We start from the raw sequence: 115343 nt of genomic DNA, 5'->3' as shown, positions 1-115343 counted from the left end.
ACAACCTGATCCGCCATATCTTCAGCCTGCTGCGTCAATGACTGTTGCAGCTGCTGTTGATTAAAATTTTCCAGTTTCAGCATGACCGCCAGGGTCAGCAACCCGCCAACCGTCAGCAACACAACCTCAAACACCAGATATCTGACTCGCAGGGGCATGCTCCGAAACATCTATTACCTCGTCATAGAGCCCGTGATGGAAATCGTCGAAACCGGACTCTGGGCATGCAGTAAGTCGCGAGTCATGTATTCACTATAGAAGTACATGACGTATTTGCCATTCCTTGCGAAAACGGCGTTCCCTGACTAGCCTTACTGTGATGTCAGGCGGTGATGACCCCTATCCATACAACGCACAGCCAGCCGCAAGCGACACGCTTTTTGACGCTATCCGGGCTGACTGGGCAGGAGTTTTGTTTCAGAATGAATGGCAAGAATTTTTATCTCTGGATCGGGGTCTCTGCGATCCTGTACGTTGGGTTGGCGTTTATTCAACTGTTTGTCGCGCACCAGTCAGCAAAAGAATCTCTCGCCAGTGATACCGAATCCGAGCTGAAAAGGCTGTCTACCCGCTTTGAAAACCAGCTGGCTACCGATCGCAATCACTCGGTCTTTCTCGGCAGTGTGCCGCCAATCAAAGGCATTCTGAGAGCATCGGACAATCTCGGCACCGACCCGCAGGACGGAACCTCACTGGCAGAGTGGAAGCAGCGACTGGAAACCATCTTTTTTGCCTATTTGCAGGTCAACGACCACATTCGCCAAATCCGCTACATCGGCCAACAGAACAATGGCCGTGAGCTGGTGCGAGTAGAACGCCGCAATGGCATCATTAATATCATTCCCGACAAGGACATGCAGGAGAAAGGCGATACCCGCTATTTCAAAGAGTCGATGGAGCTGACCCCTCATAACCTCTATGTCTCTTCCATTGAGTTGAACCGGGAGTTTGGCGAGCTGGATTTTCCGGTATGGCCAACCTATCGGATTGCTATGGCTGTCCACCGTGATGACAGTACGGTGTTTGGTATCGTGATTATCAATATCGATGCCGGCCCCTTGCTGGATATTATTCGCAACAATCATAAAAGCGCCGATGCCTACCTGCTGGATAACGACCTAAACTTCCTGATTCACCCCGACAAACGCCAGGTATTTGCCTTTGAGCTGGGAACGCCTTCCACCTGGCCTTCCTACTTTGGCTCGGCACCAGAGCTGAACGGCCGGAATTTGCACCAGCTGGATACCCGCTCAGGAGGGACTTTTTACTACAAGGCCCAGACCATACCCTACAACGGCGGCAAGAACCCCAGAGCCTTACACCTGCTGGAGGGCTTCAGCGATGCCGATATCCAGTCCAGCACTCTGCAACAGATATTCCAGTACCAGAGCGTATCGCTGCCGGTCTACCTGATTGCGATTATTATCGTATTTCTCTATCACCAGGCGCTTCAGGAAAGAAGCCGCAAGGCCGCCATCAATGGTCAATATCAGGCCATTTTTTCGTCATCATCAGAAGCGATCCTCAGTATTGACACACAGGGCCGAATTACCAGCTGTAACCCCGCTGCAGAACACATGTTTAGCCTGTATGCCGCCAATATTCAGGAACGCCCGGTGGCATCGCTGTTCCATGATTCGGCCAAAGAAATCACCGAGGCGATCCATGACACCATCACCAGTGGACAAAGCCAATCGCTGCTCGTTAATGAAACCCTCAAAGGCAACTCGGTGCAGCTGAGCATTAACTGCAACTGTATTCAGACGCCGGAACATATACGCGACCGGGTTTCCATCCTTATTACCGACGTCACGGAGGAGATCCGTTCCCGACAGCTGTTGGAATCAAGTAATCGGCGCCTCGAAGAGGAAGTCGCTGATCGGACACACCAGCTGGAATTTGCCTTGCAGCAAGCCCATGAAGCCAATCATTCCAAAAGTGATTTTCTGGCCAAGATGAGTCATGAGATTCGGACACCCATGAATGGCGTTTTTGGCATGCTCAGCCTGTTGCGCAAGGACACCCTGACAGAACGTCAGGAACGCCAGCTCGATATGGCCGAAAACAGCGTACGAGCACTGACCCAGCTGATTAACGATATTCTCGACTTCTCCAAAATTGAAGCGGGCAAGATGGACATTGAACATATCGAGTTCGACCTGCTGCAGCTGTTTCATTCCACCGTCTCGACCATGTACGTACAAACCATGGACAAGGATGTCGAGCTACTGGCTGACCTCTCCGATATCCAGGTCAATCTGGTCAAGGGGGATGCCAATCGTATCCGCCAGCTCCTGAATAACCTGATCGGCAATGCCATCAAATTCACCCCCCACGGCCATGTTCTGGTCAACGTCAAAACCGCTGCAGACGAGCACGGCCAATGCCAGCTTGAGTGCCAGGTCATGGATACCGGCATCGGTATTGCTCCGGAACGACAGCAACAGATATTTACCGAGTTTTCCCAGGAAAAAAACAGCACTGCCCGTCACTATGGTGGTACCGGTCTGGGGCTGTCCATTTCACGCCAGTTATGTGAATTGATGGGCGGCACACTGACGCTGGAAAGCAACCCGGGCCAGGGCAGTACGTTCGCCTTTTCCTTACCACTGGAACCTCTGCGGATGCAAGATCACTCACCCATGCCAAGCGGTCTGGAATCCCCTCAGCGAGTGCTTATTTCACTCCGGTCAGAGCAGGAAGCGCGAGTCATTAACAACATGCTCCGGCACTGGAATGTCCAGACCGACATCTGTCCTTCCAGCCAACTCAACGAGTCGACGCTGATCAATACCTCTGCCGACATTCTGGTGCTCGATTGTATCGATTTTGACAGGGTACAGGCGGTACTTGCTGCGCTTCCCGACCAGCCACACAGCCTGCTACTGGCGACTCCCAGTTCCTGTGTATTGCTGCCACAAGATATGCCCAATGGCGTCATTCTCGCTGATCGGCCTATTACCACTGTCACGCTGGAACGCTCTCTGACGTCCTTGCTCACGCGCCATTCAACGTCGCCAGCTCCCGGAACGCCACCGCTGTCAACCAAACCCGCAATTCCCCCAAACCCGACGCATACCGCCAACCTCTTTGACGGAAAATCCATCATCGTCGCGGACGATCACCGCATTAACCGAGAGGTCGTCAAGGGTTTGCTGGAGGATACCGGCGCGACCATACTGGAAGCCAAAGACGGCGTCGAAGTGCTATCGATACTGGATGGCAGCAGCGAAGACGCTGTTTCACTGATTCTGATGGACTGCCAGATGCCCAATCTGGATGGCTATCAGGCAACCCAGGCTATTCGTCAGGGACGTACCGGAAAACATTATGCCGGTGTGCCTGTTATTGCCCTGACGGCCGCCGCTGTCGCTGGCGAACGGGAAAAATGTCTGGCTGCCGGAATGAACGAATACCTGACCAAGCCACTGGAACCCGCCGCCCTGTTTCTTACCCTGAAACACTATTTGCCGTCCGCACATCCCGATCAGAATACAACCCAACACCGCGGATCAAGCAAGCAAATGCACTGGGATCATGGCGCCTTGATGGATAGGATCAATCACAATCGTCCGCTGCAAAAACGCTTGGTCGATATGTTCACCACTCGCGCTACCTACAGTCTGACCGGTATGCAACACGCAGTTGATCAGGGCGATATCGACACTCTGGTCAACACCGCCCGCGGCCTGAGAGCAGCAGCAGAAAATATCTGCGCCCTGCGTATTGCCTCCACCGCTGGCCTGATCGAAGAACGCTGCAGCAGAGCACCCTCGACGTTGCCCGGTGACGCACTACAGCAATCCGTTACCGAACTGCAGGATTTACTCAGTGCCTTTCAGCATGAGACACGCCAGCAACGGCAGTAACACAGCACCCCAGATTCTGCTGGCGTCACCTTCAAGCCCTGATCGCAGCCCGATAACACCAAAAAACCTGCGCTAATATTACCTGCACGCTGAACTCAGCCGTCCGGTTTGGTATCCTTGCGCCTTTCGATTTTTGGCAGCGACTTTCATCATGATCACCATGTACGGCATCAAAAACTGCGACACCATCAAAAAGGCCCGCAGCTGGCTGGATAACGCAGCCATTGACTTCACCTTTCACGATTATAAAAAAGACGGATTGAGTGCCACGCTGGTTGACCAATGGCTGGATGAGCTTGGCTGGGAGGCACTGATCAACAAACGCGGCACCACTTGGCGTGCCCTGCCAGAACCACTAAAAACGCAGATGGATCGCACCAGCGCCCGCCAGGTCATGCTCGACAACCCATCGATTATCAAACGCCCGCTGCTGGATACCGGCAACCAGAAAATACTTGGCTTCAAGCCGGGTGACTACGAATCCCTGTTTAACCAAACCCATTGACTAACTGACCGTCCGGGCCTGTCCGGACGCGCTCGAATCGAGGAATACGACATGAGTAATGCATTTGCACTGGCCATTGGCGTCGGCACCAAAAACAGCAAGGGAGAATGGCTGGAAGTCTTTTACTCACAACCCCTGCTGAATCCGGCCGACAGCCTGATTGAAGCCGCCAAAAGTGCATTCGGCTACGACGGCGGCAACCAGACTATTGAAGCCGATGGCGGCGACCTGAGCGCATTTGCTGATGCCCTGGCCGAACTGGATGCAACCCAGGCCGGTCTCGCCCGCGCCTGTATTGAAAGCGAACAGCCGGTTGTTATCACCGTACTGGAAACGGACACCCAGTCCACCAGCACGCCAGAGGTGTACCTCAAATTGCACCTGCTCTCGCATCGACTGGTCAAACCACATGGTATCAACCTGGCCGGCATGTTTGGCTTGCTGCCCAACGTCGCCTGGACCAACCAGGGGGCGATCGACCTTGCCGAACTGCCCGCCGCCCAGCTCGATGCCCGCTTGAACGGCACACTGCTGAGTGTGAACAGCGTGGATAAATTCCCGCGCATGACCGACTACGTGGTACCGGCGGGTGTGCGTATTGCCGACACCTCCCGTGTCCGGTTGGGTGCCTACATTGGCGAAGGCACCACCATCATGCACGAAGGTTTCGTCAACTTTAACGCTGGTACCGAAGGCGTTTCCATGGTGGAAGGCCGTATCTCTGCCGGGGTGGTGGTCGGTAACGGTTCCGACCTTGGCGGTGGCTGTTCTACTATGGGCACCCTGTCTGGTGGCGGCAATATCATTATCTCTGTCGGTGAAAGTTGCCTGATTGGTGCCAACGCCGGTATCGGTATCCCACTGGGAGATCGTTGTACGGTTGAAGCAGGTCTGTACATCACCTCTGGCACCAAGATTCTGGTACTGGACGACCAGAAAAACGTGGTCGAAACCGTCAAGGGCCGTGACCTGGCGGGCAAATCTGACCTGCTGTTCCGTCGTGACTCCATCAGTGGTGCGGTACAGTGCGTTACCAACAAGAGTGCCATTCAGCTGAACGAAGAGCTGCACGCGCACAACTGATCCTGCTGGCATCGTCTGCGTCATCAAAACCACAGCAGAGGCCAATAACGGCCTGCTGTGGTCTGCCTCCGGGAATGCGCTCTTGTCCGCTTAAACATTTCTACCTGGCCGCTCACTCCACTCCTCACTCCACTCCTCACTCCACTCCTCACTCCACTCCTCACTCCATTATCCCAGCCACTACCCGACCACAGTGCTGCTAACTCGCAATGTAGTATTGCCGACAACGGATTGCTGACAAATTCGCAAGATGCCCCACCGGCGGTTGGAAAACGTTTTTGTAGCCGTGGGCGTTATTTCAACTGTCGGTTTACAGACAAGGCAACAATGACTGAAAAGCAACTTTTAGAGGTAATAAATGCGCATTTACGGTCATTTTTAACGCAGCCATCGCGATGCAGGTCGATTTTCAACAGCCAGCCAAAGGTCATACATACTGGCTAGATACTTGCATCAGGCAATGGTAAAGCAACACCTTGATGCTCAGGAATAGCAGTGTATCGACCTGCTAACGCGGTGGAGTCACCCATCCGGTCACGATGGGTGTTTGCTCAGCCGCAACGAGAAGAATCAGCTTAGACCAAGAATACTGAAATTAATGACGCGAAAGCTATTGCAAACTCTTATCATTTAGATAAACTCTCTTTCATTGATAGTCATTCTCGATTATGGGGATCCGGATATGTATGTTTGTCTGTGTAAGGCCGTAACCAATCAGCAAGTCAAAGACGCTGTTGAGCAAGGACAAAGTTATGGCGAAATGCGTCGGTCACTTGGCCTGGCAACAGACTGCGGTTGTTGCGGACGAGTCGCAAAGCAGTTGATTCAGGAACATGTCCGTACCTTGCCCGAATGTGAGTTTGCCAACGTCGGTTGAGCATCATCTTACCGTTGTCATGGCAACTTGCCGTGACAACACCCGCCCCTTGGTTCGTCACCCCTGCATTGCCGTCCGTTATCCCGGCTCAATATCCTAATCCTATTAGCCGGGTCGACTGACAACAAACAACAAAGCCGCACCAGCACGACGGGCTATTGCTATCCGAGACGTAACCGTCAGAACGCATCCCACAACAGCTTGATACCGATTAACCCCAGTGCCAGATAGATAACCCGGTAGAAAGTTTTGTCATCAATCACCGCCTGCAACTTCACCCCATAGCGCACACCAACCCAGGCGATGGGCATCAGCATAACGGCCGTCAGCAGATTACCCGTGCTGAGTTGTCCCAGCAGACCGTAGGGAATCAGTTTGATTACATTCACACAGGCGATAGTCACCACGACCGTTGCCAGGTATTCCTGCCGGGGCAGACGTAACGGCAACAAATATAAATTCAGCGGTGGCCCACCGGCATGGGCGACAAAACTGGTAAAACCGGTCGTTAAACCGCAGAGACGGGCAACCAGTAATCGTCCTTGTTGCTGCTCACCCAGCTGCAAGTTGTTGCTCAATCCCCACACGGCAAACGCCAACGACAAGATACCCAGCATCATTTTAATGATTTCGGCATTGAGCCAGCCAAACAGCGCATAACCTATTGCGATACCGATCGCCGCTGGCCCGATCAGTCGCCAAAATTCCTGCAGGTTTTGTTTGCCCCACCAGACGCGCACGCTGAAAAAGTCCATCAGCAATAACAGCGGCAACATAATGGCCGCCGCCTGACGAGGATCGATATACAGCGACATCAAAGGCACTGCTACGACACCAACGCCTCCAGCAAAGCCGGATTTGGAAATACCCGTGATCAATACAGCGATTGCTGCCAATAACCAGAACCCTGGTTCAAACCCCATCCACATGTCGTTTTCCTTAAAATGGTCGCCTCGTGGCAAAGCCTACGGTCGCACAACGAACAAGCAATACCATGCACAACAATTAATTGAATCGCTTTATACAACTTTGAATTGTCAGCGCAATAGCCAGACGTGATAGCGTCCAGCCCTGTAACGCAGGTAACCTGTTGATCACTCCAACAATAATCATTTGCCAGGATTCGCCCCAGATGCTGCCCATTCTTTCTATTATCATTCCTATTTTTGCCGTGATTGGCTTGGGTTTTTACCTGGTACACAGCCGCTTCATGCCCAAGGATACGCTGCCGGTATTATCCAAACTGGTGCTGTTCTGCCTGATTCCGGCATTAACCTTCGCCACCGTAGCACGGCTGGATTTTTCCAAGGTACTGGCCTGGGATTTTCTTGGTGTTTACGCCGTTGGGGCCTTGCTGGCCCAGATCGTCGCCCTGTTGCTGTTTCGCGGCATCTTCCGTAATGGCTTATCTGAAAGTGCGATAAAAACGTTGGGATGTTCGATGCCAAACAGCATTTTTATTGGCTATCCGGTGGTAGTACAAGCATTTGGCGAAGAATGGGGGCATACCTTTGCCTTTGCGGTGATGGTCGAGAATATCGTGATTCTGCCTGCCATGCTGGTGCTGGCAGAGCTCGGCAGCAGCAAGGAGCGCCACCAGGAAACCGTGGCCATTACGGTGATTCTGGCTGGCATCGCCCAACGTCTGGCCAAAAACCCAGTACTGATCGCCATCTTTTTTGGCCTGTTGGTGTCGGTATCCGGACTGGAACTGCCACAGGCCGCAGCGCGAACTCTGACGCTGCTGGGTAACGCAGCAGCGGCCATCGCCTTGCTGGTCATTGGTGGCTCCCTCGTCGGCAACCCGATACGGGGTAGCTGGCGCGACATCAGCCTGGTCAGTACCATCAAACTGGTTATCCACCCGCTCGCGGTAGTGCTGGTATTGATGGCTTGGCCAGACTTTGATCCGACGTTGCAAACCCTGACCATCGTTTACGCTGCCTTACCTATGGCTGCCATATTCCCGATTATCGGCAGTAATTACGGCATGCGTAACTTCTGTGCCAGCAGCTTGCTGATTACCACAGTCGCGTCGTTTTTTACCCTCACCGCCGTGCTGCTACTGCTGTTATAACCCGGCCGGGAGAAAGCCCATTATGCTGGCAGTTTTGTCAGTCACTACGCCGATATTTATTCTGATTGCTATCGGCTTTCTGATCGTCCGCCGTGGTGTAATCAAAGCACATGAAATACCAACGCTGGGACGACTGATTACCTCGGTAGCTTTGCCAGCGTTGATTTTTTCACTCGTTATCGCAGTGTAACTTCAGTGAAGTGATCAACCTGACCCGGGTTCCAGCAGCATACGACAGCCGTTTTGTTTACCTGCAGCAGACCGGTATCCGGTAAACTGGCATCCTTAACCGAGCATTGATCCTGCCAAGACATTTACGGATACAACCATGAGCAAACTGATTTACGTTCTGAATGGCCCGAACCTGAACCTGCTGGGCAAGCGTCAACCGGAGATCTACGGCGACGAAACCCTGCAGGATGTTGAAGACAAGATGCGTCAGCGCGGCACCGAACTGGATCTGACGATCGAATTTTTTCAGAGTAACCATGAAGGCGAGATTATCGACCAGATTCATGCCGCCCGCGACCACGCCCAGGGCATTATTATCAACCCGGCAGCTTATACCCATACCTCGGTCGCCATACTGGATGCCCTGAATGCGTTTGAGTCAGCCGTGGTCGAAGTGCATATTTCCAACGTCCACAAACGCGAGTCCTTCCGTCACCACTCCTATGTATCCTTGCGTGCTGAAGCCGTCATTGCCGGAATGGGGACATTGGGTTACCGGGTAGCGCTGGAGTATTTCGCCCAGTAAAAATCGTTGTCGTTTGAGCAAGCCCCACCAGTGTTATCTTGCCCGCAGTCGACGGTTAATCGCCAGTTCAATCCAGTTAAGTCCAATGCCGGTTAACCGGAAACCGGATTAAAAAGTAGCAAGATACAGCGCTTCGACCTTGTTGCGTGCCCATTCGGTTTTGCGTAAAAACTTCAGCGACGATTTGATCGACGGATCGCTCTTGAAACAATTCAGGTTGATTTCCTGAGCTAATCCCGGCCAGCCATAATGTTCAACCAGACGCTTCAGTATGCTTTCCAGAGTCAAGCCATGCAGTGGGTTATTCGGTTGTTCATGTGCCATCAGTGTGTACCTCGCGCGGGATAGCCAAACAATGAACGCAGAAGCATGCCTGCGAATTCAACAAGAGCGAAGTGTTAGGCCAAAGAGGTAACAGAGTAAAGCTGAATCCGATCCGGGAACCGGCCAGTCGAGTCGACCCCGGATCAGAAGTCTGGCATTCAGGCGGCTGCCAGCTGCCGTTGCAGATGGGCGATGTCGATCATCAGGTTGATGTGACGCACCTTGCCACGTTGCAGTGTCCAGGTGATGGCGCAGGTAATGCCGACCAGTTTTTGATTAGGCTGAAATCCAAACACCGGCTTGATAAAGCTGCCGCACAAGGTCATCACGCTGATAGCGCGGTCACCATCGGTCATAATGTCTTCTATCGCGAGATCAAAATCAGTAATCGCACTGTGAAGGCCATCGACCTCTTTGATAAAACCATCGATGTCGTTGGTTTCAAGGGACTGGGACGCATGGTAGAGAAAATCCCTGCTCACCATTTGCTTCACCAGATTGAATCGACCCTTTCCCCAGGCATTATGTATAAACTGCTCAACGAGCATTTTATTGTCGTTTGTCATTGCCATTTCCGTGGGTGGTTGCTTTTTTGTTACAGCGCGGATTGTAGTTTTTGTGTCAGAGCGGAACCACTCCATTGCCGATAAAGCGTGACATGGTTCCGCTACACCAGCCCAACGGTACTGTTTTTCTTCTGAATGTCATCTTCCGCTATATATTCTACTTGCTGTTGGCATTGTTCAGCGCGTCAAACTGCTGCTGAATGTAGTCGAGCGTGGTGTTAAGGGTCTGAATAATCGAGTCATTATATAAAAACTGGGATTTTAATCGCGCTTCCTGAGCGGCAATCCGGGCATCCAGTTTTTCCCGCTGCAGGTCGATGGCTTCCTGATCACCATCCAGCGATGCCAGCTTGTTTTTGATGACGCTGTTGCTGCCGGTCAAAACGGAGTCGAGCAGGTCAGACAACTGGTCGGCAAAGCCGGACACATAAGTCACTGTGCCGCGAGCGCCGATCTCACCGCCAGTGATTTTTAACCGCAGGCCGGATGCATCATCCACATTCCCCTGGGCGTCGGTACCTGCCTCGCCGTCACCCTTGCCTTTAACAAAACCGAAGACCGCCGTTGCGGCGCTGCTGACACTGGTCATGGTGACCTGGGAATCCTTGCCGCTGCTGCTGGACACAATGCCCAACTTGCCGTAGGCAAATGAAGTGGCATCGCCGGTGTATTCAACATTGACGCTGATATCGGCACTCTTGAAGGCATCGGTGCCATTGATCGCCGTTTGCACCGCGCTGGCCAGCGCCGAACCGCTGATGTAAGTCGCTGGTTGAGCCAGGGCCACTTCGGCTTCCACACCATCAACATTGATGCTGAAGCGGTTATTACTGTCATCGAGTGTCACCGGCGAGGAAAAATCGGCCGCCTGGCTGCCAATGTAGTAACCCGGTTTGGCCGGGGTATTGCCATCCACCGCCTTGAGAAATTGCCCGGAGCCTGTTGCTTCTACGCCATTAATCGTGCCAGCAATGTCTTTACCGACCGGAATCGCTTCGGCATACAGGCTGACGTCCTGCAAGCCGAGGAACGAAATCGCAGTGCTGTCCAGATCAGTAAAGCCAATCGCTGTGCCCTGCCCGCCAATGGTAATGTGTAATGATCCCAGCTCGTTGTCAGCGTCGTAGCGATACTCGACCGAGGTATCCAGATCAAACCCGAAACGGCGCTCACCTGCCGTCAGGCCCATACCGTCGTAGCCGGTATTCGAGGTTTCATCGCTCATACCCAGAGTGGTTGCCGCACTACCACTGAGGTTAGAAACCTGAATACTGGCACTGGCCCCAAAAGTCGCCGCTGTTTTGATGCCATTTTTACTGGCGGTCTCAAAGTAAAGCTGGCCACTGTCATTCACCTTTGCCTGTACATCCCCTGCTGCCAAAGTGCCTGAATCCACCAGCGCTTCGTCTACCGCCTGTTGAATGACGGCCAGATTGGAAGCGGAGTCGTTACTGCCGCCAGTGCCGTCTTCCGTCACATTAACCTGGAGCTCGGTACCATCGACGGTAAGGGTAAAACTGGCGTTACTGGCACTGAAATCAATGCCGCTGCTGATATCGGCAAAGGCAGAGGTCTGTGCTCCCCGGCCATCGGTCATGACTTCCAGATACTGCTCATGACCAGCAACAACGGTAACCAGCTTCAGCCCGCTGCCATCGAGGCTGGCGCTGACCACACCGCTACCATAGGCGGTATCCAGCGCCATCTGGATATCCGCCAGATTATCGCCACTGCTGCTGTTAACGATAATCTCCTGCTCATTACCCGCCACATTAAGACGAAAACCAGACGCCGCAGCGGCAAAATCAATCACGCTGCTGATATCCCGGCTACCGGTGCTGGTGTCGGCTCCGCTGACCAGAGCCGACAGATTGGTGTCGGCACTCACACTGCTGTTGATGCTGGCCTGTACTTGCGCGGCCAGATCCTCGCCGTTCAGGTAAGTGCCTGCCGGTACACTGACCAATGTATCGCCAAGGGTATCGTTCACCTTGACCCGGAAGTCCACCGGCTCGGCAAACGTCACACCCGGATTTTTGCCGTTGCTTTGCACACCATCGGCGGCACTCAAGCCCAATACCGTATCCGAGCTGTTACTGCCCACCGCCGTAATTTCGATCGAATGGCTGCTGCCGGTAGCACTGGTGGTAAAAGCCAGATAACCACTGTCGTCAAATGCGGCGGTCACCTGGCCACTCAGGGCAGAACTGTCGATAGCACTCTGAATCGCCTGCAAGGTGTCCTGACGGTCACCATAGACGCCGTCGCTGTTCAGATCTTTGCCGGACGCCGACTGGCTAACAGTAATCGCTACCGCTGCGGCACCCTCCAGCGCCAACGAAAAAGTCGCATTGCTGCTGGCGAAATCAATACCATTGTTGTCTGCCACCGGACGATTGCCCGCCAATGTCGAAGCACCGCGACCATTAAAGGCCGAGGCATTCAGGGTCGTCAGCTCAACGCCTTTGTAAGTACCGGCATTCAGGGTATTAAAGCCGAGTGTATTGGCAGTGTTGTTATCCACACTGGTGAAATACACCTGGGACGACGCGCCATATTTGTTGGAGGTAATACTGAACGACGGATCGCTGGCATTGTGATCCACAGAGACAGAAAAGCCGCTGTTGGCGATGTTTTCTGCGCTGTTAATTTGTAATGCCAGCTCTTTTGCCAGGGCGTCGCCACTGTCGTAGCTGCCATGGGTCAGTTGCACCTGGGCCATGGTGCCGTTCACCCGAATGGTGAAGTTGTCGTTGCTGTCATCAATCGACACCGCAGCACTGAAATCCAGACCCGCGACACGGCCGCCCTGATACATTGCCTGGGTGGCCAGCTGGGTGACATGGACATCGTAGCTGCCTGGTTGAGTATTGATCGAGTCGTTGACGTAAGTTACCTGACTGTCGGTGGTCAGACCCGACTTGGCCAGAATACTGGCAACGGCACTGCGGTCGGACGTGATCGCCTCGTTAAACGCAGTCTGATCAAAATAGAGCAAATAATCGTTGTTCTGATCGGTATTCACCCCGAGTTCCGTCAACGAGCGGAAAGCAGAGCCCGACAACCCGGCAATCGGCTGGCTGATCAGTGACCGTACCTGATACTGGATCGAGCGTATGGTGGAGTCTCCCAGCAACAACCCGGCCTGTTCGTTGGCCGAATCGTAGGTGCTGAGCTCGTCGCTGAACTGCTTGAAGGTATTATAGGCATCGACAAATGCCTGAAGGTTTTCTGATAGCTGCTCCACATCTGCGGCCACCGTCACCGTCACCGTATTGCCGACATCGGCATTTTGCAGATTCAGCGTAACGCCCTTCACCACTTCATCCACGGCGTTGCTGCTGCGGGTAATATTCAGGCCATTGACCCGTAGCTGGGCGTCTTGTCCGGTGCTGGTTTCTTCCAGGGACGAATAGGCGCTCTGGGAAGCATTAAACGCCAACGCCGACAAGCCTGTGGTTAACTCGGCCCCGGAGCTGTCCAGCGCTTGAATCCGCATGGCTTGCTCTTTACCGGTGTCGGCCGAGGTCATCAGCAGGCGGTAACCACTGCCGTCGTTGATAATAGATGCCGTCACACCCATATCGGCGCTGTTAATGGCATCACGAATGCCACTCAGGGTGCGATTGGAATTGTCGATCGAAATGGTAGTACCGGGTTTGTCCGGGTTCACATCCTGTCCGGTCAGGTTGCCATCGGTGTCGTAGTTGTTTTCACCAAAGGTGAAGACCAGTTTGCCAGTGCCAACGATTTCATCAAAACTGGTATAACGGTCACTGGCCAGAGAATGAGCTCTGGCGGTATTGAGTACCTCAATGGTATAGCTACCAGGTTCGGCCACGCTGGAAGTGGTCGCGGTAAGAATCTCCTCGTTGGAAGACGTCGCCACAGTGGCATTCGCCAACGACGGACTGGCCAGCTTGCTCACAGCGGAATCGAGCGTTGAAAGCTGCGACTGTATTTCGCCATAAGCGGTAATTTTAGCTTCTACCAACTGCTGTTTTGAATCCAGCCTCAGATCCGAGGCCTCGCGCTCGGCATTGATAATGTTTTCCACCAGCTCGGTGGTCAACACGCCAGATCCCAGGCCCAGCGACTCAATAGATGCCATCAGTAACTCCCGCTGGCCATATTCGACCACTCATAAAAAAACCCACACTGACGTTATCGGTCAGTACGGGTTTTTCTTGAGCCGGGAAATCCCGGATCCTGTTTGTCGCCTAGACCTGGGCACTGAACAATAACGATGGTTCCTCATCATTCAATTTTTGCGCCAGTTCAAGGGCCAGTTCACTGGGAATCTGGCGAATCAGTTCTTCGGACTGCTTGTCGTAGACCCGAATAATAGTCTCGCCGCTGCTTTCATCCAGTTGAAAGTCCAGTGTCCGTTCCGATTGCTGCACGTATTCGTTAATACGAGAGATGGCTTCCTGCACCTGCTGCTGGTCAGGAACGGCGCTTGACTGCCCCTGGTTGCCAGCGGCTGGCAAGTCTTTGCCGGTTCCGGTTGTACCCAGTGGACTCTGGCCGTTGTTGTCACGATACATGGTGGCAACGTTGGCAGGGATTCTGGTGGTTGAATTCACGTTAATGTCGCTCATGTGGTTCACCTCACGGTCTTGAAACGATCAGTGGTGGCCGTCAGGCCACCACGTCTGTGGGTTAACCCAGCAGAGACAGAACTTGCTGACCTGCAGCGTTTGCCTGAGCCAGAACGGAAATACCTGCCTGCTGCAACACCTGGGTACGAGACATCTCGGCTGTTTCTGCTGCAAAGTCTGCATCCTGAATCCGAGAGTTGGCCGCATTCAGGTTTTCCGAGGTCACTTGCAAGTTACTCACGGTGGATTCCAGACGGTTCTGGATCGCACCGAGATCGGCACGCTGGGAAGCCACCTGTTCGATCGCATTGTCGACTGACTTGATCGCCGACTGAGCGCCTTCGAAGGTCGAGATGTCGATATCTTTCAGATACTGGCCATCTTCACCACCGCCGTACGTGCCCGCTTGCAAGCCCAGAGCCGACAGCTCATCAGCACCGTTCTCACCATTACTGACTTCAATCGCACTGGCCGAAGTCAGCGTTACGGTTGAATAGGTCGTGCCGGCGGTATTCGCGTAGGTCGAGGAGGTACCCGACAGATCCGCTTCACCCACTCCGGCTTCATCGGCGCTTAAACCAATGGCGTTACCAAAGTTGCTGGAATCAAAACCCGCCGCCGCATTGGTTGATGCCTTGTTGTCGATGGCCACCGAAATGTTACGGCCATCGGCAGCGGTCAGGGTGATCGACTCACCGTTATCTTCCGCCATCACACCGGTCTGACCGGATACCGAGTTGATTGCATCGATTGCGGTTTGACGGTCACGTCCTTCATCACCGGTCAGATTGATCGCCGTGGTTTCGACGTTATTGATCATCACCGTACCGGTCGATCCGGCAGCCGCTTTGTCCAGCAGACTGGTATCACCACCACCATTCATCGTGGTGGCATTCACTTCAGCGGTCACCCCGGTTTCTGCGCTCGACTTGTTGATCGCAGCGGCTACGGCGATACCACCGGCAGCGGCATCACTGGTCAAGGCGACAGTATCGGAGGCAGTATCATCCCTGGCATTGGCACCCTGAATAGACGTACCGTTAATCACCAGATCGCCGTTTTCCATAGCGTTTGGCGTCACCGCCTGGGTGACTTCACTACCAGAGACAAAACCACCTTCGATAGCAAACGTGCCGTTAGTGACATCCACTTCGGAACTGGTACCAGTACTACCAGAGGTGAACACCAGGCTGCTATTGTCTGCCGATACACCCACTGTCATCGCCGGTACTGTAGTACCCGAAGCCGTTGTGGTAATCGCACCAGCGTCACCCACCCCGGTGTCGGCAATGGTCAGAGCAACACTACCGGCATCCTGGCCACCCACACGACTGATTTCCAACTTGTCGTTGTTGATTTCTGCCAGCACCTTGCCAGTACCAAACGCGGTATCCAGCTGGCTTTGCAGATCGGTCAGCAAGTTGGCCTGGGATTCTGCAACATCAGCGCCTTCATGATCGCTATTGATCGTAATGGTCTGGGCAGCACCGCCATCCAGGCTGATAGCAATCGCCAGGTCATCGGTTGCACCACCGGTCGCAAAGTCATAATCACTGGCAACCGTACCGCTCAGATCTGCCACTTCAATCGTGCTGGCCGCATCGGCATAGCCGGAGTCAATGGCCGTCGCCAGCTCACTCAAACTGTTATAGCTGCCCGCTGCAATGGTGACGTCCTGCGCCGCAGCGCCATCAATCGCCACCGAGAACGTGTCATTTTCACCGGCGGAGACCACCAACGGAGCAGCCGACGCGTCATAATCGGTGCCAGCACCATCCGGGTCACCCGAGAGGAAATTACCGTCAGCATCGACATTAAAGCTACCGGTTGTTGCTGTACCGGCTTCTGCCGTGACCACAACATCCGCCTGAGTGGTATCGGAAATAGCCGCCGCAGCGCCACCCACGGTTTCAGCCGGTGTCGCGGCAGCGCCGATTTCCACACTGCCACCACTGTTGGAAGAAATCACCACCTGACCACCGGTCACGGTAGCGGTAATACCCGCGCCTGACAGGGAGTTGGCTGCGACTTCATTAATCGCTGCTGCCAAGGTATCGGCATCAGTGATAGCCGCGATACCGCCCGTCGCAGTAGACAGGTCGAGGTCTTGCAAGCCAGCGCCATCAACGTTAACGCCGATCGTATCGGCCGCACCCGCAGTCGCGGTATTAAAGGCCGCAACGTCGGTAATCACCGCATCGCCGTTGGCCAGATGCTCAACGTTTTCATTCACCAGCGTGGTCACGGTTGTGGATGCTGCATCCACATCGATAGCGGTAATGGAGTTGGTGCCGGTATCTGCCAGTACCGAGTTCAGCAGTACGGATTTGCCATCCTCAGAAACAGCGGCTTCAACCTTGCCCGCCAGTGATGCGTTACCCGCAATCTGGTTGTTCAATTCGTCAGCAAACGATTGGGCGGTTGTATAAGTGCCTGCCGAAAGCGTCAGATCAGTACCCGCAGCCGCCGCAACCGAACCGGTACCGGAACCAGTCAGGCCCAGACGTACGGTATTACCGCCAGCAATAGAGTTCACGCCGTCAAAAATAAAATCCATCTTGCTTTGGGCATAATTGCCGCCATCGGTACCAGACGTTTCCGATGTCGCAGTGGCAATATCCATATTGGCGCTGCCAGAGCGAGCAACGACATTGGCATCCGCCCCTACTTCGGTCGTGGTGAACGTCAGGCTGCCATCATCATTAGCAGACGCGGCGACCAGGGCATTACCATCGGCATCCTGGAAGTTGGCGTCGTTGGCAATGGCATTATTGATGTGCAAAGCCAGGTCTTCGGCATTGTCATACGTGCCGACACTGCCCGTGCCACCATTGGCAGAAGGATCGTAGGTAGAATCCAGCGTCAGGGTCTGGAACCCAGAGTTATTGACGTTGAGTTCAAACGTATTGTTGGTTGCATTAACAGCCGTACCAGCGGCAATTGACATATCCGCCGTCGTAAAGGTAGCGGCTGACTCAGCAGACGAGATAGACGACGTAGTCACCGTACTGGTAATCGCAGCCGCACGGCCGGAGTAAGTGCCCGCCGTCAGACCCGAGTTACGAATATCGCCGGTGCCAGTGCCCTGACCACCTTCAACTTCGATATCAGACCCATCCTGAGAAATCAGCGTGAAACCACCGTAGCTGGTGCCACTGGAGAGACCAGTCGCTGCTTCGGTCAGGTTACCGGAAGTGCCCAGATCCACCGTGATATTACGGCCATCTTTCGCCTCCAGCGTCACACCGCCGCCATCACCACCGTCCGTAGCCACCACACCGGTCTGGTCAGACTTGGCGTTAATGGAAGAAATCACTGAATCACGGTCGGCAGAGGTGTCCAGCCCACCCGTTGCCAAACTGATATCCACGCCATTCAGCGTCATGGTACCGGAGGTCTGACCCGCCACCATCTCACTGCCAGACGCCACGTTAGTGTTCACTTCAGCCGTGACACCGGTTTCATCCGACTTGGCATTGATGGCGGCCACTTTGGCAATCGCCGACGCTTCACGACCCGACACAGACGAAGTGTCATCACCGCTGCGGGAAGGATCAATCGCAGTACCATTAATAATCAGATCGCCGCTGCGCAAGCCGTTTTCATTACCCAGAGCGCTAACGCCATTAGCCTGACCCACACCGAGCTTGTCGGCGGTCAGTTCAGCAATCGAAACATCCACCGTTTGACCGGCATTGGCACCAATCTGGAAGGTCGCAGAAAAAGAACCATCCAGCAGTTTACGACCGTTAAAATCGGTTTCTTCCGAAGTACGGGTAATTTCCGCCACCAGCTGATCCACTTCTGCCTGCAACGCCTCACGATCGACATCGGAGTTGGTCGAGTTGGCCGACTGAACCGCCAATTCACGAATACGCTGCAGGTTTTCGTTCACCGAACCCAACGCACCTTCTGCGGTCTGGGCCAGGGCGATACCATCACCGGCGTTACGAACCGCCACTCCCAGACCCTTGATCTGGGAAGTAAAACGGGTAGAAATGGCCAAACCGGCCGCATCATCTTTCGCACTGTTAATGCGAAGACCCGAAGACAGACGCTCCAGAGCCTGCTGATTCGCGGACTGTGACTTGTCCAGGTTGCGCTGGGCATTCAAGGACGCGATGTTGGTATTAATAATTTGGGGCATGGTCTATCTCCTATGAGAATCTGGAGCCACCACCATCGCTGATGGGTGTTTGGCAGTGCTCCGCCTAACAGTTTCATAGTCGTTAACGGCCCACCTTCAGAGTTCTTTAGAAGTTTTTTGATTGCCCCGCAGCCGGGGATTCTCCGTAGGGGGCGTAATCTGCTGGGCTGTGCTGGCCGGTCATGGCACAGTACCCACCCCTGACCTGTGATTGATTCTGAATTGCTCCATGAATAAAGCAAAACGTACCGAGATTTTCAGCCGCCTGAGAGCAGCCAACCCCGAACCAAAAACCGAGCTGGAATACAGCACCCCTTTTGAGCTGCTGATTGCGGTATTGCTGTCGGCCCAAGCGACGGATGTGTCGGTCAATAAGGCCACTCGCAAGCTCTATCCGGTGGCCAATACTCCAGAAACGTTGCGGGCATTGGGTGAAGAGGGTCTGAAGCAATACATCAAAACCATTGGTCTGTTTAACAGCAAGGCCAAAAACGTCATCAATCTCTGCGATATCCTGATCCATCAGCACCAGAGTCAAGTGCCTCAAACCCGTGAAGCGCTCGAAGCATTACCCGGCGTTGGCAGAAAAACCGCCAATGTGGTGCTGAACACAGCGTTCGGCCAGCCAACTATTGCAGTCGACACCCATATTTTCAGAGTATCTAACCGTACCCGTATCGCATCGGGCAAAGACGTGGTTGAAGTGGAGCAACGGCTATTACGGCTGATACCGAAAGAATTCCAGCTCGATGCCCACCACTGGCTTATTTTGCACGGTCGTTATACCTGCATTGCCCGCAAGCCGCGCTGTGGTTCATGCTTGATAGAAGACCTGTGCGAATACAAACAGAAAACGTCGGACTGAACGGCTGCCTGGCAACGGGTTCAGAACACCCAACCCAACCGGATAAACAAGAGAGGTTCACCATGAGAATGCTGCACACCATGTTGCGAGTAGGCGACCTGCAACGCTCCATCGACTTTTATACCCAGGTGATGGGTATGGAACTGTTGCGTCAGCACGACAATAAAGATTACCAGTACACACTCGCCTTCGTTGGTTATCAGCCAGAAAGTGAAGGCGCTGTGCTGGAGCTGACCTATAACTGGGGCCAGAGCGAATATGACCTCGGCAATGCCTACGGCCATATTGCACTGGAAGTAGACGACGCTGCCGCAGCTTGCGATAAAATTCGCGCCAGCGGAGGCAAGGTAACTCGCGAAGCGGGCCCGGTGGCCGGTGGTAAAACAGTGATTGCTTTTGTCGAAGACCCGGACGGCTACAAAATAGAACTGATCGAAAAGACTCCGAGTTTTCCGATCGAACTTTGAGCCAACCGGCTTGCAGATACATCTGAAGTAAACATTCCGACACTTCAAACAGGGCACCGTGTGACAGCGGATTTATGCCCTGGCTGGCTGGGCAGCTGCACTGCTCTCTGCCGCACTGCCCTGCGTGGCGTTTGCCGATTGATGCTGAATATTGCAGCTGAGCTGATCTTCTTCACATACCCGGCGCGTCAACGCCAGGAATACCCCCAGTGATGCCAGTAACAAAGCACACGCGACCAAAATCGCCACTGGGTAGTAGAGGTTGCCCGCCAGCTCCAGCTGACTGTATTTAATAATCATAATCAGCGCTTCCAGCACCAGAGCGATACAGACGGTGCCGACAAAACGGGAAATGGTACGGCGCACGCTGACAAAAATACTCTCCCCAGCCACATCGGAGGTGTATTCCTTACCCACCCCGACACCGAGTTCATACATCGCCAGCGCGATGATCAGATTGTTGATCGATTTGATCACGTGGGTGACCATTTCGACCTCCGGGTTCCACAAGCCCGAGAAAAAATCGCTGAATGCCAGAAATACCAGTAACAACGCAATCAAATGGAAAATGCCTGAAAATAACAGGGCTACCGCAGTTTTATATTCAAAAGGACAGGTACCAGAAAACATGAGAAAAATACCTCGTAAACACACAGAATAAAAATGGCAGGACTCACGCGGGTTCAACCCCGGTATTCCCGAATACACAAAGTGCGATACTGCAACCTGCCAGAGGTTCCGGTCGATTGCCTCAAGCCTGTATTCAGGGCGACAGAGTTCACACAACAGTTATGGCGCTGATTCAGGGAAGTGTTGGCAGGCTGGTGTTGGGAAGAAAGCTGGGAAGAAAGCTGGGAAGAAAGCTGGGAAGAAAGCTGGGAAGGGAAAGATTGGGAGTACGGGCTGCAAAGCTGCAAAGGCATAGTCTATAAGAACCGTGTATTTGCGAGCCTGGCAGGTCAGTATTCCCACTCGGAGCGTGGGAATACCCTCCGTGTCACATTACAACGTCTTCAGATAAGCAATCAGATAATCCTGCTCCGCCTTGTCGGTAATCGACACGTGACGCATCCGGGTGCCAGGCACCAGCTTCTCATTGTCTTGCACCCACAAGCGCAGCTTGTCTTCATTCCAGGTAATGCCGGATGCCCGCAGCGCATCCGAATAGGCAAACCGTGGCAGCGAACCAGCCTTGCGACCCACGACACCGGTCAGACTTGGGCCAAAGGTATTCTTGCTGGAATCTTCTGAGTGGCAAGCATGGCAATTCTGGGCAAAAACGACGCTACCCTGAACGGCCTGCATGTCGTCACTGGCCGATGCAACAACAGGCAACAGCAACGCCGATGCACAGATCACGGTAGCAAGCATGGATGTTTTCATAACAACACTCCTGATATGGACTGGAAAATATTCGATAAATCCAGTGTATTCAGTCGTGCGTGGTTGCCATCCTGTACTTCGGTACTGTTCCCGCTGTTGTCGTGAGGCAGGTCAAGAAAATCCGGTTTTCAGCGCCGCAGGTGTCAGGCTGAAAACAAAAATGCCGGTCAGCAAACACTGACCGGCATTTTGAGCCAGCAGACTGTCAACAGAAATTACAGGCTGTCAGCAGACTCAGACAGGTACTTGGCAACACCTTCAGGAGACGCCGTCATGCCCTTGTCACCCTTGCTCCAACCCGCTGGGCACACTTCACCGTGCTCTGCGTGGAACTGCAGGGCTTCAACCAGACGTACCAGCTCATCAATGTTACGACCCAGTGGCAGGTCATTGATATTGGCCGCACGTACCAGGCCTTCCTTGTCGATCAGGAATGCGCCACGCAGGGCAACGCCACCAGCCGTTTCAACGTCATACGCTTTACAGATAGCGTGGCTAACGTCAGCCGCCATGGTGTACTTGACCGCGCCAATACCACCGTTGTCGATGGCAGTGTTACGCCAGGCGTTATGAGTGAAGTGAGAATCAATGGATACAGAAATCACTTCAACACCCAGCTCACTGAAGGTTGCCATACGCTTGTCCAGCGCAATCAACTCAGACGGGCATACAAATGTGAAATCCAGCGGGTAAAAGAACACCAGAGCGTATTTGCCCTTGGTAGCTTCTGAAAAGTTGTATTCATCAACGATGGTACCGTCGCCCAATACCGCAGGAACAGTAAAATCAGGGGCTTGCTTGCCTACCAATACGCTCATATCAGTCACTCCATTTATATTGAAAATAGCGGCCATGATTTGACCGCTCCATCGAAACATGCTGGGATCATACGCCTCGTCCGAGCACGGTCAAACCACCGTCGTAATGAAAGTATCGCCTGATTACTTTTTCCCATACAGCTGATAGTAATCCGCTATTTACCTTGTCAAATGCCCTGATCGCACAATGTCGCTCAGGGAACGACGGAACCATCCTGACACAAAAAACCGTTATAAAATGCAGTCAAAACCGCGAGTAATGCATGAGTACCACTGCGCCCCCCGCCAGCCACTATCATCACGGCAACCTGCGTCAGGCCTTGCTGGATGCTGCGGTACATGAATTACGCCGCAAAGGCCCGGATCAACTGAGTCTGCGCGCCATTGCCCGTGCCATCGGAGTATCACAAACCGCGCCCTATCGACATTTTGTCGACAAAAACGATCTGCTGATGGAACTGGCCGCACAAGCCTTTGATGAACTGGCCGACGTCACCCGCACGGCGATGGTTAACGCAACCAGCAGCGGCGACCGTCTTTATCTCTCCGGGCATGCCTACATTGATTATGCGCTTGGCAACCCGGAAAAATACCGCCTGATGCTGGGCCAGTATTTGCCCGTTTCCGACAATTGTGACCGCCTGCGTTGTGCCGGTGACGAGTCATTCAACGTACTGCTGGAGGTCATCAGGGCCGGGGTCAACTCTGGCGAGCTGATTGACGAAGATCCGACGTTACTGGCCATACACTGCTGGACCAGCATTCACGGGCTGGCCTCGCTGCTGATTGATGAACGTGCACACTGCAGTGACATGCCGATCACCCAGGCGCAACTGATCGATGCCAACCTGAGGCTGCTGGGGCAACGTATTGGCAGGTGATCAAGGACAGCCATCGGACAACTAGCTGACACAGCGGGGACGCAAACGCCCTCTTCCAGTCCTCCTGCCAATCTTCACCGACCGATTCAGTGAATCGCATGGCCGTATTGATATTTTAAAAAACCCTCACGACCAGCAAGGAGTGGCGCTGGTCGTGAGGGAAAATCGCCGGTAGCAGTTTGGCAAGAAGGGGTCTCTTTACCGTTTGCTTCCCGGAGTGGGTTATCGTGACCGCAAAGTCGATATGCTCCGGGAGTGGTAGCCCGTCCGGCGCAACCGGGCTGCCTGTCACTTCCATGTGACATTCTATGAAACGGCTGCTATCCCGAAACGTCTTCCGGGTCGACAGCGCCGTCTTTGGCCCACTGGCGCAATTTGAACTTTTGCACCTTGCCAGTTGAAGTACGTGGCAAAGTGGCAAAGATCACCTGTTTAGGTGCCTTGAAGTGAGCCATATTCTGGCGGCAATAGGCGATGATTTCCTGCTCATCCACCTGCACACCCTCCACCAGCTTGATAAAGGCGCAGGGGATTTCGCCCCACTTGTCATCCGGTTTGGCGACGACCGCAGCGTCTTCGATATCCGGGTGGCGGAACAGCGTTTCTTCCACTTCAATGGAGGAGATGTTTTCGCCACCGGAGATAATGATGTCTTTGGAGCGATCCTTGATTTCGATGTAGCCATCTTTATGCCATACCGCCAGGTCACCGGTATGAAACCAGCCACCCGCAAATGAAGCATCGGTAGTACTCGGGTTTTTCAGGTAGCCCTTCATCACGATATTGCCGCGCAAGAAGATCTCGCCAATGGTTTCGCCATCCTGTTCAACCGGCTGCAAGGATTCCGGATCAGCCACCATCATGCCTTCTTGCATCGGCACCTGAACGCCCTGACGAGCTTTCAGACGGGCACGCTCACCGACACTCAGATCTTGCCATTCGTCTTTCCAGCAGCACACCACACAGGGGCCGTAGGTTTCGGTGAGGCCATACACGTGCGTCACGTCGAAGTTGATGGCTTCCATTTTTTCCAGCACCGACGGTGGAGGTGGTGCACCGGCAGTCATGACCTTGACGCTGTGATCCAGTCCGGCCCGCAGGGATTCATCAACGCCCGCAATCAGACTCAGGACAATAGGAGCACCACACAGGTGATCGACCTTCTCGGCCACAATCAGCTGCACAATGTCTTCCCCGCGCACATGGCGCAGGCACACGCTGGCACCGCCGATGGCAGCCATGGTCCAGGGGAAACACCAGCCATTGCAATGGAACATCGGCAGTGTCCAGAGATAAGTTGCGTCGGCGGTCATACCCCAGGACAGGGCGTTGGAAGCGGCGTTCAGGTAAGCACCCCGGTGGTGATACACCACCCCTTTGGGGTCACCCGTGGTGCCGGAGGTGTAGTTGAGGGTAATGGCGTCCCATTCATTGGCAGGGCCGCTCCAGGCATCGTCTTCGTCGCCTTCAGCCAGCAGTTGCTCGTAGTTGAGTGCACCAAGCAGTTCACCGCCGTCAAACGCCGGATCGTCGATATCGACCACCACAGGCGGTTTGGCCAGCATGTGCAGGGCTTTTTTCACCACTGCCGACATTTCACGATCAACAATCAGCAGTTTGGTCTCAGCGTGTTGCAGAATAAACGCCACGACCGGGGCATCCAGGCGGGTATTGATGGAATTCAGCACCGCGCCACACATCGGCACACCAAAATGAGCTTCGAAGTGCTCTGGCAGGTTAGGTGCCATCAAGGAAACAGTATCACCCTTGCCAATCCCCCGCTTGCGGAGGGCGCTGGCCAACTGCTTGCAACGGCGATAGGTTTCAGCCCAGTTGCGGCGTACGTCACCATGGATCACAGCGGCTCTGTGTGGATATACAAACGCCGCCCGTTGCAGATACGACAGCGGGCTGAGTGCCTGGTAGTTGGCCTCTGCCGCGTCGAGATGTTGATCGTAGATATTGTCGTTCATCGTATTTGCCTGCTGCTTTTATGTTGGTTCCCGTTCTGGTGCACCGGATCGTTTCCTGTCCGACCGGATGCACCACCCGTAAGAGGCTTTATTTACCAAGCCGACTGGCGCTGAAGTTTCTGGCCATCATGCGTTGGAATTCCCCAACCACGCCACGGCGAAACGACAGCACGCACATCACAAAGATGGCTCCCATGATGATATGGATATAATTGCCCAGTTCCCCGCCGGAAAATACGGTACTAATGGCGATGACAATCGCCGCACCCACCACCGGGCCAAACAGGGTTCCCATACCGCCCAGCAAGGTCATCAGTACCACTTCGCCAGACATGTGCCAGTGTGCATCGGTCAGGCTTTCCAGTTCGAACACCAGCGCCTTGGTGGCACCGGCCATACCTGCCAGGGCAGCAGAAATCACAAAGGCCAGCAACTTGTAGCTACCGACGTTATAGCCCAGCGATACCGCCCGTTGTTCGTTTTCACGAATGGCTTTCAATACCTGACCAAAGGGTGAATGTACGGTGCGGAACACCACAAAAAAGCCGATCAGGAAGACCGCCAGCACAAAGTAATACATGTTGAGATTGTCGTTGAGGTCGATCAGACCAAACAACTTGCCACGCGGAATACCCTGCATACCGTTTTCACCACCGGTAAAGTCGGCTTGCAAATAGAAGAAAAATACCAGCTGCGCCAGTGCCAGCGTCACCATGGCAAAATAGATACCTTCACGCTTCACCGACAGCTTGCCAAAAACAAAGCCCAGGGCCGCCGAGGCCAATGTGCCAAACAGCACACCCAGCTCTGGCGTCAGGCCGAAATGGGTCATGGCATAACCAGTGACGTAACCGCCAGTCGCCAGAAAAGCGGCATGGCCGAACGACAACATACCAACAAACCCCAGCATCAGGTTGAAGGCACAAGCAAACAGTGCGAAGCAGAGAAATTTCATCAAAAAGACCGGGTACACAACCATCGGAGCCGCCAGGCCGACGATGATCAGTGCCACTGTCAGAATCAGGGTCAAGCCCGCAGTACGCGGTTGAGTCAGAGCAACAATTCGGGTTTGCGTCGTCATATCAGGCCTCTTTTCCGAACAGGCCGGAAGGTTTCACCAGCAGTACCAGCACCATGACCATAAAGATCACCGTGGTAGACGCCTCGGGGTAAAAGTATTTGGTCAGTCCTTCGATAATGCCCATCATCAGCCCGGTCAGAATGGCACCACCAATCGACCCCATGCCACCGATCACCACAATGGCGAACACCACAATCAGAATATTCGCGCCCATATCCGGGCTGACGGAATACACCGGAGCGGCCAGTACGCCTGCAAGACCGGCAAGACCGACGCCAAAACCGAAGGTCAGGGTAATCATCATCGGAACGTTAACGCCGAATGCCTGCAACAGTGCCGGGTTTTCAGTACCCGCACGCAGATAGGCCCCCAGACGGGTTTTTTCAATTACCCACCAGCTGGCGGCACACACCAGCAAAGACACCAGAATAATCCAGGCGCGATACACCGGCAGGTACATAAAGCCCAGGTTATAGCCGCCCTTGAGTGCTTCCGGCACCGGGTAAGACTGCCCGGATGAGCCAAACAGATGACTGAAGACCCCCTGCAGGATCAGTGCAATACCAAAAGTCAGCAGCAGGCTGTAGAGATGATCTTGCCCGGCAATAGGACGCACCAGAAACCGCTCCATAAGCATGCCGATAACACCGACGGTCAGCGGTACCAGTATCAGTGCCAGCCAGTAATTGACGCCCAGGTGCTGCAGTGCCAGCCAGGCCAGAAATGCCCCCAGCATGTACAAGGCACCTTGAGCAAAATTGATAATACGCAGCAGGCCAAAAATAATCGCCAGCCCGAGCGCCAGCAACGCGTAAAACGAGCCATTGATCAGGCCAACCAGCAGCTGCCCCAGCAGGGCAAACAAATTGATTCCCATAAAGGTAACCATAAGGTCTTCCTCTAATGCGGCGGCCCCTGGGCCGCCGCGTTCTTGTTCTTGTATCGGGTGTTAGTCAGCCTGGATACCCGACCTATACCGCCGGGTATCCAGCAACACTCGCGCAGAGCTGTGCAGGATTAAATAGTTGATCCCTTGAAATTACATTCCGCTTTCATCGCGCCAAACGCCTCGTCACCGGGAATCACTTTCTCGATTTCATACAGATCATTGGGGTTTTTACGCTCGTTGCCCTTTTTTACCCGCACCTGATACATGTCGTGCACCATGCGGCCATCGGCACGTAATACCGCGTTACGGGCAAAAATATCATCGGGATGCACCGCTTTCATTTGTGCCATCACTGCCTTGCCCTCATCGGTACCAGTGGCTTTAACGGCGTTGAGATAATGCAGTGTCGAGGAATAAGCGCCGGCATGTGCCATGGTTGGAATGGCACCGGTACGATCCATAAAACGCTTGGCCCAGGCACGGCTTTCGTCATCGCGATCCCAGTAGAAACCGGTGGTCAGACGCATATCACCAATGATGCTGGCATCAATCGATTTGGTATCCGAAGAGAACACCAGCAAGCCCACCATGGTGGCCTGTTGGCTGAGACCAAATTCAGCCGCGCCTTTCAGCGAGTTGACAAAGTCCTTACCGGCATTGGCTAACGCCACCACGTCCGCACCGGAAGACATTGCCTGCAAAACAAACGAGGAATAATCAGTGGTGCCCAGTGGCGCACTGGCAGAACCAACCACAGTGCCGCCATTAGTCTCAATAATGCCGGTAGCGACTTTTTCTAACGCATGTCCAAAGGCATAATCAGCGGTAATAAAAAACCACTTTTTCTTGCCACTATCCATCAGCGGTTTCACCGTACCCCTGGCCAATGCCACAACGTCGTAAGTCCAATGGGCGTTAAACGGTGAGCAGGTTTTGGTGGTAAAGGTATTGGAACCGGCACCGGAAATCAGAATCGGCTTTTCGTTAACGTTGGCAACCTGGGCCACAGCGCCCACTACCGACGAGGCCACCAGACCATTAATGGCGTCTACACCTTCGCTTTCGATCCATTCCCGTGCCTTGGCAGAACCCAGATCCGGCTTGTTCTGGTCGTCAGCCGAGACCACCTCAATCGGCTTGCCCAACATGCTGCCGCCAAAGTCCTCTACCGCCATATTGACCGCATCGACACAGTGCTTGCCGCACACGTCACCGTATGGACCGCTCATATCCGCCAGTACGCCCAGTTTGACCTTGTTATCAGACAAGCCACCGGCCTGGACAGAGAAAGCGGCAACAGACATCAGCGCAGCCACAGAGCAGCTTAATGCCGTTTTGAGGCCAGCTTTCGGGATGTTGGTGTTAAATTTCATTCGAACCTCTTTTATTGTTATTGATGGTTGTACGCGTTAAACGCCCAGCAGGGCATTAAGTTGGTCTTGCTTCTGGTGCAATTCGTGCTGATGGATTTCTTCGACAATGTGGCCGTGCTCCATCACGTAATGACGGTCGGCAATCGGAGCGGCAAAGTGGAAGTTCTGCTCAACCAGCAGAATGGTCAGGCCGCGCTGTTTCAGCTGGTTCAAGACCTCGGCCAGACGTTGCACAATGACCGGAGCCAGACCTTCGGTGATTTCATCCAGCAGCAGGATATTGGCACCGCTGCGCATGATTCTGGCCAGCGCCAGCATTTGTTGTTCGCCGCCCGAGAGCCGGGTTCCCTGGCTGTAGCGGCGCTCCGCCAGGTTAGGAAACATGGAATAGATTTCTTCCAGAGACACGCCATCCGAACGCACGTCCGGTGGCAACATCAAATTTTCTTCTACGTTCAGGCTGGAAAAAATACCGCGTTCTTCCGGGCAAAAACCCAGCCCCAGCCAAGCGATCTGGTGAGCAGGCATCTTGATGGTTTCCTGGCCATTGATCACCACACTGCCGGTACGGCGACCAACCATATTCATGATCGATCTCAGGGTCGTAGAACGACCGGCACCGTTACGGCCCAGCAACGTGACCAGTTCGCCCTGGTTTACGTACAAGTCGACGCCATGCAGAATGTGCGATTCGCCGTAAAAAGCATGCAGGTCACTGACACGAATTTTTTCGTCGCCCACTCGATGAGTCTGGGTCTGGCTGTTCAGGAGGTGGGGAGTCGCCGAATTCATGCAACAGCCTCCTTGTCGGCTGCGACACCAAGATAAGCCTCACGCACGCGCGGGTCGGCAGACACCGTGGCATAGTCGCCTTCCGTCAGTACCGCACCACGCTGCAAGACGGTAATACGATCCGCCAGCTGCGAGACCACTTTCAGGTTATGTTCCACCATCAGAATGGTGCGATTAACCGCCACAGTACGAATCAGATCCGCCGTGCGTTCGACGTCTTCCTGGCCCATACCCTGAGTCGGCTCGTCCAGCAGCAACATTTCCGGATCAAGTGCCAGCGTTGTCGCGATCTCCAGTGCGCGCTTGCGGCCATAGGACAAATCCACCGTGACCACACGGGCAAAATCCTGCAAGCCAACGGCTTCCAGCAGTTGTTCGGCGCGTTCATTCAAACGATCCAGCACCGACTCCGGTTTCCAGAAATGAAAGCTGTTGCCCTCACGTTGCTGCAAGGCAACCCGGACATTTTCCAGCACCGTCAGATTGGGAAAGACGGCCGAAATCTGGAACGACCGCACCAGTCCCTGACGAGCAATAGCAGACGACTCAACGGCGGTAATATCGCGGCCGTTAAACAGAATTTTCCCGGAGGTCGGAATGAGGTACTTGGTGAGCAGGTTAAACACCGTGGTTTTACCTGCGCCGTTCGGTCCAATCAGCGCATGTATATGGCCACGGCGGATATTCAGGCTCACGTCATCAACCGCCGTGAAACCCTTGAATTCTTTGGTCAGGTGGTGTGTTTCGAGAATATAGTTATTGTTCATTTCTCGTATCCGATGAGGTTGAAATATCGTTATCGGTCGGGTTATGGCATCCGCTTTTAACGCATATTCAACGAAGGTCTAATTGGCAAATATTATTTTTATAACACCAGAATAAGTTGCTACAGAATGTCTCTAAATATGCAGCACGCGATTCTTAACGCAGTCATTTCGAGCGCCGTCGTTTATAGATTTGCCCTATAGCCGGTGTTCAGGTGCCAAGGTATCCCTACATCGTGTCGCGAGTTTTGCGCAAATGTATCCAAATGTTTCATCACCACCGTGCGACAACTGTCGGGATGGCTGTCGGGATGGCTGTCGGGATGGCTGTCGGGATGGCTTCAGGATGGATGGCATGCTTGCCTGCAGTAACCGATAAGCCCGGATTGGTGATTGACGAGTCGGCCCTGTATCTGGATCAATAGGGGCCGTTTATTTCGGTATTACCCCATGCGCCCGCTCTCTTCTGCTACCTCATCGTCCGCTCTACTCAATGCGCATAAATCGCGTTTGTCGCGCCAGCTATCGCTGATTATTCGCGGCATTCTGGTGGTGGTCTTTGTCTTTGTGTATTTTTATACCGTGCCGATGATCAAACAGAAGGTATTTGAAATAGAGCGTAATTCCTCACGCCTGGCACTGAATAACGTATTTGAAATTGCCAACCGTATGTACGCCGGGGTTGAGGAATACCGGCAACAGGCATTGGATAACCACAAGGGTCAATTAAAACTGGTGGTGAATTTGGCCGAAACTTTTTTACGTTCACACTTTCAGGAAGCCGCAAAAAACGGCATTCCACTACAACAGGCACGGCAAACGGCATTTGCCTATCTGCGTAATTTCACCTTTGGTAACCAGGACTACATCTGGGTGGTGGATCACAACATCCAGGTACTGTCGCACCCGGATCCGCGCTTTCACCAGGATGCCCGGATAAAACCGGGTGACGATACCCAGCCGATTTTGGAATCCGTGGTGAGACAAGCCATGCACGACGGCGAAGGCTACTACCACTACAAATGGTCGCGCATTGCCGGGGCCGAAAGCCTCGACAAAGTATCGTTTGTACGAGATTACCCCGAATGGGGTTTTGTAATTGGTTCCGGGGTATACCTCGACGACCTCGAGGCCGAAGTACGCCTGCGCCGTGAACAAGCGCTGACCGACCTGAGACACGCCTTGCAAGAAATCAAGGTCGCCAAAACCGGCTACATGTACGTGTTCGACTCCAACGGCCATATGCTGATTCACCCCAACGACAACCTTGATGGCGTCACCTTTACCACCCTCAAGAACCCGATCACGCAACAACCGATCAATCAGGAACTGATGAAAGTCGCTGATACCGGCAAGGAGCTGAACTACCGCTGGGACAAACCCGACGATCCTGGCAACTACGCCTACGACAAGCTCTCGCTGGTACGCTACATCAAAGGTTTCGACTGGTATATTTGCTCGTCGGTTTACCTCGACGAGCTGCAAAGCAGCTCCGAACTGCTCAGTTCCCGCATCATGGTACTGGCCGGACTGACCATGCTGGCGACCTTGCTGATTTCCAGCTTTCTGGTCAACCGCATTACCCGGCCACTGGAACAGCTCGCCAGCACCGCACTCAAGGTGCAAGGAGGTGACCTGTCCGCCCGTACCGGCATTCAGCGCGATGATGAAATCGGCATCCTGGCCTCCAGCATCGACGCCATGGTGCAACGCCTGCGCAACAATATCGAAACCCTGGACGCCCAGGTCAAGCAGCGCACCGAAGAACTGCTCGCCACCAATGCCCGCGCCCAGCGCATGAGTGCCGTCGGACAACTGGCGGGCGGCCTCGCCCACGACTTCAACAACCTGCTGTCGATTATTGTTGGCAACCTGATTGTCGCCCGCGAGCATTACAGCGCCAACGACCCGGAACTGGACAAACTGCTAAGCCCGGCTGAACGCGCAGCCCGGCGGGGAGCCGACATTACCCATAGGCTGCTCGCCTTTTCCCGCCGCCAGCCACTTCAACCGGAAATTGTCTCGGTCAATGCGGTAATGGCAGAAGTACTGGAACTGCTGCACAGTGCTTTCAGCGGCCCCTATCGGCTGCACTACCGGCCACAGCAGCATCCGGAACTGGCCTGGGCCAACGTCGATCCCGGCCATCTTGAAAACGCTCTGGTCAACCTCGGCCTCAATGCCCGCGATGCCATGCAAGACGGCGGAACATTGACCTACAGCTGGAAACTGTGCGATATCACCCGGCCAATCGAACAGCGCTTTGACGAAACCGTACCACCAGGGCGATATATTGAAATTGGTGTAGCTGATACCGGCAGCGGCTTTAGCCAGTCCGCACTCGAACAGGCGTTCGAACCCTTTTTCAGCACCAAACAGGGCAGCAACAATTCCGGACTGGGGTTATCGATGGTCTATGGTTTCGTCAAGCAGTCATTCGGGTATATTCAGCTTGGCAACCCGCCTCAGGGCGGTGCCATCATACGGCTGTTACTGCCCGCCAGCAGCGCCCCGGCCAATCCTGACCTGAGCGACGACGACAGTGGTCGCGGGCCAGAGCTGGCTCCTGGTGGACTGTATTTACTGGTAGAAGACAACCCCGACGTACGGGCCGTGATCCGCAAGCAGTTGACCGACCTCGGCCAGCATGTGGTTGAAGCCGCCGATGGCGACGAAGCCCAGACCTTGCTCGACGGCCTGCTGGAACACAATCCAACCGCACTCACCGGTATGGTCAGCGACATCATGATTCCCGGTAGCATGAACGGCCGCAAACTGGCAGCAACATTACGCCGCCGGGCACCCGCAGCGGTTATCTTGCTAGTGAGTGGTTACACCGATGATCCGACCGCCATACCGGGCAGTGGCAATGACCCTGCTGACCAGCAAGACCCGATGCTGGTGCTATTACGCAAACCGTTTGATCGCCAGCAACTGGAACAGGCGCTGGAGCGCGCCAGTGCCCGCGTCCGCCTGCACCATCAACACAGGAGTTTAACGTGAGCCAACAGGCGCTGATTTACCTCGTCGAGGATGACGCCGACATCACCGAACTGGTCAGCCGCGAGCTGAACCGCTACGGCCACAAGGTACGTTGTTTCCGCACCGGTGCCCAACTCACCAGCGCACTGCGTCAGCAACAACCGCAGGTCTGTATTGTTGACCTCGGCTTGCCAGATATCGACGGCCTCGAACTGGTGCGCCAACTCACCACCCGCGAAGAAGTCGGCGTGATGATTCTCTCTGGCCGAGACAGCCTGCCCGACCGGGTGCTGGGCCTGGAGCTGGGTGCCGACGATTACATCAGCAAACCCTTCGACCCCCGCGAACTGGTCGCCCGTACCAACAGCATTGTGCGCCGACTGGAAAAAAATGCCCGCCTGCAAACCACCACCTTCGGCCCCGACAAAGACGTTCCCTCAGTGGCCTGTTTTGCCGACTGGCAGCTAGAGTGCGCCACCCTGACACTGCGCAAGGACAGCGGTGAAGAATTTGTCCTCAGCGCCGGAGAAATGGATCTGCTGATTCGCCTGCTGAAATACCCGCGCCAGATCCTCAGCCGCGACCAGCTACTCAAACACCACGACGAAGCCTTCGACCGCAGCATCGATGTACGCATGTCACGTATTCGTAAAAAAATTGAAGACGACCCCAAATCCCCGCGCCTGATCAAAACCATCTACGGAATGGGCTATATGCTCACCAGTGATGTGCAATGGAAATAAAACAGCCTGTGTGTTCTACCCCCAATTGGCCGAGTCATCACAGATTGACGGTTATGTTGAAAAATACCGGGTCGCACAACAGCAACTCCAGCCCCAACTGCTCCGTATCATCCGACAAATCCGGTGGTTTTCTGAACACCGCCAGCAGCGGCATGCGCTGCATAAGTACCGATCTCAGCCGGAGTGACACCTCCCCTAAACGCCTTTCAGGGGCCGCGCCTTGCTGGATCAGACGCAACAACACATAGCTGATCATCGCCACTAAAACCTGCAATTTGACGGCGTTTTCAGACGTACCATAGAACGGTTTGATCTTCAGATTCTGCTTGATCCACTTGAAAAACAACTCAATCTGCCAGCGCTGCTTGTACAAATCCGCAATCGCCAGAGCACTGCGCTCCAGGTCATTGGTGAGGAAGACCAGCCACAGCCAGTGAATCGAAGCCTGCGGAAACTGAATTGGAAGAGCAGAAACGGCTTCGTCGGGAAGTCAAAACCCTGCGCATGGAGAAAGTGTTCTGGTCAACAAAACCGGTCTGTATGCTTCCGCCCCGGCCGTTAGCGATAGGAGAGCGAGCCTGTTCTGCGTATATTCACCTCGGATTAACAGCACAGCGTCGAGTGCCAGAATCGGGTCGCTGCCACCTGGGTAGCCGGGTATGCTTTGGGTTGATTCCCCTACCCGACTTATTTGCCATGAGCGACCTGCATACGTTTTCTGTATTACCGCAGAGTTCTATCCCGTGTTGTGAGCCATACACTGGCGAGCAGCAGTGCCGTGATTTTCTGCGTATTGCCGCCGCTATCGATTATCTGCAACATCATCTGACCGAACAGCCGGAGCTGGAGCCGTTGGCGGCGTATTTACAGCTCAGCCCGAGCTATTGTCTGAAGCTGTTCCAGCGCTGGGCGGGGGTGTCGCCAAAACGTTTTTTACAAACACTCACCACCGCACAGGCTAAACCGCTGCTGCTCGACAATCACAGTCTGCTGGATACCAGCCTGGCGCTGGGGTTGAGCAGCCCGTCCCGTCTTTACGATCACTTTGTCGCTATCGAGGCTGTTACGCCGGGTGATTTCAAGCGTATGGGAGCAGACTTGCTTATCCGTTATGGCCAGGGCTTTACTCTGTTTGGTGAGGCTTTTGTCGCCTGGACCGACCGGGGCATTTGCCAGCTGACGTTTCTCGAGCAGACGCAGGCAGCACCCAAAGCCTCCGCTAACGGCAGCGATAAAGATAACGACACTTTTGATCGTTTGCAGGGCAACTGGCCAAACGCGCAATTAGTGGCAGACAATACCGCTGCCAGCCGTCTTCTCGATCGCTTGTTTCAGCCACTGCAGAAGCGGGATTCATCGCTACAGATGCAACGCATCCCGCTGTTGCTGCGTGGTACCAATTTTCAGGTCAGTGTCTGGCGGGCGTTACTGGAGATTGGCAGTGGATCGCACACAACGTATGGGGCCCTGGCTGCCGCTTTGGGCAGCCCTAACGCCAGCCGTGCGGTCGGGGGAGCCGTCGGTGCCAATCCGGTGGCCTGGCTGATCCCCTGTCATCGGGTGATTCAGGCCAGTGGTGCCATCGGTGGTTATCGCTGGGGAGTCAATCGTAAGGCCGCCATGCTGGCCCGAGAGTCTTGCCACAATCCAGTCCAGGCAGGCGATGCCCCCTTTTGCGGAAGAAGGTGACAAACCCAGAATACAAAGAGAACAAAGAGTGCAACAAATGCGGTTCAGGATGTGATCGATCAACGTCGTCGCCTTGGTTAACGATCATTATAACGGGGCCAAACACCATCAAGGATAGCGAATGAAACAGCCCATTCTGGTCATCAACTGTGGCAGCTCATCCATCAAGTTTGCCCTGTTTCCCGAAGATCACTGTCCCAAAACCACGTTCACGGGCGTCGCCGAACGCCTGGGAGAAGATGAACCTCATCTGATCCTGCACGGCGACCCCGAAATACGCATCGATCTGGCACCAGGATCAGGCCACAAGGAAGGCATGCGGGCCTTTATCCATGCCACTCAGGACAAACTCCACGACCTTGCCGGTGTCGGTCATCGGGTGGTGCATGGTGGCGAACGCTTCCATGACAGTATTTTGCTGGATGCCGACAATATTGCCGAGCTGGAAACCTTGTCACCCCTGGCACCGCTGCACAATCCGATGAATCTGACCGGTATTCATTTGTGCAAAGAACTGTTCCCTGCTGCGCCTCAGGTCGCGGTTTTTGATACGGCTTTTCACCAGAGTATTCCAGAGCAAACCTGGCTCTATGGCACACCGTATGATTGGTACGAAAAGGCCGGTGTGCGACGTTATGGTTTTCATGGCACCAGCTACCGTTACATTCTGGAGCAGGCCAGCCAGAGGCTGTCCAAACCGGCGGCCTCCCTCAATTTACTGATCAGTCATTTGGGCAATGGCTGTAGCGTTTGCGCTGTCAGAGCAGGGCAATCTGTCGATACCAGCATGGGTCTGACTCCGCTGGAAGGCGTGGTGATGGGCACCCGCTGCGGCAATATCGATCCAGGACTGGCCCAGCATATGTTGCATCATTCCGACCTCAGCATGGACGACATTATGACGGCGCTTAACAAACACAGCGGTCTGAAGGGGTTATCCGGTATCGGCAACGATATGCGGGTATTACTCGAGTCGGAAGCCGAAGGACATGCAGGTGCCAAACGCGCCATCAATGTCTTCACCTTTCGTATTGCGCGCGAGCTGGCAGCGCTGTCCTGCTCTTTGCCTCACCTTGACGCAGTGATCTTTACCGGCGGTATCGGCGAACATGCCAGTGATATTCGCCAGCGTATTCTGGCCCAATGGCAGAGCATGCCGTTCCTGCTGGACGATCAGCTCAACCAGCAGCACGGTGATCAACAGGGACGCATCAGTCAGCCAGATACTCCTCTGGTGATGGTCATCCCGACCTCCGAAGAAACCATGATTGCCAACGATACACGGACGCTGATCAGCCAATGATTCATCTGCTTATTGCTCCGACCGGAGTCGATGCCGGTCTCACCACCATCAGTCTGGGCCTGTTACATGCGCTGGATACTTTGGGTGTCAAAACCGCGTTTCTGAAACCGGTGGCGGCGTTAACCAATGAACCGGAGCGTTCCACCACTCTGGTACGCTCCGTCATGGGTATTCAGACACCGATACCCATGGCACTGGATGCGGTACAGCAGCGTATTAATACTGGCCAGCTGGATCGGGTGCTGGAAGATGTGGTCGCACTGCATGAAGAGACCAGCCGTCAACAACCGGATGTGGTCATTATTGAAGGCATCGTTCCCGACCGAACCGAGCCTTACACCGCGCGCCTTAATGTCGAAATGGCCAAGGCACTGGGAGCCGATGTACTGCTGGTACTCAGTGGTCACCACCACAGCGGCATCCAGGTAAAGCATGAACTGCAATTACAAGCCGGGCTGTTCCGCGCCGCCGATGTTAATGTGATCGGCCACATTATTAACAAGGCCGACGATAGCCACCAAACCGAGATGGCGGATGATTTACCACCGTGCATGGGGCGGATGCCCTGGAACCCGGAACTGACGCAGCCCCGTAGCAGCGATGTGTGCAAAACGATCGGTGCCAGCCTGCTCAATGAAGGGGAATTAACACAACGCCGGGTTGCCAACATTCTGATGGGCGCCCGCACTCTGCGCCACACCCTCGCCCAGTTAAAGCCAGGTACGCTCTTGGTCACACCCTCCGACCGGGAAGATCTGATACTGGCGGCTTCGATGGTCAGTCTGGGAGGAACACCATTGGCCGGACTGCTGCTGACCGATGGTGGTCAGCCCTGTGAACAGATACAGCAAGCCTGTCGCAGCGCCTGGGCCGGGGGATTGCCGGTGATGACCACAGCGGAAGACCTGACCAGCGTGGCCATCCGCCTGCAACAACTCAGCCATCAAGTACCTGTCGATGATGTTGAGCGGGTGTTGCGCATCATGGCCAGTGTCGCCAGCCAGATAGACACCCAGGCTCTGGTCGATGCGCTGGGAGCACCCCATGCTACCCGGCTCAGCCCTGCGGCCTTTCGATACTCACTGGTGCAAAAAGCCATCGCTGCCAATCAATGTATTGTGTTGCCAGAAGGTAATGAACCGCGCACGATCGAAGCCGCGATTGAATGTCAGAAACGCGGCATTGCCCGTTGTATTCTGCTGGGTGACCCGGATGAAATCCGCCTGTTAATAAAAGCCAGGGGTCTGGAACTGCCAGAGGGTTTGCAGATACTGCGGCCAGCAAGCCTGCGCTCTCAGTACGTCGATGCCATGGTCGAGTTACGCAAACACAAACAACTGACGCGGGACTGTGCCAGCGTGGAACTGGAAGATAACGTCGTGCTCGCCACCATGATGCTGCAATGCAGCGATGTCGATGGGCTGGTATCTGGTGCGGTTCACACGACTGCCAATACCATTCGTCCGGCGTTGCAGCTGATTCGCACCGCACCGGGGGCCAAACTGGTGTCATCGGTATTTTTTATGGGCTTACCCGACCAGGTGCTGGTGTATGGCGATTGTGCCGTCAACCCGGATCCCAGTGCCGAAGAGCTGGCAGATATTGCTATCCAGAGTGCCGACTCTGCTGCGGCCATGGGCATCGAGCCCAGAGTCGCCATGATCAGCTACAGTACAGGTGCCTCGGGCACGGGTAACGATGTCGAAAAAGTGCGTCAGGCAACGGCTCTGGTTAAACAGCAGCGCAGCGATATTCTGATCGATGGCCCATTACAATACGATGCCGCCACCACACCAGCGGTCGCCCACAGCAAGGCACCCAACAGCCCGGTCGCTGGCAAGGCCACGGTGCTGATTTTCCCGGATCTGAATACCGGCAACACCACCTACAAAGCGGTTCAGCGCAGTGCCCGAGTCATCAGTATTGGCCCCATGCTGCAAGGCTTGGCCAAACCCGTGAATGATCTGTCACGAGGTGCCAGCGTCGAGGATATTATCTATACCATTGCCCTGACCGCCATTCAGGCAACCCGTATAACCCCGATATAAAGGCAGCTTTCAGGGGCTACGGGTCAAGGGCTACGGGTCAGAAAAACGGCCGCCGCAGTCACTCAGAAGGCCGAACCCGGCTGCTGCAAAAAAGCGAGTTCGGCAACGGTCGATTCACGCCCCAGGATGGCATTACGGTGCGGATAACGACCAAACTGCTCAATAATATCCCGGTGGCGATGCTCAAAGGTCAGGGTATTTTCGATGCCATTTTGCTCGAACAATCGCACCGCTTCGGTATGTACCAAGCGGGATTCACTGTGCATAAACGGCATATAGAGGAAATTTCGCTGCATGCTGTTCAGTTCCTGATCGGCATGCTGCCGAACGGCTTCCTGAGCCAGTACCAGCGCCATGCCATCCTGGGCAAATGCTCGCGGGTGATCGCGAAACAGGTTGCGGGAAAACTGATCCAGTACAATCACTTCCGCCAGGCATCCATGGGGTTCATTACGCCATTGCCATAACTCTCCGGCACAGGCGCGTCGATGCAGGTCACCAAATTGCTGCCGGATCTGCTCATCAAATGCAGTATCTTTAGCAAACCATTGCCTGGGTTCAATATCTTCAAACCAGAAATCAATGACTTCCCAAAACATTTAGCGTTACCTCCTGGCGGGTTGATTCTCGGCGGCAATTATCCGCAGAAACAAGGTCAGATTTGAGTCACCGTCGCAATCGGCGTCGTTTGCCGCCACTGCCATAACAGTTGATGAATAAATGTCAGTTTGGCCACGACGGCATCCGTCAGTACAAATGGGTACAAATCCGGCTGCCCCATACTGCGATTAAGGCTGTTGACGGCATAGGTGACGGGCAAACAGACGTCGAGAATAACGCTAAAGTCTTGCTGTTGATAAGGATCAAATACCGCCTGAGTGCATAACTGAGAACCGCCAGAAAGTGGCGCTAGCGATAAACCAAAGGCGAAGGCGGTTTCCAGCATGTCAATCAGATGCAGGTAGTGAGCCCAGGTTTCTGCCCAATCTTCCCAAGGGTGTGACGTAGCATAGGCGCTGACAAATTGCTGACGCCATGAGGAGGGAGCACCTTGCTGGTAATAACGCGCCATCGTTTCGCCATAGTCGGCGCGTTCATCACCAAAACACTCCCGAAAGCGGCACAGTACCGAGTCATCCGGCTGCACCAGCAATTCCCAGTAATAATGTCCGATCTCATGGCGAAAATGACCGATCAGGGTTCGATAGGACTCGTCCATATCTTCCCGTATCTGCTCTCGTTCCACATTATCCGCTTCGTTGAGATTGATCGTGACCAGGCCATCAGCATGCCCTGTGGTTGCAGCCACGCCTTCTGGCAGTGCTCCATCTTCATCAATAAAGTCAAACGCTAGGCCGCTGTCTGGTTGATCCTGCTTGCTTGCCAGCGGCAAACGAAAGCGAAATAAACTGTACACCAGCCGATGTTTGGCAATTTCCAGCATTCGCCAGGCATGCTGATGGCCACTCCGGGCAAGATTGGGAATATGACGATTCAGACGACAGGCTGAACATAAGGTATCGGTGCTGTCTGCGGCTACCAGCCAGTTACAGACATTTTGTTGATGGTTATCACAGTAACGCCAACGCGCACTTGGTATCACCGAGGCTTCCCAGCTGGATTCCTGGTCAGCACGTATCAGCGGCACCAGTTGCTCCAATTCGGGGAGGTATCCCAACGGACTCTGACAGCGCTCACACAGCGTGTTTTCAAAATACAGAACGTGCTGACACTTAGAACACTGGAACAGTTTCATGAGCAATTCCTGGCAGCCAACAATCAAAGACCAGTTTGCCCACTGATTGTTGCAAAGGTGTCGCCGATATTGCCCTGCCGATGGCTTGACAATACCCTGAATCATATCAAACAGGTTCTCTAACTCTTTGTTAAAAAAGCGATTTTTAATCAGTTAACCATTTATAAATTTTTTCACCCGAAACGGCAAAAAAGTCAAAATCACATTGATCTCGACCCAAACCAGAACGATATGCCGTGCTATAGTCGTGCCATTCTGACACTGCCAACTGCAGGAAAATCTATGCGACGCATAACTCGTGAGGATTGCCCTCCAGATACACTTCATCGTCTTCTGGCTGGCGTAACCTTCTACAAGGAGCTGATCCACACCGATCAGACCCAGTTCGAACTATTGATGTCCCTGACACAATTTGGTTTTGCCGAACAGGGCGAAACCATCTTGCACAAGGACGAACCCGCCAACATTCTCTATTTTCTCTTGCGAGGAGAACTGGAGGTGCTGGCAGACGATAACAGCACACCGATCAATATTATCAGCGCCGGGGAATTACTGGGCGTGATGGCGATGGTACTGGATGACCGCCGTTCTGCCTCGCTGCGAGTCAAGACCCGTAATGCCATCCTCGCCGGTGTCGATTACGAGCACTTCCGCGACATCAGTGATTTTTCGATGTTTACCCTAGCCACCAAACTCAGCTTTTTCCGTATGCTGACAGCCAATATCCGCTGGAACATCGAGAAAAACCGCTTCGCCAATCCATCCCATCCTTTGGTGTCCAGGCTGCGCACAATTCCTCTGTTTTCCGGCTCACGAGACACTCCCGAGGAACTGGAAGCCTTGCGCGTACAAGCCCATGTGCTGGCTGAATTGCTGTGTGACTGGAACGCATCACCGGCTGATGCAACCGCACTGACCAACGCAACAGTACAAGCTGCTGCAACAACGACGATAACAACCGTCGGCTGACCTGTCCGCTCAAGGGGACATCTATTTAATCCGGTGCTCACTCTGGGCCACCGGATGGTTTCGAATCACGAAGCCGACTTGCAGGCCTGACGGGTCAAGTCAAAAGTCGGCGACACCGAGTCGAGATCATCCGGCAGCCCCCGAAGGGCGCGGGTTGCCGCCGTCCAGTGCGGTGTTGACGAATTTGAAAAGGACTCGTCATTTCGCTGCATTCGTCGCCTTGCCCTGAACAACGGCAACACTCGCGCAGAGCCGTGCAGGATTAAATAGATGTCCCCTCAAGACTGGAGACGACCTGGACGTTGTCTCCGCGACTGCCCGAACAACAGCGCACCATCATATTGCCAACCAGACCCCATATGGAGCCAAGTCGCAACGGCTGTCTTTGTTACGATAAAAACAGGTTTTATTTCTGACTATTTCAAGGTTTTTCGTACCATTAACGACACCAAAGTATTGCTGAGTTCGTTAATTAACCACTTTTACACCAACAATTTCTGCTCTAGAATTGCCGCCCCTACTACTTACTGGTGATGAACACTTCTTCCCTCTCAATACGGCTACCCTGGGCTACCGTGATGTCTGGTGAATGAGTTTTTCATCAATTCCTGGAGCCTGCATGACAGACATACTGCATTACCTGCTAATAGGTCTGGCCGTTCTCGGCCTGCTATCCGTCGTTCTCGAAGAAATCATCCATGTTAACAAAGCACAATCGGTGCTGTTCCTTGGCGCCCTGTCCTGGGTATTACTGTTTATATTCAGCTCTGCCGACCCAGGTGAACACGACAGCGTGATTTATGGACTGGGGGAAAATATCGGTGAAATCGCCAGCCTCTGGCTATTCCTGCTCGCCGCCATGACGTTTGTGGTTTATCTGAACAAAAAAGGCTTGATTGAAAGCCTGATTTACAAGGTACTGCCCAACCAGATATCCGAACGCAAGCTGCTGTTTCTGACGGGTCTGTTCTCTTTTGTATTTTCTTCCCTGGCCGACAACATCACTGCGACACTGATTTCCATTGCCCTGATTCTGTCGCTGGATTTGCCAATACGTAAAACCCTGCGTTTTGCCACTCTGGTGGTCTTTGCCGTGAACTCAGGTGGTGTCGCCATGATCACTGGCGACGTCACCACTCTGATGATTTTCCTTGAGGGCAAGGTCACCATCACCAACCTGCTGTTACTGTCGCTTCCATCATTGATGGCAGTACTCTTGCTGGCAGCCATACTGTCGATTCCACTCAAAGAAACGGCCATCATTCGGCGTAAAACCCATGATCTGCAAGCGGTCGATTTTGCCATTGCCGCGATCTTTATCTGTACCATCATTGCCACTATTGCAGGTAATGTGCTGTTCGATATCCCACCGGTACTGAGCTTTCTGACCGGTCTGGCGGTGATGTTTCTGGTCGCCCGCGCCTACGGTGAAGACACCGAAAACGACCCGATCCTCAACTATGTTCGTCAGATCGAGTTCGATACCCTGTTGTTCTTCCTTGGTATTTTGTTACTGGTCGGCGCACTGAAAGAAATTCACGCGCTGGATTCATTCGTCAGTCTGTACGAACACCTGCCCGCCTGGTCGGCCAATTACCTGATGGGCTTGCTGTCATCGCTGATTGATAACGTGCCATTAACCGCAGCCTTGCTGAAAGCCGACGTCACCATGAGCCTGGCAGAATGGCTGTCGTTGACTTACGCCGTCGGCGTCGGTGGTTCATTGCTGATTATTGGTTCGGCAGCAGGGATTGTTGCCATGAGCAAAATTGAGGCATTAACCTTCGGCACCTATCTACGCTTTGTCGTGGCCTTGTTACTGGCCTATACCATTGGCTATATCGCGGTGCTGGGACTGGGGATGGTTATTTCCTGAGCCGGAACCGGCTCCGTTGGCAGAGTGGTGGGGAAGCTGACTTCCCCACCACTCTGCCCATGTAACACCGGACGCGTGCCCAGCTCAGGGTAATTTGAACCTCAGTTCAACCTCAGCACCGGTGATGGTATCTCGCAACGGCTTGGTCTCTGCCGCTTCAGACTCATCCCAGTGTAATTTGCCGGACAAATCCAGTGCCGACCCGGTTTGCGGCTGAGCATTAAAAACATTAGGTAACAGTGCCGAGGCTGTTCCGTACGTCAGTTGCTCTTGTCCGATGGTCTCGGGAAGGTGCAGGTTTAACGGCTGACGAGCCTGCTGTTGCATCTGTTGCTCCAGCGCTTGCTGTTGTTCCGTCGGTGGCTGCCATTCCTCAGTTTCGACCGTCAGTTCCGGCGACTGAAGATCGTCACCAGATGGCTTAACGTCCACTGCTGCTGCAATACCGGATCCTGCCTGTTCGTCAGCCAACGCTTCACCCTGATAAGTCGCCACGGGTATCAATTCAGGCTCCACCCTCTCAGGCGCAGCATCAGACGCAATACTTGGCAGAGCAAGCGGTGTACCGCGCCCTGATTCGTCCCCTGATGGATACTCGCCCTGCGCGTCACCCATAATCCGGGTGTCTTCGACAGATTGCAGCTGCGTAACCTGCCAATACCCTGCCACTGCGACCCCCGTGACCAGTACCACTAATCCTGCGATCAGACCTTGCTGCATGTACCCTCGTTTATTGATAATTTTTTACGGTGAAAAAGAAAATGCGGGTCATCAACCAGCGCTGAACAAGGCCAGAAAAGACGATTCTGACCAAGACACATGTCGTTTTGGAGTCTGCAAAGACCATCAGGTTCCGCTGATTACGGCACCGAAGGAGCAGGACACGACTGCCACACCAGTCGATACCCCGGTTGGCCCACCTTGGTAATAACAGACTGATCAGCCGCTATCCCTGCAACGGCAACCAACCGTTCATGCTGCAGTAACAGCGGCCAATGTGGCCGCAACCAGGGCGGAATTCCGGCTTCTTGCCACAGTTGCTTCAATGATTTGGACGGACGCCCTGGCGGCCGTAGCAGCAGCGCATGCGACAGTTCGAGGTGAGCCTGGCAAGTGAGCTGATAGTCACCAAACAGCAATACGATGGCAGAGTCAGTCCCCGCAGACTGGCAATGCTCGGCGACCAGTTCGCCCAGCGACCATCTTGTCAGCAAGCAGCACGTTGCGCCTGCCTGAGTGTCTGGCAAGGTCAGAGCAAGAGTCGCAGGTACGGTGACAGGCCAGTGTCGATCCGACAGCACCAGGTACAAGCGTCCCCGAAACCGACGTACCTGAACATCTCCCAACCCAACCACTATCTGTGCATCCGCCGCTGCATATAACGCCTGTTCTACCAGTTCGGCCAGCCGTGCCTCACTGGCAACCTCTACCGCGGCGTGCTGAAACCAGGCATACAGCAGCGGCTCATGCAACACTTTGGGCTGATCCTGCCAGCGTTTGATATTCAGACTGGAACCAGCGTTGCCGGGCCAGTTATCAGCGTCGGTGCATAACTCAAGCACCGGTGCTAACAGATGGTCAAACGCAGCCTTGTCTGCTGCCAGACGCCGGGCAGTACGCTTGAGTGAGTGTTCACGACCAGGAAAACGGCGGTACAACTCCGGCAACAGCACCTGCCGCCACCAGTTCCGCTCCAACCGGGTATCCTGATTGGAGGGGTCGTCTACCCAGCGTAGCAGGTGTGCCTGTGCATACTGCAGCAGCTGTTGTCGCGAACAGTCCAGCAAAGGCCGTAACAGCCGGGGCGATCCCTCCTCGCCTGGTCGGTTGTCTGAGCGCTCAACCAGTCGTCTTGCCGAGGATAGATAACGTTGTTGCGGCATACCCGCCAATCCACTCAGGCCGCTACCACGGGTCAGGCGATTGAACAGGGTCTCGACCTGATCATCAGCATGATGCCCCAGCAACAGCCAATCGTCAGGCTGGCAATAACGCTGAAACACCTCGTAACGGGCACGACGGGCGGCCTGTTCGATACCACCCTGGCAGCGACCAAGATGAACCCGTTCAACGGTCAGAGGTATTCCCAACGCCTGGCACTGCTGCGAACAAAACCCGGCCCAGTCGTCCGCTTCTGCCATCAAGCCATGATGCACATGAATAGCATGCAATCCGGCACATGACGATGCCCCTCCTTGCTGCCACCACTGCGCCAGCAAATGCAGCAAAACGCAGGAGTCCATGCCACCACTGAAGCCGACCCAGAGCTGGCTTGCCGGGCTGATCCGGGTTGCCAGCAACTCGTCCAGCCGTTGCAGAAGAGCGCCTTCTACGCCCTCAGCGCCAGTGACTGACGCGTCAGCAAGACTCATGGCAAATCTCAGCCGAACACCAGTTCGACGGCTTGCTCGCCAAATTCGTAACGCAATTGCAGTAGCTGGTCGTCGGTGGGGTTGACCCGCCACTCGTCGCCGAGCCGAATATCACAGCGGGCGGTATCATTATGGTAATCCAGCACAATCGGGCACCCTCCTTCCAGTGGCTGCAACAGCTGCCCCAGCAATTGGCAGGATTGATCATCCAGCCGCTCGCCATTCATCTGGATACGAATGGATTTGGCAAAGTTCAGCCGGGCCTGACTGATCTCCATCGCCGAGCGACCGATCGCCTTCAGCCCGCCCGAATAGGCGTCGTGGCTGATCTGGGCTTCGACCACCAGCACCTTGTCTTTTGCTACCACCTCACGCACTTGTTCGTAGACGTCGGAAAACAGCGCCACTTCCATGCGACCAGAGCGGTCGTCCAGGGTCACGAAACACATGTTTTCGCCGCGTTTGTTTTTCATCAGCCGCATATCAACCACCAGCCCTGCCAGCTTCTGCGGTTTTTTGTTGTCTTGCAGGTTAACCAGTTTGGTTGGTGCCAGCTGACGCACTTCAGCTTCGTATTCATCGAACGGGTGTCCGCTAACAAACAGGCCGAGGGTGTCCTTCTCACCTTGCAGGCGTTCTTTTAACGTCCAGTCACGCAGGCGACGGAAACGTTCGTAAGGGTCAGCCCCCACAGCAGCTTCAGCCTGCACCTCGCCAAACAGATCCACCATACCGGCGGCTTCGTTAGCAGCGGTTTGGCCTGCACTTTTCATGGCATCTTCAATACTGGCCATCAATACCGCACGGGGTGCGGTAACCGGCAAGTTGTCGAAGGCACCGCAGCGCACCAGCGCTTCGAGAACGCGTTTGTTGATTTTTTTACCGTCAACACGCTGGCAAAAATCAAACAGATGCTGGAATGGTTCACCGGCTTCACGTGCTTCGATAATGGCATCAATCGGGCCTTCTCCGACGCCTTTTACCGCACCGAGGCCGTAGACAATGGCTTCGTCGGCGTTAACGGTAAAACCAAAACGCGACTGATTAACATCCGGCAGTACCAGCTCAATACCCATCTCGCGGCATTCTTCAAAGAAGATCACCACCTTGTCGGTATTCTGCATGTCGGAGGTTAATACCGCCGCCATAAAGGGCGCCGGGTAGTGCGTTTTTAACCACAGCGTTTGGTACGACACCACGGCATAGGCGGCCGAGTGGGATTTGTTAAAACCGTAACCGGCGAATTTTTCCACCAGGTCGAAGATTTTCATCGCCAGATCCGGGTCAACCCCGGTATCAATAGCACCGGTGCGGAAAATATCCCGCTGTTTGGCCATTTCTTCCGGCTTTTTCTTCCCCATGGCACGCCGCAGCATATCCGCGCCACCCAGGGTGTAACCGGCCAGTACCTGGGCGATTTGCATCACCTGTTCCTGATAGACGATGACGCCATAGGTCGGTTCGAGGACTTCCTTCAGGCTTGGGTGTTCGAAGTCCGGGTGTGGATAGGCGACCTTGGCACGACCGTGTTTACGGTTGATAAAGTCGTCCACCATGCCGGACTCCAGCGGGCCGGGACGGAACAGTGCCACCAGGGCGATCATGTCTTCGATATTGTCGGGTTGCAGGCGGCGGATCAGGTCTTTCATGCCTCGGGATTCGAGCTGGAACACCGCCGTGGTCTGGGCTTTTTTAAGCAGGGTGTACGACGCTTCATCATCAAGCGGAATATGCTCAATCTCGACCGGGGGCAGATTTTCCTTGGCGCGCTTGCTGTTAATGGTTTTTAACGCCCAATCGATAATGGTCAGGGTACGCAAGCCCAAAAAGTCGAATTTCACCAGACCGGCTTCTTCAACGTCATTCTTGTCGAACTGGGTCACCAGACCACTGCCGTCCGGCTCACTGGCGGTGGCGGAAAAGTCGGTCAGTTTGGTCGGCGCAATCACCACACCACCAGCGTGCTTGCCGGTCTGGCGGGCGATACCTTCGAGTTTGAGAGCCATTTCCCAGATTTCCTGGGCTTCTTCGTCTTCGTCCAGAAATTCTTTCAGTGGTGCTTCCGCCGCCAGTGCCTTTTCCAGCGTCATGCCGGGGTCACCCGGGATCAGCTTGGAGAGTCGATCAGCCAGACCAAACGGCTTGCCCTGGGCACGGGCAACGTCACGGACGACCGCCCTGGCAGCCATGGTGCCGAAGGTAACGATCTGGGAGACCGCCTGACGGCCATAGGTATCGGCCACGTAGGCGATGACTTTCTCGCGGTCTTCCATACAGAAGTCGATGTCGAAGTCAGGCATCGATACTCGTTCCGGGTTGAGGAAGCGTTCGAATAGCAGGTCGTATTCGAGCGGATCAAGATCGGTAATTTTCTGCGCATAGGCCACCAGCGAGCCAGCACCGGAGCCTCGCCCCGGCCCCACGGGAATCTCGTGATTCTTGGCCCACTGGATAAAGTCCATCACGATCAGGAAGTAACCGGGAAAACCCATCTGAATAATAATATCCAGCTCGAACTTGAGGCGGTCTTCATACGGCTGGCGCTTTTCGCGGTACTCATCGGACTCTTTTGCAATACCGGCCAGAATCACTTCCAGCCGCTCTTCCAGGCCCACTTGGGAGATTTTGCGGAAAAAATCCGCTTCGCTCATGCCTTCTGGTATCGGGTAGTCGGGCAGGAAGTATTTGCCCAGTAATACTTCTACCGAGCAGCGTTTGGCAATTTCGATGGTGTTCTGAATCGCCGTTGGCGCGTCCGGGAACAGTTCGATCATTTCTTCGGCACTGCGGAAATACTGCTGTTCGCTGTACTCGCGTGGACGGCGCTTGTCATCCAGCGCATAGCCCTGACCAATCGAGACCCGGGTTTCGTGGGCTTCGTAGTCATCAGCGTAAATAAACCGCACGTCATTGGTGGCCACCACCGGGACACGCAACTTGCCCGCCAAAACCAGGCTGGCTTTCACCAGGGTTTCATCACCAGTACGACCGGTGCGCTGGATTTCGAGATAAAAGCGGTCACCAAAAATCCGCTGGTACTCAGCGACCAGAGCTTCGGCAGCATCCAGCTTGCCTTTTAAGACCCGCAGGCCGACATCCCCTTCGCGGGCACCGGAGAGCAAGATCAGGCCGTTGTTTTTTTCGATCAGCCATTCACGTTTGACCACCGGCTTGTCGTGGTGCTGGTTCAGATAAGCCTGGGAAACCAGTTCGCGCAAGCCGAGATAACCGTCCGGGTTCATACACAGTGCCGTTACCCGAAACGGGGCATAGCTGTCTTCCGGGTTTTCGAGCCACAAATCCGCTCCGAGAATCGGCTTGACGCCCTCCCCCAGGCAGCTTTTGTAAAACTTCACCAGCGCATACATATTGCTCTGGTCGGTCAGGGCGACGGCGGGCATGTTCGCTGCCACCGTAGCGCCAATCAGCTTTTTCACCCGCACGGTACTGTCGTAGAGGGAATATTCAGAGTGAACGCGCAGGTGAACAAAAGCAGCTGGAGACGACATGACAATGGCCCGTAGTAATACGTGGAGTAATACGTAGTGATGCGTGGTGACGAGGAATAACAAACCCGGAGTTTACAACAGTTGCTGCCCGCAATCAGGTGATGACTCGGATTGTGCGCGTGTGTCAGCTCTTTATTGCCAGCTGCCAACTCTGTCCCGGCCAACTGTCTGGCGGCAGTTGCCATTGACCGATACTGAGTCGATGCAACCCAAGTACCGGATTCCGAAAGCGGCCAAACATACGTTTGATCTGGTGGTAACGGCCTTCCATCAAGGTTACCAACACTTCCCGCTCGGCAATAATCTCCAGTAACGCCGGACGCGTGGTGATATTTTCGAAGGGAAAATACATACCGGCAGCAAACGCCGTGATGTAATCGGCGTTGACCGGATGCGCCAGCGTCACATGATACACCTTGGCAACTTTGTGCTCTGGTGCCATCAAGCGCTGTGACCAGAGACTGTCATTGGTGAGTAACAGCAGGCCACTGGACGCCCGATCCAGACGCCCGACGATGTGCAGCTGCTCCAGCTGCGCCGGTTCTAACGGACACTCAGTACTGTGTCGTAACTGGTCGATCACCGTCGTATGCTCGTTATCACGGGTCGCACTGACCACGCCAACCGGCTTGTTCATGGCCAGATACAACGGCTGTTGTTGTTGCAAGACCACGTGATCCAGCGTCACCAGACTGAAAGGACCAACCGGCTGGGTAATATCAACCGCTACCTCTCCATCAATGGTGATGCGCCGCTGCGCTAGCAGCAAACGCACATCGCGACGGGAAAACGCCGCGTGTTGGGCAATAAAACGGTCCAGACGATAGCGACAGCTTGCCATACGCAGTCGGAGCTCCGGTGGCGAAAAAGCCGGTCATGATAACAGTCGACCAGCGCAAATTGCAGCGACAATCACTCCTGCCAGCCTTTGATAGGGACTGGATTCGCAACACATTGACCAGTACGCTTTGCTGTCTCTGCTCTCGGTACGAGAAATACCATGCTTCGACACGGATGTTTTGCTCTGTCGCCCCGCCGCCGCTTGCTGCCGCCAGTCATCTTTGCCGGATTGCTGTCTTGCCCGCAGCTGCACGCGGGTGGTATCAACTGGCAAGCCGGGCTGACCTGGCAATACGCCCATCTCTCGCTGGAAGAGAGCCGCCGCCACTACCAACTCGACAATTATGGCCCCACCGTTTCGGCAACGGTAACCTGGGATGAACAATGGTTTATCTCTGGCAGCAGGGATCGCCAGCAGGCCACTGATGACGGACTGAGTTACCAGAACCAGGGCAAGTCAATCACCCTGGGTTATTTGTTACAGGACAGCTGGCTGCGGCTGGATGGCTCTCATTTCCATGAGGAGTACGACGTTCAGTTCGGCGTGCTGGAAGATCGCTATATTGTGCGCCAATCCCGTACCAATCGCTCCCTGACCGCCACCGCCGGACGGGATGTCTGGATCGCTGACCAGTGGCTGCTTAGCAGCCATGTACAACTGGGGCGCACCCTTGGTAACTCAGAACGCAGCGAGTCTGTCGCCGTCGTGGTACCCGGCTCAGGGGGATCTGGGCGTCATGTCACCAGCGTCCAGACATACGATACCCAAACGGGTCTCGACCTGGGTACGGGGTTGAGTCTGACCTGGTTATTGGCAGAGCAACAGAGCCAGCGATTATGGACGCCCGGCATAGCGCTGGATTACCAACGCACCTTGAGCGGTGAACTGTTGTCGACCTCAGCCAGCAACGGCCGCGCCTATCGCCAGCAGCAAACTGGCGCTCGAACAACGGCAGTCACGCAGCAGTGGGCCAGCGCCAGTGTGTTGGTTGCCTTGCTGAATACTCACTGGCAACTCACCAGCCAGCTGGTCATACCCTTGCAGACACCACACGATCAGCGTGTTTCGATCGGTTTCGACTGGTTTTGGTGACAGTTAATGACGTTTTGAGCGCAGTTGTTGCCGCATGGCATCACGCTGCTGTGGCGACAAACTCTGGAAGCGCTGACGCAGCTGCTGACGCTGCTCCGGCGTCGCCTGTTGATAGTCATGCCAGGCGTCGCGGGCTTGCTGGCGCTGCTCCGGGGTCATATCGCGCAAGGTTTGCAACCGATCCCGTAGTATCTGGCGCTGACTTTCCGGCAAACTCTGCCAGCGGCTGAAGCGCTCACTGGCGGCCTGTCGTTCACTGTCGGACATCGACTGCCAGCGCTCAACACCGCGCAAAAGTGCTTGCTGCCGCTCGTCATCCAGACTGTCCCAACGCTCGGATATGCCCTCCAGTAACTGCTGGGTGCTGGGGGGTAAACGCCGCCATTCCTGTGCCTGTACGGGTTTTGATAGCAGTACCCATCCGGTCAACAGTGCCATCAGCATGAGTAGCGTCAGACTGATGCGCCGCTGCCTCTGCAGCATTACCTGGGGATGCTCACGATTCATTGCCCACCTCCCGACCGCGTCTCGGTTGGCTCGTTTGTGTCTGGGAAATTCGCTGTTGCTTGTGGCACAGATGTGGAACTACTGACCTCAGTATCTTGCGGGATCAGAGGCGATGGCCCCAGCATCATCGGATCAATCCATTCATCATCAATCTCGATCTGATCGGCCAGATAGAGCAACAGTTCAATATCCGGCGCACGATCCGGCTCACGATTCGATGGCACCTCCGGTTCTGCCTGAACAGACACCTGCGGCAGCATCCAGCCAGCAGAAGATGACAGGGTTATTAGCGCTGCCATATTAACCAGCCTTATCCAGGATTGGGGGATTCGCATCCGGTAACTCGCTTAGCCAATAGGCAAATTCCAGTTGCTGCAGCATATCCCATTCGTCTTCACCAAGCTCCGCCAATGCCATCATGTCATCCAATCGTTGCTGTGCTTCGACCTGCTGTGCTTCGAATGCTGCCAGCGTGGTAATATTGGCATCGTAGCTCGACGGATAGGTACCTGCCGGCGCCCCCTCCTCGGCTTGTAGCAACCAGATCACACTGACCAGTATCAAGCAGGCTGTCCCCCCCCCCAGGGGTAATAGCGACCCTGTGAACCAGTACCAGATAGCGGACGTGGAAGTTCGACGCCTATCGATGTTAGCCATGGCTTGCCTGAAAGCGGCCGCCCGCCGTTGTGCCAGTTGATCGGTCAGGGGTTCTGGCAACGTCTCTGCCTGCTCATCCAGCAGTGCCAGAAGCTGTTGCTCTGTTACCGTCGCCTGTCCAACTCTCGAGGTTTTATCCGCAGATTTCGATATCATGATACTCGGCCACCTCATTCAATTTCTGCCGTGCTCTGGACAGATGGGTTTTGACACTGCCCTCGGAAATATTCAGCGCATCTGCCGTCTCGCGTACGCTTAGCCCTTCCCAGCAGCGTAATAAGAAACACTGCTGTTGCTGTAAAGGCAGGGTCGCAATGGCGCTGATCAGCGCTTGCTGTTGACGACTGCTGGCCAAGGCCTGATCCGGCTCGTCGCGGTAATCACCCACATAGTCATCCATTCCATCGGCGCTGCCAGTCTCTGGAACATCCGTCTGACTGCCCGACCAGAACATCCAGCGGCGCTGTTTCTGTTGCTGACGCAAACTGTCGGCGAGGCAGTGCTGCAAAATTCGGAAAAACAGCGGCCGCCATTCCGCTTCTTCCCGATCGCGGTAGTGGCTGATCAGTCGGGTCATCGCTTCCTGCACCACATCCAGGGCATCTTCATCATTGGCGGCAGCAAATCGCACCATCCGAAAGGCCCGACGCTCAATCGACATCAGGAAATCATTCAACCTGGCGGTCATACGATGTCTGTCTCCAAGCCAGTCACATCCGCTTCCTTTCTTTCAGCCTTGTTTTCCTGAGTGTAATCTGCAGTAGAGAAAACCAAGGCTCAACAGGCTACTGGCGGCTCGACTCGCCAAACCTCACCATAATGCTGCTGGCATCCAGAATCCCGGTGCTGTCATCAAACTGTCCCTGCACGCTTAAATGGCTGACCGCCTCAGTCCCTTCCAGGGCGTTGGCCAACGCCAGCAGAAAATCGCTGTAGCTCAGATAGATAGCGGTTGATGTAGCGCTGATTTGCACTGCAAAATGGCCCTTATCGACGGTAGCTGTTACACCAGCCACCTCCAGGCCGGCTACCAGCTCTCGCGGAATACCATGCAGACGCAAACGTTCACTGGCGTCGGTCACATCCAGTACCAGGGTATCGTTACTGATGCTCACTGGCATCGTGGTAGCGTCAGACCAGTGAGCAACATAGTCGGCACGGCTGGATGCAAAGCTGATTTCATTCACGGTGACTGCGTCAAAATCGCCAATAGCAGCGCCAAATGCCGTTGGATAACCCGCCACCGCAACCCAGTCCCCTGTCGCCAGATTGGTGACATCCAGCGTCGCCGTTTGCAGCTCATAGGTGGCGGGATCGGCGTCATTATCTCGGCTATCCGCCGTGCCACTGAAATCAAACAGCTCACTGTTGCGACTGTTGATACTTAACAAATCCAACGACAAGGGGGCAGTCGTCGTCACCGAGCCACTCAACCGATTCAGTTTCATACGTACATACCCGGTACTGGCATCCATTTTAGTGATGTCATCTGTACTGACACTACCACTGACCAGCACCGACTGGCCGACGGAAATATCTGCAATCGTGCTGTCGCCGTCGTAGCGACCGGTGACCCCTGTCTCTTCAGACAGTGTCACCTCCAGCATTGAGGCAAAGCTGGCGTCGTGACCACTGCGTTCGACCACCGCTCCGTTCAGGGTTAATACATTGCCGCTGCGGGCGGTAACAATGCCTTTCACCACATCGTCACCGCTCCAGTCGACGCTGGCACCGGTCAATATTTCTGTCGCAGTAAAAGTACCGGTGTTATCAAGACTGCCGTAGCTCACAATCGGTGTAGCGGCATCCAGTGCCGCAATCAAGGCCAGGCCGTCACTACCTGTGTATGGAATCCCATCAATGTCATAACGCGTTGTTTCGGTCACAGCCACCACCAGATCGCCAAATTCGCCGCTGCGGTGTCGCATAGGGCGAATAGCCAGAGTAATCTCTGCAGTATCGGTATCGGAACTGATCAACTGACCACGAACGCGATGCTCCCGATCCGTGTCTTGACTGGCAACAACCATCAGGAAAGGTTCGACTTCAACAACAGCCGGATCATAAGAAAGCACTTCGTTGGAAGCCGCCAGATCCAGATCCAGAGTCAGACCTGCCACGCTATTACGGCCAATATTCAGTGCTCCCTCGCCAAGATCAACGGACACTTCCAGGGTACCGATGGTTGTGCTATGGGAATCTACCACTGTCGCGCTATAAGACACACCAGCACTGTCCTGAACCACAATATCAGCGTCAGCGTAATCAAGGTTGACCAATACACTACGGTAATGGCCAGCCGGTATGGCCGCGACCATAAACAGTTCACTTAACTGCTGATACTGAACAAAATCCACTTCCGTGGTGGCAGGAAGAACATCCACCTCGGTGCCATCTTCACGAACCAGAGTGATACCCAGCACCTCAACCTGATAGGTCAGAAAATCTTCTTCTGCGTCGGTCAAGGCAATTTGAACGGTGCCGGTTTCATCGGTAGCCGTAGAGCTGGTACTACCGGAACCCGCACCACCGCAACCCACCATCAGGCTGGATGCAATTGCCAGCCACCATGCCGTTGTTTTCATGTGTCACTCCTGAGGTTTACACCTGCTTGCTGTTTGAATATCGATATGTTGTTACACGCATCCATACAACGGAGCTGGTTCGCTTCGGTTGACACAAAAAAACAAACAGAGAAAAAACAGGGCACCAGAACGACGGTTTCCAACGGCGAGTCACAAATAACCGGGAGCAGTGTCAGTGTATCTGATAGCAAAGCGGGCTTATGACCTCCATGTCAGCCAGACAGAAAAGTCAGCCCGGAAGATTAAAGAAACGGATGATGCACTTCGATTGTGATGTGTTGCAGCTGTTGGTAGAGATCCAGATGTTGACGAATCTGGCTGGAGATCTCGTTCTCACTGCTGGCCACCGACAACACCAAAGCATAATGATCAGCAGATACTTTCCAGATATGGATGTCACGGATTTCAGCTCCGGTGGTCTGTACTGCATCAATAATCTGCTGACGCACGGGTGCATCAATACTGGCATCCAGCAAAATCCGGCTGGTGTCTTTCAACAAACCAAGCGCCCAAACAGAAATAATGGCAGCACCAACAATCCCCATCAGTGCATCCAGCCATAACCAGCCCAGCATCATGGCAGCAATCAACGCCACAATGGCCAGTATCGATGTCAGGGCATCTGCCAGTACGTGCATATAGGCTGCACGCAAATTGTGATCGTGATGATCGTGATGGTCGTGATGGTCGTGATGGTCGTGATGGTCGTGATGGTCGTGATGGTCGTGATGGTCGTGATGGTCGTGATGGTCGTGATGATCGTGATCAACCGGCCCATGGGCATGGCCATGACTGTGTCCATGATGATCCTTGAGCAACCAGGCACTGGCCAAATTCACCAGCAAGCCGATCACCGCCACCACAATCGACTCCGTAAAGCCTATTTCATGGGGCATAAACAACCGCTGCACAGATTCCAGCACCATCATCAAGGCCACAACACCGAGTGCAACCGCACTGGCGAAGCCACCTAATACCGACACCTTGCCAGTACCAAAACTGAAATCAGGATCCATCGCGTGACGACGGGCATAACGATAGGCAAACAGCGTAATGGTAAATGCCGCAACGTGCGTCCCCATGTGCCAACCATCGGCCAGCAGGGCCATGGAGCCATAGGCACTGCCGACAACGATTTCGGCCACCATGGTCAAGAACGTCAACCAAAGTACCCAAAGGGTGCGGGTCTCCCCTTGTTGCCGATCCGCAATAATGGTCGGCTGATAACATGGGCAGGTATTCAATGAAGTCATAACAACAGGGCTACTGGAAAAATGAATGAAAATCGCACGGTGCACCAACCTGAACAAATCGACGCCACCGTTCAATGCAACAGATACAGGGCAACTGACCGCAGAATAACGGCCCAGGATACAAAAGTCTGCATTGATTTTCATTTACCAAACAGAGAAGCAGTGACAGATGACAACACTGTTGGCAGACTCCACGGATCTTCAACGGATACCCCATCATGAGCCGACGCACTCCAGTCCTACCCGCCCTGCACATTGCCGGAAATGCCATAGAACCAGGCAACACCTACCAGTTGAACCTGCCACTGGGCAGTCTTTATACCAGTACCAATGTGACCATGCCGGTATATGTTCGCCGCAGCAGCAAACCCGGCCCCACACTGTTTATCAGTGCCGCCATTCATGGCGATGAACTTAACGGTGTGGAAATCATCAACCGCCTGATTCACGGCTCCAGATTACGTAATCTGCGCGGCACCTTGATCGCTGTGCCCATTGTCAATGCCTTTGGTGTTATCAACCAGAGTCGCTATCTGCCCGATCGCCGCGATCTTAACCGCTCTTTCCCCGGTTCCAGCCGTGGCACTCTCGCAGGCCGAATGGCGTACATGTTCCTCAACGAAGTAGTGGCCAAATGCGACTACGGTATTGACCTGCATACCGGCGCGATTCATCGCTCCAACTTGCCCCAGATCCGCGCCAATCTCGACGACGAGATAACCCGTGACATGGCTTTGGCATTCGGCGTCCCAGTCTTGTTGAACGCCAATCTGCGCGACGGCTCCTTACGGGAATCTGCCGACGAGATGGGCGTCAAGATCCTGCTTTACGAAGCTGGAGAAGCCCTGCGCTACGACGAATTGTGTATTCGTGCTGGCGAACGTGGCATTTTACGCGTGATGCGTCACCTCGGTATGTTGCCCCCCAGCCGCCAGAAGAAATTTCCGATCGAACCACTGATCGCCCGTGACAGCGGCTGGATGCGCGCTACTGACAGTGGCTTTGTACGCAACCTGAAGCATCTTGGTGACAAGGTGGAAAAAGACGACGTCATGGCGATTATCTGTGATCCGTTTGGCACTCAGCTTGATAAGGTAGTCGCCCGCAAGGACGGCATTATCATTGGCTGCCAGAATATCCCTCTGGTTCACGAAGGTGATGCCATGTTCAACGTCGCCTACTTTTCCGAACCGGACGACGTAGTCGAAAGTATCGAAAACATGCACGACAGTCTGCTGCCGGACGATACTATCCTGCAAAACTGACGCGCTTCAATCTGTAAACCAACCCATATGCAGCAACGCTGTCAGACGACAATTCAGCCAGAGGCCCAGACCAGAATTACCATGTTTAAAATTATTCTCGTTATCCTTGCCGTCGTAGGCTACGCCTATCTCAATCACATACTGATGACCTTTATTGAAGTTCAGGGACAAAAAAGAAAAGTCAGCCTGAGCCGGGTATTCTATTTACAGAAAGCACTGCAAATCGCCCTGTTCAGCTGTTTGTTACTCCTGATCGGCCTGGTGGTCGGGTTTGGCTATAGCGAATTTACCTTTGTCCTGTCATCAGCTGCCGCCTTGCTCGGCGTTGCCCTGTTTGCCCAGTGGTCTGTGCTTAGCAACGTCACCGCCAGTGTGATTATTTTTTTCTTCTTTCCCTATCGACCAGGAGACCGTATACGCATTCTGGAAGCGGATTGCCCCGAAGCCGTGATAGAAGAAATCACCCTGTTTCATCTGCTTTTACGCACGGATGAGGGCTATGAATTAAGTATTCCCAATACTCTGGTGTTCCAAAAAGCCGTCGTCATGTCGCAGCGCGGAGATCTCTGGCTGTCGATTCATCCTGCAGAACCCAAACGACATAGCGCGGTACTCCGGGATGATGTTGCCGACGACGCGATCACTCTGAACCAGCATGCAAATACGGCAGGAGAGGCGACCCGCTGACCTGATCAAAAGGACAGCCGGTCGATAAACAGCGCAGCGGAAAGGATCTCCGCTGGCGTTTGTGCAAGACAGGAAAAGGGCAGGCTTGCCTGAATAACAGGCACAAAAAAACGGGCATCGGCCCGTTTTTTTATGTACTACCAAATCACCAGAGGCGAATTAGATAGCAACGATGTTTTCAGCTTGTGGGCCTTTCTGGCCAGGCTTAACAGTGAATTCAACACGCTGGCCTTCAGCCAGAGTCTTGAAGCCAGTGCTAGCAATAGCGCTGAAGTGAGCAAAAACGTCTGGGCCATTTTCTTGTTCAATAAAACCGAAACCTTTTGCTTCGTTGAACCACTTAACTACGCCAGTTGTCTTGGACATTTTGATATTCCTGAATAAATAGAAGATAAGGCGCTGTGATTAATTCACAGGCCAACGCTGGAACTCAATTGGTGCTTATCTACTACAAACGAGGGAATAAGAACTACTACTTCGAAGGGTACTAATAAATAAGGGCAATGCTTTCAAGCTGGAAACAAGTATACCTCAGGTGAGGCGCATGGCAACCTTTATTTAAGCTATTTCTGCACTGGCTACCCGTCGCTAAAGCAGACCAGAAAGCAGACCAGGAATTGTCCCAGCAAACAAGAGAAACCCGACGGGACAATCGCCAGGCTGCAGATCCTTCCGACAGTCTATATAAAGTAGTGATAAGTAGCGTTGGATCACGATGTCAGCTAACAGTCACCCTCACAATGACAAAATACTCAGAATATCCAAACCAACAAACAACAAAGCGGGCAAACCACTCCGATATCCATTGAAGCGCTGCAATTTTACCCTCTTTGTAACAATATTCGATCAACCTAGGGAACCAATGAATAACTTGATGCATACTGCGGTTTCAGTACAAGATCAGCTCCAAACCTCAGAATGAGGCTCTCTCTGGTCACAGCACAACGAGAGCCTTGATCTGGAGTAACACCAATGAGCTGACATAGTGAGCTGAAACTGACCGGAAGCCCCGCTGGGCGAAAGAGTTTATACCCAGAGGATCTATCGAGATTTTACCGAAGGTGCGGCTGAGCGCAGCTGGAACTGCACCAGGCAGGAGAACGTAGTTTGACACTTCCTTACGTCCGTCTGTCAACTCAAACATCTTACGCAATGGAGCACAACTAGATGAACAAAAAAAACTACCTTCTTTCCGCGCTGACACTGGCCGTCATGGCCGGTTGTGCCAGCCAGCCATCCAGCGACACGGCATCCACTGCTGCGCTGGAAGATTTTCCTGAGTACCAGCGTCTGAAAGACTCCCGCGACGAGCTGGAGCAGGAAAATGCGAAGCTCAAGGCCGAAGTAAAAGAAAGCAAAACGACTGTTTCTGGAAAGGTAGCAACAGCCCAATCGCTTGAATCAACATCTACCACTCCAACCGCTGATTCCGTTATGCCTCCGAATGCTACCCCGGGACACTGTTATGCCCGCCTGGTAATTCCGGAAGAATACGAAACCCAGATGAAGCAGGTAATGGTTTCTCCTGAGCTGTCCAAGCTGGAAGTAGAACCGGCCAAGTACGCGATGGCGGAAGAGCAGGTGCTGGTTAACGAAGAATGGGAAGAACTGGTTGTTGTCCCTGCTACCTATAAAACTGTCACCGAACAGGTCATGGTAAAAGAAGCGTCTACCAAGCTGGTTAAACTGCCAGCAGAATATAAAACCGTAGAAGAAAAGATCGTTATTCGTCCAGCCTATTCCACCTGGAAAAAAGGTAACGGACCGATTGAAAAAATTGACTCTGCCACTGGCGAAATCATGTGTCTGGTCGAAGTGCCAGAAGAATCCAAGATCATCACCAAGACCATCCTGGTGAAACCAGAACGTACAGAAGAAGTGGTTATTCCTGCGGAATACAAAGCTGTCTCCAAGCAGGTTGTTGACGTTGCCGCGCACACCACCACAATCGTACACCCGGCTATCTATGAAACAGTAGAAGTTGAAAAGCTGGTAGAAGAGCCGAAGGAAATCGCCGAAACAATTCCTGCGGTTTACGAAGATATTCCTCAAACCGTCAAGGTGACAGATGCCAAGATGGAATGGCGTGAGATTCTTTGTGAAACCAATACCACAAAAGATGTTGTCTCAGAACTGCAGCAAGCTCTGGAAGATAAAAGCTATAGCCCAGGTCCGATTGATGGCGTCTACGGCTGGCAGACCATGAATGCGGTTACCCGCTTCCAAAAAGACAACGATCTGCCTTCCGGCCAGCTCACTATCCAGACGCTGCGTCTGTTGGGCGTTGCCAGCTGGGAATAAGCTTTTTGTTAGTGTAAAAAAATAAAAGAGCTGGCCCGATGGCCAGCTCTTTGTTATCCGCATCCCTACCTTGCTACGCCCTGCTCCTACCCCATTACATGTTTGGGTAGTTCGGCCCGCCACTGCCTTCCGGTGTTACCCAATTGATGTTCTGCGCTGGATCCTTGATGTCGCACGTCTTGCAGTGCAAGCAATTTTGGCCATTGATCTGCAGCTTGTTAGCACCCTCACTCTCGATCACTTCATACACCCCTGCCGGGCAATAGCGTTGTGCCGGTTCAGCATACTTCGGCCAATTCGATGCCATAGGAACACTGGCGTCTTTCAAGGTCAGATGACAGGGCTGATCTTCCTCATGAAACGTATTCGACAGAAACACCGAGGTCAGTTTATCAAAGCTGAGCACGCCATCCGGTTTTGGGTATTCTATTTTGACGCACTCGGTCACCGGTTTCATCTGGGCGAAATCAAGATGATTGTCATGCAAGGTGAACGGCAATTTGCCATTAAAAATATTCTGGTCAACGAAGTTAAACGCCCCTCCGATCAGAGTACCGAACTTGTGTAATGCCGGGCCAAAGTTGCGGGTCGCGTACAATTCTTCGTATACCCAGGAGGCTTCAAAGCGCAGGGCATAACCACAGAGATCCTTGCCACCTTCGTCACCAGCGGCAATGGCTGCAAACACTTCTTCAGCCGCCAGCATGCCGGTTTTCATCGCCGTATGGGTGCCCTTGATTTTGGCAGCATTCAGAGTACCGGCGTTGCAACCACTCAGCAAACCGCCAGGAAAGTGCATTTTTGGCAAGGCATTCAAACCGCCTTTGGCAATGGCGCGGGCACCGTAAGACACCCGCTTGCCACCTTCAAGATACTGTGCCAGTACCGGATGGTGTTTGAGCGTCTGAAATTCATCATAAGGGTTCAACCAGGGGTTGCTGTAGTTGAGATCCACAATCAGACCAACCACCACTTGTTGGTTTTCAGCGTGATAGAGAAAAAAACCGCCCCCGGTAGCGTCTTTGCCAGCACCGGTTAATGGCCAGCCGGCACCGTGCAGCACCAGTCCGGGTTGATGCTTGTCGGCCGGAACATCCCACAATTCTTTCAGGCCGATACCGTAGTGCTGGGCATCGGCGTCCTTATCCAGTTCAAACCGCTGATACAGCTGTTTACCCAGACTGCCACGGCAGCCTTCGGCAAAAATAGTGTATTTGCCCAGCAGGTTCATACCCGGCGTGTACATTCCCTCTTTCGGCTGCCCATCTGCAGCGACACCCATATCACCGGTAGTCACACCGGCCACAGCGCCATCGTCGTTAAACACCACCTCGGCGGCAGCAAAGCCCGGATAAATCTCCACACCCAGGGCTTCGGCTTGCTGGCCGAGCCAGCGACACAGATTACCCAGACTGACCACGTAGTTGGTCTTGTCGCCCAGATGAGCGTTGTGCATGGTTTTTGGAATCAACAGCCCCGGTAACTGCACGGCCTTCTGTTGATCCTGCAGCAAGTACAATTCATCTTTGATCACCGGTGTCGTCAGCGGTGCTCCGAGTGCTTGCCAGTCGGGCAGCAACTCATCCAGCGCACGGGTCTCGATGACAGCTCCGGAAAGAATGTGAGCACCCACTTCGGAGCCTTTTTCTACCACACAAATGGTTAACTCCTGGCCCTGTTCCTGAGCCAGTTGCGCCAGTCGTATCGACGCACTGAGGCCAGAAGGACCAGCACCGACGATAACAACATCGTAGGCCATGGATTCACGTTGGGTCATAGATACCTCTCACTGTTCGCTGCAGCAGCGCTCGGATGTTTGTTGTTATCGTTATAAGACAAACACCGTATTACCAATAAAAAACCCCTGCCCAACCAGGGTTGACCAGGGGAAACAAGCCGGTAGCCGGAGTATTGCTACCAGCGGATTTTCAGGACAGGGTGAGCCTGAAAATCAATACTCGTCTGGCACCAGACGATCAATCAGTGGTTGAACAATACTTTCAAGGCCGACTAGAACTGCTCGTTAGTCAACCCCATGATGCTCTCGCTACCAGCCAACAAGGCCGTTGCATGGGCCTGATGACGAGGCATCATGTGCTCACAGAAGAAGCGTGCAGTTACCAATTTGGTCTGCAGAAACTCAGGATCGCCCTGACCAGCATCCAGCAAGGCTTTGGCTTTTTCGGCACTTTGAACCATCAGCCAGCCACCTGTGACATACCCCATTTGCATCATGAAGTTGACGGCAGCGCTACCCAGTAAATGAGCATCCGAACGGGCATTCGCCAGAATAAAATCGCGACTCTGCCTCGCCGTCACCAGCGCTGTATCAAACTGCGCCAGTGCCGCCTCAGGTAAAACCGTTGCGCTACGGGCAGAAGCTGCCGTGGCATCCATTTCTGCCAGCAAACCATCCAGTACTGCGCCACCATTCGACAAGGTTTTACGGCCGATCAGGTCAAGCGCCTGAATGGCGGTTGTGCCTTCGTAAATTGGCAGAATCCGGGCATCGCGGTAGTGCTGGGCGGCACCGGTTTCTTCGATAAACCCCATCCCGCCGTGGATCTGTACCGCCAATGACGTCAGCTCGACTGACAATTCAGTGCACCAGCCTTTAACGATCGGGGTATACAGTTCGGCACGGGCCATATGTGCAGCGGCATCGTCGCCACCGACCAGACGGGCACGATCCAGCTCGGCCGAAGCCATAAACGCCAGTGCACGCATCGCCTCGGTGGTGCTCTTGATGGTCATCAGCATGCGACGCACGTCCGGGTGTTCAATAATGGCGATACGGCTGCCATCACGCAGAGTGCCCTGAATACGATCTTTGGCATACTGACGCGCCAGTTGATAAGCGCGCTCGGATACCGACAAGCCCTGTACGCCGACACCCTGACGGGCATCGTTCATCATGGTGAACATATATTTCAGGCCCTGGTGCGGTTCACCAACCAGATAACCCAGAGAACTTTCAAATTCCATCACACAAGTCGGGCTGCCGTGGATACCCAGTTTGTGCTCCAGCGACAGCGCACTGGCGGTATTCCGTTCGGTGGTGGTTTCTCCGTTGTCGTCGAGCAGGAATTTGGGCACGATAAACAGCGAGATACCTTTGACACCGGCAGGCGCATCCGGCAAACGCGCCAGCACCAGGTGAATGATATTCTCGGTCATCTGGTGATCACCCCAGGTGATAAAGATCTTGGTGCCACTGATGCGATAGGCGTCGCCATCCGGTACGGCTTTGGATTTTACCGCCGCCAGATCTGAACCGGCGTCCGGTTCGGTCAGGTTCATGGTGCCGGTCCACTCACCAGAGATCAGTTTCGGCAAGTAGGTGTTTTTCAGCTCATCACTGCCATGGTGCGCCAGTGCTTCAATTGCACCCTGACTCAGCAATGGGCACAGTGCAAAGGCCATGTTGGCCGAATGCCAGATTTCATTCACCGCAGTACTCAGTACCTTGGGCAGTCCCTGACCACCAAACTCTTCCGGCGCATTCAGTGACAACCAGCCTCCTTCCGTCATTTGCTGGTAGGCTTCCTTGAAGCCCGGTGTTTGCTGCACACCCTGCGCGTTGATGGTGGCCCCTTTTTCATCACCGTCCTGGTTCAGAGGTGCTAACACGCCACTCCCCAGCTTGCCAGCCTCTTCGACAACGGTATTGGCCAACTCCATGTTAATGCCTTCCAGGCCAGCGGCTTCACACAGGGCATCAAACCCAACCAACTGCTCCAGTACAAATTCCGCGTCGCGATAAGGGTGCTGATAATCACTCATAAATCGATTTCCTTGTTAGCCCTGCCGCTCTCTGATTCAGCCGAGCGGCAGTGGTCTTGATAAATAAAGAGTAAAGTTGCTCAGTAAAAGGTCTTGCCGCTTTCAGCCATGGCTCTCATGTCATCGGTCAGACAATACAGTGGGCCACATTCCGCATGGGCATCGGCCTGGGCGGCAAACAGGTTAGCGCCCAGATTGTCGATATAACGCAACGCGCCGCCCCGGAAACGCGGGAAGCCCAGACCCAGAATCAGGCCCATATCGGCTTCAGTGGCAGAGGCCACGATGTGTTCTTCCAGGCAGCGTGCGGTTTCCAGACACATGGGAATCATCATCCGCTCAACGATCTCGGCGTCGGTGATTTCAGTATTGCGGCTCACCCGTTGTTCCAGAATGGCGGCCACTTTTTCAGAGCGACGTTTGTAGCGCTTGCCGTGTTCATCAGTGCCGTATTCGTAAAAGCCGACGCCGTTTTTCTGACCCAGAGCACCTTGTTCCAGCAGACTTTCGATGATTGGGCGATCGTCATGACCCATACGTTCAGGGAAGCCATCCTCCAGCACCTTGTCGGCGTGAACCATGGTATCGAGGCCAATCACATCGGCCAGATACGCCGGCCCCATGGGCCAGCCGAACTGTTCCATCACCTGGTCAATGCGCTCAAAATCCACCCCGTCCATCACCAGACGGTTAAAGCCGTTGAAGTACGGGAACAGCACACGGTTAACCAGAAAGCCCGGGCAGTCATTCACCACAATCGGGGTTTTACCCATCGCCGCCGCAAAGGCCACCGTGGTTGCCACAGTTTCGTCGCTGGTCTGGCTGCCACGAATAACCTCCACCAGCTGCATCGCATGTACCGGATTAAAGAAGTGCATGCCGCAGAATTTGTCCGGGCGCTGCAAATGCTCAGCCAGCAAATCGATAGAAATAGTCGAGGTGTTGGTTGCCACAATGGCACTGTCGGGCACCTTGTGTTCGACCTCGGCCAGCACTGAACGTTTGACATCAAACCGCTCAACCACCGCCTCGACCACGTAATCAACTTCGGTAAAGCCTTCATACGTCAAAGTCGGGTGAATACCGGAGAGGACTTTTTCTTTGCCGGCTTCGGTCATGCGTCCTTTGCTGATACTGCGATCCAGAATACTGCCAGCATGGCTCATGCCCAGATCCAGCGCTTCCTGGTTAATGTCTTTCATCAGCATCGGAGTGCCGTTCAGCGCCGCCTGATAACCGATACCGCCGCCCATGATACCGGCACCGAGAACAGCGGCCTTGGCAACCGGATGTGCCTGTTTGGCCCAGCGCTTGGTTTCGCGCTTGAGGTATTGGTCATTCAGGAACAGGCCAACGAGGTTTTTTGCTTCAACACCACTGGCCAGCTCACCAAAGGTTTTGGCTTCCATTGCCAGCGCCTTGTGAAAATCTTCGGTCATGGCGCTGGTGACGGTGGCCAGAATCGCCGGAGCCGCCGGATAACGGACGTCCAGGCCCTTGCCCAACGTTTGCTTCAGGCTTTCCATCGCCGCCGCAGTGGCCGCGTTATTGTCGAGTGCGGCCTGCTTGCGGAGACGGTTAGCAAGGTAGTCACGCTCACCTGCCATGGCTTCTTTTAATAACGTGCGTGCCGTGTCGAGCAGCTGATCGGCTTCAACCGCCGCATCCAGCGCCCCTTGCGTCAATGCCTGGGCGGCCTTCACCGGTTTGCCTGACAACATCCAGCCCAATGCCGCTTCGGCACCAACCAGGCGGCTCAAACGCACGGTGCCGCCCCAGCCAGGGCAAATACCTAATGTGACCTCTGGGAATCCGAGTTTGGCAGCCTTGTCGGCGACACGAAAATCGGCCGCCAGCGACAACTCCAGACCACCTCCCAGCGCCATACCATTCACAGCGGCAACGGTGGGGTAAGGCAATTTTTCAATGGTGTTGAACAAGCCATGCACCTTGCCAGCCCAACGGGAAATATCGGCGGCCTGCATTCCGAACAGTTCGGTAAACTCGGTAATATCCGCACCCAGCACAAAAGCTGGTTTGGCGCTGTAAATCAACAACCCACGCACATCAGCGCGAGTGCCCAGCGCCGCCAGAGCCTGTCCCAGCTCATCCTGCAGATGAGCATTCAATACATTAACGGAAGCCCCATTGGCATCCAGAATCAACTCGGCGATTCCCGAGTCGGCCATTTTCAGCGTAACCGATTGTCCAGCGTACATAGTGAGCTCCTTTACTGTGAAGGCTGCAGGGAAAAGATTAACAGCGACGTTAACCCCGAAAGCCGAATCGTTGTGAAGTGTGACGTCGATATTGTCAGAGAATATTGAGACAACACCGCTTTTGAACAAATTTCACCTGATCGTCATACATCAAGATGACATTCTTGCCCCTGCCCGACGGTGCAGCGACAAGATATCGCGTTCAAAGATAATCGCTTCGGTCAGTCGCGGGCAAACAATGCCGCAATCCCCTGACCGCCACCAATACACAAACTCACCATGGCATACTTGCCGCCGATACGTTCCAATTCGTACAGGGCTTTAACAGTAATAATGGCTCCCGTGGCACCAATCGGATGCCCCAGTGCGATACCACTGCCATTCGGGTTCAAACGCTCCTGTGGCAGCTTCAATTCACGTGCTACCGCCAGCGCTTGCGCCGCAAAGGCTTCGTTCACCTCATACACATCAATATCGTTGGCGTTCAGACCCTGACGTTCCAGAATCTGCCGGATGACAGGCACCGGGCCAATCCCCATAATCTTTGGATCCACACCATGGACGGCATAGTCCACCAAACGCCCCAGTACCGGCAGGCCACGTTTTTCGGCGGCTTCACGCTCCATCAATACCAGTGCGGCAGCGCCATCGTTCAGACCCGAGGCATTACCAGCGGTGACCGTGCCGTCTTTCTTGAACGCCGGGCGCAGCTTTTCCATATCCGCCACGCTGCAATCCATACGCACGTGTTCGTCCTGTTTAAACTCTACCGTGCCTTTACGCGACTTGAGCTCGATTGGCAGAATCTGGCTTTCGAAATAACCGTTTTCAATCGCATTCTGGGCACGCTGATGACCCTGGGCGGCATAAGCATCCTGATCAGCACGGGAAACCGAGTATTTTTCTGCGACGTTTTCTGCCGTTATACCCATATGAATATAATTAAATGGACACGTCAGTGCCGACACCATCGGATCAATCATGGCACCGTCACCCATACGTTGACCAAAGCGGGCCGTTGGCAAATGATAGGGAGCACGGCTCATCGATTCCGCACCACCGGCAATCACGGTTTCTGCCAGCCCCAATTGCACCTGCTGCGCTGCCGTAATCACCGCCTGCAAGCCGCTGCCACACAAGCGGTTCAGCGTCAGTGCCGGAGCGGATTCACGCACACCACCATTCACTGCGGCAACTCGCGCCACGTACATATCACGCGGTTCGGAATGAATCACGTTACCAAACACCACCTGATCAACCTCATCGCCACTGATACCGGCGCGCTTGATGGCTTCTGCCACCATCGCGGCCGCCATATCACAGACTGCGGTATCTTTAAGACTGCCACCATACGTACCGATTGCAGCGCGAACGCCACTGACAACTACGACTTCTTTCATTGTTATTCTCCCGAGTTTCACGATGAACGCGCCAACCGCATAACGGTGGCTGATGATGACGCTATTAACCCTCATATTGGCCAATGTCGCCCATTGCCGCGCCAGCCGAATTCTTAACATTATCGGACATCAGGGTTATGCTCTGTGCCGAATAACTACTATGGCCCTCTTTCTGTGACGCCACCATGACGTTTGAACGCAGCTCGATTTCCATGCACTACGCCCGCACCATTGCCGCCGCCGCGCGCCGCCATGGTCTGGACGACCAAAAGTTGTTGGCCGACGCTGGACTCGACCCGACTCTGGTGGTGGCAACACGAGGGCCCCGCATGACATCGGAACAATTCGCTGCCCTGTTGCTGGGTTATTGGCGTTGCGCCAATGATGAATTTCTCGGCCAGACACGCACTGCTGGAAAACACGGCACCTTTGCCTTGATGGCCAAACAGGCCGTCAATGCCCGTAACCTGCGCGGTGTCTACCGCCATATCAGCCGGTTTTACGACCTGTTTACCGAAGAATTCCAGCTCACACTAGGAGAAGAAGGCAACGAAGCCTGGTTTGAAATGACCCTGACACACCCGCAGCTGGATACCGACCACCTGTTTACCGAGTTTTTTCTGCTGTTGTGGCACCGCTTTCCGGGCTGGTTGATCGGCCGGTTTATTCCGTTAATCCGGGTGCAGGTCAGCTACCCACGACCAGCCCACGGCCGCGAATACCGGCTGATATTTCCAGCAGAGGTCACTTTCGACCAACCCCGCATTGCCCTGGTCTTCGACCGCCAATTACTCAACGAACCGCTGGTACAAACCGAAGATACCCTGCGTAACCACCTCGAAAACGCTCCACTGGTATGGGTAACACGCCCCAATTTCTTCCCCCATTACACCCGCAAGGTTACCAACTATCTGACCCATTGCCTGCACACACAACACACCCTGAGTCAGGCCAGCATGGAAACCGCTGCGACAGAATTACACGTCACCAGCCGCACACTGCGACGCAAGCTCACTCAGGAAAAAACGTCCTTCCAGGCCCTCAAGGACAAGGTCAGACAAGACCTCGCTATCCAGCTGCTGAACCAGCCAGAACTCACCATCAGCCAGATATCCCAGCGACTGGGATTCTCCGACCCGGCAGCCTTTACACGGGCGTTCAAAAGCTGGCTGGGCATACCACCGAAGGAATATAGAAAAAGCGGATAACACAGCAACGCGGTCGTTTTCAGATGCGTTCCCAGGGGGCGCTCTCAATGATTAAACCGAGCCTGCTGAGAGCCAGTTGGGTCAGGGTCAATATCCCCCATGCTGTGTTGTCGGACTTGAAAAGGACGCGTCATTCTCTGCGTTCAACGCCTTGCCTGATGGATTTTTCTCCATAACAGGACGCGTTAACTAATTGAGAACGCCCCCTAGCCTATCAGGAAGGGAATATTCATATAAATCTCACGGGTGTAATCAATCACCATACCCACCGCCCAGGGACCCAGGCCAATAATCGCCAACAGCGTCACCACCAGCCGTGGCAAAAAACTGAGCGTCTGTTCGTTAATCTGGGTAGCCGCCTGAAAGGTACTGACCATCAGGCCAATAATAAGACTGGGCACAATAATCGCGACGACGACAATCAGTACGATGTACATGGCGCTGGTAAAAATATCGCCGATATCATTGGGGGTCATGGTTGATCTCCGTGTTCTGGCGCATGGCCATATGTCTAAACCGTGCCAAACGAATTGGCCAGCGTCCCCATAATCAGCGCCCAGCCATCAATCAGCACAAACAACATGATTTTAAAAGGCAGCGAAATAATCACCGGCGACAGCATCATCATCCCCATTGCCATCAAAATACTGGCAACCACCAGATCAATAATCAAAAAGGGAATAAAAATCAGAAAACCGATCTGGAACGCAGTTTTCAACTCGCTGGTAATAAACGCCGGAATCAATATATGAATCGGGGTATCCGCCGGGCTGGCAATATCATCCCGGCCGCTGATACGTACAAACAGATCCAGATCATTTTCGCGGGTTTGCCCCAACATAAATTCATGGATCGGTATCACCGCCCGTTCAAGCGCCTGTACCGAGGTAATTTCTTCACTCAGGTAAGGCTGCAGCGCCTGCACGTTGATGACCTGCAAGACCGGCATCATCACAAACAGGGTCAGGAACAGCGATAGCCCTAACATGACCTGATTGGATGGCGTTTGCTGCAAGCCAATGGCCTGCCGCAAAATCGCCATGACGACCACAATACGGGTGAACGAGGTCATCATAATCAGCAGTGACGGCAGCACCGACAACAGCGTCATGATGGCCAGAATCTGAATCGTTACCGTGTACTCGCCGCCACTCTCGTTGGCCTGATACACCAGTGCCGGAATGCCCATACCACTCAGTGCCTGTAACCCGCCGCTCTCCCCGTCCGCTGCCAGTACCTGACTGGCGCCGAGTAACAATATCAATCCGGCGACCAGCGGCTTCAACGTCAGCCACCTGACATATCCGTTCGTCATACTCTGGCCGCCTTTTTTAATAACTCGGCAAATCCCATCGGGGCAGCGGCAGGCACGGCTGCCGGTGTCGGCTCCAACGGTGTATCCAGCTCGGTCAGCAGGCTTATTTGCCGCGCGGTAATACCCAGCACCAGTTGTTTGTCACCGACCTGAACCACCGCAATTTTTTCCTTGATACCCACCGACTGGGTCGCCAGTGTACGAATCATCGGCCCACGCCCTGCATGGGCTGGCCCACCCCAATTGCCCCGCAGTCTCACTTGCTGCGCCAGCCAGGCCAATAACACAATCAATCCCAACACCAGCACCAGAAACAAGGCCACCTTGCCTGCCGATGCCATGGGGCTGCTACCGGTGTCCAGTGTCTGGGGCCGAGTGATTTCTAACCGATTATCGGTGTTTGGATTCAACGCAATACTGGCGTTGCCGTCGCTGTTATTGACGCTGTTATTGACGCTGTTATTGACGCTGTTGTTAATACTGTTGTTAATACTGTTGTCGACGCTGTTACCAGTGCTACTGGCTGCATCCATGGCCAGCATGACTCCCGCTGCCAGCAACAGCGTCAATGCACACAAGTGCTTCAGTACACCACCGGAGTATTTTTTACCGTTGGCCCACATTGGCCGTCTAGCGCAAGCGTTGGATACGTTCACTCTGGCTCACCACATCCGTCAGGCGGATACCAAATTTATCGTTCACCATCACCACCTCGCCATGGGCGATCAGGGTGCCATTAACCAGCACGTCCAGCGGCTCACCGGCGAGACGATCAAGCTCCACCACCGAACCCTGATTCAGTTGCAGCAGGTTACGAATAGGAATCTGGGTACTGCCTACTTCCATGGAAATACGTACCGGAATATCCAGAATTACATCCAGCTCCGGGCCATCCGGGTTGGCGACTACCCGCTTGCTTTCGTCCTTCAGCTCTTCCAGCTCCACCGCCTGGACTTCGTCCTCCGGCACATCGCCAGATTCTTCCATCGCCGCCGCCCATTCATCGGCCAGCGCCTGATCATCCTGTCCGGCGGCATCGATTCCGGCAGCCACCTGATCAGCCAGTGCCTGGGGGTCGAGCTCTTCGTTGTCATCACTCATGTTGTACTTCCTGTCGGCTCACAATCACGACCATGGGTCGTTACCATCGATAGTTACCATGGAGCTACCATGGATCGTTCGGCTAGCGCCGTTTGGGTTTGATTTGTTCCGTTATCTTGACTGCCAGGTTCTCTCCGGAGATCCCCATACGACCGCGTAATACCGGTACGCCATTGGCTTGCAAGACAAACTGCTCGGGCATTTCGATCGGAATAATGTCGCCAGCCTTGAAGGCTGCCACTTCGCGCAAACTGATCCGCCGTTCTGCCAGAGTGCCGTGCAATGGCACGGTGGCTTCGAGAATGTCTTCACGTAACGACTGCATCCAGCGCTCATCCACATCGTCGATGTCACTCTGTACACCGGCGTCCAGAATTTCCCGAATGGGTTCAATCATTGAGTAGGGAATCGTCAGGTGTAAATCGCCGCCACCGCCATCCAGCTCGATATGGAAGGTGCTGACCACCACCACTTCGCTGGGGCTGACAATATTGGCCATAGCCGGATTCACCTCGGAGCCAACGTATTCGTAGTCGACTTTTAATACTGGCGACCAGGCTTCCATCATGTCGTTAAACACCTGGCTCAGAACCAGCTGTACAACCCGGATTTCTGTCGGGGTAAATTCGCGCCCTTCAATCTTGGCGTGGCGGCCGTCGCCGCCAAAAAAATTATCCACCAGCTTGAACACCAGTTTGGCATCCAGAATAAACAACGCCGTACCGCGCAGCGGGCGCATCTTCACCAGGTTGAGGCTGGTAGGCACATACAGGGTGTGTACGTACTCACCAAATTTCATGATCTGGACGCCGCCCGATGAGACATCCGCACTGCGCCGCAGAAAGTTGAACATACTGATACGGGTGTAACGGGCGAAACGTTCGTTGATCATCTCCAACGTCGGCATACGGCCACGCACAATGCGGTCGTTGCTGGTCAGATCGTAGTTGCGAACACCATTGCCATCACCGGGGTCGTCCGGCTCAACCGCGCCGTCATCCACGCCGTGAAGCAAGGCATCAATTTCGTCCTGGGACAATAAATCCTGCACGCTGAATACCTACTGCATAACAAAGTTGGTGAAGAGCACAGCCTCGATATCATCCGGCTCGATAAAAGCTTCACGTTTTAATAGCTGGGATACGCGCTCGTGAAGATTCGTTTGCAAGGTTTTACGGCCTTCATCCGTCCGGAGTTGAGCAAATTCCTGCTCACCCAGAACCCGCAATATTTCGTTACGAACCATAGGTTCGTTCAGGGTTAACGCATCAATCGCGGTTTGTTTACGGCTCATCACTTCGATACTGACCTGCAGAAAGCGCTGCCTCGGCCCCACCTGATAACTCACCACAAACTCGGGCTTGAGCATGATGTACTGCGCCGGAACTGGCGGTTCTTCCACCACTTCTTCCTCGACAACCGCTTCACCTTCAATCATGGCAGCATCCGTTCCGGCCAACAAAAACCAATACGCCGCTGCACCACCCCCACCAAGTAACAGCAAAGCCAGCACAATAAAAAGAATGAGCTTCAGTTTGCTTTTGGGCTTGGCCTCTGCACCTTCATCAATTTTCAGATCCTGCTCTGTTGCCATAACTGGCTCCGTTGGGTCGGTGGGTAACTGTGGACAGACACCATCGTTCGGGTCGCTCCGGCACAGCACCACAAGGTTGCTCTTTATAGGATTCAGCAATTGCTGTGCCAGCCATTTTCGTCAAAAAATCGGCACGTAATCACAGTCGAAGTCTTTCAGTTGCTGCGCGCAGCAAGCAAAACACTCATTACCAGTGTAGTTGCTATCAGGTCACCTGCTTGCCAGCGGCCAACAGCAGTCGCGCTGCCAGAACACACCAGAGACAGGGAGTACAGGCCAGAGAGCATCAACATTGGGAATGGCCAGTGAACACTGGCCGGAAGGAAAAGAGCAGCTGATCATGCCCCGTAACAGGAGCAAGCGATCAAGTCAGGCGTAGGTACTGAGCAAATGCAGTCCATCCGTTTCAAGATTGGCGTGAGGCTCGGCCATATCAGCCGTCAAGTTATCGTCATCATCCAAAAGATCTGACGCCAGCGTGTTTTCAGCCTCCGCATCATCCCGTCCGGAAAATCCCTGACCTGGGGACTGTTCCGACACGTCAAAGCCAGCCAGCGTCAGGCCCTGTTCGGCCAACGCCTCTCTTAACCGCTGTGCCTGGGATTCCAACACCTCTTTCACCTGAGAATTTTGCACCTGTACAGACACTCGGGCCTGATCATCGGCATCTACCGTCATCTTGATTTCCAGCGCCCCCAGCTCTGGCGGATCGAGGTGTATGCGGGCTTCCTGAATATCTGCCGCGATCATGGTTAACAAGCGTCCGCCCAACGCCCCACCCCAACGCTGGCGATCACTGCCAAACTCCAACGCCTCCGGACTGCTACGTTCACCCTCCAGCAACGTCTGATCGGCGGTCAGGCCAATATCCAATGCTTCTCCAGAGTCTGAATCCGCTGTGCCGCTCATGGCATCCGTCGCCCAGCCAGCCATCGCTCCGGCCAAGGAAGACGGTGCTTGCGAACTGCTCAGAGCAGCGGACAAGGTTGGCTTTTCTGCTGCGGCTGCCAGCGTATCATTGGCAACCTCTGCCCCCATGACATCAGCCAGGTCGATAGTATTGCTGGCATCGGCATCCACTGCGGCCATTACAGTGGTATTAACCAGGCCTGGATCAGCCATTCCCTGCGCTTTCCCTGAACTCGTCATGGCAGCGGGAGACAAAGCCAACGCGCTGGCAGAAGATTGACCAGACCAGAAACGAGCCGTTGGCTCCGAGAGCGGAATAGCCGGATTCACGGCTAACATGATCAGGTTCGTTGGGTTCTCCGGGGATACTTCCTGACCGGTTTGATCCTCATTAGCTGCATCCTCTCGCTCTAGGTCACTGGGATCGAATTCTCCTTCTCCAACCTCCGCCAATCCTGCAGCTGTCAATCCCGCAGCAGTCAGGGCGAATCCCGACAGCTCGCCTTCTGCACGAATTTGCCTCAATACCTCAGCGCTGTTTAATGCCTCAGACGGCAAAATCTCACCGGTTAACGGCAACGTCTGTAGGCTCGATTGTTCGCTCAAACCATGATCAGTGGTCGCTGACGATCGGTTGATTAATCCGGCAAACCGCCCACCATCAACCGTTGGCAGGCTGGAAGATAGGCCAACAGCCGTCTTGGCTGCAGGTTTTGGTAATAAAAATTCGGACCCAGTGGGTGTCAGGCTCATGCATCTCTCCGAAGATAGTTCACAACGGAACGTCTGCTATCGATTCAGCAATTAACACGCCAACTAAAAAATAGGGGGATTTTACCTCGGCGGACAACACCCTGATCCGACACCGGCACCCTGGCTATGACCGGCTAGCTATTATTGCACCACGAGACCAATATCAATATCGTCGTTGTGACAGCAACAGAGAGCATCACACCGCAGCCGGTGACAGAGCAGGAACCCTACGGGGTCATATTTCGGTGATAGATAAGAGAGGGGAATGCCCAGCAGAGGATCAATTTCCCTGCAGGGCAGAGGCAACAACGAGGCGCCTGCCGGATTAGGCTGTTAAGCCCGAGTTAGTGAAAATGACGCTGGATACACTCCTTGACAGCAGCAAATTCCTGATTGATGGCAGCCAGTAACTGACGCGCCTCTGTCCAGTCCACATCGTCCGCTTCCTTGTCTCGCAGGAAATCTTCCAGCTCCTTGTTGCAATGCGACAAGGCAGCGGCGCAGACATTGCCGCTGGCTCCCTTGAAGCTGTGGGATAAATTACCCAACCCGGCGACATCCTGCTGCACCCAGGCCGCATTCATTTTCGGTAGTCGACTTTCGGAGTCATTAACAAACAAGGTGATCAGATCGTCGAACTCGTCGTCCATCACGTCGCGCAGTATATCTAATGACTCGCTATCAAAATGGTCCTGCAATTTCATCGGTTATCCCTCACTCAGCTGGGGCCAGTGAATAACGGCCTCCACCTCATTTCCTTTACCAAAGTAGGTAACAGACTCGCATATCTGGTGAACCAGAGGAATACCCCGGCCAGAATACTGATGTTTTTCAACCACGTGGGCATTCGCCGCAGCGCGTTGCTGCAACGCCAGATAGTCAAAGCCATCACCACTATCAACAAATCGAACCCGTAGCTGCCCGCATGCGCCATTACCTTCGTGGTGCATCACGACTCGTATCGAACCCTCTTGCAAGTGTTCGATACGTTCCTGACGCTGCTGATAATACGTCATAAAACCCTCTGGAGAGCGCTTCAGGGCTGAATCCAGCCCTAACACCCCATGCTCCAGCGCATTACCAAACAGTTCTGCCATGACGGTGTATAACTGGCCGCTCATCATCCGCAGGCCCGGTACCTCCATCATAATATGCATCACCAGCGGCAGAGGATTAAAGTGACTCAGGCTGGACGGGCCCAGCTCATAGCTGAAGGACCAGTCCATCGGCCCTGCAGCCGACGCCAGCGCGAAGGATTTCGGATCATCTTCGAGTGTTTCCGGCAACGTCATCCGCACTTCCAGCAAGGTAATATCGTCATCACGCTCGCTGTTTTGCTGAAAACCTGCCAACGCTGACTTGATCGTCGGGAAAATCGTATCCGCATCGGCTGCGGATTCGATAGCCGCCTGCAGCCGGTGCTGACCAAACATATCACCTGCCGGATTCCGTGCTTCGAGAATACCGTCGGACCATAACAACAAGCGGTCGCCCAGCTCCAGCGTGAATTCTTGCAACGAATCGACAAAACGGGAATCACTCAACACCCCCAGCGGCAAGTGCTCGGAGCGCAAGGTTTGCAGCGAGGCATCAGCCATCCGGTACAAATAACAATCCGGAATTCCGCCCATCCAGACACTCGCCGACTTACGCTCGAAGTTCAGTTCGACCATCGCCGCGCAGCAGAAAAAACCAATGGGTAAAATCGAGTTCATCTTGCGGTTGATTTCGCGAATGATATCGCGCACTCCAAAGCCTTTGGCGGTCATGCCGTAGAAAATCTCGGCCAGTGGCAACGCACCAATGGCAGCGGGTAATCCATGACCGGTAAAGTCTCCCAACAACAGATTCATAGCCCCACTGGGTTGTCGTGCTGCCAGCAGTACATCACCGTTAAAGACAGCCAGTGGTGATATCAGATAACGAATATTATTGGCCGACAAACACCCCAGATGCGCGACGTTATCAAACACCGCTTTGGCAGCTTCTTGCTCATGCATCAGGTGTTCGTTATGGCTGACAATGGTATCGCGCTGTTGCTGCAGGGTCTGATGCATCTCCCGCATACGGTAAAACGATCGCACCTTGGCCTGCAATACAACCGGGTTATAGGGTTTATTAAGAAAATCGTCACCGCCGCTTTCCAGGCACTCCGCCAAGCCATAAGCGTCCGTCATGGAAGTCAGAAAAATGACCGGAACCAGATCTTCACCGGCATGATCCTTGATCAGTCGTGCTGCTTCCTTGCCGTCCATCACTGGCATGATGACATCCAGCAACACGATATCGGGAGACTCCGCTTTATAGAGAGCGACGGCCTCCTGGCCGTTTTCGGCGTCCAGAATTTCATGCCCCTGATTCTGGAGAATACGCATCAGAATCTTGCGATCGACCTGATTGTCGTCCGCAATCAATATCCGGATTGGCGGCATTTCGGTCGCCTCATTGGATACTGAACAATTGCTCAAAATTGGAAATGGTCAGGATTTTTTTCACATCCTGATTGCAATTCGTGATGCTGATATCGGCACCATCACCACCGGCGTGATCCCGTAACAGCAATAACATCCCTAAAGCAGAGCTATCGAGATAGGAGGTTTCTGCCAGATCAATCACGTAACGAAGCGCCGCTGGCTGCTGGGCTTCATAGGCATCCCGGAACGCTTGATGCGCACTGAAGTCAAAACGGCCAGATACCTTGATCGTCAGTTGCTTGGCATCATCAGACACTGCGGTTTCTACAGACATTTATCTATCACCTTATTCAATGATGAGAGCTGTCGCTCCCAAACGGTTTGTCTCACCCTGACCGTGATCGCACGGACTGCAGGGCGGGTATACATACTCAATATTTAGCATACGCTAACGGATTTGCACGGCTCGCCGCCACTTTATTTAGCCAGATCCAGCATACAAGTAGCAATTTTGTCCAGTGGCAAGACATGATCTGCTGCGCCAATGTCAACGACGGCTCCTGGCATCCCCCACACCACCGATGAGGTTTCATCCTGCACCACGGTGCGAGTACCGGACTGATGCAGCCGCTTTATCGCACTGGCCCCATCGCACCCCATGCCGGTCAACATCACTGCCACCAGCTCCTGCGCGGGTTTAACCGCCGTAATTGCATCAAACATCACGTCAACCGAAGGTCGGTGACGATTGACGGGGGCGCTGTCAGACAGTATGCAACGAATGGCGGTTCCATCGCGACGAAACGTCAAATGATGTGAACCATGGGCAATAATAACCCGACCAGCACAAACCTCCAGACCATTGCTGGCTTCCAGCACTTCAGGCTCCAGTATGGTATTCAGTCGCTGAGCAAATGAAGCACTGAACACTTCGGGAATATGTTGGGTGATCAGCATCGGCGGACATTGCGCCGACACCTGGCTGAGCAACGTCTTGATCGCCTCAGTACCGCCGGTGGAAGCACCCAGCACAATCCAGCGCCGATAAGCCGCTGCCGCTGCCGCTGCCGCTGCCGGTTTGACCTTCGGAGCAAAACGTAACGCATGAAACTTCTGCAGCGGCTGTACCCGTGCTGTCGCGGCCATGCGTACCTTTTCCACCAGCTGGCGGGCAAACAGCTGAAAATGCTGCTCGTTGCCGAGTTGCGGTTTGGCCAAGTAATCGAGCGCGCCAATCTCCAGTGCCTCCAGCGTGACTGGGGCACCGACCGCCGTTAATGTCGACACCATAATGACCGGCATGGGCCGTAATCGCATCAGATTACGGAGAAACTGCAGGCCGTTCATGCGTGGCATTTCCACATCCAGAGTCAGCACATCCGGGTTGAGTTGCTTGATCTTGTCACGGGCAATCAGCGGATCGTGTGCCGTCCCTACGACCTCTATGCCCTTTGCTTCCGACAGGATCTGGGTCAGCATTTTGCGTATCAGTGCTGAATCATCAACAACCAGCACACGAACATCAGCCATGCCTCAGCTCCAGAGAAAAGGTGAAAAACGCAACAGGGCACGTGAATCGTGCGCTCAGAACAGGTCAATCCCACCGCCGATTGGTGAGCTGGCCGTCTGCTCCACTTCCTTGCGGTATCGGGTTTCCCGATCCAGCAAGGTGTTGTTCTTCATATCGCGGATGCGGCGCACCTTGACCGCCCCCGTGTCCGGGAAATACAGCACCTTGCGGGCAAACACGTCGCCCACATCTGCTGCCGATACGGTAAGCCCTTCATTGGCAAGATAGTTATAGGCAAAAAGGATATTACGCTGGCCAATATCAGTCATTGACGCAATCATCTGGCCACCGCCAAACAACTTGATTTCCATATTTTCCTTGCGGCCGCCACGTTTGAGAATCTCGTTAATCAGAAACTCCATCGCCCAATTGCCATACCGCGATGCCGAGGTTCCCGGATTTCCACCCCAGACGTCCGAGGAATATTCCGTTTGTTCCGGCAACATAAAATGGTTCATGCCACCGATGCCTCTGACCTTGTCCCGCACACAGGCAGAGATACAGGAACCCAGTACAGTGACCACCATTTCACCCGTGGTCGATACATAAAATTCACCGGGCAGTATTTTTGCCGTCCAGACCTTGTGCACATCGTCCCAGTAACGGTTGACGTGTTCAAAACCCTGACTGACAGGAGGCTGGACTGGCTGTTCAGCAAAAACTCTCATCTGATTTTCCGGTAGACGGTTTGACCCAGTGGCTGAAAACGCTCGCTGACACCCGCCAGGTTTTCGGAATGGCCGATACATAAATGGCCGTCAGCGGCCAGGTAGTCCGCGAAATGGTCAAACAGCATCCGTTGTGAGTCCTTGTTAAAATAAATCACCACGTTGCGGCAAAAAATCAGATCAAACGGCCCATTCATCGGCCATGATTCCAGCAGGTTCAAACGCTTGAAGTGCACCATGTTGCGCAAGTCGGCATTGATCTGTACCGAGCGGCCATCCGGGGTCGGACGAAAATGGTTGCGCTTTACCTCCGCGTCGAGCGACTCGATATGATCAAGCGGATAGATTCCCTGCTCGCCGGTTGCCAGCACATTGGAATCCAGATCCGTCGCCAAAATGCGGATGTCCCAGTCTTTTGGAAACCCGGCGCGTAAAACACTGATCGCGATGGTGTAGGCTTCCTGGCCTATCGAGCAACCTGCTGACCAGATTCTCAGCCGCTTGCTGGCGCTGTTCTTTAGCTTCAGCCGAGGCAACAGCTGCTGATCGAGAAAATGAAAATGGTGTGGCTCACGAAAAAACGAGGTCAGATTGGTCGTGATTGCATTGATAAAATGGGACAGCTCCTGATCCGGGTGCTGCTCCAGATAAGCAAGGTAACGCTGAAAACTGACCAACCCCGTCGCCCGGATACGCCGGGCAATACGGCCATAGACCATGGTGCGTTTGTGCGGCCCCAGTACGATCCCGGTATGACGATCAGCTAATTCAGCAATGGTATTAAAATCCCTGTCTGTCATATCAAATTCGGGTTCGTTACCATCCGTCGAACGATCAACGCTCACTGTTGCCGCATTCGCCATGAGTCAGAACTCCGCCCAATCGTCGTCATCACTCACCGACAACGCGGATGCTGCTTTTGTTGAGGCCGCCGGTCTGACCCGTGCCGGTGTCACAGCGGGCGCCCGGAGTGCGGCATGGTTCATTGGTGTGGCGGTACTGAGGGTAAAAAACTCCATCATTTCCATCATCGAACGGGCCTGCTCTGCCATGGCTTCGCCAGCAGCGGAAGCTTCTTCCACCAGGGCGGCGTTTTGCTGGGTCATTTCGTCCATTTGGGACACTGCACTGTTGACCTGTTCGATACCGGATGACTGCTCCCGTGCCGCAGTGCTGATTTCGCGGATCATTTCTGACACCCGATCCACTGCTTCAATAATGTCATTCAGCGTGCGACCGGATTCGTTCACCAGAGACGTACCGGCATCCACCTTGTCGACACTGTCACGGATCAGATCCTTGATTTCTTTGGCGGCACCGGCCGAGCGCTGGGCCAGGTTACGAACCTCTCCCGCCACCACGGCAAAACCACGGCCTTGCTCGCCAGCCCGTGCAGCTTCAACAGCGGCATTCAAGGCCAACAGATTGGTCTGGAAAGCAATCTCGTCGATCACTCCGATGATGTCAGCAATCTTCTTGCTGGCGCTGTTAATCTCATCCATTGCAGTGACGGCCTTGCTGACCACCTGACCACCAGCCATGGCTTTTTGCTTGGCGGTCGAAGCCAGTTCGTTGGCGTGTACCGAGTTTTCACTGGTTTGTTTCACCGCACTGGTCATTTCTTCCATGCTGGAAGCAGTTTCCTCCAGGCTGGAAGCCTGGGATTCCGTGCGGCGACTGAGATCGGCGTTGCCCTGGGCAATTTCACTGGCACCGGTCGATACCGTCGACGCCGATTCACGAATGCCGGTAATAATGTCGGTCAGGCGTTCAACGGTGGCGTTGGCATCCTGCTTGAGCTTGTCAAACGAGCCGTGATAATCATCATCGATACGCCGGGTCAGATTGCCATGCGCCAGGGCATCGAACACCCGTATGGTATCGCTCACCACGCTGTCAGAGATGGTCAGCAAACGGTTCAGACCTTCTGCCAGTTTCAGCTGGAACCCCTGTTTGCCAGCGGTTTGAATTCGACGCGACAGGTCGCCATTGGAGGCGGCATCGACAATGGCATCGATTTCTTTTTCGGCTCGCACTTCTTCCGTACGGTCTTGCCATTCGACAATGGTACCCAGCCGCTGCCCGGAGGCATCAACCCACGGCGATGCAATCAAGGCCATGGTCAGCCCGTTTACCTCAAAACTGGTTCGCAGCGGTTCGTTCAGGTTACTCAGCATACCTCGCTGGCGAGCCGGATTTTTATGGAAAATATCCACATTACTGCCGAGCAAGGTATCAATGCTGAAGTTGGGCAAGCCCTTTTTCAGCGCTTCTTCCCGGTAACGCAGCATGGTAGTTACTTCGTCATTGAGATACACAATGTTGAGATCATTGTCCGCCAGCATCACCCCCGCCTGACACACTTTCAGCGCATTGGCGATGTTGGAGTTGTATTCGTTTTCTTTGGCTTGCAACTTCTGGGCAGTGATGTCCGTTGCGTACTTGACCACTTTATAGGGTTTACCCTCTTCATCCACGATCGGGTTATAGGACGCCTGAATCCAGACTTCCCTGCCGTTTTTACCAATCCGCAAATATTCGGCCTGCTGGAATTGGCCGCGATTCAGGGCATCCCAGAAGCGGCGGTACTCCGCACTTTCGGCAAACTCAGGGTCAACAAACAAACGATGATGATTGCCCTGGATTTCATCCAGCCGATAGCCCATGGCACCAAGGAAGTTATCGTTGGCGCTAATGATGGTGCCATCCATATTAAATTCGATCACCGCCTGACTCTTGTCGAGTGCCTCGACCTTGGCTTCCAGCTCGCGGATTTTTTCGAGTTGAGCCGTGTCGACTTCCGGTGCAAACATCTTCTTCAGAAAGCTCATAATTTCTGTCCTTCCAGCAGTACTTGAAACAGGTTGTGGTTAGAGGTGGGTGACCAATGATCCTGGCACACAAAGCAAGGACTCCACGTCCAGCAAAATCACCATTTTGTCATTCACATTGACCAGGCCTTGCAGAAAGACCGAGTTACCGTCTTCGCTCAACTCAGGGGCTTTGCGGGTATCGCATTGAGCAATGGTGTACACATCGGAGACGGCGTCGACCACAATGCCCATCACCCGCTCGCTCGGATTATCCACTTTCAGGATAATCACCACGGTCACCGGGCTGTACTCCACCGTTGGTAAACCAAAGCGCACACGCAAATCCATAATCGGCACAATGGTGCCGCGCAAATTGATCACGCCCTTGATGTAACGGGGCGAATTCGGAATGACGGTGGATTCTTCCCAGCCGCGAATTTCCTGTACGGCAAGAATATCTACGCCATATTCCTCTCCTGCCATAATGAACGTCAGGTACTGCTGTTCACCCTGCGAGGCGCTTTCCGTCACGACTGTTTCGGTTGCTGTCATCGTCTTTACCTACGCTGCTGCTTCTGCACCGGACGTACTTGTCCGGCCATCCATTTTTTTGCCGACACCGGATATATCGATAATCAGCGCCACTGTGCCATCACCCAGAATCGTGGCACCGGAGACGCCGCCGACTTTCTGATAGTTCTGTTCCAGACTCTTGATCACTACTTGCTGCTGGCCGAGCAAATCGTCAACGACAATGCCGATTTTCTCGTTGTCGCCTTCCACCACGACCAGCATGGCCTCGTCGGGGTACTCGCCCGGAGGGCGCAAGTTGAACACCTGATCGAGACGGATAATCGGTATGTATTCGTCACGCAGCTTCATGACAGGCTGGCTGCCGGTGATATTGTTGAGTGTCTGCTTTTGCAGCTGAATGGATTCCACAATCGACACCAGCGGGAAGATGTAAGTCTGTTTGCAGACGGCCACCAGCTGGCCGTCCAGAATCGCCAGTGTCAGCGGTAGCCGAATCACAAAAGTAGAGCCTTTACCTTGCTGCGACTTCACTTCGATGGTGCCGTTGAGCTCGTTGATATTGCGGCGCACCACGTCCATCCCCACACCACGACCGGAGATGTCGCTGACGATATCGGCGGTGGAAAAACCGGGCAGGAAAATAAGCTGGTGAATTTCTTCCGGGGTCAATTCCGCATTGGCGGCCACCAGACCCCGTTCTTTGGCTTTCTGCAGAATTCGGTCTTCATTGAGTCCAGCACCGTCATCACGTACTTCAATGACGATATTGCCACCCTGATGAAAGGCATTAAGGGTGATGGTGCCACCTTCGTTTTTACCCGCTTCGAGGCGCTTGGCCGTCACTTCGAGACCATGATCGAGGGAGTTGCGCACCAGATGTACCAGCGGATCGCCGATTTTTTCCATCACGGTTTTATCCAGCTCGGTGTTTTCTCCCAGCATCACCAGATTGACCTTTTTGCCTAACTGGTTACCCAGATCACGTACCAGTCGCGGAAAACGACTGAAGACAAAGCTGATCGGCATCATGCGGATTTTCATCACACTTTCTTGCAGCTCGCGGGTGTTTTGTTCCAGTTGCGATAATCCTTCCTGCAAACGGGCCAGTCGGCTCATATCAAAATCCTGCCCCAGCTGGCCCAGCATCGACTGGGTAATGACCAGCTCCCCAACCATATTGATCAGGCTGTCGACCTTGTCGATCGATACCCGGATGGATGACGGATCGGTGCTTTTGGCGGTTTTTGAGGTTTTGGTCGCTTTCACTGGAGCAGGCTTGTCTGCTGCCCCGGTCGGTAGCGTAACAGCTGCTGCAACAGCATTGCTAACCACCGTTAGATCGGCAATGGTCGCCATATCCGTTACGGTAACAGCCGTTGCCGTCCCTGTGGCTTCGTTATGACGAGTGTTGTGATGGGTGTCGGCCTGGATACCGTTCGGGGACAAATTCGGAGGAGAGTCCTGAACACCATCAGAATGCTCAACTTCAACAGTATCATCAGCCAAAGCGCATTCAGCCAGTGGCTGATAATCAATCTGACAGTCGTCCGCGATCCACTCAAAGACCGTTTCGATATCTTCCCTGGCCACGGCACCTGCCAGCGTCAGAGTCCAGCGGAGATAACACAGCTCTGGATTCATAGCGGTAAACTCAGGAATAGCGCGGGTATCAGCAAGGACGCTGAACTGGCCTTCAGGCACCAGAGCGGCGAGTTCGCGAAACATCCGAAACGGCTCATTGCCGGTTTGCAGCATATCTCTGGCAGGCACAAAATGAACACGCCAACCCAAGACCTCGGCAACGCCGTGTCCGTCTGGAGTTACGCCGTCATCATCCTGAACCTCAGTCTCAACGAGCTGGCCCGGCTGAGCAGCCAGAATCGCTTCAAATTCGGTTTTTAACTCTGCAGACCGACCTGGCTCAGGCTCCTCCTTGTCTTTCAGGCTGGTCAAGATTGCCCGCAAACAATCCACCGATTGTAAAAACAGATCGACATGAGTCTGTATCAACGCTCGCTTGCCAGAGCGAATTTCGTCCAGCAAGGTTTCCACCACGTGGGTAAATTCCGATACCGACATAAAGCCAAACGTACCGGCTCCTCCCTTGATACTGTGAGCCGCCCGAAAAATAGTGTTGACCGTTTCCGCATCGACGCTGTCGGGCGACAGATCCAGTAGTTCGCTCTCCATAATATCAAGACCTTCGAAACTCTCCTCGAAGAACACTTGATGAAACTGGGACAGATCGATGCTCATGTCTTTACCCCAATACGCGTTTGATGGTGCTTAACAGTTGCTCCGGATTAAACGGCTTGACGATCCAGCCGGTTGCCCCTGCTTGTTTACCCTGTATTTTGATGTCGCCAGCGGATTCCGTCGTCAACATCAGCACCGGTGTAAACCTGTAATCGGACAGTTGGCGTAATTCTTTAACCAACTCGATGCCATTCATGTTTGGCATATTGACGTCAGACAGGACAAGGTCGTATTTGCCACGCCGGGCTTCCGCCAACGCCTCCACCCCATCACAGGCTTCCTTGACCTGATACCCCGCGCCTTTCAATGTAAAAGACACCATTTGGCGCATCGATGCAGAATCGTCGACCGCTAAAATACTCGCCATAACTGGACTCCCATGTGCTTCTTGATTGACCGATTGCATAGATCAGTCGATTTACCCGAGCCGGGTAAAGGATTAAAAATTCTGTTCAGGCCCCGGACATCTCGTTTTCCAGCTGCAAGGCTTGGCTCAAGCCCAAAATTGCGCAGGTATCGATGATGACCGGGGAAACACTGGCCCAACAAACGTAATGGCCAGAGCCGGATACGACATCCAACAACGCCACCAGTAACTGCAGGCCAGCGCTGTCGCAATACTGCACATCAGCGGCATGAAGCTGGATATCGCAGGCATCTCGCACCGCAATTTCCATTTCCTGGTGCAACGCCTCGACTCGCTCAATGCTGAGTCTGGCACCACATTCAATGGTGACTGACTGGCTCATGCTGCATCCTTAAAGTAGATAACCTGATGCTAAGATTAGACGGCTCACAGCGAGCCGCTAGAAACTGGAGGTTTTTTTTTGATGATTCAGCATTGGCTGCTGTTTTGTCTGGGTCTGGGTCTGGGTCTGGGTCTGGGTCTGGGTCTGGGTCTGGGTCTGGAAGTGACAGATGACGATCAGTACTCCCGGCTATTGCAAGCAAGCCCTAACGGCGTACTGGCTGACATGCCTGGCGCGTACTCCATTCATCGGCTTGACGCTGTTCTGCCTGGACTGCCTGGTTGTGGAACTCCTGATCCAGCTTGTCCATCAACCGGGCCAAGCCATCTGACTTCGCTTTTAAGCCCAGATAAAAATCACGTGCGCGGCAGATTCTGACATCCAGCTGCGCCAGCTGTTCGGCCTGCCGATTGGCCGCTTGCTCCACCTGACTCAGGAAGCCAAGCAGATTCTGCACATTGGCACCGGAGAGTGCGGCTGAACCGGGAGCCGCAAGCTGCTGCCGGTAATCACCCGCGTAGCCTTCGAGCTGTTGCTGTTGCTGCAACTCCTGTAGCTGCTGTTGCTGCAACCGTCCCCAGGCTGCCAGCGCCTGCTGTTCTGCACGCTGAGCCTGTTGCCATATCGGTAGCAAACGGCGGGCGCGGGGATGAAAACGGCGAGCATCGGGCATGGTTACCTTCCTGTTTGGGGTGCCGTCATAGTTACGTCGGGGCTATACGGGGTGCTACCCGGCAGCTAACGCCGGAATCAGTGCCGTCAGTTGCGCTTCGCTGTCAGCCAGACTGGCACCTTCATCCAGTCGCTGACGCAACATATTTTTGATCGCGGGCAAGCGCTCTATCGCCAGATCCAGCATCGGGTCGCTGCCCTTCTGATAAGCACCCACACTGATAAGATCCTGATTCTGGCGGTAGTGAGACACCAGCTGCTTGACCAGCTGAGCGCGCTGTAGCCAGTGTGGTGGGACAATATGGGGCATCACCCGGCTGACCGACGCCTCAACATCGATAGCCGGGTAATGACCTTCTTCGGCCAAGCGCCGGGACAAGACGATATGGCCATCGAGAATGGCCCGGCTGGCATCCGCAATCGGATCCTGCATATCGTCGCCTTCACTCAAAACGGTATAAAACGCCGTAATCGAGCCACCACCAGCCACCCCATTACCCGTACGTTCCACCAGCTTCGGCAGCTTGTTAAACACCGAAGGCGGATAACCCTTGGTCGCTGGCGGCTCACCCACTGCCAGAGCAATTTCACGTTGGGCCTGAGCGTAACGGGTGAGCGAGTCCATCAGCAGTAACACCTGCTCACCCTGATCGCGGTAGAATTCCGCCACCGCCGTACAATATTGGGCTGCTCGCAGTCGCATCAGCGGAGAATCGTCAGCCGGGGAAGCAATCACCACCGCTCGCGCCATCCCTTCTTCGCCCAGAATATCGTCGATAAATTCCTTCACTTCGCGGCCGCGTTCGCCAATCAGGCCCACCACCACAATATCGGCGGTGGTAAAGCGGGTCATCATGCCCAATAGCATGCTTTTACCCACACCACTGCCAGCAAACAAACCGATACGTTGACCACGCCCTACTGTCAGCATGCTGTTAATGGCCCGGATACCCACATCGATGGGTGTCCGGATCGGATCACGCTGTAACGGGTTAATTGGCTGGCCCTGCAAATGCCCTTGCTGCGGTTGCAGCAACGGCCCTTTACCATCTAATGGTCGTCCGGTTCCATCCAGAACCCGACCCAGCAGGCCGTAGCCAACCGGTACATCCGCGCTGCCATTCAATGCCCAGACCCTGGCACCGGGCTTGAGCCCATCCACCTGTTCGATTGGCATCAGGAAGACGCGCTGATCGTCAAAACCGACCACTTCGGCTTCTATTTGATCCGTCCGATCCGCGTGACTGGTGCGTTCTACCGCGCAGCGATCACCGATACGTACATTCAGGCCCACGGCTTCCAGAGTTAGCCCGACCATGCGTACCAGTCTTCCGGTCACTCTGGGGTGATAGGTGGTTTTAACCGCCGGTAGTTGCGCCCAGGCGTCAGAGAGTTTCATCGGCGTCTTCCGCGGGTATTGCAGTGGTGGGCTCTGGCTCTGGCTCTGGCTCTGGCTCTGGCTCTGGCTCTGGCTCTGGCTCTGGCTCTGGCTCTGGCTCTGGCTCTGGCTCTGGCTCTGGCTCTGGCTCTGGCTCTGGCTCTGGCTCTGGCTCTGGCTCTGGCTCTGGCTCTGGCTCTGGCTCTGGCTCTGGCTCTGGCTCTGGCTCTGGCTCTGGCTCTGGCTCTGGCTCTGGCTCTGGCTCCACAGGATTTACCGCTGGCTGCCAGGTATCAAGCGTCTGCTCCAGATCAACCGCACGCTGTTCGTCATCCGGCATCTGCTGATAAAGCAACGGTGCCAGTTCTTCCAGTAACTGCTGCAGATGTTCGTACACCCGATAGTCTGCGCGACTATCGGTGGTTTTAATCACACATTCTCCGGCTGACAACTGACGATCGATACTGACATTTAGCTGCTCGCCAAACTCGGCCAATTCACCTTCCAGGTGCGCGGCATCTTCGGCGGCGATATAAATCCGCGCACTGGTCTCTTCGCCGTCGGGTAACTGCGCCAAGGCAGACTGGACATATTGGTAAATGGCACGGGCACCATGAGTCAGTTCGCAGCGCAATACCTGTTCGCAAGCCATCACCACCAGCCCGGTAATCACCTCTGGCAGTTCGCTATCCCGCTCCAGAATATGCGCACAGGCCAGCTCGTTCAGGGTCGTCAGGCGCTTGTTCAGATCGGTTATCTGCTGCTGCCCGGCCGCCAGCGCTTCGGCCTTGCCTTCGTTAAAGCCGATGGGTTTGCCCTCGGCTTGGCCTTGTTGCAGACCCTCTTGCTGACCACGTGCCAAACCGTCGTCGTAGCCTTTTTTTTCACCCTGCTGACGGCCTTCAACCAGACCTTGTTCGAGGCCCTCGTTGTAGGCCTGACGACGAATATTTTCGAGTTCTTCGGCAGTCGGAAAGCTCAATTCCGCTGCATCGATTGTGGTCTGAACCGCGTCGGTTGCGTGCGTTGACGTGGTGGTGTCTCTGGAGGGCTTCGCAGCAGGTGGCGGACTTTTTTTCGCCGCCAACGCCAACGCACCGGATTGAACAGAGGACTCCGGTTTCCTCACCTGAAAGTCGACGTCTTCCGTCCAGAAGGGCAGCTTCCACGGCTTTGCCTGCTTTCCCTGCTTATCTAACAGATGTTCTGCATCTTTGTTAGCCATGTTACATCATGGCCTCGCCGCCACCGCCCAGCACAATCTCGCCAGCATCCGCCAGACGACGGGCAATGGTCAGGATTTCCTTTTGCGCACCTTCCACTTCGCTGACCTTGACCGGCCCTTTGGCCTCAAGATCGTCACGCAGCAATTCAGCAGCGCGTTTGGACATGTTCTTGAAGATTTTTTCCTGCACCATGGGATCGGCACCTTTAAGGGAAACAACCAGCAGATCGGTGGAAACTTCGCGCAACAGCGCCTGAATCCCCCGATCGTCGACGTCGCCGAGGTTGTCGAACACAAACATCAAATCCTGGATCTGGGTACCCAGATCCTCGTCGACCTCGATAATCCGCTCCAACAGCTCGGCTGCCATGGTGCTGTCGACCATGTTGACGATATTGGCGGCCACCTTGACGCCGCCCATGGTGGTCGTTTGTGCACCGGCCTTGCCAGAGAATTGACGCTCAAGAATATCATTCAGCTCTTTTAACGCCGCCGGTTGCACCGCTTCCAGTGAGGCAACACGCATGATGATGTCGAGACGAACCTTTTCATCAAAGTTGGAAAGAATTTCTGCCGACTGGTCGGAATCCAGATACGACACCACAATCGCCTGGATCTGCGGATGCTCTTGACGGATCAGATCCGCGACCTGGCGGGGTTCCATCCATTTGAGTGAATCCAGACCCGAGGTATTACCCCCCAGCAGAATTCGGTCGATCAAGGCCCCAGCCTTGTCGGAGCCCAGCGCCTGCGTCAGCATATTGCGGATATAGTCATCCGAGCCGAGACCCATACCGGTCTGGCCAGACACAGCTTCGAGAAATTCAGCCACCACGTTTTCGACCTGGGTCTGATGAATATTGGTCAGTGTTGCCATGGCAGTACCCACTTTCTGTACTTCTTTTGGCCCCATTTGTTTGAGAATTTCTGCTGCGTCCTTTTCACCCAGACTCATCAGCAGGATAGCAGCTCGCTCAACACGACTGAGTTTGCTTGGATCATTTCCGGTATCAGGCATTTTCTTCATTCACCCATTTGATGACAGCTTGTGCTACCCGAGCCGGGTCTTCAGCAATCAATCCCTTGATTGCATCCAGCTGACGTTCATAACTTTCGGAAGCACCAGGCAACAGCAGTTGTTCCATTCCGGCGATGGAGACCTTGTCTTCATCCATACCGGAGTCGGCATCTTCGAGCTCATCCAGCAGGATGCCATCGTCATCTTCGCCCTTGTGGGAGAGGCTGCGGAATGTCGGCCGGATCACACCAAAGATCAGAATCAGAATAAACAGACCCGCTAACACTTGTTTGAGAATTTCCCAGAACCAGGGTTGGGTCCAGAATTCGGGTTCACCCAGCGCCAGATCCCGCTTGCCCATAAAGGGCGAGTTGATGACGTTAACGCTGTCCCCACGAGACGCGTTAAACCCAACGGTATCCCTGACCAGTATTTCCAGGCGCTGCAAATCGTTATCTGTCCATGGAATATAGACCACCTCACCTTCCGCGTTGGTCGTTTCGCGGTCATTCACCACCACGGCAACGGTCAATCGTTTCAGACGTCCCACTTGATGCTGTTTAAAGCTCAGTGTCCGGTCGATTTCGTAATTCCGGGTAGCTTCCGAGCGACGCTTGCCCGTTCCTGCGGCAGCACCAGTTCCGATGGCCTGCTCTGGCGCGGTAGCCGCCGCTGGCGGCTGGTTGGACAAGGCACCGGGAATACCGCCCGCCGCGTTGTCGCCGTTGGCTTCATCGACCAGCTGCTCACTGCGCAGGGCGATCAGGTCAGGGTTGTAGAGTTCCTCGGCCTGTTCCAGCCGGGTAAAGTCGACGTCGGCGGAGACTTCGGCCTTGTAGTTGTTCTCACCCAGTACCGGTTTCAGAATGTTGTTCACCGCCTGAATGATGTTGTCTTCCACTCTCTGGCTGTAGTCCAGCTGTTTGGCCGCCAGCATTTCTTCACTGGCTTCTTCCACCTTGGAAAGCAAATTACCGTGCTGGTCGACCACCGAGACGTCACTGCGATCCATCTCGCTGACACTGGACGCCACCAGATTGATAATGGCTTCGACCTGATCTTTGGACAGATCCCGCCCCGGAAACAGCTCCAGAAAGACCGAGGCTCTTGGCTTGCGCTGATCCCGCACAAACACCGATTGTTTGGGTAACGCCAAATGCACCCTGGCATTACGCACCGATTTGACACTGGCAATAGTACGTGCCAGCTCTCCCTCCAGGCCCCGGCGGTAGCGGGCATTTTCGATAAACTGACTGGTGCCCAGCGAGCTGTCTTTATCCAGCACTTCCAGGCCGACGGTCTTGTCATCGATCAGGCTGGCAGCGGCCAGCTTCATACGAGCTTCGTGCAGATCCGCCGCTTCGACCAACAGAATCTGGCTGCCAGGATCAATTTCAAAGGCAATGCCTTCGCGCTGCAGTACTTCAATAATATCTTGGGCGTTATGGTCTTGCAGACGATGAATCAACGGCTTCCAGCTTGGCTCCTGCGACCAGAGCAAAATCGCAATCGACAGCGCAATGACCAGAGCAATCCCACCAATCGTGGCAATCTGGCGAGCCATCGGCAGCTTGTTAAAACCCAACAGTACCGGATGGCCGGAACCGGATGCCAACTCATCTGCCTTGTGGGGATCAACTCCCGCAGCGGCGACATCTTCTGCTTTGGCAGGTAAATCAGCCATGACCGTACTTCCTGAATGATGGATTAGATAACGTCATCACGACGGCCACTTACAGCGGCATGTTCATGACGTCTTTATAGGCTTCGACCAGCTTGTTACGTACCTGGGTCATGGCCTGAAACGAGACAGAGGACTTCTGCATCGCGATCATTACCTCTGGCAGATCAATAGTCGGATCACCCTGCTCAAAACGGCTGGCCAGGCTGGCAGAATGTTGTTGGGTTGCGTTAACGCCATTAACGGCATTTCCCAACATGGTCTGGAAATCGGGGACGCTGTTATCGCCCCGTTGAGGCTGGCCCGACGCCGCCGTACCAATTGCTGTATCCAGCTGTTGGTTTAGCTGCGACTGAAACGAAGCAGGATTAATACCGCCAACCGAGCTGCCGGAGGTCACTTGCGTCGTGGTTCTGGCCGACAAGCTCGGATTGATTGGCTGTTGCAGCTGCGAAGCAGACATCTGTTCTTGCTGGCTACGAAGCTGGGTTTTGACCTGACGCATCTGCATCAAAACCGAATTCACATCAACACGATTAACCATAATCCTTCCCCATGACTGGTTTATCCGCTCGCCAGCGCATTGACACTGACGATTTACCGTCTGACGTCACAGTAAAAAAGTGACGTCTTTTTGGCGGAAATACACAAAATTGAGCACTACAGGGGATAGAGCAACTAGCTTGCCAAGTTGTGAAAAGAAAGAACGGGGAGAAAGGCGGAGAAAAAGCTGGAAAGAGAAAGCTGGGAGGGCGAGCTGCCATGCTCGCCAGCCATCGTGCGTATCAACATCAATACGATTAGCAGAGTTAGCAGGCACGGCGGCCTGCGCTCCCAGAAGATTCACAGCCGCTGGGAGGACGAGCTGCCATGCTCGCCAGCCATCGTGCGTATCAACATCAATACGATTAGCAGAGTTAGCAGGCACGGCGGCCTGCGCTCCCAGAAGATTCACAGCCGCTGGGAGGGCGAGCTGCCATGCTCGCCAGCCATCGTGCGTATCAACGCCAATGCTATCTGCGTTTGCTGTGGTCGATATCCATACCCCGAAAAACACTGCAGCGCTCGAACGCCTCCAGCGTTGGCTCCGTCGACTTGTACAGGCAATATTTGGACACCAGTCGTGACAACCCTTTAATGTCTCGCCCGGTCGCCGCCGGAAAGACATCGGTCAGGGTTTCCAGCAATTCGGTACCGATCTCCAATCCGAACTGGCGCGTCATCACATCCCAGATTTTTTGCCGATCGGCCCGTTCCGGTGGATGGTATTTGATCAGTGCGATACAACGGGAGACGATAGCCTCATCAATATCTTCCACCCGGTTAGTGGTCAGAAACAGCAGGCCATTAAAGTATTCCAGCACCCGCAGGAACACTCCGACCACGGCATTGGCGGCAATATTGTCATCCCGGCGCTTGATATACACATCCGCCTCATCAATCAACATCACCGCACCCCAGCGCTGCGCTCTGGTCAGGGTATCCTTCAGCGCCAACTCCATTTCCTTCACATTCAGACCCAACTGCCCGGAATGCACCCGATATAACGGCCGTTTGATAATTTCCGAGTACACCTCCGCCGTCAGGGTTTTGCCCACCCCTGGCGGCCCGGCACACAACACCGTCGTACCACCGGATTTGCCTTCGACAATATCGTCCATCAGCACGTCCATTTCTGCCGTCAGAATATCAATCAGATCGGTTTGCTCCGGCGGCAAAATCAGTTTGTCTTTCAGCTCTGGTTGATAAATATAAGGTTCCATATCATCAACATGCACCCAGACATGATGATGCAGTTCCAGATGGAACATCAGCATATAGCCGTGAACCGGCAACTGGGTAAACACACCCTCTGGAACATTCGCCATCAGGGCTTCAACCCGTCGCTCCACCTTCTCGTCAAAATTCATACTGCGCCCGGCCTTGCGCAGGTATTTACCCAGAATCTGACCCGGCGCATCCAACGTCAACTCACGCTCCTTGAGCACTTCCTCATCGTTCACCAACCGGGCCTTGCCACCACCCGACGACAAAACCACCAGATTCTTACGCGACCAGTCGGTTGTGCGATGACTGGAACCCGGATCTTCAGCAAAAATGCCCGTACCCGCGCCGGAAAACTGCATCCCGTAGTCGGAACGCCAGTCAAAAAAACGACTGGCTGATGCATCGTAAGCGGCTATTAACTCAGGAGTTTCTTTCAGAAATCCCTTGCTGGCGAAAATTTCCGCCAGTGTATGATCCTCGATATCACGCTCACGAATAATCAGATTTTCGGTCGAGATTTTAGCCATGGCATTGGCTTTTAACTCCAGCATGATCCGGCCCGTTTCTTCCTCACCGGGCGGCGTAAAATCGATGCGGGTAACCAGATAGGCAATAGGTTTGCCGGAAGTCACCACCCGAAATAACCAGCCATTAATCACATTCTGCAACAAATATTCTGTGATAGCCGCGACCAGCAGCTCCAGATTACCCGATTCAAACCGTTCCCCTTCCGTCGCCATCGCCTGCTTTAACGTCGCAAGCTGCGCCGCCTGGCCTGCCATTGCCGGGCCAGCCTCGGCATACAACTCACTCAAAAAGCCGAGCTGATCGACCGTGAGTTGGACAAACGGCACCTCCGCCCGATGACCAAAACGCAGCTGTTCGGCCAAAAACGACAGCGTCGGAAAACGCTCGACCAGCGCTTCTACATAAATACGATGAATGTTCAGTTTCATAATCAACACTTAAAAGAACGTCAGTTGACAGCGGCTGTTGCAAGCTCCAGACCACACACTAACGTTTTGATTTTATTGAAAAATAGAAAAAATTACCGCGCGATTGTCGGAATCAAGAAAAGCCGTCTGTCGTAAATCATACAGACCGTGGGCGCAGAGTCGTGCAGGATTAAATAGATATCCCATTTGCATCCTGAATAAAAACCCACACTCCAAGAAAACAACGCCATCACTAGGAGCCTGTCGGACTTAGGCGTTCGTCGCGAGGGAAAGACTGGTTTGAGCGATTTTTGCGCAAATTTGAGGCGAATAGTGGTTCTATTTAACTTAACCAGAATTTGCTCAAAAAAGAGCCAGATTCAGCTTTTCCGCAGTAGAGCAGCCCTCAGCCCGACAGACTCCTAGCAAAAGATGACTATCAGAAAGTTGAACTTTTGCTCCAGATTCAACACCGCAATGCTATTGCCGCACCGGCTGTAGCCAACAAAAAATATACATATTTCAATGTCACTTCAGAAGCTAACTTTTGATATTCAAATGCGTTCTTCACTGACAATACAGTTTCCTTAACCGTTTTATTTCTGCGCATGCGCGTTTTTCTGGCGACCCAGGCACACAAAACAGCAGTACGCCGCAGACACAACATTCCATAATTCGACCACTTACGCTATCTGCTGCCGGAAAAACGAGCAACCGGTTCAGGTAATACGAGCATAAATTGCATCTGATTCCTGATTTACTGTCTATCCGCACAGACTTCAGGTATTGACCAACGCCAGCAGTCTTCGTGCCTCTGTTTCCTGTACCACCTCGCCTACTTAGCCGTGAAACAGCCGTGAAATAGCCGTGAAATAGCCGCAAGCGTAAACCTCATTTATAGAATGCAGCCCAAATAAAAACCCGCGCTGATTACTCAGTGCGGGTGTTTATTTGGCTTGGTAGCCGGAGGATGATGGAGGTTATTTACCTCACATCATGCCGCCCATGCCACCCATTCCGCCCATGCCACCCATGTCTGGCATGGCTGATGCCTCTTTAGGAATCTCGGCAACCATGGCTTCAGTGGTGATCATCAGGCCAGCAATGGAGGCTGCGGCCTGCAGGGAAGAACGAGTCACTTTTGCTGGGTCGAGAATACCCAGTTCAATCATGTCGCCGTACTCGCCAGTGGCAGCGTTAAAGCCGAAGGCGCCTTCGCCTGCTTTAACTTTGTCGACAACCACGGAGCCTTCAGCACCGGCGTTGGCGGCGATCTGACGGATGGGCGCTTCCATCGCGCGCAGGGCCAGTGCAATACCGACGTTCTGGTCTTCGTTGTCGCCTTCAACCGCTACGCTACTCAGCGCACGGATCAGGGCAACACCACCACCAGCAACCACGCCTTCTTCTACCGCAGCACGGGTAGCGTTCAGGGCATCGTCTACGCGGTCTTTTTTCTCTTTCATTTCAACTTCAGAACCGGCACCTACTTTGATAACGGCGACGCCGCCAGCCAGTTTGGCTACACGTTCTTGCAGCTTTTCTTTGTCGTAGTCAGAGGTAGATGAAGCCATTTCTGCACGAATCTGTTCAACACGGGCAGAGACTTCAGCACCGGAGCCAGCACCATCAACAATCACGGTGTTTTCTTTGCTGATAACGACTTTTTTGGCCGTACCCAGCATTTCGAGGCCTGCGGTTTCCAGTGACATGCCGACTTCTTCGCTGATGACCTGACCACCGGTCAGTATCGCGATGTCTTGCAGCATGGCTTTACGACGATCGCCGAAGCCTGGTGCTTTGACAGCAGCCACTTTGAAGGTGCCACGCAGGTTGTTTACAACCAGTGTTGCCAGTGCTTGTCCTTCAACGTCTTCTGCCACAATCAGCAGTGGACGGCCGGATTTGGCGACGTTTTCCAGTACTGGAATCAGTTCTTGCAGGTTGTCGACTTTTTTGTCAACCAGCAGGATCAGTGGATTTTCCAGCTCGGCGGTCATTTTTTCTGAGTTGTTGACGAAGTAAGGTGACAGGTAGCCACGGTCAAACTGCATGCCTTCAACCACTTCCAGCTCGTCTTCGAAGCCTTTGCCTTCTTCAACGGTGATGACGCCTTCTTTGCCGACTTTTTCCATGGCTTCTGCAATCAGAGCGCCTACGGTTGCATCGGAGTTGGCAGAGATAGTACCCACCTGGGCAATGGCTTTGCTGTCGGCACATGGTTGGGACTGGGCTTTCAGCTGTTCAACAACGGCGGTGGTTGCCTTGTCGATGCCGCGCTTCAGATCCATTGGATTCATGCCAGCGGCAACGGCTTTCAGGCCTTCGTTGACGATGGCTTGTGCCAGTACGGTGGCTGTTGTGGTGCCGTCACCGGCTTTGTCGTTGGTCTGGGAAGCGACTTCCTTGACCATTTGTGCACCCATGTTTTCGAACTTGTCTTCCAGTTCGATTTCACGTGCAACAGAAACACCGTCTTTGGTGATGGTTGGGCCACCAAAAGACTTTTCCAGTACGACGTTGCGGCCTTTAGGGCCCAGTGTCACTTTAACGGCATTTGCCAGTACGTTGACACCGGCCAGCATTTTCTGACGAGCGTCATTGCCAAATTTAACTTCTTTAGCGGACATAATGTTCTTTCCTCAAAATTATTCGGTTACAAACGGGGATCAACAGGAAGCGTGAATCAGGCTTCCAATACGCCGTAGATGTCGCTTTCGTTCAGAATCAGCAATTCTTCACCATCGATGTTGATGGTGTTGGAACCGGAGTACTTGCCGAAGACCACGGTGTCGCCCACTGCAACAGCCAGAGCCTGTACATCACCATTGGTCAAAACGCGACCGGTACCGACAGCTACCACTTCGCCCTGGTTTGGTTTTTCAGCGACAGATCCTGGCAGCAAGATACCGCCAGCAGTGGTTTGCTCTTCTTCCTTGCGACGAACAACAACACGATCGTGTAAAGGACGGATTTTCATTTGAGGTTGTCTCCAATGTATAAAGCAATGTTTACGGTGTGCGGGGCCGATGGTGTCTTACACTCGCCCCAAATCTGTGTGTTTCGATAATTGGGACGCCGCGATGGTTTTCAACACCCCGACGTAAAAAAAATTGTATTTGGTGGTATCTGCAACAAACGACTGGCTCAGTCTTCGCGACGATATTCGCCTTCAATCACTTCCGGCCGATGGCTAGCTGGTTCAGGTCGGTCGACAAATGGCGCTGGCTGCTCTGGGTCGGATCGACTGGCAAAACCGCCTCCGGCGACCACAACTCGGGGTTTGATCAGTTTCAGTACATGGCCAACCAGCGCCAGCCGGACGACGGGAGCCAACAAGGCAAATCCGACCGCATCCGTCAGAAACCCGGGGGTCAGCAGCAAGGCGCCAGACAAGGCCAGCAAGAAGCCTTCTGCCAGCTCGCGTGCGGGCAGTGTCCCTTCCTGCATTTTCTGGCTGGCACGCATGAGTACGTCCATGCCCTGCTTTTTAAGAATATTGACACCAATAATGGCGGTCACAAAGATGATCACCAGCGTCCAGATCACGCCGATATAGCCGCCTACCTTGATCAAAACAGCCAGCTCTAACAGCGGCACAACAATAAACAAGACTAAAAATGGCACGATTACCTCCAGGTCTGTGCTTGAAATTCTGTAGGGTTGGATACTCCAACGCCCGAAAATTCCAATCGATGTGATGCGCTGGAAGCAACCAGAGCGCTTCATGTTGTACTTAATCGGGGCGCATTGGGCAAAAAGCAAGGGCAGAACAGCGGCAGATAACAATCCTTTGGGCCTTCGGCGCTGGTCTACACCAAAAGCAGGGTTGGGAGGAAACAACCATGGATTATACTGGGCCGATTTCTCAAGGCTGTCCGGTTGTGTTGAGCAGAACCGCCAGCTGCTATTGATGGCAGCGATGAACGTTTTTTATGCAGAGTAGATGGTTGTTGCCTGTCCCCTGTTTACAACGGAGTACGCTATGAATTTGCAAGACAAAGTGATCGCGATTACGGGTGCCGGCCAGGGCCTTGGCCGGGCAATGGCTGTTTATCTGGCCGCTCGCGGAGCACGTATTGCGGTGATTGATATCAATCAGGAGCATATGGCTGAGACGCTGGGTCTGATCGAGGCGGCGGGCAGCAGTGGCCGCAGTTATCGCTGTAATGTGGCGCAGGAAGATGAGGTAGAAGCCACCTTTGCGGCGCTTGCCAGTGACTTCAACGGCTTGCATGGTCTGGTGAATAACGCCGGGATTTTGCGTGATGGCCTGATGGTGAAAGTGAAAGAAGGTGATGTCAGCAAGCTGTCGTTGGCGCACTGGCAGGCGGTCATCGACGTTAACCTGACCGGGGTGTTTCTTTGTGGCCGTGAGGCGGCGGTGCAGATGATCCAGCACGATTGTCAGGGTTGTATCGTTAACATTTCCAGTATTTCCCGTGCCGGTAATATTGGCCAGAGTAATTATTCTGCCGCCAAGGCCGGTGTTGCCAGTCTGGCGACAGTCTGGGCAAAAGAACTGGCCCGCTACGGTATTCGTGCCAATGCCATTGCGCCGGGGTTTATTGCGACCGAAATGACCCAGAGTATGAAGCCGGAAGTGCTGGATAAAATGACCGCCGGAATTCCGGCGCGACGCATCGGACAAGCGGATGAAATCGCCCATACGGTGGCTTTTCTGATGGAGAATGATTATATGTCGGGCCGGGTCGTCGAAGTGGATGGCGGCTTGCGTATTTGAGTTGGCTGGCGTTCAGGCAACATTGATCCCAGTTGCGTGCCGGGGTGTCCAGCTCCCCGGCATTGTGGTTACACTGTCGGCCCAAATACTTCCAGAACAGGCCGCAACCATGGTTATTGCGCCCCGATCGGTGGCTCCGGTCACACCTAACGATATTCGTTTGTTTACCCTGCTCGCCAGCGTTCCACCTGGCCGGGTGGTTACCTATGGTCAGTTGGCCGATTTTATCGGTGCGCCGCGACGGGCGCGCTGGGTAGGCCAGCTACTCAGACAATTACCGAAAGACAGCAGTCTGCCCTGGCATCGTGTTATCAATGCCCAGGGCAAAATCAGTTTGCCGATTCTTGAAGGTGGCCGCGAACAGGCTGAGCGCCTGCGGGCAGAGGGCGTGCTGGTGTCGGTCGATGGTCGCGTCAGTCTGCGGCTCTATCGCTGGATGCCTTGATGTTCGGCTATTCTTTTATTGGTATTTCAAACAGATGTTCTCTGGCAGGTAATTCTCTGACAAATAGTTCTCTGACAGGTCAATTATTACCCACCCTGGCCCTGCCCTGTCGCCATCCGGTTTATGGAGCCGTACCATGCTGACGTCAATTCTGATCGGTTTTGTGTTGCTGCCTTTATTGGTCACAACGTCCATTATGGTGGTTGCCGAGCCTCCCGCCGGGGTGATCGCCTACACTTGCGTCGGCCCACAAGCTCAGGTGCTGCTGGCCTACGACAACGGCAAGAATCGTAATGGCTGGGCGGCCTTTGGCGGTCATGGCGAAGACGGCGAGCGCATTGTTGATACCGCAGCCCGTGAGTTCCGCGAAGAAACCGGTTGTATGTTTGCCACCCCCTTGCCAGCTGATCTTGAAGGTCGCAAGCGTTCAACGGTTGGCCCTTTCTATACTTATGTGGCGGAAGTGACCTACGTTGATCCGGCGTCGATTGCCGCCTCCCAATGCGGTACGCCACGCGAGCGTAAGGACTGGATCTGGGTCAATCTGGAAGATCTGGTGGTTGCCTTGCGCAGCGGCGATGATGTTGCCGACGCCAGTATTCCAGGCAAGCGCTATCCCTTGTGGTTTGCCGGTCGACTGTCGTTAAAACAGGCGCTGAACGATGGTTTGCTGCCAGACTCCAGCGCGGTGTGTCTGCAAAACTAGTTCTCGTCCGGTCACAGCCCTTGCCCACTTATCTTTTGCCGAGGTTATCCTGGTGCTGATTCTGGCCAAAATCCTGATTACGTTTTTGACCGTTGTTTTGCTGGCCCGTGTCGCTGAGCAAATGAGTCCTCGGCATGCGGGGTTATTGGCCGGATTCCCGCTGGGAACCGGTATTGCGCTGTATTTTTTTGGTTGGCAACAGGGTGCAGACTTTGCCGCGACCAGTGCGGTGTTTACGTTGTCGGGATTAACGTCAGCGGTTTGTCTGGCCTGGGGTTATTGGCAGGTGATTCGTCGGCATACCGGTTTGCACTGGGTGCCGGTCGCGGTGATTTTCGGTCTGCTGTGTTTTTTTTCCAGCAGTTGGCTATTACAGCAGTTACCGCCCCATCGCGGCTTGGGTTTGTTGGTGGTGGTCGTGGCTATTGTGTGCTTCCGCACGCTGTTTCGTGCCATTGACGAGACAGCCCCGCCGAGCAGCGATCCTTACATTGGCGCAGACTGGTTCCACAAACCGCTGGTGCGTCTGTTGTTTCGCGCTGCCATGGCAACGTTTACCATTTTGCTGATTACCGGGCTGGCGGATGTACTTGGCCCACAACGCGCCGGATTACTGGCTGCCTTCCCGGTGAGTTTTTTTCCACTGCTGCTGATTTTGCACCTGAGCCAAGGTGCCAGTGTGGTGGCCCGCACCATTCGCCATTACCCGGATGGCCTCGGGGCTTTGGTGGTGTATGCCCTGTGTGTCAGTTATACCTACCCCGTGCTGGGACTGCACTGGGGCACCGCCGTCTGCCTGCTGGCTTCCTCGCTGTATTTGTTTGTTTATGGTTATGTACGGCAGCGACTGCTGCGGTCTGCCGCTTGAGTCTGGCAATCGCGGCTAAATCATGGCTTCGACGTCGAAGCCCTCTTCCCGTAGCCGGGCCATTTTGTAACGCAGCGTACGCGGGCTGATGCCCAGTCGTTCGGCGGCGTCCTTGCGGCTTGGTTCTTCCTTGATGGCCTGCAAGATCAGCTCAACCTCACGATGTTTGAGATCCTGACCCAGACGACCCTCATCCTGAACGATATCGACTTGCACCGTTTCCAGCGGTTGCTCAAGCTGGGGGTGTTTATTGCCGGGCACTGGCGTTAACAGCAGGTCGTTGACAAACAGTTGCGGGCCGGTCTGTAAAATCAGTGCCCGTTGCATGGTGTTGTCCAGCTCGCGGACGTTGCCTGGCCAGCTATGCTGCAGCAGTTTGTGCTCGGCTTCTTTCATCAACTGTGGTACCCGGCGTTTCATTTTATGGGCGTGGTGCGCCAGCAGGCGTTGAGCCAGCGGCAAGATGTCGTCAACCCGTTGGCGTAATGGCAACCACTGCAACGGGAACACACTGAGCCGGTAATACAGGTCTTCGCGGAATTTGCCTTCAGCCACATGATCGGCCAGGTCGCGGTTGGTGGTGGCGATAATCCGTACATCCAGGTTAATGACTTTTTTGCCGCCCAAGCGCTCAACCTGCCGCTCTTGCAGAACTCGCAGTAACTTGGCTTGCAGTCCAGCGTCCATTTCAGAAACTTCGTCCAGTAACAGCGTGCCACCCTGGGCCTGTTCAAATTTACCTGCCGAGGATTGATAAGCGCCGGTATAGGCACCTTTTTCGTAACCAAACAGGATGGCTTCCAGCATATTTTCCGGTATCGCTGCACAGTTAATGGCAACAAACGGCTGTTTATGGCGCTGGGAATGCTGATGGACATAGCGCGCCAGGACTTCTTTACCAGTCCCGCTTTCACCGCTGATCAATACCGTTGAGTCGGTCTGTGCGACACGTTCTGCCATCTGGAACAGTTGCCGGGTGGCAGTGGCAATGCACACTGGCGCCTCTTCTTGTCGGGATTTGGTTGTTCCCTGTGGGCGCACATCAAAGGGCTGCAGTAACGCATCCAGTTCACTTGGCTCAAAGGGTTTCATCAAGTAGTCGCTTGCACCCCGTTGCATCGCCAGCACCGCCTGATTGACATCGCCATAGGCGGTCATCAGTACCATCGGTAGCCAGGGGTGTTCCTCGCGTACATGACTCAGCAAAGCAAGTCCGTCCATTTCCGGCATATTGATATCGGACAGAATCAGATCCGGCTGCTGCTGCAGTGCCAGTATGGCTTGCTTGCCATCGGCAGTGGCAATCACCTGATGCCCTTTCAGTTCGAGACTGTCGACCACGGCTTCACGCAGTTGCGGATCATCTTCCACGACCAGAATAATCATAAGGTTTCCTCAAGGAGTGTCAGAGTCAGTTAACTGGCCAGCGTGGTTATCGACGGCAGACGAACCGCAGCGGCCAGACCGCCCAGATCGGAATCTTCCAGTGTCAGGATGCCACCATGGGCACGGGCAACGGCTTGTACCACTGCCAGACCCAGCCCGGTGCCATTGGCTTTGGTGCTGTTAAAGGGTTGCAGTACCCGTTGCTTTTGCTCGCAAGTCAGGCCAGGGCCGTTATCGGCAATCACCACCGAGATGCCGGGCGCTTGCTGATCGCCGGTCTGACGGGCAGACAGGATCAGCTGAACTTTGGGTATACCGCCATCACGACCGACTTCCAGTGCATTGTTCACCAGGTTCATCAGGCAGCTGACCAGCGCATCGCGGTTACAGCGAATACGGCTGGCCGGGCAGTTGTTATGGATTTCACAATGCCCCTGGTGTTGTGCCAGTGGCACTTCCATAGCGGCCTGAAGATCCTCGATCAGCTCCGCAATGGATATTTCGTCGTGCAAGGGCAATTCGCCGCGAGCAAAAATTAGCATGTCGCGCACCTGATGTTCGAGATGGCGTAACCGCTCCATCAGCTTGCCAGCAAAACGTTCACGGGAAGCATCGTTCAGTTCGACATCAGCCAGATGTCCGGCATAGAGTGTCGCGGCGGCAAGCGGAGTGCGTACTTGGTGCGCCAGTGACGCCACCATGCGCCCCATCGACGACAGTCGCTGATGCTGGGCCAGCTTGCCTTGCAAGGCGCGGGTTTCAGTCATATCAGTGAGCAACACCAGCTGACCGGGTTGCTGGGTCATGGGGGTGGTACGAATCAGTACCCTGCGGCCATTCACCAGCGAGACTTCGTGGCCATCATCATGACGCGGTGCAAAGCAGCGCTGGATAACCCGACGCCAGCGTTGACCAACCAGACTGTCGACGTCGGCCAGCCGTGCCAGCAGTTGTTCAGCGACTGGATTGGCCTTGGCAACGCAACCGTTCTGATCCAGCAGCAGTACACCGGCAGGTAGCAGAGTCAGCAGCTGTTCCAGTTGATTGGCCAGACGCTCTTTTTCTGCCAGTTCTCGCATTCGCTCGGCAGATACCTGAGCCAGTTCGCCGCTCAGTTGTTCAACCTGGCTTTCAAGTTGCTCGCAGGAGTCCGTCAGCTGCTGTGACATGCGACTGAACATTTGTAACGTGTGCTGCAGCCCTTGGCGTTCCTGATTGCGACCGCCAGCCGTCATCGCCATAACTGCGGCGGTGTCTTCGACGGTTGGGGCGACATGGGTTTGAACCGAATCGATACGGGCTGTGGACATCGTCATAAACACCTCACCATTCTGCATTTCTATCGCCAATAAATCAGCGTTCAGGCAGATAAAGCAAAGGCTGTGCCCACTTCTAAAATAAATTTAACTTATTGATATTTATTGACTTTTTATATGGTGATTTTTTATCCGCCAAGATACAGGCATAAAAAAACCGGCTCTACGCCGGTTTTCTATCACTGCAATACCAACTCACCGAAGGGTCAGGCAAAGTCTTTTTCCTTACGTTGCAAGTTGTACTTGCGCATTTTTTCGACCAGGGTAGTACGGCGAATATTGAGTTTTTCAGCAGCACGAGCAACGACACCATTGGCATCATCCAGCGCCTGCTGTATCAATGATGATTCCAGGTCGGACAAATATTCACGCAGATCCAGTCCGTTCACGGGTAATAACGCGGCGCTCTCCAGATTGGCTGGCGGCATCATTTCCTGAGCGAGGTCATCACCAGGCTCACTCGCTGCGGCCAACGCTTCTTCTTCATCGTCTTCAAAGTGGCGGAATTTTTTCGGCAATTCGTTGACCCCCACCACACCGTACGGGAAAAGGATCGCCAGTCGTTCGACCAGGTTAGCCAGCTCACGAACGTTGCCGTGCCATTCGTGACGACACAACGACATGATCGCCGCAGAGTTGAAGCGAATTGAGCCTCGTTTTTCGTTCTCCAGACGAGCGATCAGTTCATTCAACAACAGCGGCAAGTCTTCAACCCGCTCCCGTAATGACGGCATTTCGATAGGGAAGACATTCAGACGGTAATAAAGGTCTTCACGGAAGCCGCCGTCTTCAATCATGTTTTCGAGATTTTTGTGGGTCGCGGCAATAATGCGCACATTGGCTTGCAGTGTCTTATTGCTGCCAACCCGCTCGTAGGTATGTTCCTGCAACACTCGCAAAATCTTGACCTGCATACTCAATGGCATATCGCCAATTTCATCCAGGAACAAGGTGCCGCCTTCGGCCAGCTCAAAGCGTCCGGGACGGCTGGCAATCGCACCGGTAAAGGCACCTTTTTCATGCCCGAACAACTCACTTTCCAGCAACTCTGCCGGAATGGCGCCACAATTAACTGGTACAAACGGTTTGTTACGCCGACTGGAATGATAATGGAGGTTACGGGCGACCACTTCCTTGCCGGTGCCTGATTCTCCCAGAATCAATACACTGACGTCTTTATCTGCCACCTGCATGATCAGCTCACGTACCTGCTGAATATGGCGACTGGTGCCGACCAGGCTGCGGAACAGCTGGATGTCACGTCGCTCACTGCGGCCTTCACTATGGGAATATTGTTCGCGATAAAGCTGGCAGCGGTGCAGGCTGTCTAGCAATTTGTTGTAACTGGGAGGAGATTCTACGGTGGCGATCACCGAGCGACGTACGGAGTCCGGGAGACGATCCAGTCCGTGATCACGGCCAAGACAGATAATCGGTGCTGACTTGTCCCACTGGTAAACGGCTGTCATAACACCATGGAACAGGCCTCGACTGTCATCACCGACCAGCACAGCCGAAATATCCTGGCTGTTTTTGGCACGGCGACTGACTTCTTCCTGCCAGTGCTGACTGTCACTGACGATGACTTCTTCCCCGAGAAAATCAAGGATCACCTGCATATCGTGACGACGCTGGTGATCGTCATCGATCAGCAGAATTTTAATTTCTCTCCACATACGCAATCTTCCTTTATTTCAGGCAGTGCCTTATTCCACTTCCACTAAAAAACAGCGAATTCTCGTTGTCTGTTGATGGCTTGACCGGGAGTTGACTGGATAACCAGGGATACTGTCCGTCTGTTCACAAGAGCACTGAACTGTTATTTTTTATTTTTGGTGTCATCCAATTGACTCATGTTGCTCAGTTAAGTGCGTATTTTTGACGAAGTCAAATAATCGACGCAGCAATTCGCCACAAACGTATCTGACGTAACATTAGCACGACGGCAGACTACCCTAACGCCCTATTGTCTTACAATACCTGAAATAAGTATTAGTAATATCAATGACTAACAGACGCCTGGAAGATGACACCCACCATCACCCAAATGTTCGTGGTTGCCCGTCAGGTCGCACTGGTCAGGCCGAGATGTGCGTATTTTCACCCTGATAGCCTGAGAGCGGCTCGCGATTCCCCGAATGAGTCAAATAATCGTCGCGAATACCATCCCAGCCACGTTTGACTTCCAGCATCAAGCTCATGACTTCTTCAATCATGTCGGTATCGTTTGCTCTGGTTGCCTGTAACAGGCGGCGATTCATGTAGTCGTACAGTCGCTCAAGATTAGCGGAAATCTCTCCGCCAGAGCTGTGATCCAGACTGCTTTGCAAGGTGCTGATAATTTCCATAACCCGACCCAACAGGTTGGCTTTGGTAGCCATATCACCCCGTTTAATGGCCCCCTTGCTTTGGGCCATACGGGTTAATGCGGCTTCCATCAGCAGTTGGATCAGGCGATGAGGATCGGCATCCAGTACTTCTGAGGTCGTGTTCACTCGCTGGTATTGCTTGGCGCCCGATGGGTACATAGGGTCTGCTCCTTCCATTGTTGTTCAGCTTCTGTTGGCTGTAGCGGCCAAACCGGCGTTTTCTTTAACAAGAAGGTTGCCGAATTAAGCGATCAAGCACATGCGCCGGGCATCCGCTGGCGGCAAACTACTTCCGCCAGCCCGGTAAAAAGTGACCTTCCCTGCCACCAAAAAACAAAAAACTCTTTACAAATCATAATGATAAAAGATGGCACAAGCTCTGCTTAGGCTATCAGCAGATGGTTGCTGTCAATCGCCTGATAACCTGGGGAGCCTGCTAATGATCGGCTTGCCGTTACATCGGATCTGAATCACCAGCCACGGAATCCACATCGCCGGGGTATTTACGAGGGCATTTTCATGGCAAACCTGTTGCCACAATTAACCTTCCAGGGATCAACATCCCATGCTTCCGCTTCGATACGGGCGCGATCGTTGTATATGGCCGCCAGCTTCGCTTACGCCCAGGCTGTTGAAGATCAGGATACCTTGACACTGCAACGGGCTTTGATACAGGCAGAACAGGCTTATCAGCTGCAGCCGGAAGATCTTCAGATTATTAATCTGTTAGGCCGTATTTGTATGCGTCAGGGCCAGTTGATACATGCCAGGGATTGGATAGAAGTTGGCCTTGCCATCAAACACACTAGCCCGAGTCTGCTGTACAGCGCCGGGCTGATCGAACTGGAAGACCGACGACCAGCTGTGGCTGAAGACTACTTTTTGCGTTCCTCACAGCTGTCCAGAGTGGCCACCCGAGCGCCTTTTTACCTCGCCCATGTGCGTCTGCAACAAGGAAAATACGCAGCGGCTTTTGAGGATTATCGTCAATTGGTGCGTATCCACCGCGATGATATATTGCTGCAGAGTCGCTTGCTTGAAGCCGCAGCCGGTGCCAGCGTTGATGGCTATTGCCCGGAACTGGCAGCCGAGGTGGTCGATTATCTGCAATTGCCAGGTGATGTTTCCTCTCTGGCCAGGCTGGCGACACAGCTGTTGCAATGCCGCTTTCAGGATCTTCAACAACACGCCCTGTTAGGCATTAACCAACTGACACAAGAACCGCTGCTGCTCGCCAGCTTGCACCACATAGCCCTCAGTCATCCACTGTTGGAGCGCCATCTGACCCAAATGCGATTCAGCCTCCTGCAGGGCTGCATTCATACTCTGGAGCTGGACACTCAATACCTGCCGCTGGTGCTGGCACTGATTAGCCAAACCGGGATAAACGGAGGTTGTTGGGCCGAAACTGATGATGAAGCCAGGCAACTCCAACAGCTGACCCGATTATTGGAGTATTGGTTGGAGCAGGCAGCAGACCAGCAGGATTCAATACTGCCAGCGCTGCTCATGCTGCTGATGTACCGACCGCTGACAGCAACCGGCTTGCTCGACAAACTGTTTGCCATCCCAGATGACTGGCCCGAGCCACTACGGCATTACCTCATCACCCAGATCGATAACGAACAGCGTCAACGTTTGCATCGCCCAGTCATTCCGACCTTTGGTACGCCAGATCAGGCGCTGATTTCCCCGCCGACCTCCAGCCAAAGCGCCACTCGGAACCAGACCCTGCAGGCTGATAACTGCCTGTTTTATCCTCGCTGGCGTCCATTGCAACAGCATCCGCAAGGGAATTATTTTAGTCACCTAAAGTGCCTGTTCCCAATGGCTCTGGCTGCTCTCTCGATCCCCACAGAGCACACAGAGGAACTCTTGGTAGCGGGATGCGGAACCGGTCGGGAGGCCCTCAAACTGGCCCAAAAATTCACTCCCTTGAACATCACCGCCATAGACCTCAGTCGTGAGGCATTAAGTTATGGCCGTGCACACCAGACCGATAGAGAGGTGTCGATTGACTGGATGCAGGGAGATTTACGCCAGATCAGCTGGCTGGGAAAGCAGTTCGATGCCATTGAATGTGGTGGCGTACTCCAGCAGTTGCCCAACCCTCTGAGCGGGTTGCTGGCACTGGCCGAAGTACTGAAACCAGGAGGGGTGATCAAAATCACCTTGCACAGCCGGATAGCAAGGCAAGGAATCACTCGCCTGCGCCAGCAACTGGACACAACAGCCATTACATCTGTCACCGGATTGCAGCAGCTACGCTACGCCTTGATGGAAACCGCTCTGGCAACCACTGCAGGCCTCTCGGAACAACAGTGCCAGCAGTTGCTGCAACGACCGGATTTTTACAGCCTCAGCGGTTGCTACGAGCTGCTGTGCCACAACCAAGAGCAGTTATTTGATATCGGCGATGCCATCAGCTGGCTGGCTAACGCCGGACTGCGCTGGGTAGGCATGCAGGCTCAGCCAGAAGCCGAGCAGCTGGCCCGACAGACTTACGGCTGTCCGGCCAGTGAACTGACACCGGAACAGTGGCAGCTTCTGGAAAATCAGTCACCTGCGTTGTTTATCGGCAGGTACCAGTTTTATGCCATCAAACCTGCCCATGACCTGTGACGGCCGATGACAGATCAACGGATGGTATTGATCCAGTCCGGCAAATCAGCTGTCAGTACTGAACGCCTTGGATCCAGCGTCAAACGTACCGCTAACATAAATCCGAATTCATTAAACTCGGGCGACAAGCCATAGAAGACTCCCCCGCCCAGCTGGGCATGAGGGTCGGTTTGTACCATGCCCAGCAATTCTAAACCGAGATACATACCGCCAACCTTATTGTTGGTATAAAACTCCGAACACAGGTTACTTTCCAGTGGCAATAAAGGTGCGCAGTCTTCCTGATGCTGCTGGTAACCAAAGTTAACCTTACCCTGAACCACAAAATCGCGCTGTTCTCGCGTCAGTGCTGTCAGTTCACCACCGTATTTAAACAGCTGCTGCGGACTGAAATAGCCCCCATGCCCCAGAGTAAATTTGCTCAGATTACGGTCAAAACGCTGAAATTTGAAGGTTGGCCCGAGCGTGATACGTTCCCAATCGTCGTTGCTCCATTGCTTTTGCGCCGCCAGATTGAATTCCATTTCGTCATTGGACGCCACTCGCGTACCCGATAACGAGGCACTTTTCAAACCCGCCGATGCGCCAAAATCCTTACCCAGTCCCAAGAAAACCCGCGCTGAAAATCCCTGGCTGTCGACGGCTCCCCAGGAAATGCCTTCGTAAGGGTCATACAAGCCGACGTACGACAGAATCGACTCCTTTATAGGATGGGAAAACAGCTCAAGATTGATATTGCCGCGCTGCATCTGGTAATCCAGCCCCAGATATCCCTGGGTACGTGGCGAGATCGGGGCATTGCTGGGGGTCAGACCAATGGCAAAGTAAGGTGATATACGCCCTTCGTAGCGATAATTCAGCAGCAGGTCGACAGCATTATTAATCTCGGTTGTTGGCGAGTATTGATACGTTTCTTCCTGACCTGGATAGCTACCGACCAGGGCAAAATCCTGCAATGTGCCGCTATTCAAAGTCACACCAGAGAGCTGCAAGTCAAAAATATGACGACGATAACTGAATTCACCATTGAGTAACGGTAAACGCTGGGTATCCAGCTGACTGGTGCCACTGTCGCCCGACCGGAAATAGAACAGCATCCCTCCCAGCAAAGCGGGAGACCCCACACCTTGCAGTTCCGGATACTGCTCCGGAGCCTCGTCGTAAGCGGTTCGATAATGCCCGGTATTAAAAGCTTCCTCACTGTTTTTGGCGCTCAGCAGCTGCTGTAACGGCCCAGGTTGTGCTTCGGCGGCTTTTTCCAATTGCCCTCGATCGGTGTCGTACAGGCTGTAATACAACCCCTGGGCCATGTCTTCGGTAGGATCTTCGCGGTAAGCCCTTTCAAAGGATGTCGCGGCACGTTGCTTGTCGCCGGTGTGGTAGGCCGCCCAGCCATACATGGCTTCATCATCGAGACTGCGCGGGGTGTATTCCGCTGCTTCGTCCAGATACGCCATCGTCCCGAGGTAGTTTTCTTCGTCAAAAGCAGCACTGGCCCGCTGCGACAGAATGCCCCCCAACATATCACGCATCAGCGGATCGCTGAGGTTGCTGCGAGCCAGCGCTTCGGCTTCATCCAGACGCCCAAGACGTCCCTGAATCGTTGCCATTGCCTGTATTGTTTGTTCGGATGGTTCCCACTCATGTGCGCGCTTGAACCATTCATCGGCCTGGATCAATTGCTCATCCCGATAGAGCGCCCAGCCAAAAATCAATGCAAAGCCGCTGTCTCGTTGCTTGATCACTTCCTTCTCAAAATCAGGAATGGCATCAATAACAACACCATCATCCCCATCTTTGGCGGCAACCAATACGCGACTGCGTAACAATGCCCGTTGCATCAGTGACAGACTGGTTTTACTCATGCGATTGCTCTTGCGCGCCGCTTCCGTCTGATAGATGGCATCCATATCTGCCAGCGTCAATTGCTGCTGCGCCCGACGAAAGGTATTCAGCCGGGTGTCATCCGCCTTGCAGTCTTTCATCATCGACAGATAGATCTGGCGCGTGCTTTCCAGATCGTTCGATTCATAGTAGGCGTCTGCCAGCGTCCAGAGGTTGTAGTATTGTCCACAGGTAAATAATCCGGGATCACGCTGCGACAAATAGATAATGCTGCGCCAGTTTTCGGTCGCTACCGCCTGATCCAGTTCCTTTTTGTTTTTCCCTGCTTCCAGCAGTTCCAGCATCTTGCGCGGCGGATTCCACTCCGGGTAATTCTGCTTCAGTTCGGTAATTTTGCTGTCCATACGCTGGTACTGTTCCATTTGCAGCCACTGCCACAAACGTAACTCTTCGCGTCCTAACGCCTCAGCCGCCGGATTAGGGGCTGCCTGTGTCTGAGGTACCCGGATTTTGGTGGTTTCTGCCGTTGGCAGATCATCCTCCAGAACATTGGTTTGACCTGAGGTGCTGACTGCCAGTAAAAAAGTATCACCACGAACAGCAGTAAAGGGATCAGCCACATCCTTCGCTGCGCCAAACGCCACATGAGTCGACGAAATCATCAGGCCACCTAGCAGCCAGGGACGAAGTGTGGACAATGTCATTGCAGAAATCGCTCCTTGTAAGCCACCCGGCTGAGTAACAGCAGGCTGGCTGAATAATAATCCTGACCTTTGAGGTCTTTGGTGAGTGCCGTATCAGGGGCGGCAACCGAACCGGTGCTCTTGGCGTTATCGATTGCCCGATCGGTCAGCTGCCAGATGGCCCGAAAACCGTCAGGTGCCGGATACTCGGCTTCCTGGCCGGAGACCACATCAACCCAGGCTGGCATATAACTACGCTTGCTGGTTTGTTGCCAGAACGATTGGCTGTTGTGCAGCAAATCAGACGTGTATTCACCCGACCACACCAGATACAGAGGCAACCGTACTGCCTCGTAACCAAAACGTGACGGGTGGTCAGGGGCCGGAATCGGTGCTGTGGTGGCGGTTATTTCAACCCAGTCTGGCGGCAGCTTCCAGTCGCCCTGAGACATAATACGGGTGAGCTGTTTGCCACTGTCCACCAGTGCCTGCCAGCGGCTGTCCGGCACCAGACGATCAAGCGCCTGCAATGCCGGGTAAACCCAGTACGACAGGTTAATCTGCCACCGGTCTTCGTGGTGAAAGCCATATTCACCCGGTAACAACACGGTGTTGTCTCCGACCTTGAAGACCAGTTTTTCGAGAATATCCTGCGCAATCAGACGGGCGGCTTCACGATAATCCGGGTTATCCCAACGCTCTGAGGCGCGGAGTAATGCCCAGGCAATCAGCAAGTCGCCATCGGTCGCATTGTTTTTATCCTTGACCCCGTCTGCGGGTGACCAGCTCCAGGCAAACAGCCGATCATCCCGTATCTGCAAATGGGTACGGGTCCAGCTCCAAAGCTTTCTGAAACCTTTGCGATCACCGTAGGCCGATGCCAGCAACATCGCATAACCTTGGCCTTCCGAATGACTGATGCCCTTGTTACCGCTATCCACCACAGCTCCATCAGCTTGTACAAACGCCTGTTTATACTGCTTCCAGCCACTGTCCATCATGGCCGCCGGCTTACCGGCACCACAGGAAGCGGTGACTACAACGCAGAGATAGCAAAACGCTTGTACCAGAGGATGCATTAGTGATGAGTTTCCCTGAAACGTTTTAATAACCAGCGAATAAACAGGGCAAGTAGCAGCAAGAACACCAGCAACACGCCGATAAACACCCAAGGGTCGGAAGAGAAGTGGTAAATCAGCCAGTTGGAGAAGCGTGGCTTGCCTATATGGTAGCGCTCACCCAGGGTACGGGCGTAGACATCTTCTTCACCAGCCTTCCAGGCGGTCACATCACCCTGAACGTTACTCCAGATTTCCGGTGTAATCAGTTCCCGTGACGTCTCCAGCAAGTTTTTACCCGATCCGGCAGTAAACAAGGTCACGGTATTGCCATAGTCTCCTCCCTGGAACTGCATCAGCAAGCCAAAGTCACCCAGACCATTGCCTTTCAGGGTCGGGTTAACGTAATTGAATTCATGGGTGCCATATTCATCGGCATTGATCCACAAGCGCGAGCCTTCATAGCGAGGTTGCTGGCCAACCCCGGTGGCACGGGCGTATTGCAACAAGCTTTCTTCTCCTAACTTGATCGGCGCCAGTTTTAACAGATCGGCATCCAGGGTTTGTACCGTACCCACGACAATCAGATTGCCACCATCAACACCACGAAAATCGCCAATCCGATATTGCAGATCCATCGAAACATGGCGCATCACCTCTGCCAGCTTGCCCATCAAGGTCCAGGAGGCAGCCAGCACATCAGAGTCATTACTGCCCAGACCCACGACTGTCGTTTCACCATCATCATTGAAGCTGTAGGGGAAGCCGGTCGTTGCCATCAAACGCATGTTCGGCATCTGCACATAGTTGTCCAGGCCGTTAAACTCGATGGTGGTGTCGTCGTACAGGGTAAACAGCAAATTATTATCGTTTCGTATCTGGCACTCTGCAGAGTTGTCCGTAATCATGCTCGCGGCAAAGGTAATCGTATTCATACCGGGCTTGAGTGACCGGGTAGGGATGCTGATGGTATGACGGCGCACGGCCTCACCCTCGACCTCACTAAGACGCACCACGTTTTCAAAACGACCGTTAATAAAAATATTAAAAACAGAATCACCGCGCATGCCAGCACCGTAGGCAAAGTGCAGATTCAGTTCAACATGGCTGGTTTCAGAAACATAGACGTCTGGCGGTAACATAATCTCGACATCGACACTGCCCCCTCCGGCACCGCGCATGGTGGTTGTCTCATAGCCGAAATCATATAGCCGATAGATCGAGTTCTGGGACACCATGTCCGCAGCTGCAAATCGTGGCAGATGATCCATCCTCAAACCGGAGAAATTGGCGGTCGCCTGGTCTGGCAACGGGAAATTCAGGTAACCCAGAATACGCGCCGCCGTAGCGACGTCTTCAGGCTTGATGCCGGAAACGACCAGAATAAAGTGCCTTGGATCCTCATCCATGGGGAACACACCGAGATAAGGGCCAGAGACGGTATTAGCCCAGCTGCTGCCCAACATTTGCTGTAAATCAGCCTGGGTTCCTACAATGATGGCATCGCGCCCACGCAACGGTTTCTGGTCGAGATAAGGAAAGCGGTAATTCTTCAGTCTCTTGTTATCTGTGGTGTTCTGATACTGCAGTACTTCATGAAAAATTTGCGGCGTTTTGTATTCCAGGTGAACAGCAGCGGCCTGAGAAACCATAGCGCCCCAGGTTGCATATTCTGACGTTGGGAAAACCGGTGTTGCCACCGTCAACTGATAATCGCCCAGCCAGCGCTGGTCGAACAGCGAATCAATGCCGGACAGCTTCGGATTGACTTGCGTCAGCTCACCTTCAAATTTCACATAGGAATTCTGCGTATCAATCTGGGACCAGAGTTCCGGGGCGTCAGGATCCTCGCAATCATAAGTGTAGTGTTGGGCAATGTTGAAAGAAATGCGGTTATAGCCCGGTTTGAAACGACTACTGGGCAAACGAATATCCGCAACCCCTTCCGGACGGGCCGGATTGAGAGGTATCTGGGCAACGACATTTTCATTCAGTTTGACGACCAATTGAGATCGTGCACCTACCAGAGCAATGGAATTGACGTACTCAAGGTGCAAGACCACCTGGTCAGGCACCATCCGCTGAGACAAGGGTATATACACTGGATAAATGGTCTGGGTGCCACGGAGGTCAATAGGGTTTGTCTGGCCAACCAGCTTGGCTAATGTCATGGTATTCGGAGGTAACGCCGCATTGCTGGCACCCAGAGCCAGAGTTGCCCAGCTCAGCAGACCAGCGCCAAAAAGCGTCATGAACCAAGCGCGAAATAAAGACTGCATCATTTTGTCATTTTTCCGTTACTTAAATGGTACGAAACACAGCATTGCCAACCGTTTCGCGCGATAAATCGGTACGTTCGTTTACCTACGTTCGTTTACCTACTTTTTTGCCTACTGACTTTCAGCGCCCCGGAGCTTGCGCCTCATGGCCGCCACAAAATCAATCCATAGTTGCCTGAAATGCGCTGCCGAACTGATGGCACCAGAACTGAACAAAAACCAGAGCGTTTCTCTTACCGAGAGGGTCGGCATGCGCGATGCCCGTTCCTTCACCCAGAGCTCGCTATCACCATACACAAGCGCCACCAACTGACGTTTTTGATCCAGGTCGTGGAGTTCCATCTTGAGCCCGAGCACCACACTGCCATCCGGTTTGTCCACGGTGGATGTTACCAGCCCAGGCAGATTAACATCTGCTTTCATTGCCACACTGTAGGCACGTACCACAATGTCCACCCCACGCAGGTCAACATCCAGCTTTTGGTACACACTGCCCTTGATACGAACCCCCACACCGCCGGATGACATATCCA

General features: G+C 54.0%; 98 protein-coding genes and 1 pseudogene (2 of these 99 cut by a window edge). 27 read left to right on the top strand and 72 right to left on the bottom strand.

Annotated elements, in window-relative coordinates; all coding sequences use genetic code 11:
• Nucleotides 1-170, bottom strand: the 5' portion of a protein-coding gene (locus tag SOJ49_RS06185; RefSeq protein ID WP_369857361.1) for a PAS domain S-box protein. The gene continues 4780 nt to the left of window position 1, outside the view; the window shows 170 of its 4950 coding nt (coding positions 1-170); its start codon is at nucleotides 168-170; its stop codon lies beyond the left edge, outside the window.
• A gap of 252 nt (nucleotides 171-422) precedes the next feature.
• Here SOJ49_RS06185 and SOJ49_RS06180 point away from each other — a divergent pair, with 252 nt between their 5' ends.
• From SOJ49_RS06180 to SOJ49_RS06165, 4 genes are all read left to right on the top strand, one after another.
• A complete protein-coding gene (locus SOJ49_RS06180) occupies nucleotides 423-3869 on the top strand; it encodes an ATP-binding protein (protein ID WP_369857360.1) in 3447 nt (1148 codons plus the stop codon).
• Nucleotides 3870-4020: 151 nt separating this feature from the next.
• Nucleotides 4021-4374: an ArsC family reductase gene (locus tag SOJ49_RS06175; RefSeq protein ID WP_369857359.1), complete on the top strand. Its 354-nt coding sequence runs from the start codon at nucleotides 4021-4023 to the stop codon at nucleotides 4372-4374.
• A gap of 51 nt (nucleotides 4375-4425) precedes the next feature.
• On the top strand, nucleotides 4426-5457 hold the full coding sequence (dapD, locus tag SOJ49_RS06170) for a 2,3,4,5-tetrahydropyridine-2,6-dicarboxylate N-succinyltransferase (protein ID WP_369857358.1): 1032 nt from the start codon (nucleotides 4426-4428) through the stop codon (nucleotides 5455-5457).
• A 682-nt stretch (nucleotides 5458-6139) separates the two neighbouring features.
• The gene (locus tag SOJ49_RS06165; protein WP_369857357.1) at nucleotides 6140-6334 is read left to right on the top strand and encodes a (2Fe-2S)-binding protein; all 195 of its coding nucleotides are present in this window, start codon (nucleotides 6140-6142) and stop codon (nucleotides 6332-6334) included.
• Nucleotides 6335-6513: 179 nt separating this feature from the next.
• Here SOJ49_RS06165 and SOJ49_RS06160 read toward each other — a convergent pair whose 3' ends face one another.
• A complete protein-coding gene (locus tag SOJ49_RS06160; protein WP_369857356.1) occupies nucleotides 6514-7263 on the bottom strand; it encodes a sulfite exporter TauE/SafE family protein in 750 nt (249 codons plus the stop codon).
• A gap of 203 nt (nucleotides 7264-7466) precedes the next feature.
• On the opposite strand from SOJ49_RS06160, the gene SOJ49_RS06155 reads away from it, so the two are divergent.
• The 3 genes from SOJ49_RS06155 to aroQ all read left to right on the top strand — a co-directional run bounded on the left by SOJ49_RS06155 (nucleotide 7467) and on the right by aroQ (nucleotide 9168).
• Nucleotides 7467-8411 carry an AEC family transporter gene (locus SOJ49_RS06155; RefSeq protein ID WP_369857355.1) on the top strand — a complete coding sequence of 315 codons (945 nt, stop codon included), beginning with the start codon at nucleotides 7467-7469 and terminating at the stop codon, nucleotides 8409-8411.
• Nucleotides 8412-8433: 22 nt separating this feature from the next.
• Nucleotides 8434-8601: a hypothetical protein gene (locus tag SOJ49_RS06150; RefSeq protein WP_369857354.1), complete on the top strand. Its 168-nt coding sequence runs from the start codon at nucleotides 8434-8436 to the stop codon at nucleotides 8599-8601.
• Between the two features lie 138 nt (nucleotides 8602-8739).
• Entirely contained in the window at nucleotides 8740-9168 is a 429-nt protein-coding gene (gene aroQ, locus SOJ49_RS06145; RefSeq protein ID WP_369857353.1) for a type II 3-dehydroquinate dehydratase, read from the top strand.
• A gap of 108 nt (nucleotides 9169-9276) precedes the next feature.
• On the opposite strand, the gene SOJ49_RS06140 is transcribed toward aroQ, so the two are convergent.
• The 5 genes from SOJ49_RS06140 to SOJ49_RS06120 form a co-directional block, all read right to left on the bottom strand.
• Nucleotides 9277-9492, bottom strand: coding sequence for a VF530 family DNA-binding protein (locus SOJ49_RS06140; RefSeq protein WP_369857352.1), 216 nt, complete (start codon nucleotides 9490-9492; stop codon nucleotides 9277-9279).
• A gap of 158 nt (nucleotides 9493-9650) precedes the next feature.
• A complete protein-coding gene (locus tag SOJ49_RS06135) occupies nucleotides 9651-10058 on the bottom strand; it encodes an ester cyclase (protein WP_369857351.1) in 408 nt (135 codons plus the stop codon).
• Between the two features lie 157 nt (nucleotides 10059-10215).
• Nucleotides 10216-14169, bottom strand: a complete 3954-nt coding sequence (gene fliD, locus SOJ49_RS06130) for a flagellar filament capping protein FliD (RefSeq protein ID WP_369857350.1) — start codon at nucleotides 14167-14169, stop codon at nucleotides 10216-10218.
• Between the two features lie 109 nt (nucleotides 14170-14278).
• A complete protein-coding gene (locus SOJ49_RS06125) occupies nucleotides 14279-14659 on the bottom strand; it encodes a flagellar protein FlaG (RefSeq protein WP_369857349.1) in 381 nt (126 codons plus the stop codon).
• Between the two features lie 61 nt (nucleotides 14660-14720).
• The gene (locus SOJ49_RS06120) at nucleotides 14721-18806 is read right to left on the bottom strand and encodes a flagellin (RefSeq protein ID WP_369857348.1); all 4086 of its coding nucleotides are present in this window, start codon (nucleotides 18804-18806) and stop codon (nucleotides 14721-14723) included.
• 229 nt (nucleotides 18807-19035) lie between these two features.
• Here SOJ49_RS06120 and nth point away from each other — a divergent pair, with 229 nt between their 5' ends.
• Together nth and gloA are read left to right on the top strand one after the other, a co-directional pair.
• Complete coding sequence (nth, locus tag SOJ49_RS06115; RefSeq protein ID WP_369857347.1) at nucleotides 19036-19671, top strand: endonuclease III; 636 nt, start codon at nucleotides 19036-19038, stop codon at nucleotides 19669-19671.
• A 62-nt stretch (nucleotides 19672-19733) separates the two neighbouring features.
• Nucleotides 19734-20138, top strand: a complete 405-nt coding sequence (gloA, locus tag SOJ49_RS06110; RefSeq protein WP_369857346.1) for a lactoylglutathione lyase — start codon at nucleotides 19734-19736, stop codon at nucleotides 20136-20138.
• A 72-nt stretch (nucleotides 20139-20210) separates the two neighbouring features.
• On the opposite strand, the gene SOJ49_RS06105 is transcribed toward gloA, so the two are convergent.
• The 3 genes from SOJ49_RS06105 to SOJ49_RS06095 form a co-directional block, all read right to left on the bottom strand.
• Nucleotides 20211-20768 (bottom strand): hypothetical protein, encoded by a 558-nt coding sequence (locus SOJ49_RS06105; protein ID WP_369857345.1) that lies wholly within the window; start codon nucleotides 20766-20768, stop codon nucleotides 20211-20213.
• Nucleotides 20769-21140: 372 nt separating this feature from the next.
• Nucleotides 21141-21521 (bottom strand): cytochrome c family protein, encoded by a 381-nt coding sequence (locus tag SOJ49_RS06100; RefSeq protein WP_369857344.1) that lies wholly within the window; start codon nucleotides 21519-21521, stop codon nucleotides 21141-21143.
• Nucleotides 21522-21736: 215 nt separating this feature from the next.
• A complete protein-coding gene (locus tag SOJ49_RS06095; protein ID WP_369857343.1) occupies nucleotides 21737-22339 on the bottom strand; it encodes a peroxiredoxin in 603 nt (200 codons plus the stop codon).
• Between the two features lie 263 nt (nucleotides 22340-22602).
• Here SOJ49_RS06095 and SOJ49_RS06090 point away from each other — a divergent pair, with 263 nt between their 5' ends.
• A complete protein-coding gene (locus tag SOJ49_RS06090) occupies nucleotides 22603-23220 on the top strand; it encodes a TetR/AcrR family transcriptional regulator (RefSeq protein ID WP_369857342.1) in 618 nt (205 codons plus the stop codon).
• A 320-nt stretch (nucleotides 23221-23540) separates the two neighbouring features.
• On the opposite strand, the gene SOJ49_RS06085 is transcribed toward SOJ49_RS06090, so the two are convergent.
• The 6 genes from SOJ49_RS06085 to SOJ49_RS06060 form a co-directional block, all read right to left on the bottom strand.
• Complete coding sequence (locus SOJ49_RS06085) at nucleotides 23541-25193, bottom strand: acyl-CoA synthetase (protein ID WP_369857341.1); 1653 nt, start codon at nucleotides 25191-25193, stop codon at nucleotides 23541-23543.
• Nucleotides 25194-25281: 88 nt separating this feature from the next.
• Entirely contained in the window at nucleotides 25282-26172 is an 891-nt protein-coding gene (locus SOJ49_RS06080) for a branched-chain amino acid ABC transporter permease (protein WP_369858040.1), read from the bottom strand.
• 103 nt (nucleotides 26173-26275) lie between these two features.
• Nucleotides 26276-27163, bottom strand: coding sequence for a branched-chain amino acid ABC transporter permease (locus SOJ49_RS06075; protein WP_369857340.1), 888 nt, complete (start codon nucleotides 27161-27163; stop codon nucleotides 26276-26278).
• A 128-nt stretch (nucleotides 27164-27291) separates the two neighbouring features.
• The gene (locus SOJ49_RS06070; protein ID WP_369857339.1) at nucleotides 27292-28536 is read right to left on the bottom strand and encodes an ABC transporter substrate-binding protein; all 1245 of its coding nucleotides are present in this window, start codon (nucleotides 28534-28536) and stop codon (nucleotides 27292-27294) included.
• A gap of 36 nt (nucleotides 28537-28572) precedes the next feature.
• Nucleotides 28573-29328, bottom strand: a complete 756-nt coding sequence (locus tag SOJ49_RS06065) for an ABC transporter ATP-binding protein (protein WP_369857338.1) — start codon at nucleotides 29326-29328, stop codon at nucleotides 28573-28575.
• Nucleotides 29325-30095, bottom strand: a complete 771-nt coding sequence (locus SOJ49_RS06060; protein ID WP_369857337.1) for an ABC transporter ATP-binding protein — start codon at nucleotides 30093-30095, stop codon at nucleotides 29325-29327. The genes SOJ49_RS06065 and SOJ49_RS06060 overlap by 4 nt, the downstream gene beginning before the upstream one ends.
• 447 nt (nucleotides 30096-30542) lie before the next feature.
• Between SOJ49_RS06060 and SOJ49_RS06055 the strand changes: the two genes are divergently transcribed.
• Nucleotides 30543-33095 (top strand): cache domain-containing protein, encoded by a 2553-nt coding sequence (locus SOJ49_RS06055; protein ID WP_369857336.1) that lies wholly within the window; start codon nucleotides 30543-30545, stop codon nucleotides 33093-33095.
• Nucleotides 33092-33817, top strand: coding sequence for a response regulator transcription factor (locus tag SOJ49_RS06050; RefSeq protein ID WP_369857335.1), 726 nt, complete (start codon nucleotides 33092-33094; stop codon nucleotides 33815-33817). Before SOJ49_RS06055 ends, SOJ49_RS06050 begins: the two co-directional genes overlap by 4 nt.
• A gap of 264 nt (nucleotides 33818-34081) precedes the next feature.
• Here SOJ49_RS06050 and SOJ49_RS06045 read toward each other — a convergent pair.
• A pseudogene (locus SOJ49_RS06045) lies at nucleotides 34082-34241 on the bottom strand (transposase); the annotation flags it as partial.
• Nucleotides 34242-34513: 272 nt separating this feature from the next.
• On the opposite strand from SOJ49_RS06045, the gene SOJ49_RS06040 reads away from it, so the two are divergent.
• From SOJ49_RS06040 to pta, 3 genes are all read left to right on the top strand, one after another.
• A complete protein-coding gene (locus tag SOJ49_RS06040) occupies nucleotides 34514-35506 on the top strand; it encodes a methylated-DNA--[protein]-cysteine S-methyltransferase (protein ID WP_369857334.1) in 993 nt (330 codons plus the stop codon).
• 121 nt (nucleotides 35507-35627) lie between these two features.
• On the top strand, nucleotides 35628-36809 hold the full coding sequence (locus SOJ49_RS06035) for an acetate/propionate family kinase (protein WP_369857333.1): 1182 nt from the start codon (nucleotides 35628-35630) through the stop codon (nucleotides 36807-36809).
• On the top strand, nucleotides 36806-38857 hold the full coding sequence (gene pta, locus SOJ49_RS06030; protein WP_369857332.1) for a phosphate acetyltransferase: 2052 nt from the start codon (nucleotides 36806-36808) through the stop codon (nucleotides 38855-38857). The genes SOJ49_RS06035 and pta overlap by 4 nt, the downstream gene beginning before the upstream one ends.
• Before the next feature lie 62 nt (nucleotides 38858-38919).
• Here pta and SOJ49_RS06025 read toward each other — a convergent pair whose 3' ends face one another.
• Together SOJ49_RS06025 and SOJ49_RS06020 are read right to left on the bottom strand one after the other, a co-directional pair.
• The gene (locus tag SOJ49_RS06025; RefSeq protein WP_369857331.1) at nucleotides 38920-39456 is read right to left on the bottom strand and encodes a DUF924 family protein; all 537 of its coding nucleotides are present in this window, start codon (nucleotides 39454-39456) and stop codon (nucleotides 38920-38922) included.
• Nucleotides 39457-39512: 56 nt separating this feature from the next.
• A complete protein-coding gene (locus tag SOJ49_RS06020) occupies nucleotides 39513-40613 on the bottom strand; it encodes a putative zinc-binding metallopeptidase (RefSeq protein ID WP_369857330.1) in 1101 nt (366 codons plus the stop codon).
• Between the two features lie 282 nt (nucleotides 40614-40895).
• Here SOJ49_RS06020 and SOJ49_RS06015 point away from each other — a divergent pair, with 282 nt between their 5' ends.
• A complete protein-coding gene (locus SOJ49_RS06015; RefSeq protein ID WP_369857329.1) occupies nucleotides 40896-41582 on the top strand; it encodes a cyclic nucleotide-binding domain-containing protein in 687 nt (228 codons plus the stop codon).
• A gap of 65 nt (nucleotides 41583-41647) precedes the next feature.
• Here SOJ49_RS06015 and SOJ49_RS06010 read toward each other — a convergent pair whose 3' ends face one another.
• Nucleotides 41648-41794, bottom strand: a complete 147-nt coding sequence (locus tag SOJ49_RS06010; RefSeq protein ID WP_369854690.1) for a hypothetical protein — start codon at nucleotides 41792-41794, stop codon at nucleotides 41648-41650.
• Nucleotides 41795-42201: 407 nt separating this feature from the next.
• Between SOJ49_RS06010 and nhaD the strand changes: the two genes are divergently transcribed.
• Nucleotides 42202-43458 (top strand): sodium:proton antiporter NhaD, encoded by a 1257-nt coding sequence (gene nhaD / locus SOJ49_RS06005; protein ID WP_369857328.1) that lies wholly within the window; start codon nucleotides 42202-42204, stop codon nucleotides 43456-43458.
• A gap of 84 nt (nucleotides 43459-43542) precedes the next feature.
• Here the strand turns inward: nhaD and SOJ49_RS06000 are convergent, their stop codons facing one another.
• From SOJ49_RS06000 to SOJ49_RS05985, 4 genes are all read right to left on the bottom strand, one after another.
• A complete protein-coding gene (locus tag SOJ49_RS06000; protein ID WP_369857327.1) occupies nucleotides 43543-44178 on the bottom strand; it encodes a hypothetical protein in 636 nt (211 codons plus the stop codon).
• A 140-nt stretch (nucleotides 44179-44318) separates the two neighbouring features.
• The gene (gene tilS, locus SOJ49_RS05995) at nucleotides 44319-45830 is read right to left on the bottom strand and encodes a tRNA lysidine(34) synthetase TilS (protein ID WP_369857326.1); all 1512 of its coding nucleotides are present in this window, start codon (nucleotides 45828-45830) and stop codon (nucleotides 44319-44321) included.
• A gap of 8 nt (nucleotides 45831-45838) precedes the next feature.
• Nucleotides 45839-49339 carry a DNA polymerase III subunit alpha gene (gene dnaE / locus SOJ49_RS05990; protein WP_369857325.1) on the bottom strand — a complete coding sequence of 1167 codons (3501 nt, stop codon included), beginning with the start codon at nucleotides 49337-49339 and terminating at the stop codon, nucleotides 45839-45841.
• Nucleotides 49340-49463: 124 nt separating this feature from the next.
• On the bottom strand, nucleotides 49464-50180 hold the full coding sequence (locus SOJ49_RS05985) for a pseudouridine synthase (RefSeq protein ID WP_369857324.1): 717 nt from the start codon (nucleotides 50178-50180) through the stop codon (nucleotides 49464-49466).
• 159 nt (nucleotides 50181-50339) lie between these two features.
• On the opposite strand from SOJ49_RS05985, the gene SOJ49_RS05980 reads away from it, so the two are divergent.
• Nucleotides 50340-51272, top strand: coding sequence for a hypothetical protein (locus SOJ49_RS05980; protein WP_369857323.1), 933 nt, complete (start codon nucleotides 50340-50342; stop codon nucleotides 51270-51272).
• A gap of 3 nt (nucleotides 51273-51275) precedes the next feature.
• Here the strand turns inward: SOJ49_RS05980 and SOJ49_RS05975 are convergent, their stop codons facing one another.
• The 6 genes from SOJ49_RS05975 to dmeF form a co-directional block, all read right to left on the bottom strand.
• Entirely contained in the window at nucleotides 51276-51779 is a 504-nt protein-coding gene (locus tag SOJ49_RS05975; RefSeq protein ID WP_369857322.1) for a DUF3106 domain-containing protein, read from the bottom strand.
• Nucleotides 51776-52078: a hypothetical protein gene (locus SOJ49_RS05970; protein ID WP_369857321.1), complete on the bottom strand. Its 303-nt coding sequence runs from the start codon at nucleotides 52076-52078 to the stop codon at nucleotides 51776-51778. Before SOJ49_RS05970 ends, SOJ49_RS05975 begins: the two co-directional genes overlap by 4 nt.
• A 1-nt stretch (nucleotide 52079) precedes the next feature.
• Nucleotides 52080-52592, bottom strand: a complete 513-nt coding sequence (locus SOJ49_RS05965) for a hypothetical protein (protein WP_369857320.1) — start codon at nucleotides 52590-52592, stop codon at nucleotides 52080-52082.
• The gene (locus SOJ49_RS05960; RefSeq protein ID WP_369857319.1) at nucleotides 52570-53124 is read right to left on the bottom strand and encodes an RNA polymerase sigma factor; all 555 of its coding nucleotides are present in this window, start codon (nucleotides 53122-53124) and stop codon (nucleotides 52570-52572) included. Before SOJ49_RS05960 ends, SOJ49_RS05965 begins: the two co-directional genes overlap by 23 nt.
• Nucleotides 53125-53221: 97 nt before the next feature.
• Nucleotides 53222-55021, bottom strand: coding sequence for a DUF4382 domain-containing protein (locus SOJ49_RS05955; RefSeq protein WP_369857318.1), 1800 nt, complete (start codon nucleotides 55019-55021; stop codon nucleotides 53222-53224).
• 242 nt (nucleotides 55022-55263) lie between these two features.
• Complete coding sequence (gene dmeF / locus SOJ49_RS05950) at nucleotides 55264-56274, bottom strand: CDF family Co(II)/Ni(II) efflux transporter DmeF (protein ID WP_369857317.1); 1011 nt, start codon at nucleotides 56272-56274, stop codon at nucleotides 55264-55266.
• Between the two features lie 218 nt (nucleotides 56275-56492).
• On the opposite strand from dmeF, the gene SOJ49_RS05945 reads away from it, so the two are divergent.
• Nucleotides 56493-57539 (top strand): succinylglutamate desuccinylase/aspartoacylase family protein, encoded by a 1047-nt coding sequence (locus SOJ49_RS05945; RefSeq protein WP_369857316.1) that lies wholly within the window; start codon nucleotides 56493-56495, stop codon nucleotides 57537-57539.
• An 81-nt stretch (nucleotides 57540-57620) separates the two neighbouring features.
• Complete coding sequence (locus tag SOJ49_RS05940) at nucleotides 57621-58226, top strand: mechanosensitive ion channel domain-containing protein (RefSeq protein WP_369857315.1); 606 nt, start codon at nucleotides 57621-57623, stop codon at nucleotides 58224-58226.
• 159 nt (nucleotides 58227-58385) lie between these two features.
• Here SOJ49_RS05940 and SOJ49_RS05935 read toward each other — a convergent pair whose 3' ends face one another.
• Nucleotides 58386-58592: a cold-shock protein gene (locus tag SOJ49_RS05935; RefSeq protein WP_303431885.1), complete on the bottom strand. Its 207-nt coding sequence runs from the start codon at nucleotides 58590-58592 to the stop codon at nucleotides 58386-58388.
• An 801-nt stretch (nucleotides 58593-59393) separates the two neighbouring features.
• Between SOJ49_RS05935 and SOJ49_RS05930 the strand changes: the two genes are divergently transcribed.
• The gene (locus SOJ49_RS05930) at nucleotides 59394-60527 is read left to right on the top strand and encodes a peptidoglycan-binding protein (protein ID WP_369857314.1); all 1134 of its coding nucleotides are present in this window, start codon (nucleotides 59394-59396) and stop codon (nucleotides 60525-60527) included.
• Nucleotides 60528-60621: 94 nt separating this feature from the next.
• Here SOJ49_RS05930 and SOJ49_RS05925 read toward each other — a convergent pair whose 3' ends face one another.
• The 4 genes from SOJ49_RS05925 to bktB all read right to left on the bottom strand — a co-directional run bounded on the left by SOJ49_RS05925 (nucleotide 60622) and on the right by bktB (nucleotide 67929).
• Nucleotides 60622-62304, bottom strand: a complete 1683-nt coding sequence (locus SOJ49_RS05925; RefSeq protein WP_369857313.1) for an electron transfer flavoprotein-ubiquinone oxidoreductase — start codon at nucleotides 62302-62304, stop codon at nucleotides 60622-60624.
• Between the two features lie 233 nt (nucleotides 62305-62537).
• Nucleotides 62538-64310, bottom strand: a complete 1773-nt coding sequence (locus tag SOJ49_RS05920; protein ID WP_369857312.1) for an acyl-CoA dehydrogenase — start codon at nucleotides 64308-64310, stop codon at nucleotides 62538-62540.
• 80 nt (nucleotides 64311-64390) lie between these two features.
• Nucleotides 64391-66529: a fatty acid oxidation complex subunit alpha FadB gene (gene fadB / locus SOJ49_RS05915; RefSeq protein WP_369857311.1), complete on the bottom strand. Its 2139-nt coding sequence runs from the start codon at nucleotides 66527-66529 to the stop codon at nucleotides 64391-64393.
• 221 nt (nucleotides 66530-66750) lie between these two features.
• A complete protein-coding gene (bktB, locus tag SOJ49_RS05910; RefSeq protein WP_369857310.1) occupies nucleotides 66751-67929 on the bottom strand; it encodes a beta-ketothiolase BktB in 1179 nt (392 codons plus the stop codon).
• A 185-nt stretch (nucleotides 67930-68114) separates the two neighbouring features.
• Between bktB and SOJ49_RS05905 the strand changes: the two genes are divergently transcribed.
• On the top strand, nucleotides 68115-69137 hold the full coding sequence (locus SOJ49_RS05905) for an AraC family transcriptional regulator (RefSeq protein ID WP_369857309.1): 1023 nt from the start codon (nucleotides 68115-68117) through the stop codon (nucleotides 69135-69137).
• A gap of 206 nt (nucleotides 69138-69343) precedes the next feature.
• Here SOJ49_RS05905 and SOJ49_RS05900 read toward each other — a convergent pair whose 3' ends face one another.
• From SOJ49_RS05900 to SOJ49_RS05760, 29 genes are all read right to left on the bottom strand, one after another.
• Nucleotides 69344-69613, bottom strand: coding sequence for a flagellar biosynthetic protein FliQ (locus SOJ49_RS05900; protein WP_369857308.1), 270 nt, complete (start codon nucleotides 69611-69613; stop codon nucleotides 69344-69346).
• Nucleotides 69614-69648: 35 nt separating this feature from the next.
• Nucleotides 69649-70326 (bottom strand): flagellar type III secretion system pore protein FliP, encoded by a 678-nt coding sequence (fliP, locus tag SOJ49_RS05895; protein ID WP_369858039.1) that lies wholly within the window; start codon nucleotides 70324-70326, stop codon nucleotides 69649-69651.
• Nucleotides 70327-70448: 122 nt separating this feature from the next.
• On the bottom strand, nucleotides 70449-71108 hold the full coding sequence (fliO, locus tag SOJ49_RS05890) for a flagellar biosynthetic protein FliO (protein ID WP_369857307.1): 660 nt from the start codon (nucleotides 71106-71108) through the stop codon (nucleotides 70449-70451).
• Nucleotides 71083-71553 (bottom strand): flagellar motor switch protein FliN, encoded by a 471-nt coding sequence (gene fliN / locus SOJ49_RS05885; protein ID WP_369857306.1) that lies wholly within the window; start codon nucleotides 71551-71553, stop codon nucleotides 71083-71085. The genes fliO and fliN overlap by 26 nt, the downstream gene beginning before the upstream one ends.
• Nucleotides 71554-71635: 82 nt before the next feature.
• A complete protein-coding gene (gene fliM, locus SOJ49_RS05880) occupies nucleotides 71636-72604 on the bottom strand; it encodes a flagellar motor switch protein FliM (RefSeq protein WP_369857305.1) in 969 nt (322 codons plus the stop codon).
• A 9-nt stretch (nucleotides 72605-72613) separates the two neighbouring features.
• The gene (fliL, locus tag SOJ49_RS05875; RefSeq protein ID WP_369857304.1) at nucleotides 72614-73147 is read right to left on the bottom strand and encodes a flagellar basal body-associated protein FliL; all 534 of its coding nucleotides are present in this window, start codon (nucleotides 73145-73147) and stop codon (nucleotides 72614-72616) included.
• Nucleotides 73148-73516: 369 nt separating this feature from the next.
• Nucleotides 73517-74809 (bottom strand): flagellar hook-length control protein FliK, encoded by a 1293-nt coding sequence (locus SOJ49_RS05870; RefSeq protein WP_369857303.1) that lies wholly within the window; start codon nucleotides 74807-74809, stop codon nucleotides 73517-73519.
• 344 nt (nucleotides 74810-75153) lie between these two features.
• Nucleotides 75154-75513, bottom strand: coding sequence for an Hpt domain-containing protein (locus tag SOJ49_RS05865; protein ID WP_369857302.1), 360 nt, complete (start codon nucleotides 75511-75513; stop codon nucleotides 75154-75156).
• 3 nt (nucleotides 75514-75516) lie between these two features.
• Nucleotides 75517-77241 (bottom strand): SpoIIE family protein phosphatase, encoded by a 1725-nt coding sequence (locus SOJ49_RS05860; RefSeq protein WP_369857301.1) that lies wholly within the window; start codon nucleotides 77239-77241, stop codon nucleotides 75517-75519.
• 10 nt (nucleotides 77242-77251) lie between these two features.
• The gene (locus SOJ49_RS05855; protein ID WP_369857300.1) at nucleotides 77252-77557 is read right to left on the bottom strand and encodes an STAS domain-containing protein; all 306 of its coding nucleotides are present in this window, start codon (nucleotides 77555-77557) and stop codon (nucleotides 77252-77254) included.
• A 143-nt stretch (nucleotides 77558-77700) separates the two neighbouring features.
• Nucleotides 77701-78753 carry a chemotaxis response regulator protein-glutamate methylesterase gene (locus SOJ49_RS05850; protein ID WP_369857299.1) on the bottom strand — a complete coding sequence of 351 codons (1053 nt, stop codon included), beginning with the start codon at nucleotides 78751-78753 and terminating at the stop codon, nucleotides 77701-77703.
• A 54-nt stretch (nucleotides 78754-78807) separates the two neighbouring features.
• Entirely contained in the window at nucleotides 78808-79461 is a 654-nt protein-coding gene (gene cheD, locus SOJ49_RS05845) for a chemoreceptor glutamine deamidase CheD (protein ID WP_369857298.1), read from the bottom strand.
• On the bottom strand, nucleotides 79458-80324 hold the full coding sequence (locus SOJ49_RS05840; RefSeq protein WP_369857297.1) for a protein-glutamate O-methyltransferase CheR: 867 nt from the start codon (nucleotides 80322-80324) through the stop codon (nucleotides 79458-79460). Before SOJ49_RS05840 ends, cheD begins: the two co-directional genes overlap by 4 nt.
• A gap of 3 nt (nucleotides 80325-80327) precedes the next feature.
• Nucleotides 80328-82292 carry a methyl-accepting chemotaxis protein gene (locus SOJ49_RS05835; protein ID WP_369857296.1) on the bottom strand — a complete coding sequence of 655 codons (1965 nt, stop codon included), beginning with the start codon at nucleotides 82290-82292 and terminating at the stop codon, nucleotides 80328-80330.
• 39 nt (nucleotides 82293-82331) lie between these two features.
• Nucleotides 82332-82826: a chemotaxis protein CheW gene (locus tag SOJ49_RS05830; protein ID WP_369857295.1), complete on the bottom strand. Its 495-nt coding sequence runs from the start codon at nucleotides 82824-82826 to the stop codon at nucleotides 82332-82334.
• 9 nt (nucleotides 82827-82835) lie between these two features.
• Nucleotides 82836-85064: a chemotaxis protein CheA gene (locus SOJ49_RS05825; RefSeq protein ID WP_369857294.1), complete on the bottom strand. Its 2229-nt coding sequence runs from the start codon at nucleotides 85062-85064 to the stop codon at nucleotides 82836-82838.
• 4 nt (nucleotides 85065-85068) lie between these two features.
• Nucleotides 85069-85431 carry a response regulator gene (locus tag SOJ49_RS05820; RefSeq protein WP_369857293.1) on the bottom strand — a complete coding sequence of 121 codons (363 nt, stop codon included), beginning with the start codon at nucleotides 85429-85431 and terminating at the stop codon, nucleotides 85069-85071.
• Between the two features lie 85 nt (nucleotides 85432-85516).
• Nucleotides 85517-85813 carry a lipid asymmetry maintenance protein MlaB gene (locus SOJ49_RS05815; RefSeq protein WP_369857292.1) on the bottom strand — a complete coding sequence of 99 codons (297 nt, stop codon included), beginning with the start codon at nucleotides 85811-85813 and terminating at the stop codon, nucleotides 85517-85519.
• Between the two features lie 205 nt (nucleotides 85814-86018).
• A complete protein-coding gene (locus SOJ49_RS05810; protein WP_369857291.1) occupies nucleotides 86019-86486 on the bottom strand; it encodes a flagellar FliJ family protein in 468 nt (155 codons plus the stop codon).
• A 54-nt stretch (nucleotides 86487-86540) separates the two neighbouring features.
• On the bottom strand, nucleotides 86541-87884 hold the full coding sequence (gene fliI / locus SOJ49_RS05805) for a flagellar protein export ATPase FliI (protein ID WP_369857290.1): 1344 nt from the start codon (nucleotides 87882-87884) through the stop codon (nucleotides 86541-86543).
• Nucleotides 87871-89088 (bottom strand): FliH/SctL family protein, encoded by a 1218-nt coding sequence (locus SOJ49_RS05800; RefSeq protein WP_369857289.1) that lies wholly within the window; start codon nucleotides 89086-89088, stop codon nucleotides 87871-87873. The genes fliI and SOJ49_RS05800 overlap by 14 nt, the downstream gene beginning before the upstream one ends.
• 1 nt (nucleotide 89089) lies before the next feature.
• Nucleotides 89090-90106, bottom strand: a complete 1017-nt coding sequence (gene fliG / locus SOJ49_RS05795; RefSeq protein WP_369857288.1) for a flagellar motor switch protein FliG — start codon at nucleotides 90104-90106, stop codon at nucleotides 89090-89092.
• Nucleotides 90099-91790, bottom strand: a complete 1692-nt coding sequence (gene fliF / locus SOJ49_RS05790; RefSeq protein ID WP_369857286.1) for a flagellar basal-body MS-ring/collar protein FliF — start codon at nucleotides 91788-91790, stop codon at nucleotides 90099-90101. The genes fliG and fliF overlap by 8 nt, the downstream gene beginning before the upstream one ends.
• A 49-nt stretch (nucleotides 91791-91839) precedes the next feature.
• The gene (gene fliE, locus SOJ49_RS05785) at nucleotides 91840-92331 is read right to left on the bottom strand and encodes a flagellar hook-basal body complex protein FliE (RefSeq protein WP_369857285.1); all 492 of its coding nucleotides are present in this window, start codon (nucleotides 92329-92331) and stop codon (nucleotides 91840-91842) included.
• 66 nt (nucleotides 92332-92397) lie between these two features.
• On the bottom strand, nucleotides 92398-92715 hold the full coding sequence (locus SOJ49_RS05780; RefSeq protein ID WP_369857284.1) for a hypothetical protein: 318 nt from the start codon (nucleotides 92713-92715) through the stop codon (nucleotides 92398-92400).
• An 85-nt stretch (nucleotides 92716-92800) separates the two neighbouring features.
• Complete coding sequence (locus SOJ49_RS05775) at nucleotides 92801-94510, bottom strand: AAA family ATPase (protein ID WP_369857283.1); 1710 nt, start codon at nucleotides 94508-94510, stop codon at nucleotides 92801-92803.
• A 968-nt stretch (nucleotides 94511-95478) separates the two neighbouring features.
• Entirely contained in the window at nucleotides 95479-97119 is a 1641-nt protein-coding gene (groL, locus tag SOJ49_RS05770; RefSeq protein WP_369857282.1) for a chaperonin GroEL, read from the bottom strand.
• A 56-nt stretch (nucleotides 97120-97175) separates the two neighbouring features.
• Nucleotides 97176-97469, bottom strand: coding sequence for a co-chaperone GroES (locus SOJ49_RS05765; RefSeq protein ID WP_369857281.1), 294 nt, complete (start codon nucleotides 97467-97469; stop codon nucleotides 97176-97178).
• 167 nt (nucleotides 97470-97636) lie between these two features.
• A complete protein-coding gene (locus SOJ49_RS05760) occupies nucleotides 97637-98116 on the bottom strand; it encodes an FxsA family protein (protein WP_369857280.1) in 480 nt (159 codons plus the stop codon).
• 358 nt (nucleotides 98117-98474) lie between these two features.
• On the opposite strand from SOJ49_RS05760, the gene SOJ49_RS05755 reads away from it, so the two are divergent.
• The 4 genes from SOJ49_RS05755 (at nucleotide 98475) to SOJ49_RS05740 (ending at nucleotide 101252) form a co-directional block, all read left to right on the top strand.
• Nucleotides 98475-99233 (top strand): SDR family oxidoreductase, encoded by a 759-nt coding sequence (locus tag SOJ49_RS05755; RefSeq protein WP_369857279.1) that lies wholly within the window; start codon nucleotides 98475-98477, stop codon nucleotides 99231-99233.
• Between the two features lie 109 nt (nucleotides 99234-99342).
• Nucleotides 99343-99678, top strand: a complete 336-nt coding sequence (locus SOJ49_RS05750) for an MGMT family protein (protein WP_369857278.1) — start codon at nucleotides 99343-99345, stop codon at nucleotides 99676-99678.
• 136 nt (nucleotides 99679-99814) lie between these two features.
• Complete coding sequence (locus tag SOJ49_RS05745) at nucleotides 99815-100384, top strand: NUDIX hydrolase (protein ID WP_369857277.1); 570 nt, start codon at nucleotides 99815-99817, stop codon at nucleotides 100382-100384.
• Between the two features lie 52 nt (nucleotides 100385-100436).
• A complete protein-coding gene (locus SOJ49_RS05740) occupies nucleotides 100437-101252 on the top strand; it encodes a hypothetical protein (RefSeq protein WP_369857276.1) in 816 nt (271 codons plus the stop codon).
• Nucleotides 101253-101267: 15 nt separating this feature from the next.
• Here the strand turns inward: SOJ49_RS05740 and SOJ49_RS05735 are convergent, their stop codons facing one another.
• From SOJ49_RS05735 to fliS, 4 genes are all read right to left on the bottom strand, one after another.
• A complete protein-coding gene (locus SOJ49_RS05735; RefSeq protein WP_369857275.1) occupies nucleotides 101268-102638 on the bottom strand; it encodes a sigma-54-dependent transcriptional regulator in 1371 nt (456 codons plus the stop codon).
• Between the two features lie 29 nt (nucleotides 102639-102667).
• Nucleotides 102668-103954 (bottom strand): PAS domain-containing sensor histidine kinase, encoded by a 1287-nt coding sequence (locus tag SOJ49_RS05730; RefSeq protein ID WP_369857274.1) that lies wholly within the window; start codon nucleotides 103952-103954, stop codon nucleotides 102668-102670.
• A 206-nt stretch (nucleotides 103955-104160) separates the two neighbouring features.
• Nucleotides 104161-105630, bottom strand: coding sequence for a sigma-54 dependent transcriptional regulator (locus SOJ49_RS05725; RefSeq protein ID WP_369857273.1), 1470 nt, complete (start codon nucleotides 105628-105630; stop codon nucleotides 104161-104163).
• Nucleotides 105631-106032: 402 nt separating this feature from the next.
• A complete protein-coding gene (gene fliS / locus SOJ49_RS05720) occupies nucleotides 106033-106482 on the bottom strand; it encodes a flagellar export chaperone FliS (protein WP_369857272.1) in 450 nt (149 codons plus the stop codon).
• Between the two features lie 360 nt (nucleotides 106483-106842).
• Here fliS and SOJ49_RS05715 point away from each other — a divergent pair, with 360 nt between their 5' ends.
• A complete protein-coding gene (locus SOJ49_RS05715) occupies nucleotides 106843-108945 on the top strand; it encodes a methyltransferase domain-containing protein (RefSeq protein ID WP_369857271.1) in 2103 nt (700 codons plus the stop codon).
• Nucleotides 108946-108959: 14 nt separating this feature from the next.
• Here the strand turns inward: SOJ49_RS05715 and SOJ49_RS05710 are convergent, their stop codons facing one another.
• From SOJ49_RS05710 to bcsA, 4 genes are all read right to left on the bottom strand, one after another.
• Nucleotides 108960-111494, bottom strand: coding sequence for a cellulose synthase subunit BcsC-related outer membrane protein (locus SOJ49_RS05710; RefSeq protein WP_369857270.1), 2535 nt, complete (start codon nucleotides 111492-111494; stop codon nucleotides 108960-108962).
• On the bottom strand, nucleotides 111491-112552 hold the full coding sequence (locus tag SOJ49_RS05705; protein ID WP_369857269.1) for a glycosyl hydrolase family 8: 1062 nt from the start codon (nucleotides 112550-112552) through the stop codon (nucleotides 111491-111493). The genes SOJ49_RS05710 and SOJ49_RS05705 overlap by 4 nt, the downstream gene beginning before the upstream one ends.
• Nucleotides 112552-114813 carry a cellulose biosynthesis cyclic di-GMP-binding regulatory protein BcsB gene (locus SOJ49_RS05700; RefSeq protein WP_369857268.1) on the bottom strand — a complete coding sequence of 754 codons (2262 nt, stop codon included), beginning with the start codon at nucleotides 114811-114813 and terminating at the stop codon, nucleotides 112552-112554. The genes SOJ49_RS05705 and SOJ49_RS05700 overlap by 1 nt, the downstream gene beginning before the upstream one ends.
• A gap of 108 nt (nucleotides 114814-114921) precedes the next feature.
• A protein-coding gene (bcsA, locus tag SOJ49_RS05695) for a UDP-forming cellulose synthase catalytic subunit (protein ID WP_369857267.1) crosses the window boundary here: on the bottom strand, nucleotides 114922-115343 show its 3' end. It continues 1822 nt past the right edge of the window; only the last 422 of its 2244 coding nucleotides appear in the window; its start codon lies off the right edge, out of view; the stop codon is at nucleotides 114922-114924.

It is taken from the genome of Candidatus Thalassolituus haligoni (genome assembly GCF_041222825.1).
Lineage (GTDB): Bacteria > Pseudomonadota > Gammaproteobacteria > Pseudomonadales > Oceanobacteraceae > Oceanobacter > Oceanobacter antarcticus.
The sequence above is the reverse complement of the archived record's forward strand: the minus strand, read 5'-3'. Positions and strand labels throughout refer to the sequence as shown.

Bases quoted from the DNA above. Each gene is read 5' to 3' on its own strand.
- SOJ49_RS06180 (WP_369857360.1), top strand. From the start codon at position 423: ATGAATGGCAAGAATTTTTATCTCTGGATCGGGGTCTCTGCGATCCTG.
- SOJ49_RS06175 (WP_369857359.1), top strand. From the start codon at position 4,021: ATGATCACCATGTACGGCATCAAAAACTGCGACACCATCAAAAAGGCC.
- dapD (WP_369857358.1), top strand. From the start codon at position 4,426: ATGAGTAATGCATTTGCACTGGCCATTGGCGTCGGCACCAAAAACAGC.
- SOJ49_RS06165 (WP_369857357.1), top strand. From the start codon at position 6,140: ATGTATGTTTGTCTGTGTAAGGCCGTAACCAATCAGCAAGTCAAAGAC.
- SOJ49_RS06160 (WP_369857356.1), bottom strand. From the start codon at position 7,263: ATGTGGATGGGGTTTGAACCAGGGTTCTGGTTATTGGCAGCAATCGCT.
- SOJ49_RS06155 (WP_369857355.1), top strand. From the start codon at position 7,467: ATGCTGCCCATTCTTTCTATTATCATTCCTATTTTTGCCGTGATTGGC.
- SOJ49_RS06150 (WP_369857354.1), top strand. From the start codon at position 8,434: ATGCTGGCAGTTTTGTCAGTCACTACGCCGATATTTATTCTGATTGCT.
- aroQ (WP_369857353.1), top strand. From the start codon at position 8,740: ATGAGCAAACTGATTTACGTTCTGAATGGCCCGAACCTGAACCTGCTG.
- SOJ49_RS06140 (WP_369857352.1), bottom strand. From the start codon at position 9,492: ATGGCACATGAACAACCGAATAACCCACTGCATGGCTTGACTCTGGAA.
- SOJ49_RS06135 (WP_369857351.1), bottom strand. From the start codon at position 10,058: ATGACAAACGACAATAAAATGCTCGTTGAGCAGTTTATACATAATGCC.
- fliD (WP_369857350.1), bottom strand. From the start codon at position 14,169: ATGGCATCTATTGAGTCGCTGGGCCTGGGATCTGGCGTGTTGACCACC.
- SOJ49_RS06125 (WP_369857349.1), bottom strand. From the start codon at position 14,659: ATGAGCGACATTAACGTGAATTCAACCACCAGAATCCCTGCCAACGTT.
- SOJ49_RS06120 (WP_369857348.1), bottom strand. From the start codon at position 18,806: ATGCCCCAAATTATTAATACCAACATCGCGTCCTTGAATGCCCAGCGC.
- nth (WP_369857347.1), top strand. From the start codon at position 19,036: ATGAATAAAGCAAAACGTACCGAGATTTTCAGCCGCCTGAGAGCAGCC.
- gloA (WP_369857346.1), top strand. From the start codon at position 19,734: ATGAGAATGCTGCACACCATGTTGCGAGTAGGCGACCTGCAACGCTCC.
- SOJ49_RS06105 (WP_369857345.1), bottom strand. From the start codon at position 20,768: ATGTTTTCTGGTACCTGTCCTTTTGAATATAAAACTGCGGTAGCCCTG.
- SOJ49_RS06100 (WP_369857344.1), bottom strand. From the start codon at position 21,521: ATGAAAACATCCATGCTTGCTACCGTGATCTGTGCATCGGCGTTGCTG.
- SOJ49_RS06095 (WP_369857343.1), bottom strand. From the start codon at position 22,339: ATGAGCGTATTGGTAGGCAAGCAAGCCCCTGATTTTACTGTTCCTGCG.
- SOJ49_RS06090 (WP_369857342.1), top strand. From the start codon at position 22,603: ATGAGTACCACTGCGCCCCCCGCCAGCCACTATCATCACGGCAACCTG.
- SOJ49_RS06085 (WP_369857341.1), bottom strand. From the start codon at position 25,193: ATGAACGACAATATCTACGATCAACATCTCGACGCGGCAGAGGCCAAC.
- SOJ49_RS06080 (WP_369858040.1), bottom strand. From the start codon at position 26,172: ATGGTTGTGTACCCGGTCTTTTTGATGAAATTTCTCTGCTTCGCACTG.
- SOJ49_RS06075 (WP_369857340.1), bottom strand. From the start codon at position 27,163: ATGGTTACCTTTATGGGAATCAATTTGTTTGCCCTGCTGGGGCAGCTG.
- SOJ49_RS06070 (WP_369857339.1), bottom strand. From the start codon at position 28,536: ATGAAATTTAACACCAACATCCCGAAAGCTGGCCTCAAAACGGCATTA.
- SOJ49_RS06065 (WP_369857338.1), bottom strand. From the start codon at position 29,328: ATGAATTCGGCGACTCCCCACCTCCTGAACAGCCAGACCCAGACTCAT.
- SOJ49_RS06060 (WP_369857337.1), bottom strand. From the start codon at position 30,095: ATGAACAATAACTATATTCTCGAAACACACCACCTGACCAAAGAATTC.
- SOJ49_RS06055 (WP_369857336.1), top strand. From the start codon at position 30,543: ATGCGCCCGCTCTCTTCTGCTACCTCATCGTCCGCTCTACTCAATGCG.
- SOJ49_RS06040 (WP_369857334.1), top strand. From the start codon at position 34,514: ATGAGCGACCTGCATACGTTTTCTGTATTACCGCAGAGTTCTATCCCG.
- SOJ49_RS06035 (WP_369857333.1), top strand. From the start codon at position 35,628: ATGAAACAGCCCATTCTGGTCATCAACTGTGGCAGCTCATCCATCAAG.
- pta (WP_369857332.1), top strand. From the start codon at position 36,806: ATGATTCATCTGCTTATTGCTCCGACCGGAGTCGATGCCGGTCTCACC.
- SOJ49_RS06025 (WP_369857331.1), bottom strand. From the start codon at position 39,456: ATGTTTTGGGAAGTCATTGATTTCTGGTTTGAAGATATTGAACCCAGG.
- SOJ49_RS06020 (WP_369857330.1), bottom strand. From the start codon at position 40,613: ATGAAACTGTTCCAGTGTTCTAAGTGTCAGCACGTTCTGTATTTTGAA.
- SOJ49_RS06015 (WP_369857329.1), top strand. From the start codon at position 40,896: ATGCGACGCATAACTCGTGAGGATTGCCCTCCAGATACACTTCATCGT.
- SOJ49_RS06010 (WP_369854690.1), bottom strand. From the start codon at position 41,794: ATGCAGCGAAATGACGAGTCCTTTTCAAATTCGTCAACACCGCACTGG.
- nhaD (WP_369857328.1), top strand. From the start codon at position 42,202: ATGACAGACATACTGCATTACCTGCTAATAGGTCTGGCCGTTCTCGGC.
- SOJ49_RS06000 (WP_369857327.1), bottom strand. From the start codon at position 44,178: ATGCAGCAAGGTCTGATCGCAGGATTAGTGGTACTGGTCACGGGGGTC.
- tilS (WP_369857326.1), bottom strand. From the start codon at position 45,830: ATGAGTCTTGCTGACGCGTCAGTCACTGGCGCTGAGGGCGTAGAAGGC.
- dnaE (WP_369857325.1), bottom strand. From the start codon at position 49,339: ATGTCGTCTCCAGCTGCTTTTGTTCACCTGCGCGTTCACTCTGAATAT.
- SOJ49_RS05985 (WP_369857324.1), bottom strand. From the start codon at position 50,180: ATGGCAAGCTGTCGCTATCGTCTGGACCGTTTTATTGCCCAACACGCG.
- SOJ49_RS05980 (WP_369857323.1), top strand. From the start codon at position 50,340: ATGCTTCGACACGGATGTTTTGCTCTGTCGCCCCGCCGCCGCTTGCTG.
- SOJ49_RS05975 (WP_369857322.1), bottom strand. From the start codon at position 51,779: ATGAATCGTGAGCATCCCCAGGTAATGCTGCAGAGGCAGCGGCGCATC.
- SOJ49_RS05970 (WP_369857321.1), bottom strand. From the start codon at position 52,078: ATGGCAGCGCTAATAACCCTGTCATCTTCTGCTGGCTGGATGCTGCCG.
- SOJ49_RS05965 (WP_369857320.1), bottom strand. From the start codon at position 52,592: ATGATATCGAAATCTGCGGATAAAACCTCGAGAGTTGGACAGGCGACG.
- SOJ49_RS05960 (WP_369857319.1), bottom strand. From the start codon at position 53,124: ATGACCGCCAGGTTGAATGATTTCCTGATGTCGATTGAGCGTCGGGCC.
- SOJ49_RS05955 (WP_369857318.1), bottom strand. From the start codon at position 55,021: ATGAAAACAACGGCATGGTGGCTGGCAATTGCATCCAGCCTGATGGTG.
- dmeF (WP_369857317.1), bottom strand. From the start codon at position 56,274: ATGACTTCATTGAATACCTGCCCATGTTATCAGCCGACCATTATTGCG.
- SOJ49_RS05945 (WP_369857316.1), top strand. From the start codon at position 56,493: ATGAGCCGACGCACTCCAGTCCTACCCGCCCTGCACATTGCCGGAAAT.
- SOJ49_RS05940 (WP_369857315.1), top strand. From the start codon at position 57,621: ATGTTTAAAATTATTCTCGTTATCCTTGCCGTCGTAGGCTACGCCTAT.
- SOJ49_RS05935 (WP_303431885.1), bottom strand. From the start codon at position 58,592: ATGTCCAAGACAACTGGCGTAGTTAAGTGGTTCAACGAAGCAAAAGGT.
- SOJ49_RS05930 (WP_369857314.1), top strand. From the start codon at position 59,394: ATGAACAAAAAAAACTACCTTCTTTCCGCGCTGACACTGGCCGTCATG.
- SOJ49_RS05925 (WP_369857313.1), bottom strand. From the start codon at position 62,304: ATGACCCAACGTGAATCCATGGCCTACGATGTTGTTATCGTCGGTGCT.
- SOJ49_RS05920 (WP_369857312.1), bottom strand. From the start codon at position 64,310: ATGAGTGATTATCAGCACCCTTATCGCGACGCGGAATTTGTACTGGAG.
- fadB (WP_369857311.1), bottom strand. From the start codon at position 66,529: ATGTACGCTGGACAATCGGTTACGCTGAAAATGGCCGACTCGGGAATC.
- bktB (WP_369857310.1), bottom strand. From the start codon at position 67,929: ATGAAAGAAGTCGTAGTTGTCAGTGGCGTTCGCGCTGCAATCGGTACG.
- SOJ49_RS05905 (WP_369857309.1), top strand. From the start codon at position 68,115: ATGACGTTTGAACGCAGCTCGATTTCCATGCACTACGCCCGCACCATT.
- SOJ49_RS05900 (WP_369857308.1), bottom strand. From the start codon at position 69,613: ATGACCCCCAATGATATCGGCGATATTTTTACCAGCGCCATGTACATC.
- fliP (WP_369858039.1), bottom strand. From the start codon at position 70,326: ATGGGCATTCCGGCACTGGTGTATCAGGCCAACGAGAGTGGCGGCGAG.
- fliN (WP_369857306.1), bottom strand. From the start codon at position 71,553: ATGAGTGATGACAACGAAGAGCTCGACCCCCAGGCACTGGCTGATCAG.
- fliL (WP_369857304.1), bottom strand. From the start codon at position 73,147: ATGGCAACAGAGCAGGATCTGAAAATTGATGAAGGTGCAGAGGCCAAG.
- SOJ49_RS05870 (WP_369857303.1), bottom strand. From the start codon at position 74,809: ATGAGCCTGACACCCACTGGGTCCGAATTTTTATTACCAAAACCTGCA.
- SOJ49_RS05865 (WP_369857302.1), bottom strand. From the start codon at position 75,513: ATGAAATTGCAGGACCATTTTGATAGCGAGTCATTAGATATACTGCGC.
- SOJ49_RS05860 (WP_369857301.1), bottom strand. From the start codon at position 77,241: ATGCCGCCAATCCGGATATTGATTGCGGACGACAATCAGGTCGATCGC.
- SOJ49_RS05855 (WP_369857300.1), bottom strand. From the start codon at position 77,557: ATGTCTGTAGAAACCGCAGTGTCTGATGATGCCAAGCAACTGACGATC.
- SOJ49_RS05850 (WP_369857299.1), bottom strand. From the start codon at position 78,753: ATGGCTGATGTTCGTGTGCTGGTTGTTGATGATTCAGCACTGATACGC.
- cheD (WP_369857298.1), bottom strand. From the start codon at position 79,461: ATGAGAGTTTTTGCTGAACAGCCAGTCCAGCCTCCTGTCAGTCAGGGT.
- SOJ49_RS05840 (WP_369857297.1), bottom strand. From the start codon at position 80,324: ATGGCGAATGCGGCAACAGTGAGCGTTGATCGTTCGACGGATGGTAAC.
- SOJ49_RS05835 (WP_369857296.1), bottom strand. From the start codon at position 82,292: ATGAGCTTTCTGAAGAAGATGTTTGCACCGGAAGTCGACACGGCTCAA.
- SOJ49_RS05830 (WP_369857295.1), bottom strand. From the start codon at position 82,826: ATGACAGCAACCGAAACAGTCGTGACGGAAAGCGCCTCGCAGGGTGAA.
- SOJ49_RS05825 (WP_369857294.1), bottom strand. From the start codon at position 85,064: ATGAGCATCGATCTGTCCCAGTTTCATCAAGTGTTCTTCGAGGAGAGT.
- SOJ49_RS05820 (WP_369857293.1), bottom strand. From the start codon at position 85,431: ATGGCGAGTATTTTAGCGGTCGACGATTCTGCATCGATGCGCCAAATG.
- SOJ49_RS05815 (WP_369857292.1), bottom strand. From the start codon at position 85,813: ATGAGCCAGTCAGTCACCATTGAATGTGGTGCCAGACTCAGCATTGAG.
- SOJ49_RS05810 (WP_369857291.1), bottom strand. From the start codon at position 86,486: ATGCCCGATGCTCGCCGTTTTCATCCCCGCGCCCGCCGTTTGCTACCG.
- fliI (WP_369857290.1), bottom strand. From the start codon at position 87,884: ATGAAACTCTCTGACGCCTGGGCGCAACTACCGGCGGTTAAAACCACC.
- SOJ49_RS05800 (WP_369857289.1), bottom strand. From the start codon at position 89,088: ATGGCTAACAAAGATGCAGAACATCTGTTAGATAAGCAGGGAAAGCAG.
- fliG (WP_369857288.1), bottom strand. From the start codon at position 90,106: ATGCCTGATACCGGAAATGATCCAAGCAAACTCAGTCGTGTTGAGCGA.
- fliF (WP_369857286.1), bottom strand. From the start codon at position 91,790: ATGGCTGATTTACCTGCCAAAGCAGAAGATGTCGCCGCTGCGGGAGTT.
- fliE (WP_369857285.1), bottom strand. From the start codon at position 92,331: ATGGTTAATCGTGTTGATGTGAATTCGGTTTTGATGCAGATGCGTCAG.
- SOJ49_RS05775 (WP_369857283.1), bottom strand. From the start codon at position 94,510: ATGAAACTGAACATTCATCGTATTTATGTAGAAGCGCTGGTCGAGCGT.
- groL (WP_369857282.1), bottom strand. From the start codon at position 97,119: ATGTCCGCTAAAGAAGTTAAATTTGGCAATGACGCTCGTCAGAAAATG.
- SOJ49_RS05765 (WP_369857281.1), bottom strand. From the start codon at position 97,469: ATGAAAATCCGTCCTTTACACGATCGTGTTGTTGTTCGTCGCAAGGAA.
- SOJ49_RS05755 (WP_369857279.1), top strand. From the start codon at position 98,475: ATGAATTTGCAAGACAAAGTGATCGCGATTACGGGTGCCGGCCAGGGC.
- SOJ49_RS05750 (WP_369857278.1), top strand. From the start codon at position 99,343: ATGGTTATTGCGCCCCGATCGGTGGCTCCGGTCACACCTAACGATATT.
- SOJ49_RS05745 (WP_369857277.1), top strand. From the start codon at position 99,815: ATGCTGACGTCAATTCTGATCGGTTTTGTGTTGCTGCCTTTATTGGTC.
- SOJ49_RS05735 (WP_369857275.1), bottom strand. From the start codon at position 102,638: ATGATTATTCTGGTCGTGGAAGATGATCCGCAACTGCGTGAAGCCGTG.
- SOJ49_RS05730 (WP_369857274.1), bottom strand. From the start codon at position 103,954: ATGACGATGTCCACAGCCCGTATCGATTCGGTTCAAACCCATGTCGCC.
- SOJ49_RS05725 (WP_369857273.1), bottom strand. From the start codon at position 105,630: ATGTGGAGAGAAATTAAAATTCTGCTGATCGATGACGATCACCAGCGT.
- fliS (WP_369857272.1), bottom strand. From the start codon at position 106,482: ATGTACCCATCGGGCGCCAAGCAATACCAGCGAGTGAACACGACCTCA.
- SOJ49_RS05715 (WP_369857271.1), top strand. From the start codon at position 106,843: ATGGCAAACCTGTTGCCACAATTAACCTTCCAGGGATCAACATCCCAT.
- SOJ49_RS05710 (WP_369857270.1), bottom strand. From the start codon at position 111,494: ATGACATTGTCCACACTTCGTCCCTGGCTGCTAGGTGGCCTGATGATT.
- SOJ49_RS05705 (WP_369857269.1), bottom strand. From the start codon at position 112,552: ATGCATCCTCTGGTACAAGCGTTTTGCTATCTCTGCGTTGTAGTCACC.
- SOJ49_RS05700 (WP_369857268.1), bottom strand. From the start codon at position 114,813: ATGATGCAGTCTTTATTTCGCGCTTGGTTCATGACGCTTTTTGGCGCT.